Origin of the sequence: Paenibacillus methanolicus, assembly GCF_008124765.1 — a bacterium.
Classification (GTDB): domain Bacteria; phylum Bacillota; class Bacilli; order Paenibacillales; family Paenibacillaceae; genus Paenibacillus_Z; species Paenibacillus_Z methanolicus.
This window is the reverse complement of the sequence record NZ_VNHS01000006.1, coordinates 1-114,844: the sequence shown is the minus strand read 5'-3', so window position 1 is coordinate 114,844 and position 114,844 is coordinate 1. Positions and strand designations below refer to the sequence as shown.

Here is a 114,844-nt window from a genome sequence, read left to right as displayed (position 1 = left end):
ACCTTGGCCACCAAGGCGGCTATGGTTACGGATATGAAGCGCCGCAGACGCTTCCTTCGCACCTTGGCCCGCAGGGCGGCTATGGTTACGGCCATGAAGCGGCGCAGACGCTACCGGCGGACCTTGGCCCGCAAGGCGGCTATGGTTACGGCTATGAAGCGGCGCAGACGCTACCGGCGGATCTTGGCCCGCAAGGCGGCTATGGTTACGGCTATGAAACGCCGCAGACGCTACCGGCGGACCTCGGCCCGCAGGGTGGCTATGGTTACGGCTACGACGCGCCGCAGGCGATGCCGGCGCACCATGCTCCTCACGGCGGCTACGGTTACGGCCCAGGGGCGCCGCAGACGCTACCGGCCAACTTCGGTCCGCAAGGCGGCTATGGCTACGGACCGGGAAGCGGTCCGCTGCACCTGAACGATTATGGCTATGGTCACGAAACGGCCGGAGTGTCGAATTATGGTCATTGGGGCGTTCCGACTTACGGGTATTCCGGTTACGGTCAAACTTCTCCCCTGCAGCAGATCGAGGCTGCCGATAAATCCGGCGACTGCGGCTGCGGCGATGGTCGGGAGAAGGAAGTCGCGTTTGACGACGAACCGGATTTGAAAATCGAGCTGCCGCATGCCGGCAAAAAAACGGTCGTTCCCCGCAAACCGGCCAAAAAGACGACGGTTCGTACCGTCCGTGCGCCGCGAGCTTCCCAGCCGAGACGTACCGGACCTAGTCTTCCTTGGATTAACCGTTAGTCCTATCGGATGAAGAGCCTGCCCGCCACTCGCGCGAGCGGGCTCTTGCCGCGACGTTTTGATTCTGCGCGCAAGCATGCATATTCCCCCAGCTGCGGAGAGACACTAGCAAAAAAGGTAAAAAGGGGTGCTTTCCGGGTGATGGAATTTAGCCTCTGGAAGCAGTTGAAGAAGCGGCTTCGCCGCAGAGGAAGACCGTCGTGGCAGCTGGGCTGCTTATGGGTCGCCGTTATCGCTTTTAGCTCAAGCTCGCAAGCCGTTCATGTCTACGCAACTGAATTGCCGAACTCCGAGACGTGGTTCGATTCGCAATCTGATCAACGCGGGACGGCCGGCGATCGGCTGCAAAGCGGGAGCGTGATCGAGATGTTATCCAATCAAGCCGGCGACCTTACGGTAGAGCTGAGGCGGGTTTATCTTTGCGGCGACGAAAGGGAGGCGCTTGGCACGATGGGGTCGCGGCAGGTGTTGGGGCTAATGCGTCGGCACCCTCAATGGACGGCGCTGCTTGAGCCCGATGGACAGGTCGTCATGGAGGAGCGGATCGACGATTTGTCGGACGCCTGCAAGAAGACCGCGACGTTCAGCATGGACAAAACCGGCCGGTTGTCGTTGTTCGATGGACCTCCGAAGAAGGAGAAGGTATTGCGCACCTTTTTTCAGCTGGACGTCAATTTCATGGAGAGCAGCCTGCCGCGAGATCAACTTGATCAATTAACGGCCGGCATCCGCGTCACGGATAAGGATGAATATAACAGCGTGCTGTCCACGTTCAGCGACTATGCGGCGGACCGCAGCGAGAAAGTCATGAAGCGAACCTATTGAATAAGCGCGCAGGGAGGGGCGGACGAAGCCCCTCCCTTTTCGAATTATCGGAAAGTATAAGTTTCACACTTGTTCAACAGCCTCTATATGTCCGGAATGAAACGCGCATCGCCGCAATAGACGGCGCAGCCGTTACACCTTGCTTAGCCGATATCGAAAGCGTGTTCTCATGAAGGCGAACATTTGCTATAATGGGGGAAGCCATTTGGGCAAGAGGATAACGCATGCGTGAGGAGAGAGCAGGTTGCGCGTATTAGGCATTGACCCGGGAATCGCGATTGTCGGGTTCGGATTCATTGATAAAATCGGCAGCAAACTCGTTCCGGTCCAGTATGGCTGCATCCAGACGGAAGCGCACACGCCGCAGGAAACGAGACTTCTTCAAGTGTACGAATCGGCGTGCGCTTTGATGGACAAGTACAAACCGGACACCGTTGCGGTCGAGAAGTTGTTCTTTAACAAGAACGTGACGACCGCTTTTTCCGTCGGGCAGGCCAGAGGCGTCATCATATTGGCCGCGGCTCAGCGCGGACTTTCGGTGTCGGAGTATACGCCGCTGCAGGTGAAGCAGGCCGTCGTCGGTTACGGCAAGGCGGAGAAGCGGCAAGTGCAGGAGATGGTGCGGATGTTCCTGAAGCTGTCGCAAATTCCGAAGCCCGACGATGTGGCCGATGCGCTGGCGGTGGCGATTTGCCATGCCCATTCGTCCGTTCTATCGCAAAAAATTAACGAGGTGACCAGGCCATGATAGATTACGTGAAAGGCCGGGTCGTCCATTGGGACGTCGAATATATCGTCGTGGACGTTCGCGATATCGGCTATCAGATTTACACGCCTAACCCGTACGCGTTCGCGAAGACAAGCGAGGCGGTGACCGTCTACACGCACCATCACGTGCGGGAAGACGCGACGCTGCTGTTCGGCTTTGAGACGCGGGAAGAGCAGAATATGTTCCGCAAGCTGCTGGAGGTTTCCGGCATCGGGCCTCGCGTCGCGCTTGGTATTCTAGCGGGCGGCAAGCCCGAAGCGGTGGCGGCGGCGATCCGTCAAGAGAATATCGCGTTCCTGACGAAGCTGCCCGGCATCGGGAAGAAGACGGCGCAGCGCATGATTTTGGACTTGAAGGACAAACTGGAAGCGCTCACCGGCGGCTTCGGGCTAACGGCGGACGGCCTTGCGTTCGATAATCCTTCTATACCGCCGGAATTGCTCGAGGGCGGCGTCGCTTGGCGCGAAGCCAAGGAAGGATTGGCGGCGCTCGGCTATACGACGGCGGAGCTGGACCGCGCATGGCATGCCATGAAGAACTCGGTCCAAGCGGACGAGAGCGTAGACGCGTTAATGAAACGCGCGCTGCAGCAGCTGTTTAAAGGTTGAGTGGGAAAGGAGAGTTGCACATGGACGACCGGATTATCTCCGCCAACCTGATGATGGAAGACGCCGCGGTGGAGCTTAGCTTGCGTCCGCGTTATTTGGCCGAATATATCGGCCAGACGCAAGTGAAGGAGAACTTGAAAGTGTTCATCGAGGCGGCCAAGCTGCGCAAGGAAGCGCTCGACCACGTCCTGCTGTACGGCCCGCCGGGTCTCGGCAAGACGACGCTTTCCAATATAATCGCCAACGAGCTAGGCGTTAGCTTACGGACGACGAGCGGTCCTGCCATCGAACGACCGGGCGATCTGGCCGCGCTGCTGACGAATTTGCAAGAGGGCGACGTGTTGTTCATCGACGAGATTCATCGGCTTCACCGGACGGTGGAGGAAGTGCTCTATCCGGCGATGGAGGATTTCGCGCTCGATATTATGATCGGCAAAGGGCCAAGCGCCAGGTCGGTTCGGCTGGAACTGCCGCCGTTTACGCTTATCGGCGCGACGACGAGGGCCGGTCTGCTCTCCGCGCCGCTGCGCGACCGTTTCGGCGTCGTTAGCCGACTGGAGTTCTATACGGTCGACGAATTGGCGTTTATCGTCTCCCGCGCCTCCGAGATTCTCGGCGTCGATATCATCGGCGAAGCGGCGAGAGAAATCGCCATGCGTTCGAGAGGAACGCCGCGAATCGCCAACCGGCTGCTGAAGCGGGTGCGCGATTTCGCTCAAGTACGGGGAGACGGCATCGTGACGCACGATCTTGCCCGATATGCGCTGGAATTGATTCAAGTCGATCCGCTCGGCTTGGACCAGATCGATCACAAAATGCTTCGCGCCATGATCACGAGCTACCGCGGTGGGCCTGTAGGCCTTGATACGCTGGCCGCCACGATCGGGGAAGAAAGCCAAACGATCGAAGACGTTTACGAGCCGTATTTGATGCAGATCGGGTTCCTGCAGCGTACGCCGCGGGGGAGAATCGTCACTCCGCAAGCCTACGTGCATCTTGGTTTGCCGATTCCCGAGCAATTTGGCGGAGAAGGCGGCAAGTAGTAACCGTCATCTGAATTGAAAAATCGTTCATCATAAAATGCGCGGTTCAAGAAAGAGATCATGGAGAGGAGCGGCTCATGGAAAGCGAAGCAAGGAACGGGCGGCGGTTGCCAAGTAGAGGCATGTTTCCGCCGCGGTCATGGCGGCGCATAGCGGTAGCGCTTATGGCCGCGCTGCTGCTGGTATCGGTATGGACGGCATGGCCTTCTTACGGGGCGGTGCCGAAGCTGGATACGATCCGGGTTGCGATTTTCATCGATCTGCCCAAATACAAGCTGAACACGACGACGGGGACGTTCTCTGCATCAACGGGACTCGAAGTTGGCGTCCGTCAGCCTTCGGGCGTACGGCCGCTGTTGACGACGAAGGCCGGCGAGACGGTGCGAATTACGCTAGACGACTATAAGGTGCGCGTGTTCGAGAGCGCCGATTTCGCGAAGGCGCTTGCTGCCGCCAAGCGCGTGAAAGCTGCCGGCGGCTCCCCGTTTCTGACATCCGCTTCCAAGGGCGGTCTTGTCTATCAAGTGCAGGAGGGCAGTTACCCGACCGCGGCTGCGGCCAAGACGGCTGCGGCCAAGTGGACGGGCGACGGCACGCTGGCGTCCATTACCGGCAAGGCGGCCGCGACCGTAACGGGCCCGATGCATCTTGAAGCCGGCGTATACGCTTCGCGCGAGGAAGCGAATTCGGCGGCCGCCGCATTCAGCGCCGCGAACCTAGATGCCTATGTGGCGATGAAGCAGTCCGGTTCCGCGGCTGCCGTCTATACGGTGCTGGTCGGTTCGGCTGCCGACAGCGCGGGGCTCGCAGCCGTGAAGACGGCTAGCGCAACGATTCCGGAAGGAGCGGCATTGACGGCGGCGGATACGGCATCGTCATATCTCCTGATGCTTGAGGACTATGCCGTCACCGGGGCGTCGAACGCGCCCCAGGCGTTGTACGCGGTACCTGCTAGCGGCACGAAAGTTTGGTTAAGCACCGCTTCGGAGAACGGCATCAAGTTCGCCGAGCGATACGGCCGCAGCTATCGCGGCCAATTCGAAGTGAGCGGGTTGAACGGCAAACTCACGATCGTCAACGAGCTGCCGTTCGAACAGTACCTATATTCGGTCGTGGGCGCCGAGATGCCGGCATCCTGGCACGCCGAAGCGTTGAAGGCGCAAGCGGTCGCGGCCAGAACGTACGCCTTGTATCAAGGGTTCGGATTTCAAGTCGCGCATGTAGTCGATACGGTTCTGAGTCAAGCGTACGGCGGGATTAGCGCGGAGAAACCGGCGACGATCAAGGCCGTCGATGCCACGAAGGGCGAAGTTGCCATGTATGGCGGCAAGCTCATCGAGACCGTCTTCTCGTCCAGCGCCGGCGGAGACACGGCTGAAGCGCAAGAAATTTGGGGCGGCGCCGTCCCATACTTGAAGACGGTGAAGAGCCCGGACGAAGTATCGGAGAAGGGCTTGTACAAATGGTACCGCGTCGTCCTTCCTAGCGGCGTCAACGGTTACATCCGCGAAGATCTGCTTGCCGCGACGGACGAGAAGACGGCAGCCGGTTCGCCGATTATGAGCGTCAAAGGCAATGGCGTTAAAGTAAGGCCGATTCCGCTCGTTCAGGACGCGGTTGCGCCGGTCTCGCAAGTAAATAGCGGGACGCGCGTCGTCGTGCTGGAGAAAGTCACCCAATCGAACGAAATGTCATGGGTGCGCGGACCGTTTACGTCCTCGGAACTTCTCGCGACGATCAAGAGCAAAGTGAAGACGGCGGTGCAAGGTCCGATTCTCACGCTGGAGATCAGCAAGACGGGACCATCCGGAAGACCGACGGAAATCAAAGCGAACGGCTCGGCGCTAACGGTGGGGAATCCCGACGCGTTTCGTTCCGCGTTCGGCGGCCTGCCGAGCACGAATTTCCGTATCGACGAGACGTCCCGCATGACGATCGCGGGAGCGGCCGGCACGGCGGAGCGGACTTCGGGCAGCGCGGGTTTCATCGTGCAAGGCGGAGAAGGCAAAGCGGAGGAGATCGGCGTCAGCCAGATCTATATTCTGAATGGCAAAGGCGAAATCCGGGCCGCAACCAAAGAACCGTCCTTCCGCTTCGTCGGCAACGGCTATGGCCATGGCGTAGGCCTATCGCAATACGGCGCCCGCGGTTTGGCGGAAGCCGGGTATGACTATCAATATATTTTGCAATACTACTATAAAGACGTAACGATCGGTAAGGAATGAGCTAACGGATGAATGTACAGGATTTCGATTTTGAATTGCCCGAACGCTTGATTGCGCAGACGCCGCTGGCGGATCGAACGGCTTCACGCCTGTTGATGCTGGACAAGACGAGCGGGGCGACCCGTCATGGCGGGTTTATGGATTTAGCTAATATGCTTCGGCCTGGCGATACGCTTGTGCTGAACAATACCCGGGTACTGCCGGCCAGGTTGCTCGGCGCTAAAGCCGACACGGGGGCCAAAGCGGAGCTGCTGCTGTTGAAGCAGACGACCGGAGACCGTTGGGAGACGCTCGCCAAACCGGCCAAGCGATTGAAGGTCGGCACGGAGCTCGTGTTCGGCGATGACGGCGGCGGCGAGCCGCTGCTGCGGGCCATCGTTACGGGGGAAGGAGAGATGGGCGCGCGCGAAGTCGAGTTTCGGTATGAGGGCATCTTTCAAGAGATTCTCGATCAGCTGGGCGAGATGCCGCTACCGCCATACATCAAGGAGAGACTATCCGATCGCGAACGCTATCAGACCGTGTTCTCCAAGCATGCCGGATCGGCGGCTGCGCCGACCGCGGGCCTTCACTTTACGACGGCATTCTTGGAACAACTTTCCAGCAACGGTATCGATGTCGCTTACGTAACACTACATGTCGGACTAGGCACATTCCGTCCGATGTCGGTAGAGCGGATCGAAGAGCATGAGATGCACAGCGAATATTACGAGTTGAGCGCGGAGACGGCCGAGCTGCTGCGTGCGACGCAAGCGCGCGGCGGACGAATCGTGGCCGTTGGCACCACTTCCGCCAGAACGCTCGAGACGGTTGCCGGACGTTTCCCGGAAGGTCCGGTTGCATGCGGCGGATGGACGGATATCTTCATTTATCCCGGCTATGAATTCAAGCTGGTGGACGCGTTGCTAACGAACTTCCACTTGCCGAAATCGACGCTCGTCATGCTCGTCAGCGCGCTTGCAGGCAAGGAAGCGGTCATGAATGCTTATAAGGAAGCGATTGAACGGGAATACCGGTTCTTCAGCTTCGGAGACGCAATGTTTATCTACTAACGGAATGGAAGAGTGCACAGTGGCGATTAAATACGAATTAATTAAAGTTTGCAAGCAGTCGGGGGCAAGACTCGGGCGCGTACATACGCCGCACGGTATTATCGATACGCCGACGTTCATGCCGGTCGGCACCCAGGCAACGGTCAAGACGATGAGTCCGGAAGAATTAAAGCAGATGGACGCGCATATTATTTTGAGTAACACGTACCATTTGTTCCTACGTCCGGGACACGAGATTGTCCGCCAGGCCGGGGGCTTGCACAAGTTCATGAACTGGGATCGGCCGATTCTGACCGACAGCGGCGGCTTTCAAGTGTTCAGCTTGAGCAACATGCGCAAGATCAAGGAAGAGGGCGTCGAATTCCGTTCCCATCTGAACGGCGACAAGCTGTTCATTTCGCCGGAGAAGGCGATGGAAATTCAGAACGCGCTCGGTCCGGATATCATGATGGCTTTCGACGAGTGCGCGCCGTACCCGGCTGATCACAAGTACGTGAAGCAGTCGCTGGAGCGTACGACCCGTTGGGCAGAGCGCTGTTTGAACTCCCACGCCAGGCCGCATGATCAAGCGCTCTTCGCGATCGTGCAAGGCGGCATGTACGAGGATTTGCGCAAGCAGAGCGCGGCTGATTTGACTTCCATGGATTTCCCGGGGTATGCTATTGGAGGACTAAGCGTAGGTGAGCCTAAAGACCTGATGTTCAACATGCTGGACGTGACCGTCCCGCTGCTTCCGGCCAACAAACCGCGATACCTGATGGGCGTCGGTTCGCCGGATGCGTTGCTCGAAGGATCGATCCGCGGCATCGACATGTTCGACTGCGTATTGCCTACCCGCATTGCGCGCAATGGGACAACCATGACAAGCTCCGGCCGATTGGTGATCAAGAACGCAAAATTTACGGAGGACTTCGGTCCGTTGGATCCGGAATGCTCGTGTTATACGTGTCAGAACTATTCGAGAGCGTATATCCGTCATCTTATCAAAGCCGACGAGACGTTTGGCCTCCGGCTGACGACGTACCACAATTTGCACTTCTTATTGCAGCTCATGCGAGACGTACGTCAAGCAATCATGGATGACCGGCTGCTAGACTTCCGGGATGCCTTCTTTGCCAAGTACGGCCTGTTTGACAATGATAAAGGATTTTAAAGGAGGATTTTTGTCATGGAAGCTCTCGGTTCTATTCTACCTTTCGTGCTGATGTTCGCGGTTTTTTATTTCTTGCTTATTCGCCCGCAGCAGCGCAAACAGAAACAACGTACATCGATGCTGTCCCAGCTGAAGAAGGGCGACAAGATCGTCACGATCGGCGGCATGCACGGCTCGATTCACGAAATTACGGACGACGTGGTCGTTCTTCGCGTCAACGATGCGACCAAAATCACGTTCGACCGTAGCGCGATCAACAACGTGACGAGCGCAAGCTCGGCGCAAACGGTGGAGAAGAAGGAAGAGAATGTCGAAGAAGTGAAAGCTTAATCGACTCATGCAAGAACCCCGGCCTTTTGCGGGGCCACTGAAAAAGTCCGTCTCGTAGGAAAAGGTACAGACCTTCAAGAAATTTGAAGAGGCTGTACCTTTTTTGCTTTATAATAGAGTCATCATAAAGAGCGGGTGAGAGCGGATGATTCGGCAACAACAAACCTTAGTTTTGAGTCCTTATGCGGCACTGTATGACATCGTCGTGCCGAAGGATAATATGCTCCGTCAAATCAATCAGTTGGTGGACTTCTCTTTCATATATGACGAACTGGAAACGAAATATTGCCTGGAAAATGGACGCAATGCCATTGATCCTATTCGCATGTTTAAATACTTGCTCCTGAAGGCCATTTTTGAACTATCCGATGTCGACATCGTGGAGCGCTCAAAGTATGACCTGTCGTTCAAATACTTCCTCGGCATGGCACCGGAAGACCCGGTCATTGATCCGAGCTCTTTGACGAAATTTCGCAAGCTACGGTTGAAAGACATCAACCTTTTGGACATGCTCATCGGCAAGACCGTAGAACTTGCCATCGAGCAAAATATCCTGAAGAGCACTTCCATCATCGTCGACGCCACGCATACAAAAGCACGCTACAACCAGAAAACGCCTCAAGAAATTCTGCAAGACCGTGCACGTAAATTGCGCAAAGCCGTGTACACCATGGATGAGTCGGTCAAGGCCAAAATGCCGGCAAAGAATACAACGAGCGAACTCGAAGATGAAATTGCGTACTGCCAAAAACTCGTCAACTTCATCGAAAACGAGAGTGGCATTGCGCAGGTGCCGAAAATTGTGGAGCCGCTTAACCTGCTGAAAGAGACCGTTGCGGATGACGTCGAACAGCTTCGCCTAGCAACGGATCCGGATGCGCGCGTTGGCCACAAAAGTGTGGATTCCGCGTTTTTTGGATACAAGACTCATCTTGCGATGACCGAAGAACGGATTATTACAGCGGCTGTCATTACAACGGGTGAGAAGAATGATGGCAAGCAATTGCAGGCTCTCATCGAAAAAAGCAAAGCAGCTGGCATGCAGGTCAAAACGGTGATTGGGGATACTGCATATTCCGAAAAAGATAATATTGCGTACACGAAAACAAATGAAATTGAACTTGTTGCCAAACTAAATCCCCTCGTCACGCAAGGTGCGCGTAAGAAAGAAGACGAATTTTTATTCAACAAAGATGCAGGCATGTACGTGTGTCCAGCTGGACATATGGCCATTCGAAAGGCTCGGCAGGGTAAAAAAGGGGTCGGCAAAAACCAAACGGACACCTATTATTTTGATGTGGAACTATGCAAGCATTGTCCGCACAAGGAAGGGTGCTACAAAGAAGGCGCTAAAAGCAAAGCTATTCGGTAAGTATTAAATCCGATGAGCACACCGAGCGAATGGCGTTCCAAGATTCAGCGTATTTCAAGGAAAAAGCCAAGGAACGCTACAAAATTGAAGCGAAGAACAGTGAACTCAAACATGGACACGGGTATGATGTTGCGACATCCTCGGGTCTGCTTGGCATGGAAATGCAAGGGGCGATGACAATTTTCGCCGTGAATTTAAAACGAATCTTAAAGTTAACAGACTAAGAATTACCGAATGATGGAGCTGTATTTGACCTAAAAAAGAAGACATCTATTCCCAAAAGGTGGGAATGGATGTCTTTTTGTGTGATACGCAAGCCGTCAAAGAAAAATGCGTAAGTTCTTCAGTGGCCTCCCTTTTGCGCCGGGGTTTTTATTTTTTTCAATGAAGGAACCCGGCTATTTAACGAAAAAGCCAGCCCCGACAATCCGGAGCTGGCCTTGATGCATGAAGACGCTTCAATTGGCTTCTTCTCTCGTTAGCGTTCGTGCAGCGGCAATTCGGCCGATACGGCGCGTCCGCATGCGCAGCGTCGCTTTGCTTAAACGGAGTCCCACGGTGGAGGCGAATAGGCCGAGCAGCAAGCCGCCGCACATGTCGATGAGCCAGTGAATGCCAAGGTAGAAGATCGCGAAAATAACGCATGCCGCGATAATGCCGCAAAACCACGCCCACCTTTTGATTCCGGAGCGAATAGCCAGTACGGCGAGCGTCACCGAGATCGACGTATGCAGGCTCGGGAAGCAGTTGTTCAGCCCGGATAGCGCGCGGTACTCCGTCTCGAACGTGGGAAACACATCCAACATGAGGAAGCGAACGCTTGGATCGTGGTGCCAAACTTCGTTGATCGGCAGTAGCAGATAGAACGGAATGGCGACCAAATAGTTGATCATGATCGCGTAGCAGGTCGCGTAGAACATCCGCTTGGTGGAATCCTTGTATGTGTAGACGCCGATCGACGTAATGAGCAGCGATTGGAAGACCACGACGTAAATGAAAGCAAGGACGGCGGTCAGAATCGGATTCTCGAACGTATGTTGAAGGTTGCTTACGAAATTGCCTTCAATCGATTGGAAGAACCCCGTGTAATCGGCCGTGTTGATAAAATATTTGGTCTCGACGGTCAATTCGATTTTGTTGAGGAACAAAATGCCGAGCAGCGCGACGAAATGTACCAAGTAAGAGCGAGAAGTCGCGAGCTCGCGCAGGAATAGACCACCGATTCGAAACGGATTCGTCCTTCCGGCATACCAGAGCAGCACAATGACGGTCAAGGTCGTGTAGATCGTGACCGTAGTCATATTTTGAAACAAAACCATCGTAATGAAATCCCCCTAAACATTTACCGAAATTGCATGGATGCAACTCGATCTAGTATAGCACAAATGAACAGGGGGATTACAATGTAAGGAGGACTCCGGACGATTACCTATTATTTACTTGTATTCACGCCGAATATGCCGCCGAGCGCACCGCTTCCGAGCGCGATCCCCATCATCGTCAGCGTGCTGGGCGTCAACCCGGCGTTCGTGGCCAGGAAGCCTACGAGAAGTACGAGCACGCCGTAAGCGAATCCTAACGCGCCTCCGTAATACCAACCTCGCTTGCCGGACCGTCTGCCCGACACAAACCCGCCGCAGAGCGCGGCAATGCCATGAACGATCAAGCTGTATAGGCCGAGCTGATTCTCTTCCATGTTTCCGAAGCGCAGCAGCAGCGAGAGCGAGAGCGCGCCGAGCGCAAGCCAGACGGCGGCATACACGATGCCGGAGAGCATGGGCGATGGAATCCGTACTTTCGCAACATGTTTCATTCGTACAACTCCTCCTCGTCATAAGTCCATGAATGAATGCGGTTAGTACACCATATGGCCAAGCTGCCGCAATTAGTACAGGCGTCCCGATGTTCCCATAAATTCGAAAAGGTACATTCGTATTAGCTCAATTCCCTCCGGTGACAATAGCTGTACGCAGCGGATAGAAGGAATTCAGCTTCGCCTGCCGCCGCACGGTAATACGAAGGAGGCGCTGAAGTTTGGACATTTGGGACAACGCAATCCGAACTTTTGGAATGTACTTTGTCGTGTTTATCGTTATACGACTGATGGGCAAGCGGGAGATCGGAAAATTGTCCGTGTTCGACATGGTCATCTCCATCATGGTCGCGGAGATTGCGGTTATCGTGATCGAAGATACGAACCGCCCGTTCATTGACGGGATTACGCCAATGGCGGTGCTCGTCGCCGTCCAGGTATTTCTGGCTTTCATTACGCTGAAGAGCCGTAAATTGCGGCTATGGTTCGACGGAAAGCCGACGATCTTGATTGAACGAGGCAAGTTAAACCGAGATGCGATGCGTAAACAGCGATACAATCTAGACGATTTGCTATTGCAACTGCGGGAGAACAAGCTGCCGACCGTCGCGGACGTGGAGTTCGCCGTGCTGGAGACGACCGGTAAGCTGTCCATTTTTCCGAAAGACAAGAAGAAAAGCACGGGTCACCATGAGGGCGAGCCCGTGCCTGGCACCATTGCCCAGACGCCGCTGGCAAAGCCGTTCCCGAAAAACTATCGATTCGAGTCGTTGCCGGTCCCGCTAATCATGGACGGTAAAATCGTCGAGGATAACATTCAGATGATCGGCAAAGACCGGTTCTGGCTCAACACGCAGCTGAAGCAGCGGGGGATCCAAGATGCGAAGCAGGTGTTCCTGTGCACGATCGACCACAGAGGAAAGGTGTTCATCGATCCGATGCGGCGTCCGCGTACATAGCGGAAGCTAATGCGCGAAGGCATACGAACCCGATGCCATTAATGCGTGCGCGGACGAAACCACTTGCCTAGGACGGGAATCCGCGCAATGTCGTCCTTGCTCACGATGCCCATCTTGATCATCAGCCCAATGTACAGCAGTCCACCCAGAATCGACGCGAGCAGCAGGTTATGCCAAGACGCCGGGAGCAAATGTCGGTTCATGATCCATAGCGAGGCCGCGCCCATAATGATCATGGCTGCGCCGACTTTGACGAAGTCGATCAGCTGCATTTTGAAGCCGACCGCTCGCATTACGCTGAACCAGTGGAGAATCGTCACGAGGGCGATGTTTACGTTAATCGCGATCAACGCGCCGTAAATGCCAAGCTCCGGCTGCGAAGCGAGTTCGACGATCAGAACCAGCTTGACGATCGCGCCGACCAAAGTGTTCAGTAACGCGGTGCCCGGCTTGTCAAGCGCCTGAAGCGCGGCTTGCAGCGGAGCCTGCAGATAGATGAACAGGCCGATTGGCGCCATCCATTTCAGCATGGGCGCAATGTCCGCGTGATCGTAAAGCAGCAGACAGATCGGCTCCGCGAAAAGGCCCATGACCACAATGAAAGGGGCTCCGGTAACAAGCGACAGACGCATCGATTGGTGAAGACGCTTATGTATCGTGGAACGGTCGCCTTTCGCGGCCGCCTCCGACAAATTGGGGACGAGCGAGACGGCCAAGGAATAGGTGAGCGCGGTGGGCAGCAGCAAGATCGGAATGATCATCCCTTGCAGCGCGCCGTAGAGCGCCGTCGCTTCCGCCGCAAGCAGGCCGGCGGCCGCAAGCGCACGGGCCGTCAGGATCGATTCGAACAAATAGGAGAATGACCCGATCAATTTGCTTGCCGTGACCGGGACGGACAGTCCAATCAACCGGCGCAAGATCGGTTGACGCTTAAGCAGTTTTCGCGATGCTGGCGCAGTTTTGACCGAGGGTGCCGTCACGACGCCTGTTTCGAGTTCGATTGCCTCTTGCGGAGCGTCTTTATCCTGGGCTCGTTTGTCCTTGTAATTCCACAGCAGGACCGCAAGCGCGGCAATCTCGCCTGCGACAACGCCCAGCATGGCGCCTGCAGCGCCCCATTCGATGCCGTACGGTAGGAGCCAACTGGCGAACAGCAGCGATCCGATAATGCGAATGATCGTCTCGACCGTCTGCGAGACCGCGGTCGGTATCATGTTCTGCTTGCCTTGAAAGTAGCCTCGGTACACAGACCCTACGCCGATGATCAGCAGCAGCGGCGTTGTGACCTGCAGCGTGCGATACACGCGGGAATCGGTCATCAGGTTGGTGGATATCCAAGGAATGAGCAGCGCGAATACAACGGTCAAGCCGAGCGCGAGCAGGACGGAGAGCGCCATCGCCGCGCGGAAGATTTGCTTGACGCGCCGCGCGTCCCCCTTGGATTCCGCTTCCGCGATCCACTTGGCGACGGCAAGCGGTATGCCGCCCGTAATGACCGTTAGCATCACGATTAGGAACGGATACACGAGCTGGTAAAGTCCCACGCCTTCCGCGCCGATAATCCGGGGCAAGGCTATGCGCGGAACAAAGCCGAGTATGCGGTTTAATACGCCGGCCACCAGCAGAATAAGCGCGCCCTTGATAAAAGTTTGCTTCGTCACATCGATTCCCTCGCTTTGCGAACATCTCCATGTGTTCTAAACTATGCGGGGGATGTCCGATTCCATGTCTTCGAAAATTGCGCTGTAGCCTTTTCGCGAAAATGGCAGGAATATGTTGGAGCGTTGACGAATGAACAGACAAGAGGCAAAAGGCAGGGGGCATTGCAATGACGGAAGAAGAGTGGGTTCATTCCATCGAATCGCTGTGCGAGAGCAAAGCGGCCGAATTTCGGATGATCGGCTACGAACATGTGACGGGGAAAGAGATTTGGGAGTGCATCAGCGAGAAGTATGCGAAGACCGGAGAGCCGGCCATGCATCAGGTCGTGAACGATATCTTATCGCTCAAGGTGACCAAATTCATGAATTTTCTGACGATAAGCGCGTATAAGGGGACCCATTTCTAACCGATGGGGCTCTTTTTTTGACTCGATTTTCCTGCAGGGCTATAATAAATGATGAAATGGCGGCGGCAGACGTATGTGGAAAGCGCGTCTGTTTGCAATCGCGGTTAGAATCGTGCGGCAAAGCCGGACGATTCACTACATTTAGAGGGGGAACACAGGCATTATGAACCGTCTGCTAGCATTAGTGCTCACCGTCGTGCTTACGATCGGCGTGGTGGCGGCGACGAGCCCATGGCTCGTCAAACAGGTGAACCTCGGCCTCGATCTGAAAGGCGGCTTCGAAATTTTGTACGAAGCGCAGCCGCTGAACGAAGGCGGAAAAGTCACGCAGGATTCGCTGCGCGAGACGGCGAAAAGCCTCGAACGCCGCGCGAACAAGACCGGCGTCGCGGAACCGGAAATTACGCCTGAGGGCGCAAACCGCATTCGAGTTCGAATCGCGGGCGTCACCGACGAGGCGCACGTGCGGGAAATTTTGAAAACGCCATCCACCCTTACGTTCCGCAGCATGGTGGGCTGCGCGGAAGGGACAAGCTATTGCAAAACCGAACTGACGGGTACGGATTTCGTGGAAGGCGGCGCGGGCTATCGGATGACGACGCTCGGCGGCTACGAAATTACGATCAAATTGAAAAGCTCGTCCAAATTCGGCGAGGTAACGAAAGCGATCGCGGCGCTGCCGGCAGGGAAGAACCAGCTGGCCATCTATATGGACGAGGAAGAAATCTCCGCTCCCGCCGTCTCGCAAACGATCAACAGCGACGAGGCGGTAATCACGGGCAACTTCACGCGCGAGGAAGCAAAGGATTTGGCCGATAAAATCAACCTGGGCGCGCTTCCGCTCAAGCTGACGGAGAAATATACGCAAAGCGTCGGCGCTTCGCTTGGCAAGCTGTCATTGCAACAAACGCTCTTCGCCGGCGGGCTCGGGACCGTGTTGATCTTAATCTTCATGATCGTGTTCTACCGCATTCCGGGGCTTGTCGCCAGCTTCACGATCATTTCGTTCATCTGGCTGCTATTGCTTGGGTTCAAGCTGATAAACGCGACGCTGACTTTGCCGGGCATTGCCGCGTTTATTCTGGGGATCGGAATGGCTGTCGACGCAAACATCATCATGGCCGAGCGGATCAAGGAAGAGATTCGCAGCGGCAAGAGCATACTGTCCGCTCACCGCGCCGGTTCGAAGCGTTCGTTCTTGACGATCATCGATGCGCACGTCACGACCATTATCGCGGCGCTCGTCATGTTCTTCATCGGTACGGGCGCGGTCAAAGGGTTCGCGGTCGTGCTGCTTTTGACAGAGGTCGTCAGTATACTTACGAACGTCTTCTTCTCGCGTTTCATTCTTTCTCTCCTTATTCGCAGCAACATTATTAAGAAACCGACTTTACTTGGCGTGAAGGAGAGTGAAATCCGTGCGCTTTAATTACTTTGGCGAGAATAACCGCTCGTTTAGCTTCATCGAGAAGAGCAAGTTTTTCTTTATCTTCTCCATCGCGATCACGATTCTAGGCATCATCGTGCTCGCGGCGATGGGACTGAATTATGGCGTTGATTTCAGCGCGGGTTCGAATGTCGACGTCGTCGTCAAATCGGATCTTAGCGCGAAGAAAGAAGAGATGGAAGCGTATTTCAAGGATAGCGGTCTCCATGATCCGCACCTTACCATCAGCGCAACGCGGGTCACGATGCGGTTCGACGAGATATTGACGGACGCGCAGGAAAAGGCGCTGCGCACCGGTTTCACCGAGAAGTTCGACAAGGAAGCCTCTTTCGAGGTCAATACCGTCGACGTCGAGATGGCGCGCGAACTTCAGTACAACGCCTTGAAAGCGGTGCTGATCGCCAGCATCGGGATCATCATTTACGTCAGCATCCGATTCGAATGGCGGTTTGCGATCGCGGCCGTCGTTGCGCTCCTTCACGACGCGTTTATCGTCATCAGCTTGTTCTCGATTTTCCGGCTTCAGGTCAACCTGCCGTTCATCGTGGCGATTCTGACGATCATCGGCTACTCGATCAACGACACGGTCGTAATCTTCGATCGGATCCGCGAGAATATGCGGTTCTCGAAGGTCAAATCGCACGCCGATTTGGGCAAAGTCGTCAACGACAGCATCTGGCAGACGCTGACCCGATCGATCAATACCGTCCTGACCGTTGTCGTCGCGGCGGCCTGCTTGTTTATTTTCGGCAGCGAATCGATTAAAATGTTCTCATTGGCGATTTTGTTCGGCTTGGTCTGCGGTGCATACTCGTCGATTTTCATCGCGAGCCCGTTCTGGCTGCTGCTGAAGAAAGGCGAGAAGCCGAAGGCTGCCGCCAAGACTCCCGCAGCCTCTTGATCGCCGGACAGGTTCGCGGCCAGCATGGCGTAATGGCGTTCTCGCGTATTACCCCTAGCTGAACCGGGGAATTCAGGGGGAGATTGGGTTTCATGACACCGAATGAACGATATGCGAAAGCGGAATCCGCCGCGTGGTTGAATTTGCTCGGCAATGCCGGGATTGCGGTCGTGAAAGCTGGCGTCGGCATGATGGGCAGCAAGGCGCTGCTCGCCGATGCCTGCCGGAGCGCATCGGACGCGGCGGGTGCCTTCGTAACGCTGACGGCCCTTCGCCGAAGACGGCAAGGCGCGGCGGATCCCGGGCTCAAATCGGTCAAAGGCCGAATTGAAGCCTTTACGGGCGTCATTGTATCGATTATGCTTATGATTGTAGGACTTGAGGTCGGCATCTCGGCGATCAAATCGATTGCCGACGGCGTCGACGAGGGTCCGGGCTGGCCGGCAGTCGTCACGGTCATCGCGGCTTTCCTGCTGAAGGAATTGTTCTTCTCCGGCAAGGAGCGTCGGATGGATTTGTATGCTTCGCTTGCCGCCTTCGTCGGCACCGGCGCTGCCGCGCTGGGAGAACCGCTGAAGCTTCCGGTACTGTATTATTTCGACCCGGCCTCATCGCTGATCATTGTCGTTATCGTGTTCTCGAGCAGTTATCGGATCGCGACCGCTTCGGTGATAAGAAGCAGTTATAGCGAAGAACAACCGGCGGATATTCATGAATTCAAGGCTGCCGTTCAACGGATTGAAGGCGTGGTAACGGTCGAGGAGCTGCGTGCCAGAGAGCATGGCCACTACGTCGTCGTTGATCTCGTTATTAGCGTCAACCCGAGAATAACGGTGCTCGAAGGCAATGAAGTCGCCAAACGGGTCAAATATTTCTTGATGAAGCGTTTCGGTCATGTCACCGATGTGAACGTACATGTCGAGCCTTACGATCCGGGCTACCCTTACAAATCAAACCACGATCCGAATCAGGAACATATGCCGACGCTGCTGCAATAGCAGCGGCGGTTTGTTTTTGTTGGGAGTATATACGAGGAAGGAAGATGCGTCTTTTGATACGGTCAAAGACTCGCTGGAAGCTCTCCGTGCTGAGCCCGGAGGAAGAACGGCAAGCCGAGGCGCTTGCATCGGGGCTAAAGCTTCCGCCCTTGGTCGCGAAGCTGCTCGTTCAGCGCGGGGCGGGCGACGAGGAGACGGCGCGAACGTTTCTATACGGCGGGGAAGAATGTTTGCACGACCCGTATAAATTGAAGGATATGGACAAGGCGAGCGCGCGGATCCGCCAGGCGGTCGAGAAAGGAGAACGCGCTCGCATTTATGGCGATTATGACGCGGATGGCGTCTCGTCGACGACGCTTATGATTTACTTATTCCGCTCGCTTGGGTTGAATTTCGACCACTATATACCCCATCGGACGATTGAGGGTTATGGACTCAACGAAAAAGCGATCGATGCGGCGCATGAAGCGGGCGTTACGTTGATCGTGACGGTCGATACGGGGATAAGCGCCGTTCATCAGATCGCCCATGCGAACTCGCTCGGCATTGATGTCGTCGTCACGGATCATCACGAGCCGCCCGAGACGCTGCCGGAGGCGTATGCATTGGTTAATCCGAAGCAAGCGGATTGTTCGTATCCCTTCAAGGGACTAGCCGGCGTTGGCGTCGCTTTCAAGTTGGCGCAAGCGGTGCTCGGCCGACCGCCGATGGAATGGACCGATGTCGTCGCGTTAGGCACGATTGCGGACTTGATGCCGCTGACTGACGAGAATCGGGTACTGGTCAAGCACGGCATCGAGCGGCTTCGGCAGACGGACAAGCCCGGGTTTCGCGCGTTAATGGAGGTGGCGTCGATCGACGCCGCGCAGGTGACGTCTACGAACGTTGCCTTCGGCATGGCGCCGCGCATCAACGCGGCAGGCCGACTGGCGCATGCCAATGCGGCGGTCGAGCTGCTGACGGCTAGCGATGATGAGGCCGCGGCGGGACTTGCCCATGAGCTCGACGTGCTCAATAAGGAACGTCAACAGGTCGTGGAGAGTATCGTCGCCGAAGCTAACCTGTTGTGGGAAGCCAAGCTACGCGCGGCGCGCGAAGCGGGGAAAGCCGATCCGAACGTGATCGTCCTTGCCGGAGAAGGTTGGAACGCGGGCGTTGTCGGCATCGTGGCCTCCAAATTCATCGAGCGTTATTACAAGCCGACGCTTGTGCTCGGCATCGATGCGGATACGGGCATGTGCAAAGGGTCGGCCCGCTCGATTGACGGATATGATCTGCATGCGGCGCTAACGGCATGCGACGATCTACTCGACCATTACGGCGGCCATCAGGCTGCAGCCGGTATGAGTCTTCATCGCGACCAGCTTGATTCGTTCGAGGAACGGCTCGGCCGTCTGGCTGACGAATGGCTGACGCCCGATGACTGGGTACCCAAGACGACGATCGACTTGACTTGCCATATCGAGGAGGCGACGCTTGATATCCTAGACCAGTTGTCGGTGTTGGAACCTTTCGGGGTTGAGAATCGTTCGCCGCGCCTTCTTCTGGAGGAGGCGGTCATCGCCGACCGGCGGGTCATGGGCAAGGACCGCAAACATCTGAAACTTGCGCTGGCAGGCAGCAAGAAGCTGCTCGATGCGATCGGTTTCGGCCATGGGCCGATGGCGGATCGCCTCTCTGACGGCGCGCGAATTCGACTGGTGGGAGAGCTGGCCGCGAACGAATGGAACGGACAGCGGAAAGCGCAGTTTATGATTCAAGATATGTGCGTCGAACACGTGCAACTGTTCGATTACCGCTCCGAGCCGTCCCCGATGCAAGGATTCCGGAAACTCATGGCGGAGGCGAGAATCGGCCATGCTAGTACGTGTGTCGTCGTCCCGTCGGAGGCGTGGAAGAAGGCCGCGGAAGAAGCCGCGGCAAGCTCGCCGTATCGAGAAGCGACTCGGTTCGTTACCCATGCGGATTGGCCGGCTGAGCCGGAGGATCATTATGAAACGCTCGTTCTGCTGGGTACGCCGCCTTCGGCATCCGCGATCGAAGAAGCAATTCGCGGTTGCGTTACGATCGAAAGCGTGTATGCTTTATATAGTCAGCCCAATACGAATGATCGCGTTCAAACCGGCAATCGTTCGTTTCATCCGGGCCGGGAACATTTTGCGAAACTTTATCAGACGCTTCGCCGCATGGGCGATCTGCCCGAAGAGGGCGTGAGAGAACGGTTATCCGTGATGCTTGGCTGGCCGGAGGATACGATCCGCTTTATGCTCCGGGTATTCGAGGAGCTCGAGCTGATCGCGTTCGCGGGCGGTAAGATCCGGCTCTTGACCCCGTCTTCGAAGCGGGATTTGGCGGAAGCGCCGTCGTATAAGAAAAGGCAAGCGGACGCGGAGCAGGGCGCGATACGATTCGCCAAGACCTTGCAATTCGCCGAGTGGCTGGCAACGCGCAGAGAGCAGAACTCATCCATCATTCATCAAACCAATTCGAGTCAACTACAAGAAGGAGTGTCAGTACCATGAATTTCAAAGACTATATTCGCGTCATCCCCGATTTTCCTCAGCCCGGCATCCGTTTCAAGGATATTACGACGCTGACGAACAACGGCGAGGTGTACAAAGCGGCTATCGAATCGCTCCGTCAAGCGGTTGCGGACAAGGGCATCGATTTGATCGCGGGGCCGGAAGCGCGCGGCTTCATCGTCGGCGCCCCGCTCGCGGTCGCGCTCGGCGTCGGCTTCGTGCCGATTCGCAAGAGCGGCAAGCTTCCGGGAGAAGTGGTAGAAGCGAGCTATGATCTCGAGTACGGCAAAGACAAACTGGCGATTCACAAGGATGCGATCAAACCGGGACAACGCGTTCTGATCGCGGACGACTTGCTCGCGACGGGCGGGACGATCGCGACGACGATCAATCTGATTCGTCAACTGGGCGGCGAGGTCATCGGTTCGGCATTCCTGATCGAGCTATCGTACTTGGACGGTCGCACCAAGCTGGATGGCATCGATACATTCTCGCTCGTTACTTACTAAGATAATCGCGTTGGAGCCGCACAACCTTCGAGGTTGTGCGGCTTCTTTTATTGGGAGAACCGTCACAGTGTCGCGTATTGTTATAAGGTGTCGAATTTTAGGTTTCGATTGGCTCGCATTCCTAGACGGATGAGGGGGCGCGCCCCCGCTTTGCTTTGTCGACAGCGAAGGGCGTTGCAGTTGACGCCATGCGGCCTGTGAGGGCATAATAGGAGAAATACGAACTGCGGCCGCGTTTTTTCGACCATGACGAAGCGTTGGTTTGACAGGATCCGAAAGGGACGTTTCATGGGCATAGAGCAATTACTTGAAAAGGCGTCGACATATCTGAAGGAACAAGATATTTCGCGCATTAAAGAGGCTTACGAATTTGCCGAAGCGGCGCATCACGGCCAAGTTCGCAAATCGGGAGAGCCCTATATTTTGCATCCCGTTGCCGTAGCCGAAGTGCTTGTTAATATGCAAATGGATGTATTGTCGATCATTGCCGCGTTGCTGCACGACGTTGTCGAAGACACGACGGTTCCGCTGGCGGAAGTACGGGAACGTTTCGGCGAGACGGTCGCGATGATTGTCGACGGCTTGACGAAATTGGAGAAAATCCAGTTCCGTTCCAAGGAAGAGCAGCAGAACGAGAACTATCGCAAGATGTTCCTGGCGATGGCGCAGGACATCCGCGTTATTTTAATTAAATTGGCCGACCGGCTTCATAATATGCGAACGCTTAAATACCAGTCCGAAGAAGCGCAGCGCCGCATCGCCTACGAGACGCTCGAAATTTTCTGCCCGATCGCGCATCGCCTCGGTATTTCCGCCATCAAGTGGGAAATGGAGGATATTGCGCTTCGTTATCTGAATCCGCAGCAGTATTACCGGATCGCGAACCTGATGAAGAAGAAGCGCGTCGAACGCGAGCAGTACATCAGCGACGTCATCGGGCGGATCACGGAGAAGCTTGAGGAAATGGGCATCGAAGGCGATATTTCCGGACGGCCGAAGCATATCTACAGTATTTTCAAAAAAATGAACGACCGGAACAAGCAATTTACCGAGATTTACGACCTGTTGGCGATCCGGATCATCGTGGACAATATCAAGGACTGCTACGCGACCCTCGGGATCATCCATACCCTGTGGAAACCGATGCCGGGCCGATTCAAGGATTATATCGCGATGCCGAAGGCGAACATGTACCAGTCGCTGCATACGACGGTCATCGGACCGACAGGGGAGCCGACCGAGGTGCAAATTCGGACGTGGGACATGCACCGGACGAGCGAATACGGGATCGCGGCGCATTGGGCGTACAAAGAAGGCGCCGTCGTGCCGGGCAACAATTTCGAGGACAAAATGACGCTGTTCCGCGAAATTATCGAGCTGCAGCACGAAGCGAGCGACGCCTCCGAATTCGTCCAATCGCTGAAGATGGACTTCTTCTCCGATCTCGTCTTCGTGTTCACGCCGAAAGGCGAAGTATTCGAACTGCCCGCCGGATCGGTGCCGCTCGATTTCGCATACCGCATTCATACCGAGGTCGGCAACCGGACGATCGGCGCTAAGGTCAACGGCCGCATCGTGCCGTTAGACCATAAGCTCAAGACCGGCGATATCGTGGAGATACTCACGTCCAAGCATTCGTACGGACCTAGCCAGGATTGGATCAAGATCGCGCAATCCTCGCATGCCCGCAGCAAGATCAAGCAATGGTTCAAGAAAGAGAAACGCGAAGAGAACGTGGCCAAAGGCCGCGAAATGCTCGAGCGCGAGCTGAAGCGAATCGGGCTGGAAGCGCCGGCTTTCATGGCGGATGACAAGCTGCTGGAAGCGGCGAACAAATTCACGTTTAACGATATCGACGATATGCTCTCCGCGATTGGTTTCGGAGGCATTACGGCTGCTCAGATCGTGACCAAGCTGACGGAGAAGATGCGCAAAGAGGCCGAGGAAGCGAACCAACTCGAGCTGACGACGGAGAAGCGGGAAGTGAAGACCGCGCCGGCCCTTCGCAAAACCCGTCCGACGTTGGGCGTATCGGTCAAAGGCGTCGATAATCTGCTCGTTCGGTTCGCGCGCTGCTGCAATCCGGTTCCGGGAGATGAGATCGTCGGCTATATTACGCGCGGACGCGGCGTCTCCGTGCACCGGGTCGACTGCCAGAACATCCAGGCGGAGACCGAGGGCGAAGAAGCGGCACGAGTTATCGAAGTGGAATGGGAGCAGTCCGTCGAAGCGAATTATAGCGTCGACATCGAGATTACCGGCTATAACCGCAATGGCTTGCTGAACGAGGTTCTTCAGGCGGTCAACGAGATCAAGACGAATATTGCCGCGGTTACGGGGCGTTCCGACAAGAACAAGCTAGCTTTGATCCATATGACGATCCTTATTCGCAATATCGAGCATTTGAACGCGGTTGTGGAGCGAATCAAACGGGTCAAAGACGTTTATACGGTACAACGCATCATGCAGTAGGAGCAAAGCGAGGTTTAACGATAGATGAAAGTGGTCGTACAACGCAGTAAAGCCGCTTCCGTTACGGTAGCTGGCGAAGTCGTGGGCGCGATCGAAAGCGGCTTGGTGCTGCTGGTCGGCGTTACGCACGAGGATACCGAGGCCGATGCGAAGTGGATGGCCGAGAAAATCGCCGGTCTTCGCATTTTTGAAGACGAGAACGGGAAGATGAACGGTTCGGTTCAAGACGCCGGTGGCTCTATTTTGTCCGTGTCGCAATTTACGCTGTACGGCGACTGTAAGAAAGGCAAGCGGCCCAATTTCATGGCGGCCGCACGTCCGGAGCAGGCTGAACCTCTGTACGAAGCGTTCAATGCGATGCTGCGCGCGATGGGCATTAGGCTCGCGACGGGGCGTTTCGGCGCGATGATGGACGTATCGCTCGTTAACGACGGACCTGTCACGCTAATAATCGACAGCCGGGCATAGGTCGGATGAAAGGATTAGGAATGGCCGATCGGGCAACACTAGACACGTACGCCTGCCTTGCGGCAGCGATCATGACGTGGAAGGGGTTCGCGCGGCTATGCACCAATCTCGAAAAGAACAAGGCATCGAGCGATCGGGCAGACGACTGCTCCAGCCGGACCGGCGGGAAGCGCTCATTTTCTCCGAGCTCGAGGAAGATATCGAAGCAGCCTCGGAGTGGGCGGTCGGGGGCGTAGCTCCAAGACGCGGCGAGAACGGATCGTGGTAGAGCGGGCGGGCAGCTCGACGAGTGTTTGCGTGGGAGTGATTTTGATCGCAAACCGTTCGTCGTTGTTGTCCGCTTGTTTTGCGTAGGCGACAATCCAATTGACTTGACGTAGGCTTCATGCTGCAAGCCATCTCCGATGGCCCGCAAACCAATCACTCGAAGAAGCTCGTCGAATGCTGCATGCAAAATCTCCGATTTTTCACGCAAGCCAATCGGCGTAAACGCTTCAATTTTTGTAATCTTCCTGTAATTAATTTTCAATATGGCTTTAACATGACCTGTCTATAATAGAACTCGACCCCCTTTTTTGAATACAAATACTTTGGACCTGCGGCGCTGCTGCAGGTTTTTTTCTGTCTATAGAGGCGTCTTCGCATACACTCGCTGCGAGTTCTTGTTATAGCATGCCCCTGCTTGGGCTATAATGTGAGAGAGATTCGTATCTAATCCGAATGTAAACCCTTGACAGGCGGCATGGCCGCCGATACAATACGAGTTATATATTGTCGATCCAGCGATGGAACCGCGTCGTTCGATGTCAACTACACAGAGAGGGATTCCCAGGCTGCAAGAATCCTTAGCGTGCGCGAACGAACAGACTTTCCGGAGGACAATCGGTGAACGGCTGCCAACAGGGCCGCCCATTAGCCGATGTGCGTAGTCGGGCGTTAACCGATTCAAGCGAACGGCCGAGTTTCTCGCCGATTCGGAATGTGGGTGGTACCACGGTAGCAGCGATTCAATCGAGCTCTCGTCCCTATGTCTGATTTTCAGACGGGGCGAGGGCTTTTTTTGATACCTAACGAAGCGCGGACGGTCAACGACCACAATAGCGCGGGATGTTCAACATGCAGAAGGAGGGGTTGCGATGAGCTTTCAAAAACCGCCGGGCACGCAGGATTTTCTGCCGGGTTCAGTCGAGAAATGGCAGTTCGTCGAAAGTAAAGCGAGAGAGATTTGCCGGCGCTACAACTTCCGCGAAATTCGCACGCCGATGTTCGAATCGACCGAGTTGTTCCAACGCGGCGTCGGCGAGACAACCGACATTGTCGAGAAGGAAATGTACACGTTCACGGATCGCGGCGATCGCAGCTTGACGCTTCGGCCGGAAGGAACGGCCGGCGCCGTACGGGCATACGTGGAGAACAAGTTGTACGGCGAGCCGGACTTAATGAAGCTGTACTACATCGGACCGATGTTCCGGTATGAGCGGCAGCAGGCCGGCCGTTACCGCCAGTTCCATCAATTCGGTATCGAGGCGCTCGGCGCCGTCGATCCGGCGTTGGATGCGGAAGTAATCGCGCTCGGGCACACGTTCTATAAGGAAGTCGGCCTGACCGGAGTGACCGTCGAGATTAACTCGGTCGGCACGCCGGAAGTACGCGCCGCTTTCCGCGCGCGTCTCCTGGAGTTCCTGAATCCGAAGCGCGAGCTGCTGTGCAAGGACTGCCAATCGCGCATCGACCGCAATCCGCTTCGGGTGCTTGATTGCAAGCACGATCAGAAACACTTCGAAGATGCGCCGTCTATTTTGGACAGCCTGGACGATTACTGTCAGCAGCATTTTGACGCGCTGCAGCGCCACCTGATTGCGATGGAGGTTCCGTTTCGAGTCAACCCCAGGCTCGTTCGCGGACTTGACTACTATACGCTGACGGCGTTCGAGTACAAGTGCGAAGGCATTGGCGCGATCGATACGATCGGCGGCGGCGGCCGGTACAACGGGCTCGTCGCGGAGATCGGCGGACCGGATCAGCCGGGCGTCGGACTCGGACTTGGCTTGGAGCGCACCGTCATGCTGCTCGAGAACCAGAAGGTCGAGCTGCCGAACTTGCACGCGATCGATGTATATATGGTTGCGCTTGGCGAATCGGCAGAGCAGGAAATGACGCGCATCCTTCACGCGCTTCGCTCCCGGGGCGTATCGGCGGAACGCGATTATCAAGGACGCAAGATGAAAGCACAAATGAAATCGGCCGATCGGCTGCAAGCCCGATTCACCGCGATACTCGGCGACGATGAGCTTGCGCGCGGCGAGATTGCGTTGAAAGAAATGGCAACAGGTCAGCAACGCTTCGTTCCGATCAACGACTTGGCGGACGCATTGTTGAAATAGGCAGTACCCATTCTAAAGAATGCTAAAGGAGTCGAAGCTTTATGATGCTTAAAACGCATGCATGCGGAACGCTTTCGAAAGCCCAAGTGGGCCAGACGGTATCATTGAACGGTTGGGTGCAGCGCCGCCGCGACCTTGGCGGGGTACTCTTCATCGATCTTCGCGACCGGACCGGCATTATCCAAATCGTCTTTAACCCGGATTTCTCGGGCGACGCGCTGGCCATTGCCGATCGCGCGCGTAATGAATATGTTCTCGCAGTGCGCGGAACGGTAGTAGAACGCGACGCCGAGACGGTGAATGCCAACCTCGCTACAGGCGAGATTGAAGTGCGCGTCACCGAAATCGAAATCATGAACGCGGCGAAGACGCCTCCGTTCCCGATCGAAGACGGCGTTGAAGTCGACGAGTCGCTTCGTTTGAAGTACCGCTACCTGGACCTGCGTCGTCCGGAAATGCAGAAAACGCTCATGCTGCGCTCGAAGGCGGCCAAAGTGTTCCGCGATTTCCTTGACGGCGAAGGCTTTATCGATGTCGAGACGCCGATCCTGACGAAGAGCACGCCGGAAGGCGCGCGCGATTATTTGGTGCCAAGCCGGGTTCATCCGGGCGAGTTTTTCGCGCTGCCGCAATCGCCGCAAATTTTCAAACAGCTGTTGATGGTTAGCGGACTTGAGCGCTACTATCAAATCGCCCGCTGCTTCCGCGACGAAGACCTTCGCGCCGATCGTCAGCCAGAGTTCACGCAAGTCGACATCGAGACCAGCTTCCTGTCTCAGGATCAGCTGCTTGAGCTGATGGAACAGCTCGTCGCGCGTTTGTTCCGCGAGACGAACAACGTGGACATTCCGACTCCGTTCCAACGTATCACGTACGCGGATGCGATGAACAAATACGGCTCCGACAAGCCGGATCTCCGTTTCGGCCTGGAGATGGAAGACATTACGGACATTGTTCGCCAGAGCGAAGTGAAGGTGTTCGCATCCATTGCAGCCGGCGGCGGCGTCGTGAAGGCGCTTAACGCGAAAGGCTGCGCAAGCTGGAGCCGCAAGGAACTTGACGACCTGCAGCCGTTCGCGGCGCGTTACGGCGGCAAGGGCTTAGCCTGGGTCACGGTAAAGGAAGGCGAGTGGCGCGGACCGATCGTGAAGTTCTTCAAGCCGGAAGAAATCGCGGCGCTGACCGAGAAGCTCGGCGTCGAGGAAGGCGACTTGCTCCTGTTCTCCGCGGATAAGAAGAAAGTTGTCGCCGACGTGCTCGGCAACCTGCGCCTGAAGATCGGCAAGGAGCTCGGCCTGATCGACGAATCCGCGTTCAAATTCGCTTGGGTCGTTGACTTCCCGCTGCTCGGATGGGACGAAGAAGCGAAACGTTACGTCGCCGAACACCATCCGTTCACGCGTCCGAACGAAGACGATCTGCACCTGTTCGAATCCGATCCGGGCCAGATCCGCGCGCAAGCGTATGACCTTGTCCTGAACGGCTACGAAGTGGGCGGCGGTTCGATGCGGATCTTCAAGCGCGACGTACAGGAGAAAATGTTCAAGGCGCTTGGCTTCTCCCTGGAAGAGGCGTACGAGAAATTCGGCTTCCTGTTGGATGCGTTCGATTACGGAACGCCTCCGCACGGCGGCATCGCGTTCGGCTTCGACCGTCTGGTCATGCTGATGTCCGGCCGCACGAACCTGCGCGAGACGATCGCATTCCCGAAAACGGCAAGCGCGACCGATCTGCTGACCGATGCGCCGTCGGAAGTCGATATTTCGCAGTTGCAGCAGCTTCACATCCGTACGTTGCCGAAGCCAACTAAGCAAGCGGAGCCAGCGGCAGCGGGAGCCGCGCCGACAGCTCAATCCTAATTCGCGAAGGCGGTTCGGCCAGGCAACAGCGGCCGGGCCGCTCTCTTTTCCCGTGATAAGAAACTAGCCGACAAAGGAGGCACAAGACATGCTGCATCAATTTTCCCGGACGGAGCTTGCAATCGGGCCCGAGGGGCTTGAGATTATGAAGCGAAGCACCGTGGCGGTACTCGGCATCGGAGGCGTAGGCTCCATTGCCGCGGAGGCGCTTGCGCGCACCGGCGTGGGGAGGGTCATTCTGATCGACAAAGACGTGGTCGATATCACGAACATTAATCGGCAGATTCACGCGCTCACGACGACGGTCGGCCAGCCGAAAGCCGATCTCATGCGCGAACGAATCAAGCTGATCAACCCCGATTGCGAGGCAATCTCGCTGCGGATGTTCTATACCGAGGAGACGTACGAGAAGCTGTTCGAATACCCGCTTGATTACGTGGTCGACGCGTCGGATACGATTTCATATAAAATCCATCTCATCAAACAGTGTCTCGAGCGGAAAATCCCGATCATCTCCAGCATGGGCGCCGCGAATAAAATGGACCCGACGAAATTTCAAATTGCCGACATTTCGAAAACGTCGATGGACCCGATCGCCCGCGTCGTGCGGACGAAGCTGCGCAAGGACGGCATCAAGAAAGGCGTGAAGGTGGTGTTCTCGACCGAGCAGCCGAAGAAGCCTCGCGAGGATGTCACGCAGCGCATCGTGCCGGAGAACGCGCCGGAGATCCGCAAGGCGCAGCAGCCGCCCGCGAGCAACGCCTTCGTGCCGCCTGTAGCCGGTCTGATCATGGTCAGCGAAGTGGTAAAAGACCTGCTTGCCACAGGAGGCGTCGAGATTTAACGTTTTCAACAGACGAGCCCAATCGCAATACACGAACGCAAAGACGCCTGAGAAAGAGCATTTGCTCGATCGGGCGTCTTTTTTGGTCTTTAAATTGCCCTATGTAACGAATGTTGCCTTTGATAAACTTTATTGGAGGCGTGCAATGATAGTGGAATCCTTTTCGTCGACTCGGCATATCCCTCGTCTCGGACGGTTGACCCGATGGATTTCATGGTAATACCGAGTAGAAGAAACGCGGGGTGAGTCAACATGACGAATCAATCATTGCCGAATGTAGGCGCCCAAGGCTGGAGGCAGGAGGGCGGTCAGCCATCTTTGGCGGAAGTGCATCGTTCGATGAGCATTCCGACCCACGGATCGTGGATCCGCAAATTTCTCGCTTTTGCCGGACCTGGTTATTTAGTGGCTGTAGGCTACATGGATCCGGGCAACTGGGCTACCGTCCTAGCGGGCGGCTCCATGTTCGGCTATACGCTGCTCTTGGTTATTTTATCATCAAACCTGATCGCGATTGGGCGCAGGCGTGCCGGGATCATTTTAGCAAGCCGGTCGTCATCGGGTTGTGGCTGCTGGCGGAACTCGCGATCGCGGCATGCGATTTGGCGGAAGTCATCGGTTCCGCGATCGCCCTTCATCTGATGTTCGGCATCCCGATCATATACGGCGTGATCATTACGGTAGTCGATGTTTTTATCGTTCTGCTGCTTCAAAATAAAGGGTTTCGATACATCGAAAATCTCGTCGTGCTGTTAATCGCCACGATCGGCGGCTGCTTCCTCGTCGAACTTCGATTATCGAAGCCGGATATGGGCGGCATTGCGCGCGGATTTATTCCGACGAGCGAACTAAGGGGGCGGCATCGCACGGCTGGACCTAAACCTATCGTAACGCGAAATGGTAGGAACAACAGTCCTTCTACGAACCGTTTGTGCCGCCTTATACGGGGCGCAAACGGATGAAGAATGGCTTTTTTTCGTTTTTCGGCCATTGGCGAACGTCTGTGCGAGTATGCTATGATGATAGAATGATGTTGAACGAACACGGAAAATAATCGCGGGCAGGTGTGATGGACGAGTGGACTTATTTTCGTATCAAGAGGAGACGGAAGCGCCGCGAGCCAAGCTGCTGGCCGACCGGATGCGGCCGGAGTCGATCGAAGATTATATCGGGCAGGAACATATCGTAGGGGCGGGGAAGCTGCTTCGGCGCGCGATTGAAGCGGATCAAGTATCCTCGGTTATATTGTACGGACCGCCAGGCTGCGGGAAGACGACGCTCGCGCATATTATATCCAAGCGGACGAAGGGCATCTTCGTGAAGCTGAACGCGGTGGACGCATCCGTCAAAGACGTGCGGGAAGTGATCGAGGCCGCGCGCACGAATAAGGCGATGTACGATCGGAAGACAATCTTGTTCCTCGACGAGGTGCACCGCTTCAACGCTTCGAGACAGGATGCGTTGCTGCCGGCCGTCGAACAAGGGATTATCATCTTTATCGGGGCGACGACGGAGAACCCGTTCCACTATGTCAATGGGGCACTTCTGTCCCGTTCCACGTTGTTTCAGCTCGAGGCGTTGACGAGACACGATGCCATGACGGCGATGAAACGGGCGATCGCGGATAAGCAGCGGGGACTGGGCTTCATGGATCTTACGGTGGACGAGGAGGCGCTCGCGCATATCGCGAACATGGCAGGCGGCGATATTCGGCGCGCGCTCAACGCGATCGAGCTGGCTGCGGTTACGACGCCTTCTCAGCCGGACGGTTCCGTACATGTTACGCTAGCGGTCGCCGAAGAATCCATTCGCAAGCCGACGATTCGGGCGGACGAATCTACGCAGTACGACGTGCTATCCGCCTTCCACAAAAGCGTGCGCGGTTCAAGCGATGCGGCGCTCTTCTGGTTCCTGTACGCCGTCGAGCGGCTCGGCATGGACCCGATGACATTTCTGCGGCGGTTAATTGTCGCGTGCAGCGAAGATATCGGCCTCGCGAATCCGCAAGCCATGGTCCAGGCGGTGACTGCGATGGATGCGTTCCACAAGATCGGCTGGCCGGAGGCGAAGTACAATATTGCTCAAGCGATCCTGTTCGCCGTCGAGAGCCCCAAATCCAACGCCGCGGCGCTCGCCATCGGGAGCGCCATGACCGCGATCGAATCGATCGGGACGGCGGAGGTGCCGTTGCATTTGCGCGATGCGCACTACAGCGGGGCTCAGCGGCTTGGCCATGTGGGTTATCAATATCCGCATGATTTTCCGGGACATTTCGTGAAACAGCAGTATTTGCCGGATCGGCTGGACGGCAAGCTGTTTTACAAGGCGACGGAGCAGGGGACAGAGGATAAGATCCGGCAGAATCAAGCGAAACGCGTCGGAAAGTAGCAGGTAGGGGATTAAACGCGAGCATAGGAGCGTAAACGGCGCATAATGGCCGACCTTTACCGAATAAACATACCATACGCACCGAAATCGGTGCAGACGCGCTTCCCGTAGTTTGACGCGGGAGGCCGGATTCGTCTAATCTAATATTATGGCTTTACCTACATTTTTTTATCCAAAAGGAGGTGTACCTGTCACCGACCGCCGTTTCTTGTTCGGCACTTGGTTGGCAGGAGTTTCTTGAGTGACCCGTTACCCATATGGTTGAATGGAATGTTGATTTTCGTGCTAGTCTTTTTGAACGGCTTTTTCGTCGCGGCCGAGTTCGCGATGGTGAAGGTTCGAGGCAGCCGGATCGATACGCTCGTATCGGACGGCAATAAGCGCGCGCGGTTTGCATCCAACGTCACGACGAATTTGGACGCATATCTGTCCGCCTGTCAGCTAGGCATCACGCTCGCTTCGCTCGGTCTTGGCTGGATCGGGGAGCCCGCGATCGCGGATGCAATCGAACCGTTGCTCCGGAAGCTGAATTTCGGAGATGCGCTCATTCACACCATCGCGTTTATCATTGCCTTTTCCGTTATTACGCTGCTGCATATCGTACTCGGAGAATTGGCGCCGAAGACGATTGCGATTCGCAAATCGGAACAGGTTACGCTGTGGACCGCCATGCCGCTCATCGTTTTTCACAAAATCATGTATCCGTTCATATGGTTTCTCAATGGCACCGCTAACAGGATATTGAAGCTAATCGGGATCGAGCCCGCAGGCGAACATGACTCGGCTCATACGGAAGAAGAAATCCGAATCCTCATGAAAGAAAGTCACAAGTCCGGTCTCATCGATAATACGGAACTTACGCTCGTGGACAATATTTTCGATTTCGCGGAGACGAACGCAAGGGAAATTATGATTCCGCGCACGGAAATGACTTGCTTATATACGAACCTCCCATTCGAGGATAACAAAGAGATCGCGCTGCGCGAGATGCACACCCGGTATCCGGTATGCGACGGAGACAAAGACAACATCGTCGGTTTCGTCCATATCAAAGACATGCTGAAGTACGCGGCTCAGGGCGTTACGGACGTCCGATCCATTTTGAGACCGATCACGACCGTTCCCGAATCGATGCAAATCAGCACGCTCCTCAAGCTGATGCAGAAGAAAAAAACGCAAATCGCCATTCTTATCGACGAATACGGCGGAACAAGCGGTTTGGTTACGTTGGAAGATATTATGGAAGAAATTGTCGGCGAAATCCAGGACGAATTCGATGAGGAACGTCCGGATATCGAACGCCTCAATGATTCGACGCACTCGATCAACGGCTTGATGCTAATCGAGGAAGTGAACAGCTACTTCGGTTTGGACATCGATACCGACGACTACGACACGATCGGCGGCTGGCTCTATTCGCAGATTGAAATTCCGCCGACCCGCAACCAGCGGATCGAACTGCCGAACGGCTTGGAATTTATTATTGAAGAGACGGATCATATGCGAATTTCTCGCATTCTGTTACGCAAGCAGGGGAGCCTTTATGAACCAGGCACCGACGAGCTCCAGGCAGAGACCGGTTAAACGGGGGAACGGCAATTGGAAATCTCCGCTCTACGCTCGAATAATCGATTTACGAACAAAGGCAGGTCCTCTCATGAGAGGACCTGCCTTTGTTATGCCCGTGGACAGCGTGCGTTGGGATCGCTCGTTATCCCGCTTGCGTCTCGAAATGTACCTGATCGATCGTGCCGCCGCCTAGGCAGACGTCGCCGTCATAGAAGACGACCGCTTGGCCGTGCGTGATCGCTTTCTGGGGAGCGTCGAAGACGACGTCGACCGTCGAGCCATCCTCGCGGAAAGCAAGCGTGACGCCTTGGTCGGGCTGACGGTAGCGGAATTTGGCCGTGCAGCGGAGCGAGCATTCCGGCTGCGCGCCGGAGATCCAGTTCACGCCGGTTGCGGTCAAACCGTACGAGTAGAGACTCGGATGCTTGTCGCCTTGTACGACGTACAGAATGTTCTCCTTTAAGTCTTTAGACGCGACGAACCACGGTTCGCCGGTTCCCGAACCGCCAATGCCGAGACCTTGGCGCTGGCCGAGCGTGTAGTACATCAGGCCGTCGTGACGGCCTTTCTCCTCGCCGGTGACCAGGTCGATCATCGGACCTGGCTGCGCAGGCAAGTAACCGCTCAGGAACGTTTTGAAATTGCGTTCGCCGATAAAGCAGACGCCGGTGCTGTCTTTCTTCTTCGCGGTCGCAAGACCTGCTTCTTCCGCCAGGCGGCGCACTTCCGGCTTCGGCAGGTGACCGATCGGGAACATCGCCTTGGCCAGCTGGTCTTGTCCAAGCGCATGCAGGAAGTACGTCTGATCCTTATTGCCGTCTACGCCGCGAAGCAGGCGCGTCGTGCCGTCCGCATCGCGTTCCACCCGAGCGTAATGGCCGGTGGCCAGGTAGTCGGCGCCGAGGTCGAGCGCTTTCTTCAGGAAGTCGCCGAATTTGATTTCACGGTTGCACATCACGTCCGGATTCGGCGTCCGTCCGCGGCGGTATTCGTCTAGAAAATACGCGAATACTTTGTCATGATAGGCTTGTTCGAAGTTAACCGTATAGTAGGGAATTCCGATCTGCTCGCATACGCGGCGCACGTCCTCCGCGTCGTCTTCGGCCGTACAGTGGCCGAGCTCGTCGGTATCGTCCCAGTTTTTCATGAATATGCCGATCACGTCATAGCCCTGCTGTTTCAGCAAAAGGGCGGTCACGGAGGAATCGACGCCGCCGGACATCCCGACGACGATCCGGATGTTGCTGTTGTCTTGACTCATCGTATTGCGACACCACCTTCTATGATAAAACGGGCGGGACTTTCGCCCCGCACCGCAAGTTTCTCTATTGTAGCACAGATGAAACGTATTTTTCATGAGAATGTCATGCTTTTTTAACCAAAACGGTTGAGGATATGTTAACATAGATATGATATGGGAATACCAAGTTTTATAGATGTATGTGGTGGTGGCATGATTTGATCTCCGCATATGCATTCTCGGGATCGAAAGAAGAGGTGTCATAGTTGAAGATATCGACTAAAGGCCGTTACGGCTTGACGATTATGATGGAGCTTGCCGCCAAATTCGGCGAAGGCCCTACCTCGCTCAAGAGCATTGCTGAGCGTAACGGTTTATCGGAGCATTATTTGGAGCAATTGATCGCGCCGCTTCGCAACGCGGGATTGGTGAAGAGCATACGCGGGGCGTACGGAGGGTATATTCTCTCGAGGACCCCGGAATCGATCACGGCAGGGGACGTCATTCGAATTCTCGAAGGTCCGATATCGCCGGTCGATTTTACGGAAGAGGATGATCCGGCCAAGCGCAACCTGTGGCTGCGCATCCGCGACAGCATCGCCGAAGTGCTCGACTCGACGACGCTCGAGGATCTGGTCACGTACAAAGAAGAAGGCTTGCAGGACTCTTATATGTTCTACATCTAGCAAACTAACAGTGGTCCGGTATCCAGCCGGGCCTTTTGTAAGGACGGAATGTTATGGAACGCATCTACTTTGACCATGCCGCATCGTCGCCGCTTCATCCCGATGTGGCCGATGCCATGATGGCTATATATAGAGGGACGTTCGGGAACGCCTCGAGCACGCACGGCATCGGACGTGCGGCCAAAGCGCTTCTCGGCCGATCGCGCGAGCGGATCGCCGCGGCGATAGGCTGCGCGCCGAACGAGCTGTATTTTACGTCAGGCGGTACGGAAAGCGATAACGCCGCGATTGCCGGAGTGGCAAGAGCGATGCATAGACAAGGGAAAGCTCACATCATTACTTCTTCGGTCGAACATCATGCCGTCTTACGGACATGCGAAGCGCTGCGGAAGGATGGATTTGAGCTTACTGTGCTTTCGGTCGATGCGTTCGGTCAGGTGTCGCCGGCCGACGTCGAAATGGCGATTCGTCCGGATACGGCGCTCATTAGCGTTATGTACGCCAACAACGAGACGGGAACGATACAGCCCATCGAAGCGATCGGGGCGATTGCGCGCGAGCGCGGCATTCCGTTTCATGTGGACGCCGTGCAGGCGCTCGGTTCGATTCCGATCGACTTGAAGACGCTGCCCGTGGATCTGATGAGTTTCTCCGCGCACAAAATCAACGGTCCGCAAGGGATTGGCGCTTTGTATATAGCGAAACATATTCCGTTTGAACCTCTGTTATTCGGCGGCTCTCAAGAGCGCAAGCGACGGGCGGGAACCGAGAACCTCGCCGGCGCCGCCGGCTTTGCGAAAGCCGCCGAGCTTGCTGTGAATTCCTTGACGGAGAAGAAACTTTTTCTGGACAAGCTTCGTCTTAATTGGATAGAGCGAATGAAAGACGCCTACGGCGCCGACCGAATCGCGGTGAACGGCCACCCGTCCGAGACGCTGTCGCACATCGCGAATCTTAGCTTTATCGGTTCCGACACCGAGACCTTGCTCATGAATTTTGATTTGGCTGGTATTGCCGTATCCGGAGGCTCGGCTTGCACGGCCGGGGCGATCGAACCATCGCATGTGCTGATCGCCATGGAGCTTGCCGAACCGCGTTTAACGTCCGCCGTCCGGTTTAGTTTCGGTTTGGGGAATACTTTGGAGGAACTTGAGCGGGCGCACGAGAAAATTGCAACTTTCTTGAATCGCGTTCGTACTAACGCTTAGGAGGACTCCAGTCGCCGTGATTAAACTTCAACATGTCATCGGTCTTCCCGTATTGGAGCTTCAATCGGGCAAGCAAGTCGGTCACGTGAAGGATGCCTGGTTCGATGAACATTGGCAGCTTACCGGAATCGTGCTCGATGCGGGCCGGCGATTTTTGACCGCGATGAAATCCGTCTTATGGACGGACGTCGTCAAGTGCGGCGACGATGCGGTGCTGATCGCAAGCATTGCCGCCGTCAGCCATGCCGGCAAAGCCGATGTACGCCGTTCCTTTCATAACGGACCCGTTCGCTTGAAGGACCTGATGGTCGTCACGGCGGACGGCGAACAGCTTGGACGCGTCTCCGATGTTTATTTTAATGATTTACAGGGTACACAAATAGTAGGCTATGAGCTAACCGACGGTTTTATAGCGGATATTATGGATGGCCGCAAGTGGCTGCCCGTTCCGAAGGATCCCGACACCGTCACGCTCGGCAATGATGCGATCATCGTTCCGGCCGGCAGCGAGCTGCTGCTGGAGCCCGTCGCAGCTTCTGATTCGGATATAGGGAGAAATGTATGATGAGATGTCCCAACTGCAACTCGAAAGATATTGGAAAAATCGGTTCCCACCAGTTCTATTGCTGGGGCTGCTTTATTGAATTGACCGTGAACGGCGACAAAATGTCCGTCTTCCAGGTGGAAGAGGACGGCACGCTCAGCTCGCTCGACGACCTTTTTTTCGAAGACGAGATCACGCAAGTGCACGCGAATTAATGACGATGACCTAAGAGACGGTTTCCGCTTGGCGGAGGCCGTCTTTTTTGTCGTTGTCCGGCTGATTGGGCTGCGTCTTCCTTAAGGGGATGAAACGGGGAAGTTGTACATATACTTGTACAAACTGCGATTGCGGGAAGGAGAGGAAGCGGACGTGGAGCGATTTACGAACAGCCGTCTCTTTAGAGCGCTCGTGTTTCTGATCTTGGGGTTGATTGCCCTCTATTTGCTGCTGCTCGTGAAGCCGATCATCGTGCATATTTACGCGTTCCTCAAAGCGATTTTTGCGCCTTTCTTGATCGCCATGATTATCTCGTACGTCTTGAATCCGATCGTGAGCCTGCTCCATGAGCGCAAAGTACCGCGAACCGTTGCGGTATTGCTGATCTATGCCGTATTTTGCGCATCGCTTACCGTTATTTTGATCAATGCGATCCCAATGTTCACGGAACAGCTGCAGGAACTGAATCACCATATGCCGGACTTGACTATGCGGGCGCATAGTTTGGTCAATGACCTGAACAACTCCTCCTATTTGCCGGAGAGCTTAAGAGGGAGCATCAACAATTCGCTGTACAAGCTGGAGAAGGTGGCGACCGAAGCGGTTTTTTCCTTCATCAATAATATTGGGGCGATGCTGAACGTCGTGTTTATCGCGTTCATCATCCCGTTTCTCGCATTTTATATTTTAAAGGACTTCGAAGTGTTCGAACGGACGATCCTGACGTATGTGCCCAAGCCGCATCGGAAGCACGCCGTTCGCATGCTCAAAGATATCGACGCCGCGCTCGGCAGCTATATTCGAGGGCAATTTCTCGTCTGCGTCATCGTGGGGGGATTGGCTTACCTTGGCTATTGGATCATCGGCATTCCGTATCCGCTGCTGCTCGCGAGCATCGTGGCAGTCACGAACATCATCCCGTACTTGGGTCCGTTCTTCGGCGCGGCGCCGGCGCTCGTGGTAGCTTCAACGATCTCATTCAAAATGATGCTGCTGGTCGTCGTCATCAACACGCTTTGCCAGATTCTCGAGGGCAACGTCATCTCGCCGCAAGTCGTCGGCCGTACGCTGCACATGCATCCGCTCTCGATTATTTTCGTGCTGCTCGTCGGAGGTGAACTGGCTGGCATTGTCGGCATGATACTGGCGGTGCCGATCTTTGCGGCGGCCAAGGTGGTTGTCCAGCACCTGTTCGCTTACTACGTTAGACGGAAGATCGTATAATTTGACAGCTGGGATGAAATACCGATATACTAAAAAATAGACGATTATCATTCATATCGTTAAATCGGCGATGAAACATGAAGTACGCCATAGCCCTTCAACCAGAGATGAAACTTCTTCGCGGCCGTTGGAACGACCGCGTAGGCTGTGAAAGTTTCAATGAAGAAGAATGGCGGAAAGCTCGTTTCGGAGAGTGGAAGAACTCCACCGGCTGGACCCGTTAGCGTCCGCAGAGGAGATTGTCTCCTTCGTTCCTTTCTGGGGCGAATGCAGACAATAACCAGGGTGGTACCGCGAATGATCGTCCCTGTTATAGACAGGGGCGTTTTTTGTTTTTTCATCATTCAAGCTATATCAGTTGGAATTAACGAAACGAACAATTGTGCGGAGAAAGATTGTTGAATCTGAAGAAGCGAAGCGTTCGCCTTTGTGTGCGGTTATCAACCTTGAACATTATATCTAAAGATAACCGTGAACAACAGCGATCGTAAGATCATCACTCTTGCGCGGCAATTATATTGTTCGTACGTTGTTGGTCAACTAATATAGCGTCACCGTCACTATTCACGTCACTGGAGGCATGTAGAACATGAAAGCTGCAGAAATCCGTTCCAAATGGCTTGCTTTCTTCGAGAGCAAAGGCCACAAAATCGAGCCGAGCGCATCGCTCGTGCCGCATAACGATCCGTCGCTGCTCTGGATCAACGCGGGCATGGCGCCGCTGAAGGCATACTTCGACGGACGCGTGATTCCGGACAACCCGAGAATCGCCAACTCCCAAAAGTGCATCCGCACCAACGATATCGAGAACGTCGGCAAACCCCGCCGTCACCATACGTTCTTCGAAATGCTCGGCAACTTCTCCATCGGCGACTACTTCAAAGAAGAAGTCATCACGTGGGCGTGGGAGTTTCTGACCGATCCGAAGCATATCGGCTTCGACCCGAACCGCCTATCGGTCACGGTTTATCCGGAAGACGAAGAAGCATTCCGTTTTTGGAACGAGAAAATCGGCTTGCCTGCCGAGCGTATTTACAAGCTCGAAGAGAACTTCTGGGATATCGGCGAAGGTCCTTGCGGTCCATGTACCGAGATTTTCTATGATCGCGGCGACAAATACGGCGATCTGAACGATCCGGAATGCTGGCCGGGCGGCGAGAACGAGCGCTTCCTGGAAGTATGGAATCTCGTGTTCTCGCAATATAATCATAATAAAGACGGCAGCTACACGCCGCTTCCGAATAAGAACATCGATACGGGCGCTGGTCTCGAGCGTCTGACCTCGATTTTGCAGGATGTCGATTCGAACTTCGACACCGATCTGTTCATGCCGATTATCGAGCGGACGTGCGAGATTGCCGGCGTGCGTTACAAAGTAAACGCGGATCACGACGTGGCGCTCAAAGTCATCGCCGACCACATCCGTACCGTGGCATTCGCGGTAGGCGACGGCGTTCTGCCATCCAACGAGGGTCGCGGCTACGTCATCCGCCGTCTGCTCCGCCGCGCGGTTCGCTACGGCAAAACGCTTGGCGTCGACCGTCCGTTCCTGTTCGAGCTGGTCGGCATCGTAGGCGACATCATGGGCGTCTACTACCCGGAAGTCGTGGATAAGCGCGAGTTTATCGTGAAGGTCATCCGGACGGAAGAAGAGCGTTTCCACGAGACGTTGTCCGATGGTTTGGCGCTGTTGGCGAATCTGGTTAATGAGGCTCGTCAAGCGGGTCAAACGGAAATCGGCGGACAAGACGCTTTCAAACTGTATGATACGTACGGCTTCCCGTTCGATTTGACCGAAGATTACGCGTCCGAGCAAGGATTCACGGTCGACCGCGCCGGATTCGATTCGGCAATGGACGCACAGCGCGAACGCGCGCGCGCAGCGCGTCAAGATACCGGCAGCATGAACGTGCAAGGCGGCCCGTTAGCGGATTACACGGAGAAATCCGAATTCGTCGGTTACAACGATCTGACGCTGGAAGGCGCCGTCGTCAAAGCGATCGTGGACGGCAGCGCGCTCGTCGAATCCGCCGAGGAAGGCGCCCGCGTGCTCGTGCTGCTCGATCGTACGCCGTTCTACGCGGAGAGCGGCGGCCAAATCGGCGACAAGGGCACGATCATCGGCGACGGATTCGTGCTGCAAGTCGAGGACGTCACGAAAGCGCCTCATGGTCAAACGGTTCATCACGCGGTCGTTGAGAGCGGCACGCTTCAGACGGGTGCTGCGGTACGCGCGGCCGTTACGGCACGCACGCGCGAAGCGATCATCAAGAACCATACGGCAACTCACCTGCTGCATCGCGCGCTTAAGGATGTGTTGGGCGAGCACGTCAACCAGGCGGGATCGCTCGTCGAGCCGGACCGTCTCCGCTTCGACTTCTCGCATTTCGGCGGCATCAGCGCGGAAGAGCTGGCTGACATCGAGCGCCGCGTGAACGAGCAAATTTGGTTGGGTACGCCGCTTCAAATCAGCACGATGGCGATCGCCGATGCGAAGGCGATGGGCGCGATGGCGCTGTTCGGCGAGAAATACGGCGATACGGTGCGCGTCGTTCGCGTCGGCGAGTACAGCATCGAGCTGTGCGGCGGCTGCCACGTGACGAACACGGCGCAGATCGGATTGTTCAAGCTGCTCGGCGAGAGCGGCATCGGATCGGGCGTCCGCCGGATCGAAGCGGTAACGGGACAACACGCGTACGAATATGTCGAAAGCCAGTTGGATTTGCTCAAGCAAGCGGCGGGACTGCTGAAATCGAATGCCGTCGACGTGCCGAAACGGATCGAAGCGCTCCATGCGCAGGTGAAGGAGTTGGGCCGCGAGAACGAGTCGCTGCAGGGCAAACTCAGCCGCATCGAAGCGGGTTCGCTGGAATCGTCGGTCAAGTCGGTGGGCGGCGTCAGCGTATTAGCCGCCAAAGTAAGCGCCCCGAACATGGATGCGCTTCGCGGCATCGCGGACGAACTGAAGACGAAGGTGGCGAATGCCGTCATCGTGCTGGGCGCCGCAGCGGAAGGCAAGGTCAATCTGGTCGTATCGGTAGCGCCTGAGCTGGTGAAACAGGGCTTCAACGCGGGTAAAATCATCAAAGAAGCGGCGGCGGTTTGCGGCGGCGGCGGCGGCGGTCGCCCTGACATGGCCCAAGCCGGCGGCAAAGATCCGTCCAAGCTGGAAGAGGCGCTCCGAATTGCCGAAGAACTGGTTCTCTCGCAGGCAAATGTGATATGATAAGAATATCAAACGGCTGTTAAGCGGCTTGGAAAGTGAGGTGCTGGCGATGAATTCCATGGACAGAACGATGAAGTTCGATGTAAAGGCAGAGGGACTTGAAACTTCTTCGAAGGACATCTTGTTATCCGTCTATAATGCGCTGCAGGAGAAGGACTACAATCCGATCAACCAGATCGTCGGCTATTTGCTGTCCGGAGACCCCGCATACATTCCGCGGCATAACAATGCCAGAAGTCTCATACGCAGGAAAGAACGCGATGAGCTGATCGAAGAGCTTGTCCGCTCTTACTTAAGTCAGCACCGCCAATAAGACCGTTCAGCAAGATAAGGGGATGAAAGTCGCATGCGCGTCATGGGTATTGATTACGGCGACCGCAACATCGGCATCGCCATCAGCGACGCGTTCGGCTGGACCGCGCAACCGGTAAAGGTCGTTCAGAAGCGGCGTGACGACGGCGAGCTCGACGAAATCGCCGCGCTGACGAAAGAAAATGAAGTAAGCGAGATCGTAGTCGGTTTGCCGAAAAATATGAATGGCACCGTCGGTCCGCGTGGCGAAATTTGCATCGCATTCGCACAAACCTTGCAGCAAAAGCTAAACTTACCCGTTCACCTTTGGGACGAAAGGTTGACGACGGTCGCAGCCGAGCGAACGCTCATCGAAGCAGACGTCAGCCGGAAGAAGCGAAAATTAGTGGTGGACAAAATGGCGGCAACGCTCATTTTGCAAAATTATCTCGATTCTAAAACGAAAAGGTGAGGGTTACGATGACAAAGGACGACATGCAGTTCGAAGAACCAGAAATCATCTACATTCCGGATGAAGACGGCAATGAGGAAGAGTTCGAGGTTGTCATGAAGTTTGAGGTGGATGGCTCCGATCAAAAATATATGATGGTCGTTCCGCTGAATGCCGAGGAAGACGACGAAGAAGCAGACGAAGTATACGCTTTCCGTTACGAAGAAGAAGGCGACGACCTGAAGCTGTATACGATCGACGACGAGGAAGAGTGGAACATGGTTGAGGAAACGTTCAACACGCTGCTCGCCGAGATCGACGAGAACGACTAACGCATTTAGCGCAAGTCGAAAGGAGCGTCAGACGTTTGAAACCAGTTGAACGTATATCCGTTTTGGGACCGATTTACGGCCGCGAGGTCGAGCTTGTCGGCGAGGACGGGGGAATGGAACCATTTCTAATCGCGGCGGAATTTCGAATCGGCGAGCAAATGTATGCCGGTTTACAGACTGAAGCGATGCGCAAGGAAGACGAAGTCGCATTCTTTCGGATCGTTCGGCAGGACGGCGGAGAGCCTGAGCTCGAGTCGATCGACGACGAAGACGAATGGGAAGATGCGGCGGAAGCTTACGACGATTTGCTGTTTATCGGCGATGAAAGGCCTTAAGGCTAGTTTATCGACGACGGCGATCTTATCATCTGAAGTTGCTTGGAAGCAGGGGCGGTCTAAGGCCGTCCCTTTTCCACGGCATTTGAAGCTTAAGCATTCTTTGCTACCCGTACCGCAGCCGAAATGGAGGACCTGAGCTTGGATTATCAGAAGCAGCCAGTGAAGGGAGCGCAAGACGCGGGACGTAAAGCGCGCAGAGGGCCGTCGAAAGCACGGATCACGCTGTGGGTTATTACCTCGCTGCTTGGACTCTTTATTCTTATTGCAGCAAGCATTGCCTTTTATATTTGGAACGGATTGCGACCTACTTCCGCGGGCGAAGTTCGCGAGGTCGTATTGGAGAACGGCATGTCGCCGTTCGAGTTTGCGCAAGTGCTGGAAGACCAAGGGATCATCCGAAACGGTTTTATTTTCAAATATTATTTGCGGTACCAAGATGAAGGATCGCGCTTTCAGGCAGGGACGTATGAACTCGTCCCAGGCATGGATATCGACGCGGTCATCGCGAAATTGAATGCAGGCGAAACGGTGCAAGCCGAGACGATTCGCTTTACGATACCGGAAGGATTCACGGTCGCGCAGATCGCGGATTCCTTGAGCAAAGACGGACTTGTCGACCGAGACGCTTTCCTGGCGCTTGCCGACGGGACAAGCCAATGGGCGGATGTCGAGGCGATTCGCGGCATTCCGGATAACAAAGACCTCAAGCACCGACTGGAAGGCTACTTGTTCCCGGAGACCTACGAAATGGAGAAAGGCAGCACGGCGGAAGAGATTGTGGACCGCATGCTGAAAGAGCTCGACCGCAAGCTGGTGGCTTTGCCCGAGGAATGGGAAGAGGCGATGAAGGAGCGCGGCGTTAATTTCCACGAACTGATGACCATTGCTTCCTTGGTTGAACGCGAAGTCGTCGTGGACAAGGAACGTGGGATCGTCGCAGGGGTTATTTACAACCGGTTGAAGGCGAAGATGCCGCTGCAAATCGATGCGACCGTGCAGTATTTACTCGACAAACAGAAGGAACGGCTGCTGGAGAAAGACCTTGAAGTCGAGAGTCCGTACAACACGTATAAAGTGAACGGACTGCCGCCGGGACCGATCGCATCGCCAAGCTTGAAATCGATTGAAGCGGCGTTATATCCGGAAACATCGGAATTCTTGTTCTACGTAACAAAGAAGGACGGCTCCAACGAGCATCTATTCGCGCGCACATTCAGCGAGCATAATCGCAACATTCGCAAGAGCAACGAAACGGCGCAAAATTAACAACGACATCGAAGAAAAGGAGGGCGCATGATGGCAACAAAACCCGAACTATTGGCAAGCGCCTCTTCATTGGATGAATTAAGGCGATTCGCGGAAGCCGGCGCAGACGCATTCGTAATCGGGGAATCCCGGTACGGCGTTCGTCTGCCAGGCGATTTCCCGGTAGAACAGATCGCCGAAGCGGTAGCCTTCGCCAAACCGCGCGGCATCAGAATTTATGCGGCCTTGAACAACGTACTCGACAACGATACCGTACGCACGCTGCCTGGATATATGAAACAAATCGTGGATGCTGGCGTGGACGCGATCGTATTCGGCGATCCGGCCGTACTGATGACGGCGCGTACCGAAGCCGCGGGAGTGCCGCTGCATTGGAACGCGGAGATGACATCGACGAATTATGCCACGGCGGAATATTGGGGCAGACGCGGAGCGACTCGTTTTATTACCGCCCGCGAGCTGAATATGGAGCAAGTGCTGGAGACGAAAGCCCAATCGTCGCTTGAAATTCAAGTGCAGGTGCATGGTTTGACGAATATTTATCATTCCAAACGTCCGCTCGTTCGGAACTATGTTGATCATCAAAGCGAAGGTGCAAAAGAGCAGTCGAGCCAACTGCCAGGCAACGGGGTGCCGCAAGGCACGATCGAAGAAGGTTTGTACCTAATGGAAGCGGAGCGTCCAAACGAGCGATATCCGATTTATGAAGACGCGAACGGCACGCACATTATGAGCGCGGACGATTTGTGCATGATCGAGAATTTGCATGAGTTGATGGAAGCGGGCATCGATAGCTTCCGCATCGAGACGTTGCTCAAATCCGCCGAATATAACGAAACCGTGATTCGCGCTTATCGTGCGGCCATCGACGCTTACGCCGCCGACCCGGATGGTTACCGGTTCAACGAATCGTGGCTGGAAGCAATTCAAGCTTTACAAGATCCGAATCGCGAGTTATCCTATGGGTTCTTCTACAAAGAACAAGTGTATTGATCGGTATACGATCTAACAACATCGCGAAACACAATCAGGAGGTGCACGGCCATGGCAACGAAGACGAAACCTCTTTTCACGGGAAAACGTCACCGTCTGGACCGGCCTGAGCTGCTTGCTCCGGCAGGCAATCTGGAGAAGCTTAAATTCGCCGTCCATTACGGGGCGGATGCGGTATATATTGGCGGCCAGCATTACGGGCTGCGTTCGAACGCGGACAACTTCACGTTTGAAGAAATGAAGGAAGGCGTGGAATTCGCTGATCGCTATGGCGCCAAAGTGTTTGTCGCGACGAACATTTATGCGCACAACGAGGATCTGGCAGGGCTCGAGGATTACTTGCACGGCCTGGAGAAAGCCGGAATCGCGGCGATTATCGCGGCCGACCCGATTATTATGGAGACGGCTCAGCGCGTCGCGCCGAAGCTGGAAGTGCACGTCAGCACGCAGCAATCGACAATGAACTGGCAGGCGGTCCAATTCTGGAAAGACGAAGGCATGCCGCGCGTCGTGCTCGCGCGCGAAGCCAGCCTGGAAGAGATCGCGGAAATCAAGGCGAACGTAGATGTCGAGATCGAAGCGTTTATTCACGGCGCGATGTGTTCGTCGTATTCCGGACGCTGCGTGCTATCGAACCATTTCACGGATCGCGATTCCAACCGAGGCGGATGTTGTCAATCTTGCCGCTGGAAGTACGATTTGTACGAGGACGATATTCAAGTGTACGGGATGGACGAAGATCAATTTACGATGGGCTCCAAAGATCTATGCATGCTGGAGAACGTGCCGGACCTGATCGAGGTTGGCGTCGACAGCTTTAAGATCGAAGGACGTATGAAAAGCTTGCATTACGTGGCGACCGTCGTACACGCATATCGGCGAGCGATTGATTCCTATATGGCGGATCCCGACAACTACGAGCTAAAGGAAGAATGGCTGCATGATATCCAGAAGGCGGCCAATCGCCCGCTTAACACGGGATTCTTCTATGATACGCCAGGCGCGGAGGATCATATTTACGGACCGGAAGATAAAGCGGCGCCGTATGATTTCGCAGGCGTAGTGCTGTCCTACGACGAATCGACCGGTCTTGCGGTCATCCAGCAGCGCAACAACTTTAAACCAGGCCAAGAGGTTGAGTTTTTCGGGCCGAACGGCACCGCGTTCAAACAAGTGGTCGGCGATATCGCCGATGAAGCGGGCGATAAGCTGGACGCGGCTCGTCATCCGCTTCAGCCGATCGTCATGAGAACCGAACAGCCGGTTCAGCCTATGGACATGATGCGCAAACGGATACGCCCGTAGTCTCTACACCTTAGCATACTCCTTTCCGGTCGTGTTTACCCGGGGAGGAGTTTTTTTCATGTCGCCTCGTTTTGCTATAAAGTTTTAACGCGACAAAGCCGACAAATAGGATAAGGATAATTTTGCACGGTAAGGTTAGATGAACCATGCCGATCCCACAGACAAGAGGAGAGAACGCCTGAACAACCACGGATCATGACAACGGCAGGAAGGATGAACAGCGCGAACATATCCCGGACGTATAGTCGCGAAGCAGCAGGTTTACAAATTCGTTCATGTAAACGCTTTACTTATACAGAACCTCGATTAGGCTAAGGGGGCCATTATGAGAAACCGTATTCGTTTGCAATCCGTCGGACTGAAGTTGTTTTTAATTATTTTTATCGCGATCGTCGTATGCGTATTGGCCGTAGGTTTATTTTCGTATTCCACCTCCAAATCCATCATAAAAGACAAAGTTTCGGAATCAACGGAAGTGGCGATTCGCCAATCGGCGGGCAAGCTGGACTTGATGTTCCAGAACTACGAAGATATGACGATGCAAATTATGCTGGACACGACCATTCAGAAGAACATCGACGCCATGATCAATTCTCAGGATACATACGAGCGTTTCCAAGCGACGCAAGAAGTGAGCAAGGTTCTTCAAATGTACGTCGTCGGCAATGATTCGATCGTCAATACCAACCTCATTGCGATGGCGGGCGATATCCCGACGATATCGGTCGGCACCACGTTGACGGAACCGCAGAACGAGGCGTGGTTCAAGGAAGTAGTGGAGCAGGACGGCAAGCTGATCTGGATTCCGGTTCAAGCGCAAGGTCTGAGCGGGCAGGGGAACACACCGACGTTCGGCGCATCCCGCGTAATCAAAAACACCATTACGAACAAAGGCGATTTCGTGCTCGTGATGGAATATAGCGCGGAGCACTTGGCCGCTCAGTTGGCCGATCTGCAAATCGGCGATGGCAGCCGCATATCTATCGTGGATATGAACAGCGCGATCGTCTACGATAGCGACGTGACGTTGGTGGGCAAGCCTTCGGCAGTCAAACTTCCGGCGGAAGGACAGGCGGCGAAGGGCGGCTCCATGGACGGGACGGATCAAGCCGGACGCGAAGTACTCGCGATCTACGATCAATTCGAGGCCGTGGACAATTGGCGCCTGCTTGGAGCGGTGCCAGTAGAACAATTAGTGAAAGACGCGGGCACCATTCGCACGACCACGTGGATCATTGCGGCAGTCGCGGCGCTGCTGGCTGTCGGCATCGGTCTCTTCGTCATTCGCATTGTGGCAAGACCGCTCGTCCAACTGCGCAATCTCATGAACGAAGGGGAACGCGGCAATCTGATGGTGCGTTCCACGATCAAGAGCAAGGATGAGATTGGCCAGCTGTCGAATAGCTTTAATCTGATGATGGCCCAGATTACGGCGCTTGTTCAACAGACGACGCAGTCCGCGCAGGATGTGTTGTCGACGGCCGGCGATCTGGCGGAAGCGTCTCGTCGCACTTCCAATTCGGCGAAGGAAATCGCGTCCGCGACCGAAGAGATCGCAAGCGGCGCGACCAGTCTGGCGATCGAAGCGGAAAGAGGCACGGATTTAACCGGCGAAATCGAGCTCCAGATGAAACAAGTGATGGCGAGCAATTCGTTAATGTCATCGGCTGCTCGCGAAGTCGAACGCTCTAGCATGCAGGGAACCGACCACATGAAGGTGTTGATCAACAAGACCACTTCGACCGAAGAGATGACGCGTTCCATGGTCGAGAAGGTTGAGCGGCTGCAAGAAAGCACGGAATCCATTCGCAAAATTCTCGATGTGCTGCAAAATCTTACGAAACAGACGAATATTCTTTCCCTGAACGCGGCAATCGAAGCCGCGCGAGCGGGAGAAGCGGGCAAAGGGTTTATGGTCGTCGCCGACGAGATTCGGAAGTTGGCGGACCAATCCAGACAATCGATCGACGTCGTCGGGCAGATTACGGTTACGATCCAGAGTGAAATCGAACAGACGGTTGGTGTGTTGACCACTGCGTATCCGATGTTCCAGGAGCAAATCGTATCCGTGAAAGAGGCGGATGCGATCTTCGCCGGCGTCCATGGCCAAATGTCGCAATTCATCGGCAGCCTGAACGACGTGACCGAGGCGATTGGAAAGCTGGAGCATTCGCAGCAAGTCTTAAATGAAGCCATGAGCAACGTTAGCGCGGTCGCAGAGGAATCTTCCGCGACATCGGAAGAGGTCGCATCGTTAAGCAGCGAACAGACGAATATCGCCGCAGGTCTGGTCAACCTGTCGGAGAAACTGGAGACGGTCTCCCAAGCGCTGGGCGAATCGTTATCGCGCTTCACGACCAAATAATTCAGGCAGCACAAACAAAGAGGAGGGCCGTCGAATGCGTCGGCCCTCCTCTTTGTTTGTGCCAAGCGAACTGGCAGGGAAGCTTCCCTTAACACCACGTGCGTTATTCTTCTCGGCTTGAAGTAAAGATCATCACATATTTGAGCAGTTCAAGCAGCGAAATTAGCGCGGCGGCAACGTACGTCAATGCGGCGGCGTTGAGAACCTTGGCTACGCTGCGTTCTTCCTCGTTCGTAATGAAGCCTTCGGACACCATGAGCTCTCTTGCCCGGCTGCTGGCGTTAAACTCGACGGGCAGCGTAATCAACTGAAACGCGACCGCGATCGAGAAGAACACGATGCCGAGGCCGAGAAGTCCGGTTGCTTGGAAGAGAAAGCCGGCGATCAACAGGAACGGCGCGATGCCGGACGCGATATTGACGACCGGGAAAATCCGGTGGCGAAGCACAAGCATCGGATAGTTTACGCTATGCTGGATCGCATGGCCGACTTCATGGCAGGCGACCGAGATCGCCGAGATGGAATGCTCGTAATACACCGGCTCGGACAGCCGCACGACCCGATGGATCGGATCATAGTGGTCGGACAGCATTCCGCGTACCGGTTCCACGGGAATGTGATGAAGTCCGTTGTTGTCTAACATGCGTCTGGCTGCCTGATAACCGGTTAGCCCGCTCGAGACAGGGACGTCTGACCAACGGTTAAACGTGCCCCGAACGCGAAATTGCGCCCAGATGGAGACGGCAAAGGCAATGAGGATGAGGAAGTCCATAGGGTGAAAGAACATATGCGTATCCCTCCATTATGGTAGTTTCGTTGGTGCGTTTCCTCAAGCTTTACATGATTCCGCCTTTGTTCATTAAGAGCATGAGTGCTTCGACGCAGGCGGCGGTCGAAGGGACGAGCCGTTTGAACACTTGCTGCGCCTGTTTGGGCTTCATTTGATTCAATACCGGTTCAAGTTCCTTCACTTCGCGCTGCAGCTGCTCCAGATGAAGCTGGAGGTCTGTAAGCTTGCTAGAGACATGTTCGTCGGGCGAAATTTTTTGCCAGCTATCAATGTTGGCTTTGATTTCGTCTAAAGAATATTTGTCCTTCTTCATTTGTTCGATTCGTTTAAGCCGCTCTAACGTGTCGTCACTATAAAGACGGTAATTTTTGGCGGAACGGGTTTCAGGTACGATAAGACCGGATGATGTGTAAAAATCGATAGTGCGCGCGCTCACGCCAGCGAGCTTGGATAATTCGCCAATACGGTACAGCGGTTTCTCTGCCATGTCCTCACCTTCTTTCAAGCACATGATTACTTATCTATAATATGATACCGAAAAATCAACCATACAGTCAAACGTCATGCTTTTGGTACGATTTACAAGTCGGAAAGCTGACATGTGAGCTCTGTTCACGTCATACATAGAATACTGATGGCAGGCGCGTTAATGGCTCTAATGGCTATAAAAGCCGAAGTATTCTCGTCCTTGCAACCTGATTCTCGGCCATTTGTGAGAAATAACTTAACATTGCCATCTGGAAAACACACGAACGTTAGAATTTTTTTGCACTTTGTCAAAAAGGATATTGTCAAAATATACTGTTCTGACTATAATGACATTAAGTCTTTCCTCATGTGTCAGGAATCATAACATTAAGGGAGTGGTCGTCGTGGTCAAGAAAACATTAGTATCATTAGGAGCTTTAGCCTTATTGTTCCCGGCATTATCGTATGCGGATGATCCATCAGCAGCACAACTAAATATGGGGCTTAATGCCCTGTGGATCATGGTCTCGGCAGTATTGGTCATTCTGATGCAAGGCGGATTTATTTTGCTTGAGTCCGGTTCGACCCGGATGAAGAACGCAGGCCACGTTGCCGGCAAGACGATCTTCACGCTTGGCCTTTGTTCCTTGGTTTACTGGGCGGTAGGTTATGGCTTCACGTTCGGTACGGACAATGCGGAGACGACGCTCAGCAAGTTCATCGGCATTGGCGAATTCTTCTTCAATCCTTCTATCGTAGCTGCGCAGGATGCTCCCTACCCTTTGACGATCTTCTTCCTGTTCCAATTGGCGTTCGCGGCGATCTCGCTGAGCATCGCGTGGGGCGGATTCGCGGAACGCGCGAAATTGTCTTCTTACCTCGTATTCACGATTCTGTTCACGGCGGTTATTTACCCGGTTGTCGCGCACTGGATCTGGGGCGGCGGCTGGCTGGCGAAAGACGGCGCGCAAGATTACGCAGGCTCCACCGTCGTGCACTTAACGGGCGCGCTTGCGGCATTCGCGGCTACAGTTCTTCTTAAACCTCGTATCGGCAAGTTTAACAAAGACGGGTCCGCGAATGAGATTCTTGGTCACAACCAAGTATATAGCGCATTATCGGTACTTCTTCTGTGGGTGGGCTGGTTCGGTTTCAATGCAGGCAGCGCGGTAAGCGTTGGCGAAGGCTTCTTCGGTTATGTGGCATTCAACACGCAGCTAGGCGCGGCAGGCGGTGCCGTAGCGGCGCTTCTGATCTCGTGGCTGGTAGCTGGCAAGGCGGACATTACGTCGATGCTGAACGGCGCTCTCGCCGGGTTGGTCGCGATCACAGCATCCTGCGCATTCGTTGATCCTTGGGCAGCGGTTGTCATCGGTCTGGTTGCCGGTATTCTGGTCGTATTCAGCGTGAAATTCTTCGAGAAAATCAAGGTCGACGATCCGATCTACGCATTGTCCGTGCACGGCGTTGCCGGTATCTGGGGTACGCTCGCCAACGGTATCTTCGCCACTCAAACGCTGGCTGAGCAAGTAGGCGTCGGCCGCGGCGGTCTGATCGATACGGGCAGCTGGCACCAATTGTGGATTCAATTCGAGTCCGTCGTCGTATGCGGCGCGTTCGTTCTCGCAGCGTCGTTCCTGATCCTCGGCGTCATGAAGATGATCATGGGCTTCCGCGTCACGGAAGAGCAAGAGATTATCGGTCTCGACCTTTCCGAGCACGGCACGTATGGCTACCCGGAACAAATGAAGAAGGCGCAGCAAAACCTGTAACTCCCATGATAAAATCGGAATAGTAGAGATATATGGACCAAAGGGGAGCGAGCAGTATGAACGATCCGGTCTGCGCACAACTGCTGACGTTAATCAGCCAAGCCGACGATTACAAGACGCTGCGCGGATTACGCGATCAATTCCATGAGCATATGGAATCGCTGCTCTTCGAACAACCGGTCGAACAATTTTATAATCATCTGAACGGCGTTCACGACGCGCTGATCCAGCGCACGATCGCCCTTTCGGAAATGCAAATGGCACGGATGGGGAACGGCTCCCCTCCCGTGCCTTATGCATATCTATTGTTCGGCAGCGGAGGACGGGAAGAGCAAACGTTATCCAGCGATCAAGACAGCGGCCTCATCTATCAGGATCCACGCGATTCTTCGCAGCTGGAGGAAGTCCGGCGTTACTTTAGCGATTTTGCGGGCGTGATCACCCAAGCTCTCGTGCAGATCGGTTATCCGCCTTGCGAAGGGAATGTCATTAGCGCCAATGCGGACTGGAACATGCCGTTATCCGAATGGAAGCAGAAGCTAAACGGCTGGTTCGAGGAGCCGAATTGGGAGCGGGTTCGTTATTTGCTCATCATCGCGGACGCGAGATGCGTCTGTGGATCATGCGAGCTTACGGACGAGCTGAAAGATCATTTCTACTCCGATCTGCTGCGCAACCCGGCCGTGGCGAATCATATGCTGAGCAATACGATGCGGCATAAAGTGTTGATCGGCGTCTTCGGGCAGCTGTTAAAGGAACAGTATGGCGAGGATGCAGGCAGTTTGGACGTCAAATACGGTGCCTATATTCCGATGGTGAACGCAATTCGGCTCATAGCCATCCAATCGGAGCTGCGAGAGACGTCCACGCTGGATCGAATCGATGCGCTTCACCGGCTAGGCAAGGTAACGGATAGCGATAAGCAGGTATATCGTGACACATTCAAGCTATTCCTCCGGCTGCGGCTGATGACGACCGAGCGGTACGTCGATTCGGTGTATGCGAATAACGGCAAGCTGGCCAAGCGGCGATTGACCAAGGATTTGATCGAAGAGTTGAAGGTAGGGCTGCGCGTCGGCAAGAAACTCCAACGTCGCGTGCACAAGGAGATGGACGGGAGAACGTAGCGCGAAAGGGGTGACACCATGAAAGAGCAGAAGGGCGTCGGGCGGATGTGGCATTTGTACAAAATGGGGGGCATTACGCCGGCAATTGCTTCGATGCTGGGGGCGCAGAATGCCCAGCAAATGGCGTTTATCCGCTCCATGTCCAAGGAGCAGCGCAAGCAATCCGCATTGGAACAGCTGCTGGATGAAACGGAGTATATCGTGTTCGATCTCGAGACAACGGGTTTCTATCCGTACAACGGAGACGAGATCCTCTCGGTCGGTGCCGTGATGATGAAGGGACGCGAAGTGTACGAGGATCGAAGTTTCTACAGTCTCGTCAATCCGAAGCGCCGCGTACCGAAGCATATCACGGAGCTGACCGGTATTACGAACGAGATGGCGGAGGATGCGCCGGATTTGATGCAGGTGCTGCACGACTTTATGGAGTTCGTCGGCAAGCGAATTTTGGTTGCGCATGCGAGCGGGCACGATAAACAGTTTCTGAACGCGGCGTTATGGCGGACGTCCAAAGTGAACTTGACGCACCGCGTACTCGACACGATGATGGTCGCCAAGTGGCTGGAGCCGAATCGGGAAGGTTACGGGCTGGACGAACTGCTAATCGAGAGCGGCATTCCGATTACGCGGCGGCACCATGCGTTGGAAGACTCCTTGATGACCGGACGGCTGTGGCAGCATTACTTGCGACGGATCCTATCGCGGAATATCCAGACGCTTGGCGATCTATACGCGTACTTGAGCAAACATTGAAGGAAGCCATTGTCCGCGGAGTTGGCGGTAAACGCATACCGACGGCGAATCCGGATTGGCCAGAGAGAGAATCCAACACGTCTCCGCGCCAGAATGCCGCAGACCGGCCAGATCGGCTTGCGACAAGACAGGCGGAGCGGTGGGATGGGAATGGAAGAAACCGACAAGCGATTGTCGGTTTTTTTGCATTCGATAATAAGCGTTCACCCAGGCATCCGGCGAGAAGGCAAAGGTCCGATTCGGGTTCGGGGCCTCATTGGGAATTGCGTAGACGGCGGTGATTTGTATGCCTGCATGCTGCTGAATGCCCGGAAGCGATCCCGCAAGCGCGCCGCAAGCTTCGAAAGGCAGTCTTTGCTTGGCATGCAAAAGCATCATGTCATAGGCGTCCGTCGTTATCGTAATTCGATCCGTCAGATCGAAGGATTGCTTTGTAGGGGGATTGGGATTAGACATCGTCGATCGCCTCTCATCTAAACTCCCCTCAGTATAACACAGGCGCATGCGCTACGCGGCGTCGCCGGCCGTCTTGGGCGGGCGGACGAACCCGGCAACCAGTCCGAGCGCGCACAGCGATAACCCGGCGACGACGCTATAGAGCAGCAGGTCCGATTTGCCGGCCAGCCAGCCGAAGATCGGCGGTCCGAAGGCGACGCCAAGGAAGCGTAGGCTGCTGTACAACGAGGTAATCATGCCGCGGTGCTGGCTGTCGACCGAACCGGTGATCAGCGTATTGAGACAGGGAAGCAGCATGCCGGTTCCCACGCTTCCGACGGTAGCCAGTCCGATCACGATCCACACGTTCTGATGGAAGAACGCCGCGGCGCCAAGGGAGGCGGCCAAGATGGCAAGCCCAAGCATCATAAGTCTGCGCATGAGAACGCCGTTGTTCTTAATGTGGTGACCGGTCATGTACGCGGTAATGACAAGCCCGAGCAGCGGGATGGCTAGTATGCCGCCTTTGGCTACGCCATCGATGCTGTATGGTTTTTTCTCCAGCACGTCCGATAAACGGAACAGCACGCCGAACAAAATGAACAGCCCGAGCGCTCCCGCGAGGAAAGACGATATCAGCCATTTTCCTTTCTCTCGGAACACTTGGACGACATTCGCGACGTACGTTTTGACGGGCATCGGTTTTTTATCGGTCTTCTTCGGTTCCTTGATCATGAGCATGAGCGCGAACGAAGCGGCGCAGAAGAACGGGAACGCGAATAGCGGGGCATACCACATCCACATGGCGAGCAGCGACCCGATGATCGGGCTGACGACTTTGCCCGTGCCGTTCGATGCTTCGATCAGTCCAAGCGCCTCGCTTTCTTCGCCGTCCTTATACATATCGCCGACGAGGGCCATCGCGATCGGAGACGTGCCGGCCGCACCGATTCCTTGGAAGGCTCTGGCCGTAATCAATACGCCGTAGGAATGCCACAACGCGCCCAGTCCCGCGACGATGCCGGCCGCACCATAGATAGCCAGCGATACGAGAATGATTATTTTGCGCGAGTATCGGTCCGACAGATAACCCATAATCGGAATAATAACGCCGGCGGCGACGGAGAACAATGTGATGACGAGACTGGATTGAAAATCGGTCACGCCTAGCTGTTGCTGCAGATCCGGCAAAATCGGCACGAGCATGGAGTTGCCCAACACCAGGACGAGCGGGACGGAAGCGAAAGCGATGTATTCCTTCCATTTGGCCCCGCCCGTGCCGCTGCTTTTCGCCCCGTTCTTCTTATCTTTAGCCGGTTCGTACGTTCGCATTTGCTTATGATTACGGCCGCCGGCGCGCGTTGTCGTGTTTCCCACTTTCATCTCTCCCACGTCAAAGTCTCATAATGAATAATCTTCCCCTGAACTTGAGCTTCCATCCCCGCCATGGTAACATGACCTTTAGATGGGACATGCAATCAATCAGACGAAAGAAGGCTTGACATGAGAAGAACGCTGCTGCTGCTCGCCGTCATTCTTGTGCTGACGGGTGCGGCTTTGTATCAGAACCAATCGAAGGGCGCTGCGGGCAATGCCACGGCGGCATCATCATCATCGTCATCGGAATCGAAGCCGAAGCCCGGTTATACGGCTCCCGCGTTGTCGCTGCCGAATTTGGACGATCAATCGGTCGCGATCGGCGGGCAGAGCGACAAGTTGACGCTGCTCAATTTCTGGGCGTCGTGGTGCTATCCTTGCGAACTGGAAGCCCCGGATCTGCAGGAATTGTCGGTAAAATACGCGGACCGCATGGTGCTGCTCGGCGTCAATTCGACCAAGCTGGACAAGGAACGCCAAGCGCGCGAATTCGTCGACCAGCAGAAGCTGACGTTCCCGATCCTGATGGACCGCGAGGGGACGGCAACCGATCTGTACAAGATCAACACGTTCCCGACGAGTCTGATTATCGATGAGAACGGGGTTGTGCGCGAGCGGGTACAAGGGGTTATCACGAAGGCCGAGTGGGAAGATAAAATCGAGAAGTGGCTCAACTAACCCAAGCCGGAGCGTTAAGGTTTAGGGAGATGAAAAAACGCCTCGCGCGACAAGACCAATCTTGTCGGCGGGGCGTTATTCGTTCTTATTAGCTCGCGTTAGTGGTTCACCAGACCGAATCGCTCGCGCGGTTCATCCTGCGCAGGCTCCACTTTGTCCATCTTCAGCAACGCGTAGCGGAAGCTGTCGACGAGCGCTTCCCAGCTCGCTTCGATGACATTGCTGGAGACGCCGACCGTGCTCCAGGAGCTCGTGAAATCGGTGGATTCCATGAGAACGCGGACTTTGGCCGCCGTCGCGTCCTTCTCGTCGATGACGCGCACTTTGTAATCCGTCAGATGAATCGCGTTGATGTTCGGGAAGAATTGAACAAGAGCTTTGCGCAGCGCGTTGTCGAGCGCGTTGACCGGTCCGTTGCCTTCGGCGGCGGTGTAGACCGACTGGCCGTCGACGTTTACTTTCACGATCGCTTCCGCGTTCATTTGGCCAGCCGATTTCTCCATGATCATCTTGAACGAATCGAGCGTGAATACGGCTTTCGTCTCCCCGAACGCATCTCTGAGCAGCAGTTCGAGCGAAGCATCCGCGCCTTCGTATTGATAGCCTTGATGTTCCAGTTCCTTAATCTGTTCCATAATTTGCTTCGTCTTGTCGTTGTTCGCGTTAATATCCAGTCCGAGCTCTTGCGCCTTCGAGATGATATTGCTTTGACCGGCCAATTCGGAGACGAGTATGCGCTGCTTGTTGCCGACCAACTGCGGTTGAATATGCTCGTAGGTTTTCGAGTCTTTCATGATCGCGGATACGTGAATGCCGCCTTTGTGCGCAAACGCCGCGTTGCCGACGAACGGTTGGCCGACCGGCATGGTGGCGTTGGCGATCTCGCTAATGTAGCGCGCCGTGCTCGTGAGCGATTGGAGCTGTTCCGGCGACAGACAAGGGTAGTTCATCTTAAGCTGTAAATTCGGGATAATCGAGCACAGGTTCGCGTTACCGCACCGTTCGCCGTATCCGTTGATCGTCCCTTGCACTTGCCTTGCGCCGGCTTGGACGGCCGCAAGCGTATTGGCGACGGCCAGCTCGCAGTCGTTATGGGTATGTATGCCGATCGGCGCCGTAAGCTCCGAACGCACGCGGGAGACGATCTCGTGAATTTCCGAAGGGAGCGTGCCGCCGTTCGTATCGCACAGCACGAGCCAATCCGCGCCGGCGTCCTGCGCGCTGCGCAGCGCGGCCAACGCGTATTCCGGATTATGCTTGTAGCCGTCGAAGAAGTGCTCCGCGTCGTAGATCGCCTCGACGCCGCTGCGCTTCAGGAAAGCGAACGAATCGTAAATCATGGCGAGATTTTCCTCGAGCGTCGTTTGGAGCGCGGTATGCACATGGAAATCCCACGATTTGCCGACCAGCGTGGCGGCAGGTACGCCGGACTCGACGATCCGGATGAGGCTGGTATCGTGCTCGGCCAGACTGTTCTTGCGTCTCGTGCTGCCGAACGCGGTCAGTTTCGCATTGAGACGGAGGTTCTTGGCGCGCTGGAAAAATTCGATATCCTTGCTGTTGCTGCCCGGATTGCCGCCTTCGATATAATGAACGCCGAGAGCATCGAGCTTCTGGGCGATTTTCAATTTGTCATCGGCCGATAGGCTGATGCCTTCCCCTTGCGTGCCGTCCCGCAGCGTTGTGTCGAATATGGAGATTGCCTGTGCCATTGCTTGGACGCTCCTTCCCTCATGTAAACTGTCTATAAATTCATAATTTTATCATTATAGCATGAGATGTATCGGGCGTAAACGAATCGGATGGTGCGAAAACGGCGAAAATATCGGCTTTTCGAGCAGGAGAACAAGCCATCGTGCGAGCGCTACCTGCGCTTGGACGGCAGGTTGACCGGGACAACCGGCGATTGTATGATTTATATATTTCAGCAGTGTAACTGAAGGGTAAGGGATCGGAACATGGCGGATAAACGAACGGGGCGAATTATCGTCCATGTCGATATGAACGCGTTTTATTGCTCCGTTCATGAAGCGGAGCAGCCTGACATATATAAAGGAAAGGCGACCGCGGTGGCCGGCAGCGCGGAGCTGCGCAAAGGCGTCATCGTGACGTCCTCTTATGAGGCTCGCATGCGCGGCGTCAAGACGGGGATGACCGTTCGCCAAGGCCTGAAGCTATGCCCGGATCTGATGCTGATCCAGCCGGATTTCGATCTGTACCGCAAATACTCCAGAGGATTTTTGAACATTGCCTCGCAGTATACGCCTTTGGTGGAAGCGTCCTCGATCGACGAATGCTACCTCGACATTACCGGTTCTTCCACCTTCGGGGAGCCGCTCGAGATCGCGCGCGCGATACAACGGCGGATTCGGGAGGAGTGGCAGCTGCCCTGTTCGATCGGCGTTGCGCCGAACAAGCTCTTGGCGAAGATGGCATCGGATATGAAGAAGCCGAACGGCTTCACCGTGCTTCGCATCCGGGATGTCCCCAATCTGTTGTGGGATAAGCCATGCGACACTTTATTCGGTATCGGGCGGAAGACGGCGGACAAACTAAGAAAGCTTAACATCCGGACGATCGGACAGCTGGCGGCCGCGGACGAAGGATTGCTCGCGAAGCAATTCGGCGTCGTCGGCATCTGGATGAAAGCCGCGGCCCACGGCATCGACCACGCGCCGGTGAACGAGCAGCGGGAGCCGAACAAATCGATCGGCCACACGACGACGATGCCGCGCGACGTGACCAAGCGCGAGGAAGCCCATCGGATTCTGCTCAATCTGACGGATCAGACGGGGCGTAGAATGCGCAGACAGAAGCTAATGGCCAAGGTCGTGCAGATCACGATGCGCAATCCCGACATGTCGACGATTACGCGTTCTGCGACGTTGCCCAATCCGACGGATGCCACGCCGGACCTTTATAAGGAAGCGACCAAGCTGTTCGATCAGCATTGGCGGGAAGGCGCACCGCTGCGCTTGCTCGGCGTGACGCTGCAAAACTTGAGTCCGCGGGACGAATCGGCCATTCAGTTGGATCTGTTCAGCTACGAAGAGCAACCGAAGAAAGAGGCGCTTACGAAAGCGATGGATATGCTGCGCGACAAATTCGGCGAGGACGCGGTACTGACCGCAGGCATGCTGGGCGACGACCCGTCGGCGCTCATCCGCAACAAACGAATTCGAGGGACATCCTTGCAAACAGACGAGCTTTTGTTATATAGTAGTGATGATTAAAGTCATAATAATCATTATAATTATGGGCATGATATACGACCCGGTACGCGATTTATTTTTGGGAGGGAAACACGGTGGCAAAATATACTTACGTCGATAAAGATACATGCATCGCTTGCGGAGCTTGCGGCGCGACGGCACCAGACATTTACGATTACGACGACGAAGGCTTGGCGGAAGTAATCTTCGACGGCGACGGCAACCGCGGCGTCAAGGAAATTCCGGAAGACCTGTACGACGATATGCAGGACGCAACAGACGGCTGCCCGACGGATTCGATCAAGATCGCGGATTCGCCGTTTAACTAAATCCCGCTCGATTGAAGCTGTAACCCCTGGCGCCTAAGGCGGCCAGGGGTTATTTGTCGTCTTTCGTATTGCCAGTTTTATGAGCGCGAGGATAGAATAGAAGATAGGCTGGAAGTTATGAGTCTCTCGGTTGCTCGGCGTTCGGTTCGGTATTTTCATAGGTATCGGGACCTACCCAACATGCTCGGGAGATGGCTACATAAGGAGGAGAACGCTTGAATCGCTATTATGCTAGATTTACGTCGATCATGCTATGCTTCGCGCTGCTGATCGCGCCTGCCGTTCTGTGGACGGGAACGAAACAGGCATCCGCGCAGGTGATGCGCGTCGCTATCGTCAAATCGCTGAAGGGCAGCGTGTCCGTGCTGAAATCGGGCGGCTCGAAGCCGTTCAAGGCGTTCAAAAACATGAGCTTGAACGAAGGCGACCTGCTCAAGACGGGCAAGGACGGCAGCGTCCAACTCGAACTGGCAAGCGATGATTCGGACCGCGACGAAATGACGGTCGGCGGCGAATCCGAAATATCCTTTACGAAACTTAAAGACAAGACCGGCTCCAAAACGAAGCTGAACGTATGGGCGGGAACGTTGTGGGTGAAGGTCAAGTCGGTGGCCGGGGCCGAGGACAGTTTCGAAGTCGAAACGCCGACCTCGATCATGGGCGTTCGCGGCACGAAGTTTATTGTCGTCGTCAACCCCCGCACGCGCGTATCGAACGTCGTTTTGGCGGCGGGCGTGATCGAATCGGTAGTGAATAAAAATACCGGCAGCGGCGGCGGGACGGGAGCGGGGAAGCAAACGGTCATATACCCATCTCAACAAATCGTGCAGACGCAGAACGAGGATGGCGTTCATACGTGGGTGTCGACGCTTGACGTGGAGAAACTGGTATCCTCCGTCCCTCCCGATATCATCCGTTCCATCGTGATGAGCGCTGCCGATATCGCAAACGAGCAGCAGCAGCAGATCGAGCGCTGGAAGAAGCAGATGGCAACCGGCTCGGGCAGCGACTCCAAGCCCGAGGGCGTAGAATCGAAGGAAGATCTGGAGCGACTTGCGCATAATTACAACCTGTTTGTTACTTTGATCGCTCAGAAAGCCATGCAGACGAATAAGGTGAATTCGGAGGAGCTGGAGCGACTGGCCGATCAGGTTAATGAAGAAGCCGGTCGAACGATCATTGATCTGAAGACGAAAGAAACGATGGATCTAACCGAAAAAGAAAAAGTCGAATTGCAAGAAGCGTTGAGGCAAATGGAGCAGGAACAGCGGCGCTACGAGCAAGAACAACGGTTATTGGAAGAGAAACGTCGACTTCAAGCCGAGCTGATTCGTAAATTAGCTGAACAAAATCAGACGACCGACGAGCGGAATCGCGAGGCGTTGGAAAAATTAGCGCAGAAAGCGGAAGACCTGAAGAAGCCGGTCGACCAGACCGCCAAGAACCCGCCTGTCAGCGGGGGAAGCTCCGTCATCCCGACCGTTAAAATAACGGGGGAGCAAATCGGGGGCACGATCAACATTGATGTCAATCTGGACGATTTCACCGAGGACAAGAAAATTTCCGCGTTTCAATTGGAATTGGAATACGACGAGCGCTTGACGTTTGATATGGACGCCTACCAAACGCCAGCTTACATCGCTATTCGCAAAACGACGAGTCCGTTCAAAGTAGAGCCAGCCGGCGAAATCCTGCCGAACGCGCTAAGCGCCGATCAGCTTAAGCTGATGAGCGCCGCGCAAAACGGCGGTTCGCTGCCGAAGCCGACGGTGGTGTACTCGGTTGCCAAATTTGCGGGCGAGGCGCTCGCGATCCAAGATCCGGCTGCGATCGTTCGGCTGCCGTTCGCGCTTGGCTCCTCGATCGTCTCCGGTGATACGCTTCGTTTCCGTTTGAAGAGCGTCACGGGACTGAACGAGAACGGCGAGGCCGTGTATCGTTCCACTTATTATGGCGAATTCACCATTCGCCCTACACAGCAAGGTTAGGAGCATGTGCACATGAAGAATAGCTTAATCATGGCGGCATTGGGCTCGGCGCTTCTACTGACGACGGTTGAGCCTGCAGCGGCCGCGGGGGCTTCAGCTTCCGCGCTAGAAACCAAGAAATCTTTATACGAAATCCATACGCTGGCCGGCAGCGGAGAGTACGCTTATCGAGAAGGGAAGGGTAGCGAAGCGACCTTTAATCAGCCAACCTCGTTGCTTGCCGTGAGCGGATCGCTCGTGCTGGCCGATACGCACAATCAGCGTATACGCACGATTGCGGCAGACGGCGCTACCTCGACGCTTGCCGGCACGGACTGGGCGAGCGGAGACTGGGACTTGGCGCTTGGCGGGCTGAATGACGGCAAGATCGGCGAGTCCGTCCTTAACGAGCCGGGCGGACTTGCCGCCGACGCCAACGGCAACATGTACATCGCGGATACGGAGAACCATGCAATCCGAAAGCTGGACCGTGCCGGCATGTTGACGACGATAGCCGGCAACGGCGCAATCGGCAGTAAGGATGGACAATCGGCGGAGGCTCGTTTCTATCATCCGCTAGACGTGGCGGTGACCGCCGATGGCATTATCTACGTGGCGGATACGCTTAATCATGTCATTCGCAAGATCGAAGCCGGGAAGGTGTCGACGATCGGCACGCCGCCGGAGCGCGCGATTTTATCGGCGGAGGAAGCGGAGCTCGCCGGTAATTTCGCGGACGGGCCGCTAGCCGGGGCCAAGTTTAACGAGCCTAGCGGCTTGGCGCTCGACGCGAAGGGGAATTTATTTGTCAGCGATACGGGCAATCAGCGGATCCGCTATATCGATTTCGGCCAAGGCGTCGTGACAACCGTCGCGGGCGGCCGGACGGGATTGTTCCCGGGCTATGGCGAAGAGGAAGCATATGTGACGGGGGATTATGCGGACGGGGTTGCCGCGGAGGCGAAGTTCAACGCGCCGAGAGGGCTGGCGGTGACGTCGGAGGGCGGCCTGCTCATCGCGGATTCGCTCAATCACGCGATCCGTTATTTGAAGGACGGCGTCGTGACGACCCTTGCGGGCACGCCGGGCGATACCGGGCGGGTGGATGGCGTCGCGTCGGCATCCGGCTTCAACAAGCCGACCGATGTCGCGTGGCTGGGAGGCGATTCGTTCGCGGTCGCGGATGCGGGGAACAACCGAATCGGCATCGTGAGGCCTTACGCGTTGCCGGCCGGGTTGAAGAAAGCCGAGACAATCCATTTGCTGCTGGATCGGCAACGGATCGCCACGGATGCCGCGCCGGTCGTAATGAACGCAGCGACGTTCGTGCCGGTGCGCGTCATCACCGAGCAGCTCGGTTTCACCGTGCAATACAGGGAAGGCAAGACGGTATTGACCCGCGGCGAATTGAGTTACACGGTGACTGCGAAGGCAGCCTTGATAGCTAAATCCGAGGCGGGCAAGACGCAGAACGTCAAACTGTCGGCGGTTCCTTTCTATAAAGAAGGCCGACTGTTCGTGCCGGTTCGATTTTTCGCGGAAGAAGCTGAGCTTGACGTGCAGTGGCTGTCCGATGTAGGCGCCGTGCTTATGCGGCATAAACAGTTCTCCTAACAACGAACAGGCCGCTCCTTCGGTTGAAGGAGCGGCCTGTTCGCGCTGTTATATAGAAGCGTTATCGAATTAGTTGTTGACGATGAGCAACACGGCCATGAGGATCGCGATGGCGGCGAAGGACGAGAGCACCCAAATTAACGCTTTTTTATTGACGGTTTCTTTAGGTTTTGTTTTCATGGCAGGCGGTCTTTTCTTTGGATGGCTCATGCGAATCAACCCTTCTTTTCAAAATGGACATGTAGTTATATTGTAACCGTTTACGAAGTGGCGATCAATCCTTTTATGCGCGGCCAAGGCCTTAAAATGGCGGTCCAAGCGGGGCAGAGCTCTTTCTTTTTGTGCCAGAAAAGGATAAACTGTTCGATAGAGCTAAATAGACGAACGAAAGTGGTTGATTCAAGTGCTGTATTCCAAGCTGGCCAAGCCTGTCTTCTTTCAGATGGATCCCGAGAAAGCGCATCACCTTGTTATCGACGGGCTGCATACCGCAGCTAAAATTCCTGGGCTGCCGGCTGTCATGCGCGGCATGTACGGGGTGAAGCAGTACCCTGAATTGGAAGTGAACCTGTTCGGACTTCAGTTCCCGCATCCAGTCGGACTTGCTGCCGGTCTGGACAAGAACGCCAAGGCGGTCGAGATGTTCGCGAATATCGGATTCGGCTTCGCGGAGGTTGGCACGGTCACGCCGAAGGGTCAAGTCGGCAACGAGCTGCCGCGGCTGTTCCGACTGCCGAGCGACGAAGCGCTCGTGAACCGGATGGGCTTCAACAACGATGGCGCGGATGCGATGGCGCAGCGGCTGGCCGCCGTGCAAGATCGCCGTATTCCGATCGCCGTGAATATCGGCAAGAACAAGACGACGCCGAACGAATCGGCGCACGAAGACTACCGCGCCTGCATGCAGAAGCTGTATCCGTACGGCGATTTCTTCGTTGTGAATATCAGCTCGCCGAATACACCCGATCTTCGCGCGCTGCAGCACGGCGACGAGCTTAGCTTGCTGCTTACAACCGTTATGGAAGAAGCGGCGAAGCAAGCGTCCAAGACGGGAGCTCGGCCGAAGCCGGTGTTGGTGAAGATCGCGCCGGATATGACCGACGAACAGCTTGGCTATACGGTCGAGACGATTCAGAAGAGCGGCGCAGCGGGGATTATCGCCACGAACACGACGATCAGCCGCGACGGGCTGACGCACCCGAACAAGAAGGAGACCGGCGGACTGAGCGGTCTTCCGCTCAAAGCAAGATCTACCGAAGTCATTCGCGCCGTGTACCGCCAGACCGGCGGGAAGCTGCCCATTATCGGTTCGGGCGGCATTTTTACGGCAGACGATGCATACGATAAAATTCGCGCCGGTGCAGCTTTAGTCGAAATTTATACCGCGCTTATATACCGCGGACCTGAACTGTTGAACGAGCTCGCGCTAGGAATACGGCAGCGGCTTATCGCAGACGGTTACGCGTCCATCGCTGAAGCGGTTGGAGCAGATCATCGGTAACGAACAGGAGGCGGCTGGATGGACGGTAGAGACTGGAGCCTGTTTTTACAGCCTTACGAACAAGCAGTAGAAGAGTTGAAAGTCAAATTCAAGACGATGCGCACCGAGCTGAAAGTGCGCGAAGCCTACGCGCCGATCGAGTTCGTCACGGGACGCGTGAAGAAAATATCGAGTATTCTGGAGAAGGCGAAGCGGTTGTCCGTGCCCCCGGAGAAAATCAACACCGGGATCGAGGACATCGCCGGCATTCGCATTATGTGCCAATTCGTCGACGATATCCGACGGGTGGCGGAGCTTATACGGGCGCGCAAGGATTTGACGCTCGTCTACGAGAAGGACTACATCACCAATTTTAAAGAGAGCGGTTACCGAAGCTTCCATATGATCGTCGAGTATCCGGTTCAGACGGCGCTAGGACTAACGAAGGTGTTGGCCGAAATTCAAATTCGTACGCTCGCGATGAATTTCTGGGCGACGATCGAGCATTCGCTCAACTATAAGTTTAAAGAGAGCTTGCCCGATGACGTGCGCATTCGCCTGAAGAAAGCGTCGGAGGCGGCATTCTTGCTGGATACGGAGATGTCGAGCATTCGCCAGGAGATTCTTGAAGCGCAGACAGACTTCGAGAAAAAGTCGAATGCCGTCTCAAGCGTTCTCAGCGACATTCAGGATTTGTATTTCTTCCACCGCGTGCGGGAAGCGGCACAATTCCAGCTGCGTTTCAACGAACTGTGGGAGCAGGAAGACGCCTACGGTATTCGCTTGCTGGCGGACGAAATCAAGACCGCCTTGAAGCGTGCGAAGAAAGGCTAAGTGTAATAAAGCCAGTATAAAGATAGAACCCCGAGCAATGCCGTCTCCGGCAATCTCGGGGTTCTTGTCGTTTTGACGCGCAACCGGCGGTTCTAGCTCGCCGTCGAAGGCTTATACTTGTCGTCGATGAACGTGCGAATCTCGTCCACGTTCTTCCCTTCGCCCTGTAGTTTCACAATGTCCTGAAGTTCCTGCATGCAGATGCCACAGCTCGCGCTGTGGTTCGTCCACGTAATCTCACCCTCTTTGGCATCCATGATATAGCAGCGGTACAGCGAATCGTGCACGTCTTCTTCGTAATCCATGCATCCGCAGTAGCAATTGATCTGCTTCATGATATCCGCGGCTCCGCCGACTTGCGCGTAGAGCGATTGCGTTAGATCGGTGTAGTCGCTTAGAAAGCCGGGCATCGTCTGATAGGAGGCCGTCGTCTCGATCAGCTCGTTGCCATGGAGATGCGCGCCGTCTTCCTTGCTTCCGCCACAAGCGGACAGAATCGCGATCGAGGCCGCGGTAACGCCCGCGAGCGCGAGCAGCTGACGGATGGCTTTGCGCCGCTGATGGGGCGTAACGACATTCGCAGTTCCGCTAGTCAGGGTAGAAAGGAGAGGCCTGTTTGGTTTAAACCAGCGTTTCATGGCGCGGTTCATCCTTTCCGGGGCGCGTTCACCTTGGCTTTATATTTCTCGAAAAAGGCGCGGTAGTCTTCGATTTTGTTGCCGTCGGTTCCCGGTTCCGCGAGACCGCCCACGATTTTTTCGACTTGGACGCCGTTCTCGTAATAAACCAAGGTTGGCGTATATTCGATGATCTCGCTGCGGATGTAAGCGGGAAATTCCAGCGTATTGAACTGCTTCATATCCACGTCCAGCTCGTTCACGACCGGAGTCAGTTCCGGCGTCGTGTATTTGCAGTGCGGACAGGTGGAGGAGAAGAAATACACGAAGAAGTTCTTTTTGTCGGCCTTGAGCTGGTCGAGCTCGTCCGGCAGCATGATGTTCTGGTAGTTCGGGTCATCCAGTAGTTCGCGCGTCGCCGGGTTCAGCTGGGACATGCTTTTGCCGTACACGTTGTCCTTGGTCATCATGTTCACGACGACGAGCAGTCCGATCAGAACGACGATCACGGAGAGGACGATAATGACCGGTTTCTTGCTTCCGCTTTTCTTGTTGCTAGCGTACGTATTCTTATTCTTCGACATGAATCAACCTCCGACTTGGGCACGAATGTTGGTCAAGCTAACGGCTTTATTATACAATAAGACGAATAGAGAAAAAACCGCGATTTCCATAAGGTGTGACAGGCAAAGCGCAAAGGAGTAGGATCGACAGCATGGGGATCACGTTGCCGCAATCGTTCGCGGATAAAATGAAACGGCTGCTCGGGCCGGAATACGAAGCGTTCCTCGCTTCCTACGAACGTCCGCGCAAATACGGCCTGCGGGTGAACGGCTTGAAGCTTGCGCCGGAGGCATTCTTGGCGATGTCGCCGCTCAAGGATCGCTTGACGCCCGTGCCATGGGCGGAGGGCGCCTTCTATTACGAGGAACAAGACCGACCAGGCAAGCACCCGCATTATCACGCGGGCTTGTACTATATTCAAGAGCCGAGCGCCATGGTGCCGGCGGAGCTGCTCGGCGTCGCGCCGGGCGACCGCGTGCTCGACTTGTGCGCCGCGCCCGGAGGCAAGTCCACGCAGTTGGCGGCCAAGCTGAAGGGCGAGGGCGTGCTGGTCACCAACGACAACGCGCGGGAGCGAACGAAGGCGCTCGCGAAGAACGTCGAGCTGGCCGGCATCCGCAACGCCGTCGTCCTGAACGAGGAGCCGGCGGCAATCGCCCGCGTCTTTCCGGAATGGTTCGACAAGATTCTCGTTGACGCGCCATGCTCCGGCGAAGGGATGTTCCGCAAGGACGAATCGATGATCGCCGAGTGGGAGAAGCATTCCGTCGAGCGATGCTCGGCGATGCAGCGCGACATTCTGAAGCACGCGGCGGACATGCTCGCTCCGGGCGGCACGCTCGTCTATTCGACATGCACGTTCTCGCCCGAAGAGAACGAAACGCAGATCGCCGAGCTGCTCGCGGCTAGTCCGGAGCTGGAGGTGGTGCCCGTGCCGCTGGCGTACGGCTGGGCGCCGGGAAGACCGGCGTGGGTGGAAGCTGAAGCCGCAGCGAGCTTGTCCGAACCGCGGCTGGCCAGCATAGCCGGCACGGTGCGGCTGTGGCCGCATTTGACCGAGGGCGAAGGCCATTATGCGGCCGTCCTGCGCAAAAGCGGCGAACCCAAAGACGGTTCTCTAGATGCGCGCAGCGGTCAGTCGTCGGATGCTGTCGAAGTCGGGAAGCTTAATGGCGACGACGGGGGTCGGGTGGGAAACCGACGGAGCGACACCGGCCGACCAGCGGCCAATAAGCGTGAAGAGCGCAAACGGGACCGCGAGCAGGACCGCGCGCTGAAGTCGGCGCCGAAAGCGAAGGATTTTCGTTCGAAAGCGGCGAAGGCGGCCCTCGCGCATGCGGGTAATCCGTCGGATGCGTGGAAGCAGTTCGGCGCAGCGCACTTGCACCGGTTAGCCAGAGAAGGTTATCGCATCGTGGCGTACGGCACGAGAGTATACCTGCAGCCGGCCGTCGTGCCGCCGCTGGATGGGTTGACGGTCGTTCGCCCCGGCTGGTACGTCGGCGAAGCGGGCACTTATCGGTTCGCCCCGTCCCATCCGCTCGCCATGGCGTTGAGCGCGGACGAAACGCGAATGTCGCTCCATTATGAAGCGGAGGATGCGGATCTTATTCGGTATTTGAAAGGCGAGACGCTCCATATCGAGGAACGCGATCTGCGATTGCGCGGCGGTGCGGAAGGGGACGAATCGGCCAACCCGCTACCTTCCGGCTACGTGCTCGTCTGCGTGAACGATTACCCCGTCGGTTGGGGCAAATATAGCGGCGGCGGAATGCTCAAGAACGAGCTGCCCGCCGGCTGGAGGTGGATGTAATGGCGAAGCGGATGCGGCTGGACAAGCTGTTGTCGAATATGGGCTTCGGTTCGCGCAGCGAAGTGAAAATCGCGGTCAAGCAAGGGCGCGTCACCGTGGACGGCGTCCGGGCCAAGGACAGCGGCATGCAACTGGACCCGGAGAAAGCCGACGTCGTCATCGACGGCGAGCGAGTCGTCTATCAAGACGTAATATACGTGGTGCTGAACAAACCGCAGGGCGTCGTGTCGGCGACCGAGGACTCGCGGGACCGGACGGTCATCGATCTGCTCGCGGACGCGGATCGGGTGCTGAAGCCGTTCCCGGTGGGGCGGTTGGACAAGGACACGGAAGGGTTGCTGCTCATCACGAACGACGGCGCGCTCGCCCATGATTTGCTGTCGCCGAAGAAGCATGTTCCGAAGACGTACGAAGCAAACGTGCTCGGCGACGTGGGCGAAGATGACATTCGGGCGTTCGCCGAAGGCGTGGCGTTGGACGACGGCTATTTGACCATGCCGGCCCAGCTGCGGATCGACGGCAAGGAGGAGCGGGAGGACGGCGTCTACAGCCGAATCACGTTGACGATCCATGAAGGGAAATTTCATCAGGTCAAGCGGATGTTCGAGTCGGTGGGCAAGAACGTCGTCTATTTGCGGCGAGTCGCAATGGGACCGCTTCGGCTGGACGAAACGTTGCCGCTCGGTCAATACCGCGCCTTGACGGCAGAAGAGCTCGAAGCGTTGTTCGCCGTTCGGACCGCGCGGACTGATTAAAGCAGGAGGAATGGCTGATATGGCACTACATTACGATATGATTGCGCTCGACGTCGACGGCACGCTCCTTACGGACGCGCACCAATTGACGGACGAGACGAAAGCGGCGGTGCAAGAGGCGGCCGAACGCGGCGCGGAGATCGTGCTGTGCACGGGCAGAGGTCCCGTCAACACGCTTCCGGTGCTCGCGGAGCTGGGACTTTCGGGCACGATCATTACCCACAACGGCGCGGCGACGGTAGATGCCGCGAAGCGGAAGGTGCTCCATCAGTACGATTTGTCGCCGGAGGAAGTCATGCGCTTTATCGCGTTTTGCCGCGAGGGCGGCCACCATTTCGATCTCAATACGGCGTTCGAGCTGATGGCGGAGACCGTGCGCAAGGAAGCCGAGGCGATGTACGCCATGTTCGACGTCCAGCCGATCCTCGGACCGTTCGCAAACCCGCTCCCGACCGGGCTCGTCAAGTTTACGGTATTCGGTTCGCTGGAGGAGATGGATCGGGTCGAAGAGGCGTGGAACGGCTGGACGCACGGCTTGTCCCATATTCGCAGCGGCGACTTCTTCATCGACGTCATGCATCCGGAGGCGAGCAAAGCGGCCGCGCTTCGGCAGTTGGCGGCGCTGCGCGGCATCGCGCCGGAGCGGATTATGGCGATCGGCAATTACTACAATGATATCGGCATGCTGGAATTCGCGGGCTTTGGCGTGGCGGTGGCCAATTCGCCGGATGCCGTGAAGGCGAGCGCGAACGCGCTGGCCCGTTCGAACGAAGAGAACGGGGTAGCCCATGCGCTGCGCGAATTCGCGTGGTCGTAAGCGGCCAAATGGAAAAAGCGTAAGGACCCCGGGTCCTTACGCTTTTTAATGCCTTATTTTGATTGCTTATAATGAATGGGCCGCGATTAGTAAAGCACGCCGCGCGTTACGATAACCAGCAGGATGAACAGAACCAAGATTATACCTGCAGATGTGAAGCCGCCACCATGTACACCGGACATTGAAATTCCTCCCATATTCAGGTATTTTCCCGGCGCCGCCGCTGCGTCGTCTTGTGTGCGTCTCTCGGCACTCGGTATACGATATCATATGCGAGGCGGCCGAGAAGGACTGGACGGTTGCCGGGTATGCCTTCGAAATGGGCATGAGTATGGGCCTCGATGCCGCATGGATACATTGGTGGCAAGGGGGGAGGTGTCGGGCGTTACCGATTGCCGCGTATTTATTTAAAAGCGCGCAGCCCTTTCGGCAAATGATTCTTCACGATGCCGGCGCTCGCCTTGCCCCAGCCGAGGGGAAGGCCGTCGACGGCAATCAAGCCCCAGCCCGCATGATCTTCTGCCGCGGCGAGCGTCTCGCCGCGCAGATAGGCGGCGATCTCCGGCGCATCCGAGGCGTAAGACTGCGTCCACTTCGCGGCGGATGCGGGCAGCGCCATGGCAAGCGCATGCGATGGTTCCGCCCGGTTTTTGCGAATGTCGCACAGATGGAGACCGGGACGCGCGACTTTCAAGCCTTGAAGGTCCGCGCTCGCGAAGCGTCCATTGGCAGAGCCGTGAGGCAGCCAGTACAGGGCGTCGCCGAACCGGATCGGCTCGCCGGGCGCGAGTTCGATGCCTTGCGGCAGCGACTCTCGGACAAAGTCGTGGAAGAGCGCCATTTCCGATTTCAGCGCGGTACCGGCGGCGGCCTGTCTTCCCTTGCGTCCTGGTTTGCGGTCTTGCGCCGCCGGCAGCGGTTCGGCGGACTCCGATCTGCGGAGCACGGCGACGAAGTGCCCTTCCCCGCGAGCAGAATGCGGCCATACCCGCTCGGTCAGAACGAGCTCGAATTCGGGGTGGAGCCGGCAAAAGGCCAGCATCGCGTCTTCGTTCTCCGAGCGGTTGAACGTGCAAGTGGAATAAACCATCCGTCCGCCGGGCTTCAGCATCGCCGCCGCATGCGCCAAAATATCGGCTTGCCGCGCCGCGCACATGGCGACGTGCGACGGCGACCATTCCGCGACCGCGCCTTCATCCTTGCGGAACATGCCTTCGCCCGAGCACGGCGCGTCGAGCATGATCCGGTCGAAGAAGGCGGGGAACCGCTTCGACAATTCGTCCGGAGCGGCATTCGCGACGACCGCGTTCGCGATACCGCAGCGCTCCACGTTCTCGCTTAATATTTTGGCGCGAGCCGGATGAATTTCGTTCGCGATGAGCAAGCCTTTTCCGTTCATCTTGCCCGCGATCTGGGTCGTCTTGCCGCCGGGCGCGGCCGCGAGGTCCAGTACGGTTAGGCCCGGGCGGACGTCCAGCAGCTCGGCGGCCGTCATCGCCGATGGTTCCTGAATATAGTATAGGCCTGCGGCATGATAGGGATGCTTGCCGGGGCGGGCTAGTTCGTCGTAATAGAGACCGGTCTCGCACCAGGGAATGGGCGCCAAGCCGAAAGCGTCCGTTAACGCCCCTTGGACGGAAGGCCATACGCCGGATTTGAGCGTATTGATTCGCAGGCCGTACGTCCTCGGCTGATCGTAGCTGTCCAAGAAATCTTCCGATTCGGGGCCGAGCAATTGTTTCATCTGGCTAATATAGGCTTCGGGTAATGTTGCGCGCACGTCGAAGAGCTCCTTTGTTTCATTAATTCGGGTTGCTATGAGATTCGCCTCATTATAGCACAATAGCACAAATGTGTAGCCGGCATTCTAGCGCTAAGGGGATGATCCGCTAAACTAGGAAAGATTATCAAGCCGATCCGGATATGATATAGTGAAGGCGCATGGACGGCTTGCGCGGAAGGGAGAACGGACAGATGGAGATTGTGCCATACGAACGGCGATATTTGGCGGATGTGGCGGAGCTGGTGGCCGACCTGGGGTATCCGATCGGAGCGGAAGAGACAGCGTCGCGTATTGCGGCGCTGGAGACGGAGGATACGGTGCAGACCTACGTGGCGGTACGCGGCGAGAGCGGTCTCGCGGTCGGCCTCATTTGTCTGCGACTGTTGCGGGCGCTGGAATATGCGAATCCCATTGCCCAAGTATCGCTTCTCGTCGTGAAGGAAGAGGAGCAAGGCGTCGGCATCGGACAAGCGCTAATGGCGTTCGCGGATCAATGGGCGATCAGGGCAGGCGCCGAATCGGTCGTGCTGACGAGCGGCATCAAGCCGGAGCGCGAGCGGGCGCATGCGTTCTATAAGCGGCAAGGTTACGCGGTGACGGGTTATCGGTTCGGAAAATCTTTGACTTGATGGGGCGAGCCGGCAAGCAGTTCGATCGCTTTCATTAAGTATGCAGCAAGATTAAGGGCAAGGAGCGCGATAACCAATGCACATGCGGACCGAACGACTGATACTTCGCGAAATAGAGGAATGCGATGCGGAGGCGGTGCTGGACTATGTGCGGCGCAACCGCGATTTTCTGGAGTCCTGGGAAGCACGCAGGCAAGAGGACTACTATACGCTCGACGCGCAGGTCGAGCTGCTGCGGCAGGATGCCGCGAGATCCGCGCGGGGCGAGCAAGTCAAAGCATGGCTCTCTCCGGCGGACGAGACCGCGAAGGTGGTCGGTTCCGTCACGATCAGCAATATCGTGCGCGGCGCTTTTCTTTCCTGTCATCTCGGCTACCGGCTGGATGAGGCTTACGCGAACCGGGGATTGATGACGGAAGCGCTGCAGGCAATGATCCGGCATGCGTTCGACGAGCTTGGCCTCCATCGGATCGAGGCGAACATTATGCCGCGCAACGCAGCCTCGCTCGGCGTCGTGCGCAAGCTGGGCTTTTACGAAGAAGGGCTCGCATTGAAATATTTGTTCATCAACGGCTGCTGGGAGGATCACCTTCATATGGTGCTGCGTAATGCGGCGATGGAGTGAATACGGGGGAGGCGATGAACACGAATGGTGAAAGCGGTCATCTTCGACTTGGACGGCACGCTGCTCGACCGGGACGCATCGCTGCGCGAGTTCCTGAAGGATCAATATGCGCGGATTCCTCAACTACAGAGGATTCCCCGGTCAGCTTACATGGAACGGTTCATCGCGCTCGACCAGCGCGGTTACGTCTGGAAGGACGAAGTGTATCGGAGGCTTATCGCGGAATTCGGATTCGATTTGCGGTGGGAGACGCTGCTGGCGGATTATTGGGAAGGCTTCCGGCACCACAGCCGACCGTTTCCGAACGCGGGGAGCATGCTCGAAGCGCTGCGTGCCCGGTCGCTAAGTATCGGTTTGATCTCCAATGGCTACGGGGAATTCCAGTCGGCGAACTTCCGGGCGCTCGGCTTCGCGGATTTGTTCGACGAGGTGATTTTCTCGGAATGGGAAGGGCTGCGCAAGCCGGATGCGGCGATTTTTCATCGGATGCTGGACAAGCTCGACGTGGAGCCGCACGAGGCGATGTACGTCGGCGATCATCCGGTGAGCGACGTGGCGGGAAGCCGCGCGGCCGGGCTGATGGGCGTCTGGAAATACGACCAGCTGCTCGAAGCGCCCGACGAGCATGACGGCGTGCTCATGGACTTGGCGGATCTTGTCGGCCTGATTGACGATTATTTACGACGATAACGGAGGAATGGATATGAAAATCGCTTTGCTTATCATCGACATGCAGCATTTGTTCGTCAAAGACGCGCCGGTCTATCCCGACTTGTCTCGCGCTTGCGAATATATCAATTATACGGCCAGGCTGCTAAGGGACAGCGGACATCTGGTCGTCCATGTACAGGATATGGAAGAGGCGACGAGCGCGGCGCCGGAGAAGCTCGGGATCATCGAAGAAATAACGCAGGCGGATGGCGACCGGTATATCGAGAAAATGTGGTCTAACGCTTTTTGGAATACGGAGCTGGAAGAATTGTTAGCCGAGCAGGCGGTCGGACTCGTGGTGGTGGCGGGCTATGCGGCCGAGCATTGCGTGACGTTTACGTTTAACGGGGCGCGGGAGCGGGGCTTCAAGGCGGCGATCCTGCAGAACGGGATACTCGGCGAGAAGCCGGATTCCGTGCCGATCGTCGCGCGCGACCGTTCGCTCGTCTCCTACACCGTTCTCGATTATTTAGCCCAGCTCAGCCGTCTGGAATAGTTCAGGATTCGGCCAAGCCGCATATATATCCATTGAGGTGATGGAGATGCGGACGGTCGCGGAGCAGATCGACGAGCTGCCGATATCGGCGGACGCCAAGGGCGTGTTGAAGGAAGTCGTGAAACGCAAGGAAAAAGTGGACGGGTTGAAGCGGAGGCAAACGCTGCTCGCGATCGTCAACGGCGGCGTGGCGGTCGTGCTTTTATTTTGGCTGTACAAGCTGAGCCGCGTCTCGAGCTCGAACGTCTTCGACATTCTGAACTACCTCGGCGGCAGCACGGCGGCGACGCTATTCCTGCTCGTGGCGATCTCTTCGTTCCTGTACGCGGGCAGCGTCTCGAAGGAGTATAAGAAGGAGAAGCAGAAGTACGACGACTTAAGGCAGGAGGCCATCACGTATTTGCGCGCCAAATGGGATGTGACCGAGGAGTCGATGTTAAGGGATAAAATTTCGACAATCTTGAGTAAGCGGGACATCAATCTGGTCTTCTATAGTTAGTTTTTTCGTGCAAAGCAAATGGCAGCGCTATATGCGCTGCCATTTTTTGCGATATGCGAGCGGCGTGAGGCCGGAGCGTTCCTTGAACAGGTTGATGAAGTGGCTCGTATTCTCGATGCCGACCTCCAGAGCGATGTCGCCGACGGGCAGCGCCGTATCCAGCAGCAGCTCCTTGGCTCGCGTGATGCGGCGGTTAATCATATATTCGCCAGGCGTCGTGCCGGTGCAGCGTTTGAACAATTTGGCCAAATGAAATTTATTGACTTCGAACCGGTCGGCCAGGCGGTCCAGCGTCAGCCGCTGCCGGTAATCGCGGTCGATTACTTGCATGACGCCTTGTATAAGCGGCGGGTACGCCGGATTACTGGACGAATATTGGTGCGCCGCGAGGACGACCTCGGTCATCATGGACACGAGAATCGACGAGGCGACCAGCTCCGCGCGCAGGTCGGGAATAAGCTGCTCCCGCTGCAGCCGCTCGAACAGCTGGCCAAGCTGCGAGTCGGGCAGGAGCGCGGCTAGCGGCTTCTCTTGTTCGGCGAACTGCTCGTAGTACGTTCGGACGCCGGCGCCGTTAAAGTACACCCAGTACAGCTCCCACTCCTTGTTCGCGTCCGAACCGAAGCGGTGGTGATGCTGCCCGTCGATAAAAGCCGCTTCGCCCGGACGGAGCCGGTGCGACTGATTTCGGTACGTTAAGGTGCCGGTGCCGGAAACGGTGTAAACGATCAAATACGAGCCGAGCGTGTCGCGCTCCAAAAAGCACTTCTCGCGTATGCGGCCGCAGCCGGTTTCTTGCACATAGTATAGAGATGCCTGCGCAAAGGCGCTTGGCGTCGCGATATGGCGGATCGGACTATCAGGGCGGGGATCCGTGGCCCGCTCGAGTGGAACATGCACGAACATTAAGACCTCCCATCATGCTCATAATCGCAAGGCGGCGAATGCAGCCGGATCTGCTGCGAAGGACCGGGTGACGCGCGTGATGGCAAGCTGCCGCCGCATAGATATCAGATTACATTACACGCATTGGCGATCGCCGAATCCCATTCAGGCGGAATTGGGCCTGCGGGAGCAAAAACGCGCGGGACAATGGACGATATACCTGCTTCGGGTATGAAACGCGCCGCGCCGCTAATAGAGGGCATCAGCCGTTTCACCTTGAAATACAAGAATATTTTTGGCGTATAACATATTCAAACGAAGAAATTCATGTTATTCTAATGAAAACGGAAGTAAACACAGATTTTCAGAATTATGCAAAAGGGATTGAACGGATAAACTTCATATGGAAGCAGGAGGAAATGCGATGAATCAAGCAAAAGGCGCCAAGCAGTGGATTATTCCCGACGGGTATATCCCGCCGACGAGCGCGGGAACGCTCGAGAGCCATGAATCGATTTGCGTGCTCAATTGTTCGTCCGAAGAGGCGTTGCTAAGCATTACCGTATTTTTCGAAGACCGCGAACCGATCGAAGGCATGCTCGTCGTCGTGCCGGGTCGGAGAACGAAACATATCCGGACCTCGGGGCTTGCGAAGAACGGCGAGCGCATTCCAACCGGCGTGCCTTATGCGATCGAGCTCATCAGCGATATCCCGGTCATCGTGCAATATAGCAGACTGGACGCGACGCAAGCGGAGAACGCGCTCATGTCCGTTATGGCCTATCCATTGAAATAAGAAAGAGGGCGCCCGTATGTTGGTTGCGGAACGATACGAGAAAATCGTCCAGCTCGTCAATGAGCGGGGCAGCATTAGAGTGACTGAGCTGAGCGAGTTGTGCCAGGTGACGGAAGAGACCATCCGCCGCGACCTGGACCGGCTGGAAGCCGCGGGTAGACTGCGCCGGTCGCACGGCGGCGCGGTCAGCGTGAAAGAAGGGCAAGCGGAGACGCCGTATTCGGAACGGGAAGTGCTGTATGCGGACGAGAAGCGCCAGATCGCGCAGGAAGCGGTCAGGCAGATCATGCCGAAAGACCGTATTCTGCTCGATGCGAGCACGACGGCGTGGTACATGGCGGCCAGCATGCCGGATATCCCGTTGACCGTCTTGACGAATTCCATTAAAGTCGCGGCCGAGTTGAGCACGAAAGAAAGAATCGAAGTGATCGCCACGGGCGGGATCGTCGCGCCGCGGTCGCTGTCGTTCATAGGTCCCTTGGCGGAGCGATCGCTGGATGCCTACCACGTCGATAAATTGTTTCTCTCGTGCAAAGGCGCGCATCTGGAACGCGGCATCAGCGAGTCGAACGAGCTGCAGGCGCGAATCAAACAGCGAATGATCGGCATCGCCGACCGGGTGATTTTGCTAGCGGACGGGAGCAAATTCGGCAGCCAAGCGTTCGCCCAAGTCGCGCGATGGGACGCGGTGCACGAGGTCATCACCGACCGAACGGCGACCGCCGCCGCGGTCGAAGCGCTTCGGGAGCAAGGCATCGTCGTAACGACGGTGTAGGCGAGCGCGATAGAGTCTGCGCGTTGGGCAGCGGAACGCGTCGCGTCGTCATGCTAAGGTCATGGCGTCGCGGACCGCTTCGCGATTTTTTTATTTTCAAGTGAAAGCGAATCCTAGTTATTCGACTATTGGCTCATGCGCGATCATTACAACTTTTCATTGTCAAGATGTCTGATAACCTGATAAACTAAGCTCAACTAACGAGCATACGGTTCGCGAATAAGCTCTCATTCCATGCAGCGAGGTGCGCACATGAAAGTCTCTCTATTCATTACCTGTTTAAGCGACGTCATCTACCCCCGAGTCGGCGAGGCGATGGTCAGGCTGCTCGCGAAATACGGGATCCGCTTGGATTTCCCGTCCGTGCAGACCTGCTGCGGTCAGCCCGCTTTCAATAGCGGTTACTGGCAGGCTGCGCGCGACAGCGCAGCCACGATTTTGGATGCGTTCGAGGATAGCGATTTCGTCATTTCGCCTTCTGGCTCTTGTACGGGCATGATTCATCACTACCCGAAGTTATTCGAGCAGGACCCCGAGCAGCACAAGCGGGCTTGCGCGCTGCGGGATAAGTCGTACGAATTTACTCAGTTTCTCGTGCAGGTGCTCGGGGTGACGGACGTCGGCGCGACCTTCCCGCACAAGGTGACGTACCATCCGTCCTGCCACGGCAGCCGCCTGCTCGGCGTGAAGGAAGAGCCGCTCGCGCTGATGCGCCAGGTCAAGGGAATGGAACTCGTACCGTTGCCGTTCGCCGAGGATTGCTGCGGATTCGGCGGTACCTTCGCCGTTAAGATGGGCGATATCTCCGGCGCGATGGTAACGGAGAAGGCCGATCACGTGCTGGAATCGGAAGCCGAAGTGCTTGTCGGACTGGATATGGCCTGCCTCATGAACATCGCGGGCAATCTGCGGTTTCGCGGAGAACCCGTTCGCGTCATGCACTTGGCCGAATTATTGTATGAAGGAGCGACCCGGTCATGAGCGGCAACCATTCGGCAGCCACGGTGAAGGAGCGCGCGGAGCTGGCGCTCAACGACGAGTTTCTGCGCAAGGCGGTGCGCTTCACGACCGAGCGGCTTCGCAACGGCAAGAAGAACGCGTCGGAAGAGCACGGCAACTGGGACGAGTGGCGGGAGAGAGGCCGGCAAATCCGATTGCACACGATCGCGCATCTCGATTATTACTTGAATTTGTTCGCGGACAACGCCAGGGCGAACGGCGCTTACGTGCATTTTGCAGACACGGCCGCGGAAGCGGTTCAGATCTCGTTGGCGATCGCTGCGCGCAAACAGGCGAAGACGGTTGTCAAGTCCAAGTCGATGGTCACCGAGGAGCTGCACTTGAACCATCATCTGGGCACGATCGGCGTCGAGGCGATCGAGACCGACTTGGGCGAATACATTATTCAGCTCGCCGGCGAGACGCCGTCTCATATTATCATCCCGGCCATCCACAAGAACCGGTACCAGATCGCCGACCTGTTGTCGGCCGAGGCGGGGGAGCGGCTTGAGCCGGATACGTCCGTGCTGGCCGGGTTCGTGCGCAAGAAGCTGAGGGAGAAGTTCCTCGAGGCGGACATCGGCATGACAGGCTGTAATTTCGCGATTGCGGAGAGCGGTTCGATCGTCCTCTTCGAGAACGAAGGGAACGCCCGCATGGTATCGACGGTGCCCAAGACGCAGATAACGCTCATGGGCATGGAACGCATCATTCCGAGCTTCACCGACCTGGAGGTGATGGCGACGCTGCTTCCACGGTCGGCGACCGGACAGAAGCTGACCGTGTACATGTCCGCCATCTCGGGCCCGCGGCGGATCGAGGATGCGGACGGACCGGACGAAATGCATATCATCATCATCGACAACGGCCGCTCGCTGCAGCTGGGCGATCCGGAATTCCAGGAGCTGCTGAATTGCATTCGATGCGGCGCCTGCCTGAACGCTTGTCCCGTCTATCGCCACATCGGCGGCCATGCGTATGGCGGAACCTACTCGGGACCGATCGGAGCGGTGTTGACGCCGGCGCTGAAGCAGAACGTCGCGGAATGGGACGATATCGCGAACGCCTCCAGCTTGTGCGGCGCTTGTTACGAGGCCTGTCCGGTCAAAATCCCGCTGCACGACATGCTCGTCTACTTGCGGCGTCGCAAAGTGGAAAGCGGACACGGCAACAAATGGGAAGGCGCCGGCATGAAAGGCTTCGGCGGCGTCATGGGCAGTTCACGTCTCATGCGCGGGGTTCTGGCCATCGGACGGCTCGGCCAAGGCCTGGTCGCTCGGGATGGCGAGATTCGGCTCAGCATCGGACCGCTCAAGGAATGGAGTCGCTACCGCGTGACGCCGGTCCTCGCCAAGGAATCGTTCCGGCAGCGCTGGGGGACGATCGAACGGGAATTGCGCGAAGGGCTGTCCGAGCTTGACCCTGCGATGAAGAAGCGAATGGAAGCGATGAAGAACGCCCGCGCGGGCGAAGGGGGACACGGTCATGGCTGACCAGACGGCGCAGACGCATGAACAATGGCTTGAGGAAATGGACCGGAAGGCGCGCGAGAAGCAACAAAGCTTCATCGCCAACATAGCGGGGCGACTAGGGCGCGAGACGGCCAAACCGCCAGCCGGTCATCCGTACAAAGGCGCGCCTTCGTTCTGGCAGGGATTCGAATGGCCGATGGAGGAGAGAATCGAGCGGTTCTCCGCCAACTTCCGGAGCGCGGGCGGGCACGTCGTCCGCGTGCCAGACTTGGCGGCCGCCTCGGCCTTCATCGCGGAGAAGGCGAAGGAGATGAGCGCGCATTACATCGTCCGCCAGCAAGAAGACGCGCTTGAAGCGCTTGGACTCGAGGAGGCGCTCCCCGGCTGCGACGTCTCCGTTTGGAACGACGATCCCGGCAAGCCATGGAAGGCGCTGGCCGCGCAGGCTGACTTCGGCGTCGTGCTGGCCGATCATGCTGCCGCGTATACCGGATCGCTCGCCGTTCTGTCCGACAAGGATAAAGGCCGCTCGGTCAGCTTGCTGCCGACGGTGCTGATGGCGTTGCTGCCGGTCGATCGCTTGGTAACCAGATTAGGCGAAATTTTAATGCCGCTTGACGCCGACGGACGCGAGAAGCTGCCGGCCGGCGTGCATTTTATTTCGGGACCGAGCCGCTCGGCCGACATCGAGAACGATTTGACGATCGGGGTTCACGGTCCGGGCGTCGTCTATGTGATCGTGATCGGTTGATTCGCTAGAGACTTCGAATCCGGCTATTCGCCCCGCTTCCGGCTGTTCGCCTGGAATTGGGGCTTTTTCCTATTCCGTCGTCCCTCTGCGGGATCCGGTTTCCAAAAATTGAGAGCTATGTTATAGTAGTTCAAAAATTATGGCGGAAACGCGCGGAAATGCCGCGCGGGAGGGCTGGTATGGGAAATGCAATTGATGAATTGGTATTTAAACGGGCGGGTGAAGCCGATGCCGAGCGCATTCTGAACTTGTTGACGGAGGCGGCACGGTGGCTAATGGCACAAGGCATCAACCAATGGCGACCGGAATATTTCTCGCTGGACGGCATCAGATCGGAGATGTCCGAAGGGAGCGAGTATTTCCTCGTCTATCGCGGCGAAGCATTCGTAGGCACGTTCCTCATCGCCTGGTCGGACCCGTCCGCGTGGGGCGAGCGCGACAATGAGGACAGCGGCTATTTGCATCGCTTCGCGGTCGCAAGGGAGCATGCGGGGCAGGGCATTGGGGAGGCGGTGCTGCGTTGGGCCGGCGAATACATCGCCCGGCAGGGACGCGGTACGTTCCGACTCGACTGCATGGCGGATAATCCTCGGCTGAATCGATTGTATCAGAATGCTGGATTGCGATTCGTCGATTCCGTCAGTTTTGATAACGGCTGGAGCGCCAATCTGTACGAAATGCCGGCTGCAAGGCAGCAGCCGAGCGTACGAAGTGAAGCGTCCGCGCGCGATTCGGCGGAAGACCTGCCCTTCAAGGACTTCATCCGCTCGGAGGACGAACTCCGGCAGCTGCTCGGCGAACCGAATCCGGTTGTCCGGCGCAAGACGATCGGGCGTATCGACCGGCATTGCGCGGAGTTTATGGCGCGCTCGCCGCTCGTCTTCGTCGCGACCGCGAACGGACGCGGCGAGTGCGACGTCTCTCCCAGGGGAGACGCGCCGGGCTTCGCGCTCGTGCTGGACGAGCGGCACCTCGTCCTGCCGGAGCGGCCGGGCAACCGGCGCATGGATGCTTACCGCAATCTCTTGGACAATTCGCGAATCGGCCTCGTGTTCGTCATTCCCGGCTTGGACGAGGTGCTGCGCGTGAACGGGGAAGCTTGGATCGTCCGGGACGCGGAGCTGTTGGCGCGTATGAGCGCCTTCGGGAAAGTACCGAAGCTCGGCATCGGCATGCGCGTGACGGAATGTTATTTGCACTGCGGCAAGGCGTTCAAGCGTTCTCATGTATGGGAGGCGGAGCAATGGCCGGATTTGACGGAATTTACGCCGATCGCGCGGATGATTGCCGACCACGTCGGAGCGCCGGACGTAGACGAAGCGAAGGTCGCGCAAGGGATGAAGGAAACTTACGAACAACGCATGTATTAGCAGGATAATGGAATCGACTAGTCGGAGGGATACGCCATGAAGACGAACAAAGCGGCTGCGCCGCACTACAAATGGGGAGACGATTGCGACGGTTGGCGGCTGGTCGATCGTCCCGATCAAAGCATCATCCATGAACGGATGCCCGCGGGAACGTCGGAAGAACGGCACTATCATGAGCGAGCCCATCAATTTTTCTTCGTGCTGAGCGGATCGGCGGTCATGGAGATAGAAGGGGAGCAGCACCATTTGCAGCGGCAGGAAGGCATTGAAGTCGCATCCGGGTTGCGTCATTGCATTCGTAACGAAGCGGCCGAACCGGTCGAGTTCCTCGTGATCTCCGCGCCGACAACCCGAGGCGACCGTATCGCGGCGCCGCCTGTGTATGTTCGTGAGGCAGCGAAAAGCGGGGACGCGCGATGACGATTCGGCTTCGACAGCTTGCGGCGGCGCTGCTTTTCGACGGGACGAAGGTGCTGCTCATGCATAAACGGGGATCGAAATGGCAGCGGCAGACGTCGCCTTTCTACGCGGCGATCGGCGGCCATATGGAGGAAGGCGAGTTGAATGATCCGTATGCGGCCTGCTTGCGGGAGATTGAAGAGGAGACCGGTCTGCGGGAGCGGGACATCGTGAATTTGCGGCTCAAATACATCCTGCTTAGGCTCAAAGAGAACGAGATCCGGCAGCAGTTCATTTACGTCGGGGAAGCGCTGCGGACGGACGTGACCGCCTCGGAGGAAGGGGAGCTGGAGTGGCATGAGCTGGAGAACGCGATGAACCTGCATTCCTCCGCCATCCATCACGCGATGCTGCGGCATTATCGCGACGATCCGCTACCGGATCAAGTGTATACCGGCACCATGTCGATCGCGGAGGATGGTTCTCCTTCCGTCCAATGGCACCCGCTGCGGGATCCGCGCGTCTTCTGAGGCCGGGTTCCGCCGGCCGGCGGAGGGAATTATTTTTGTCCGAAAAGATAGAGAACGCCGCGCCCGTATAGTAATATATAGGTTATCCGCCGCCTGTCCGCGTCACGGCGGGCGGTAACTCAATCCTATCAGACTAGCAGCGCGGAAAGGTGAACGGTCATCATGGACAATCTTGCATTCGTAACGTATGAAGAGCAGTACTTGGATCAGGTAAGACAAACATACAATTATTATGTGGCGAACACGACGGTATCGTTCGATCTGGAGCTTTGCTCGCGGGAAGGCATGCGGCAGCTAATCGAGCCGGTGTCGCCGCTGTACCGTTCGTTCGTCATTGTGTGGGATGGGCAATACGCGGGATACGTGCTCATGACGCAGCATAAGAAGAAAGCGGCGTTCCAGGTGACGGCCGAAATCACGATCTATCTCGATCCGGCCTACACCGGCCGAGGCATCGGCAAAGCCGCGGTGCCGTTCCTGGAGCAGCTAGCCCGGGAGTCCGGCATTCATTCGCTCGTGGCGGCCATCTGCAGCGAGAACGAAGGCAGCTTGAAGCTGTTCGGCAAGCATGGCTACATCCCATGCGCGCACTACCGGGAAGTTGCGTATAAGTTCGATCGTTGGCTGGATTTGATCTGCTTGCAAAAAATATTGCGATAGGCGGTGTGCCGATGTCGGATCGAGGAACCGCCGCGGCATGGCTGAACGGCGATGCGCTGGGCCGTCTTCATCCGGAAGTGCGCGGCGTGCTGGAAGAGTATGCGGTTCAGGTGCATGAGGCAGGCTTGACGTCCATCCGAGGGTTCTTTCTATACGGCTCGATCGCGATGGGCGGCTATACGCCGAACCGGAGCGACATCGATTTCGTCGCCTTGCTGGAGCGGGCGCTTAACTCGGAAGAGAGCGGACGGCTTGCCGCTATCCACCGGAACGTCGGCCGAGAGCGGCCATCGCCGGAGATGAACGGCATCTACGTTACGCGCGATCGGCTTGGCAAGCTGCCTCACGAGATTTCGCCTTATCCCTGTTACTATGGCGGCCGGTTTCACGAAGCCGATTGGTTCGAATGCAACCTGGTTACGTGGCATCAGCTGAAGAAACAGGGCATCGCGTTATACGGCAGCATGCGAGAATTGGACTATGAGGTGGATTGGGACCGGCTCCTCTCGCGCATGCGGGAGAACGTCGCCGCATATTGGCGGCCGTGGGTGACCGAGTCGGCCAAGCTATATTCGCGCAAAGGGATGGCGCTGTATGCGAGAAGCGCGGTGGAATGGGGCGTGCTCGGATTGACGCGGCTGTATTATACGTTCCGGGAGAACGAGATTACGACCAAAGCGGGCGCAGGCGCCTACGCGTTGGAACAGCTCCCCGCCAGTCGCCATCCGATCGTGATCGAGGCGCTGCGTTGGCGGTCTGGGGAATCATCCTTATATCGCTCCGCCTCGGCGCGAAGGCAAGACGCGCTCGATTATTTGCACGACATGCTTGCGGCCTGCGAGAGTGCGGCCGAAGAGGCGGCCAGGCGGCGGTTGCCGCCTTCCCCGCCGATGTAAGGGGGCATTATGAAAACAGCGGCTATGTTGATTACCGTCTCGTATACCTTGCTGCTGCTCTATTGGATGTTCTTCGGATTCGGGCGCACGCACTTGCCGTATCCCGGATACCAGTATAACTTGATTCCGTTCCACACGATCAAAATGTACATGCTGCACGCGGACCATTTCAACGCCAAGAACTGGGCGATCAACGTCGTCGGCAACATCGCGGTATTCATGCCGTTCGGGCTTGCGGTCCCTTATTTGCGAAAAATGTCCGGTTTTCGGTTTATCCTGTTGTTCGTCGTCATATTGTTGATGTTGGAATGTTTGCAGTTGATTAGCCAGCGCGGCAGCTTCGACGTCGACGATCTCATGCTGAACACGGTCGGCGCGTTGCTGGGCTATTGGATGTACCGGCGATGGTTCGCAGGCGGCGCCAAAGCGAGTTAAGGAGAAGAATAGATGTACAAAGCCATCTGGTTTGATTTAGACCATACGCTATTGGATTACGATCAAAGCGAACTGCTCTGCATGCAGCTCACGATGGAGCGGCACGGATTGACGCAGCGCCCGGATTATGCGTGGGAAGGGTTCCGTTCCGTTTTTACGCCGATCAATTGGACGTATTGGACAGAACGGGTGCAGCGCAATCTTGCGATCTCGCAGGTGTTGGATTTATCATTCCGGGACACGCTCTCGCGGCTCGGCTGGGACGAAGAGCTTTCTTCCCCGATGACCCGTACATATTGGGAGTTATTCTGCGGCGCGGCGCACGTCATGGAGGGCGCCGGGGAACTGCTCGAGCGGCTTCGCGGATCGTACGCGCTCGGCGTAATCTCGAACGGGATCGGGGCGGCCCAGCGGGGACGGCTGCACGCGAGCGGTTTATTCGGTTATTTCGACCATCTGCTGATTTCCGACGAAGTGGGCTTATGGAAGCCGGATCCGGCGCTGTTCGCCTTGGCGGTGGAAGCAAGCGGGTGTTCGAAAGAGGAAGTTCTCTTTGTCGGCGATTCGCTGTCGGATGATTATCGCGGTGCGATATCGAGCGGCATCGACTTCTGCTATTACAATCCGTCCCGTGCCGAGCTTCCGTCCGAATACCATCCGAACTATATGTTACATAGGCTGGCTGAACTTCCGGATGTCTTGGCGCAGCGCCAAATCTCGGCATAAGCAACTGGCAAGGACCTCGCACGACTATCTACACGAACGCGATAGAATGGAGACTAACGATGGAATTTAGACCTTGTATCGACCTGCACGGCGGCAAAGTAAAGCAGATCGTCGGCGAAACGTTAACGGCCAGCGCGGCGCAAGGCGGCGTAGTGGAAAATTTCGTGTCGGAGCTCGGCGCCGGACACTACGCGGCGTTGTTCAAGCGCGACGGGCTGCGCGGCGGTCACGTCATCATGCTCGGCGGCGGCAACGAGGAAGCGGCGCTCGAAGCGCTTGCCGAATATCCGGCCGGCTTGCAGATCGGAGGCGGCATTACGGCGGATAACGCGCTGCATTACTTGGAGCGCGGCGCTTCGCACGTCATCGTCACGTCGTATATTTTCCACGATGGGGCGCTGGACATGGACCGGCTGCGCGGGCTCGTGGAACGCGTCGGCAAAGATCGGCTCGTCATCGACTTAAGCTGTAAGCAAAAGGACGGCAAATGGTATGTCGTGACGAATCAATGGAAGACGTTCAGCGATTTCGAAGTGAATCCGGAGAACCTTCGCGAGCTGGCGCGGTATTGCGACGAATTTCTGGTGCATGCCGTCGATGTCGAGGGCAAGCGCAGCGGGATTCTGGAAAGCCTGGTCACGTTGCTCGCGGACGCGTCGCCTATTCCGACGACGTATGCCGGCGGCGCGAGATCGATCGAAGATCTGGCTCGATTCCGCGAGCTGACCGGAGGCCGTCTTGGCATCACGATCGGCAGCGCGCTCGATATATTCGGCGGCACGCTCCCCTATGAAGAAGTCGTTCGCTATTGCGGCGAGACGCCGTCGAAGTAAACCGATACCGCTGGCGTGAATTCGGAGAGGGGTTGATCGTATGGATAGCAAAACGCGGTTCTCGAACCGGGTGCAGGATTACGTCAAATTTCGGCCAAGTTACCCGCCTGCGCTGATCGACGCGTGGTTCCGGCTCGCCGGCGTGAAGGCCGGGGATCGAGTGGCGGACGTAGGCGCGGGGACGGGCATCTTTACCCGGCTGCTGCTCGATCGGGATTTGGAAGTGCTGGCCGTCGAGCCGAACGACGACATGCGGGTCGCCGCCGAGCAGGCGGTCAGCCCGCTGCAGCTGGGCCGGTTCCGCTCGGTGGCCGCTTCCGCCGAAGAGACGACGCTTGCCGATGCCGAGGTGGACGCGGTCGTCAGCGCGCAGGCGTTCCACTGGTTCGACCCCTCGGCGGCGCGAGCGGAGTTCGGCCGCATCCTGAAGCCCGGCGGTACCGTGGCGCTCGTCTGGAACACGCGGGACGCGTCGGGCAATCGGTTCGCCGTGGAATACGAGGCGCTGCTGCACGCCTTCTCGCCGGATTATGAGAACGTCGGCCATCGCCGGCTGACGCCGGGCGATTTCGAGGCGTTCTTCGCGAACGGCGCTTACGAACGCGTCGAATACGTGAACGAGCAGTGGATCTCGCTGCCGGAATTAATCGGCCGCGCGTCGTCGTCGTCGTACACTCCGACATCCGGCACGGAGGCGCATGTGCTGTTCACGCAGGCGCTAACGACCTTGTTCAACAGCCATGAGCAGCAGGGCAGAGTGCCTTTTCATTATCTAGCCGAGCTCTACATCGGCCGCGTCTAACGAAACGGAGGAAGTCGCCATCATACTCGAAGTCGCTATATTGAACGTAAAACAAGAAATGAACGAATCGTTCGTCGATACCTTTAAGCAAGCCTCATCGATCATCGCCTCGATGAAGGGTTATATTCGCCATGAGCTGCAGCGCTGCTTGGAACGAGAAGGGCAGTACGTCCTGCTCGTCTGGTGGGAGACATTGGAAGACCACGTCGAAGGCTTCCGTCAATCGGAGGGCTACCAGGAGTGGAAGCGGCTGCTGCATCATTATTATGATCCGTTCCCGGTCGTCGAGCATTACGAGAGTATCCCGCTGTGAGCAGCGCGAACGACTGCCATTCATGGAGGCGCTCGGTTCCCAAGAACGCATTTTCGGAAGATGCGATCATCGTTACAGACCGTTGCTCTTTGATGGATCCGTCGATGGCTGCGGGACAACTTGACCTCAAATTAACATGGTAATTCCAGAATTTGTTGCCTAAGCCGATTCTCTTCGTGGTACACTGGACATATGCGCGGCAGCGAGAGCTGTCCTTCAACAACGGGGATGGCGACCGCCAATACTCGCTTAAGGGAGGTTTATCGCGTTGAACAATTGTGCAGTAGTGATAAAACCCGTCATCCATCTCGTCGGCCTCAGTTACTGCGGACCTTACTCGGCGATACCGGATGAAGCGATCCGATTGCAAAGCGAGTTTTTGTCCCGTAAGCATGAAATTCAGGGCGAGATCGACACGAACTTGCTGCATTGCCCGTATTTCGGCAACGAAGTATTCGTCAGCTACCTGGCTTGCTGGGAAGCGGGCTCGCATCTCGACCACGTGCCGGAAGGGATGGTCCAATTTACCATACCGGAGCGTACGTATGCGATGGTACGATGTACGAACAAGCGAATCGGCGAAGGCTACGAGGCGCTGTTGTCCTGGATGAACGAACAGCGTTTGGTGAAACGGGATAATGCCGTTTCGCTCGAAATTTATTATATCGATGAACATCTTGAGGAGGAGCCGGTCGACCTGCTGATTCCGATTGAGCAGCATCAATAAAGGAGTAACTTGCATCTTGATTACCGCAGAACGATTTTACCGGCATCCGCTCGGCATCTTGGCCGCTTCCGGACTCGCCACGTTATTATGGGGAAGTTCCTACCCGTTCATCAAGTGGAGCTACTCTTCCTTGGACATTGGACGCACGGATACGTTTGAGCAGCTATTGTTTGCCGGCTACCGATTCACGCTGGCCGGGCTGCTCATTCTTCTTTTCATGCTGGCCCGCCGGGAACGGCTCGCCTATCAACCAGGCAGCCTGCGCATCTTGGCCCCGATCGCGTTATTTCAGACGGTGCTGCAGTATATCTGCTTTTATGCCGGCATGGCGCTCAGCAGCGGCGTGATCGGCGCGGTCATCGCGGGGACGATCTCGTTCTTCCAAATCGCGCTCGCCCATTTCGTCTATCGGGACGATCGGTTAAATGGTACGAAAGCCGCGGGTCTCTTGATCGGCTTCTCGGGTTTAGCGGTGCTAGGCTTCTCGAACGCGGCTCATACCGGCGGGCCGATATTTTCCGTGGGCGAAATTCTGCTGATGGCCTCTTCCTTCTTCTCGGCGGCGGCGAATCTGATCTCCCGCAGAGGCGCGTCCGCTTACAGCGTCACGTATTTGAACGGCTACCAGATGCTGCTCGGCGGCGTGGCGCTAATGCTGATTTCCGGCTGGAAAAGCGGATTTGCGCCGTTCGCCTTCGACGGGAAGTCTTCGCTTATGCTTCTCCATCTGGCGCTCGTATCCGCGGTTGCCTTCATGTTGTGGAACAACGTTATGAAATACAATGCGGTCGGCAGCGTTTCGATGTATCTGTTCTTAATTCCGGTCTTCGGCGTCCTGCAGTCCGCGCTGCTGCTCGGCGAGCAGCTGCATCTGTCGGTGTTGGCGGCGCTGCTCCTTGTTAGCTTGGGCATCGTGGTCGTCAATCGGAAGAAGTCGTCCGCGGCATTCAAGCAGACATCGGAGTCGACGGGACTTGCGAAGTAGGAGGACAGGTTATGGCCATACCCATTGCGCTAATTGACGCGTTCGCTTCGGTGCCGTTCGGGGGCAACCCGGCGGCGGTATGTTGGCTGGAGGAGAAGAAGGACGAGGACTGGATGCAGAAGACGGCAGCCGAGTTGAACGCGCCAGAGACCGCTTTTCTGGAGAAGTCCGAGGACGGCTATAGTCTGCGATGGTTCGCGCCGACAGGCGAGATCGAACGATGCGGCCACTCGACGCTAGCAGCGGCCCACTTTGTGTACGAGCAGGGGATGTTGGATCAAGACGTCGAAGTTCGATTCCACACCCGGTGCGGATTGCTGACGGCGACGAAGCGCGAGAACGGGATCCGGCTCGACTTTCCCGCCGAACCCGCAGAGCGGGAGGATGCGCCGGAAGAGTTGATTCAGGCGTTAGGCCTCATTCCTCGCTTCGTAGGCCGAAATCGCATAGGGGTTCTGATCGAGGTGGACGGCGAAGCGACGGTCCGCACCTTGAAGCCGGATCTGATTCTGTTAAGCCGTCTCCACGCGCAAGCGGTCATGGTGACGAGCCGCGGTCGCGAGCACGATTTCGTGTCGCGCGTGTTCTTGCCGGCTTACGGCATCGACGAGGATGCCGTAAGCGGCTTCGCTTATGGCGCGCTTGCGCCGTATTGGCAGCGACGGCTGCGGAAGGACGTGTTGCTCGCTTATCAAGCTTCCCGACGGGGCGGAGAGCTCGGTTTGCAGCTGGCGCAGGATCGCGTATTCATTACGGGGAGCGCGGTCACGATCATGACCGGCCATTTGCTCACCTAATTAGACGTTGGCATCTACGATAAGTTTGACCTAAAAAAGACGTCTCTTATTCCTTCTGCGACAGCAGAAGAAAGGGAAGAGGCGTCTTTTGCGTGAGCGAATAACCTTATTCAGCTTAAATGCTAAGCTCTCTCGCGATCGCGATGACGGTCCTTAGCCCGCATGCCGGCCAAGCCAAGCAGTCCAAGCAGTCCGAGCCAGCCCCATTCAAAGCCGTCGTCATCGGTAGCGGCATAAGCTCGTAAGTTGTTGTTCCCGTTATTGCCGTACGTGTTCATCATTCGCGTATCATTGGCGCCGTAACCTTGTGTTCGACCTTGATTCACGTTGTTATTGTCGGTCATGTTGTCAGCGGAAACCGTCGAGACGCCGGAGAGCGACAAGGTGGCAAGCAGCGATAAAGCAACGAGCTGTTTTTTCATGATAACCTCCGTGAATTGTGATGTGTTGTTGCTTATTCGTACAGTCATGGTATTCCCTAATCGCGACGCGTTTAGTGATGGTTAGCAATGGCAGCCCCGATCGAAAGACTTGGCAGGCGCAAAGGCTGGTTCTGCACGTGCCGGCGTGCTATAATGAGCCTACTTCTAGATGGACGAGGTGCTACAATTACGTGACTTACGAAATACCGCAGAAAGCCCAGCAATTGGGGACCGATATCAGGCAAGACCAGCTGCGCTACCATAACCGAAGGGTGCTCGTATCGAAAGAATTCACGTTCGACAGCGCGCATCACCTGCATTTATACGAAGGTAAATGTAAAAGCATGCACGGCCATACGTACAAGCTGCAGATTGTCATGTCCGGCAAAACCGATTACCGCGGGCTCACGATCGATTTCTCGGACATTAAGCGTATCGCCAAGGAGCGGGTCATCGACAAGTTAGACCATCGTTACTTGAACGACGTGCTGCCGCCGATGAACACGACGGCCGAGAACATGGTCGTATGGATCTACGAGCAGATCGCGAAGGCGCTGGCCGAAGAAGGCTACGCGCCGAACGTCCGGCTAGAGGAAGCGAAGCTATGGGAGACGCCGACGAGCTACGCGGCCGTTACGCGCGAGCTGATGGAGGCGGGCGAATATGGCGAATAACGGCGAAGAGGCAACGCGCGATCCCATGGCGATCCGGCTGCCGATGGTGGAAATATTCGAAACGGTCGAAGGCGAGGGCACCCGCGCCGGTTATCCGACCGTTTTTGTCCGTTTATTCGGGTGTAACCTGCGCTGCGTCTGGTGCGATACAACTTACAGTTATCCCCCGGCCAAAGCCGAGTTCACCATGTCCATCGGCGATATCGTCCGTCAAGTCGAACGGGAGTACAAGGCCGCGCATATTTGCTTTACGGGCGGAGAGCCGCTGCTATACGGCAACCGGTCTGCGGCACTATTAGAAGCGCTATGCGACATCGAACGGATCGTCGACGTCCATGTGGAGACGAACGGCGCAATCGATTTGGCTCCTTTCTTGGCTGGCATCCGTTCGCCCAAGGCGCGTTATGTCATGGACTATAAATTGCCGGACTCCGGCGAGAACGAGAAGATGATACACGAGAATTTCGCGCTTCTTCGGCCGCAGGACGAACTGAAATTCGTCATCGCGACGGATCGGGATTTCGATGCGGCGCTTGAGGCGCTGGATCGGTATCCGACGGCCGCGCTGCCGTTGTTTAGTCCCGTCTGGGAGAGCATGCCGCCGGCCAAGCTCGTCGAGCGAATATTGGCTAGCGGAAGACCGGGCATCAAATTGAACTTGCAGCTGCACAAAATTATTTGGGACCCTGCCAAGCGGGGCGTATAACGATTGGAGTGGAACGTTCTCATGAGCAAGCTCGAAGAGAAGAAAGCCGTAATCATTCTGAGCGGCGGTCTGGACAGCACGACATGCATGGGATTCGCGAAAGAAGCCGGCTATGCACTGTATCCGATTACGTTCGACTATGGCCAGCGGCATCGGATCGAGCTTACGAACGCGCGCAAGGTAGCCGAGTTCTACGGCGTGGCGCAGCGCTATAAGGAAGTGAAACTTGGCTTCCTCCGCGAGTTCGGCGGCAGCGCGCTGACGGACGACGCGATCGATGTGCCGAAGGTGGCGGATGAGGCGGACGTTCAGGAGAGCGAGATTCCGGTGACCTACGTGCCAGGCCGTAATTTGATGTTCTTGTCGATCGCGACTTCGTACGCCGAAGCCGTCGGGGCGGAAGCCATCTACATCGGCGTGAACGCGCTCGATTACAGCGGGTATCCCGACTGCCGCCCGGAATTTATCGCCAAAGTGCAGGAAGTAATGACGCTCGCGACGAGAGTCGGCGTGGAAGGAAAACCGATTACGATTCAGACGCCGCTGCTCGATTTGACCAAAGCGGATATCGTTCGCGAAGGCACGCGCATGGGCGTCCCTTATGAGCTTACGACATCCTGTTACAACGGCGAGGCGGAAGCGTGCGGCGAATGCGACAGCTGCAGGCTGCGGCTGAAGGGATTCGCTGAAGCGGGGCGCGTCGATCCGATTTCATACAAAGCCTAGCAACGCGGAAGCCGCTGGCGGCGGTCCTTAGGGCAGGAACGGAATAGAATCAAGAAGCCGCGGATGCGATGCATCTGCGGCTTCTTGATTTGCTCTTGGCTCCATTTCTATTCGCTGTCTCCGGCCGCCTTACGTTTCGCGGACTGAGGTTTGGCGCGCGATCGCGACTTCGTCAGCTTCGGCATGTTCGGATGCAGCGACACTTTGTTCTTGCCGGTCGTCTTGGATTGATACATCGCTTCGTCCGCTTGCTTCACGACGTCCAGAACCGGACAACCGCTCCCCGCGCTGACGCCGACGCTGACGGTGACGATCGTTTCTTTCTCGACTCGGCTGCGAATGGTCTCCGCGACCTGCTCGGCGTTCGCCCCGGGAGCGGATATGAGCGCGAGCAGCTCTTCGCCGCCGTAACGTCCGGCCGCGCCGATCCCGCTCGTTTCTTCTTTTAGAATCTCCGCGATCTGCTTGAGCACGCCGTCCGCCTTGTGGTGGCCGTGCGTATCGTTCAGCCGCTTGAAATTATCGATATCGCAAAAAATAATCGCGATCTGCCCCTGCTCCCGCATCGCGCTATCCGCTTTCTTCTGAAAATGCTTGCGGTTATAGAGCGAGGTCAAACCATCCGTTATGGAAGAATGGAACGTCGTGACGAGTCTCTCCACGACCCACTCGAACAAGAGCACGAATAGGAGCGTATAATAGATAGCAGGCAGCCAGTTATAGACGAATGCCGTGAGCGCCACTTCGCCGTGGAAGAGATACCGCTCCGCCAAACCGACGACGTGGTAAATCAAATAGACGATCAGACTGGCGGAATACGGCATCCGCTGTTCGATGCCCCTGCTGCTGAGCATAATCGCCGAGATGACGACCAAGCCGTATAGATCAAGGGCCACCGTGCCGTAAAAGGGGACATTCCCCGATTCGGCGATGGCGGCGGGTTCGATCGAAAGCCCGGCCCCCGCGGCGATGAGGGCGCCCGCGCCGAGCACCAGGAAGGGCATGCCCTTTAATCTGGAAGAAGGCTGCGTATACAATTTCATGAACACAAAGTTTATAATGATAAAAGACAGCAGGCTAAGCAGCGATTGCAAGATTAGCAAATCGGGATAGCCCGATAGATCGCTGGCGGACTGCGACAGCAAAAAGCCGTACTGGGCAAAAATGGCGGCCAATACGCCGATGAGCAAACGGTAAACGCCGTTGCGTTTGTACATGCGGTGCAATCGGATGGCCATGAATAGCATGAGGGCGACGATCGTAACGACGCTGGCCGAGGCAAATGATTGCCCGCCCGGTCCGGCCAGCCAATGAGGCGTTGTCATAATCAGAGGTCTCCTTGACGTTCGTTTCCTATCATTTTCGCTAACTTTACAGAAACATATGTTCTAGTATATCATGTTTGAGGCAGGCGGCAAACTGTCTGCCGTTTAGGAGGAAGCCTATGAAGATTTTGCAGGCGCTGTTTTTTCCGCCGGAGCAGCCGGGCGGGGTCTCGTCCATGATCCCGTATATCCAGGACCGGTTTAACAAGATCGGCTGGCCCATGGAGCTGTTCTCGCTGCCGAAGCGGGTCCGGGGAAAAGGACAGGAAGAGGTCGTCTTCGAGACGTTCGACCCGAAGCCGTTCGAAGGGCATCCTATCGTGGATAAATATTTGCAGACGTACCGGGATTACGTATGGTGGACGAAGCTTCGCATGACGAAGCGCTTCGATCTCGTCCATGCCCATCATCCGATCGCGGCGCTCGTCATGAAGCAGCTGTATCCGGACACGCCGCTCGCGATGACGGTGCATTCGAGTTACGAGCGCGAGCTGATCCTGAACGGGAAGATCGCCGAAGGCGGACCGGAGCATAAGTTCCTAACCTCCATCTACCGCGAACTGGAGCATAAGGCGGACCGGATGCTGACCGTATCCGGGTCGTTCCGGAGCTACTTGACGCCATACGTGGATCGGCCCGAAGCGATCGCCGTCATTCCGAACGGCTTCGACGAGAAGCGATTTAAGCCGATTTCCCACGAGAACGAGGTTGTCCAGTTGATTACGGTTTGCCGTCTTGTGCCGGCGAAGGGGCTCGACGTTCTGCTCCGCGCCTGCGCGGAGCTGAAGCGCCGCGGCCATCCGTTCGTGCTTCATATTATCGGCGACGGCCCGATTCGCCCGGAACTCGAGCAGCTCGCGCTGCAGTTGGACTTATACGACGATATTATTTTTTACGGGTACATGCTTCATCCGGAAGAATTCATGCCTTTCTTCGACGTCTTCGTCTTGCCGTCCCGCGCGGAGGCATTCGGCTCGGTGTTCGCGGAGGCCGCGCTCTGCTGGCTCGCGCTGATCGGTACGAACGTGGGCGGCATCTCCGAACAAATCGAGGACGGCGTGAACGGCTTGCTCGTGCCGCCGGAGGATCCGATTGCCCTTAGCGATGCGCTCGAGAAAGTCATTACGGATCCCGTATTCCGTTACAATATGGCAAGGCACGCCTGGAACAAGGCCAAGCGGGATTATTCGCTTCATCGGGTCATCTCTCAATTGAAGCAAGTTTATATCGAGTTGAAGCCGGAATCGTAGCATTCCGGGCAGGAGGTTAAGGTCATGGGCATTCGTTTTCGCTTTATCCACGCCGCTGACCTGCATGTCGACAGTCCGTTCCGGGGATTGACCGAGGCGCCGGCGCACGTGAGAGCGGCGCTCGGCGAATCGACCTTCGATGCCGTCAGGCGGTTGACCGAAGCGGCCATCGCGCATCGCGCCGATTTCATCGTCATCTCGGGCGATCTATATGACGGGGCAGACCGTTCGCTGCGGGCGCAGCTGACGCTCCGCCGCGAGTGGGAGAAGCTGCACGCGCACGGCGTGCAGCTGTTTGTCATCCACGGAAATCACGACCATCTATCGGGATCGCGGGCCAATTTGGAGCAGGCGCCGGGGGTTCATGTATTCGCCTCGAACCAGGAAGAAGGATACGCGCGATCCGTCCCGGCTTACACCCGAGAAGGCGACGTATGCGCCTACGTTCATGGCATCTCGTACGGAGCCAGGGCGGTCAACGATAATCTGGCAACGCGGTACCGCGCCCGCCAAGACGGGACGTACGAGATCGCGCTGCTTCACGGCAACGTGGATGGGGATGGCTCGCACGACCCTTACGCGCCTTGTTCGCTTCGCGAGCTGACCGGCATGCCGTTCCAGTATTGGGCGCTGGGCCATATCCACGGGAGAGCGGTGCTGCACCGGGATCCGTACGTGGTATACGCGGGCAACACGCAAGGCAGGCATATCAAAGAAACGGGAGCGAAAGGTTGTTATGTGGTGGATGTCGCCGAGAACCACCAGACAGAGCTGACCTTTGTGCCGCTGGATACGGTGCGATGGGCGGTCGTCGAGGTGGATATCGGGAATCTTGCGACGGAGCATGCGCTCATTCAGTCGATCGAGGATGCCTTGATCCGCCAAGCGCTGCAGCACGAAGGCCGCGCCTCGATGATTCGGGTGCGGCTTGCCGGCAGGGGAGCTCTTCACGCCAAACTGCTGCAACCCGAGTACGCCAGGGATTTGACGGAGGGGCTTCGCGCTCAGCTGGAGATGCGAGTTCCAACGTCCGAAGGCGAGAACGGCTGGATATGGCTGACCGGCATCGAGGTCGGGACGAACGCGGAACTGAACGTAGAGGCGCTCCGGGAGGAAGACAGCTTCGCGGGCGAGCTGTTCCGGTCGGCGGAAGAACTATTGGAACACCCCGGCCTCATGGCAGAGCTGGCGGAAGAAGCGGCTGAATCGCTCCGCCTCAATACCCGGATCCGGCGCATGTTGCGGGAACTGACGCCCGACGCGAACGCCCGCATCGCGCGGGAGGCGGCCGAATTGGCGCTTTCGCTTGTCGCCGGCGCCGACGCGCAGCACGGTTCGGGAACCGGGGAGGAGGGATCATGATGCGTTGGAGCGGCATACATATCGAAGGGTTCGGCAAGTGGTCGGATTACCGGCTGCAGCTTGGCGAAGGACCGACGGTCATCTATGGACCGAACGAAGCGGGCAAGAGCACGATACTCGGCTTTGCGCGAAGCATGCTCTATGGTTTCGCCTCCAAGGCGAATAGAACCGAGCGTCAGGAACCGCTCTACGGCGGCAAGCATGGCGGCCGGTTGTATTTTCAAGATGCGCTTGGGCTGAACTACGTGATGGAACGTTACGCTTCTTCCTCTGGCAAGGTCATCGTCAAACGGTTGGACGAGTCGGGTGGTCTATCTGCGGATGGAGACGCAATGGTCTTGTCTCAGCCGCAATGGGAACGTCAATTTCTGGACGGGATTAGCGAGCGGATTTATCGCGAATTGTTCGCGATCACGTTGACGGAGCTGCAGGCGATCGGCATGCTCGAAGGCGATGAGCTCGGCAAGCAGCTGTACCATGCCGGCTGGAGCGGCGGCGCGGCGGCGGCGTTCGCGGAGAAGCAATTGACGGGCCAGCTGGACGCGCTGTATCGTCCCAAAGGAAGCACGCAACCGCTGAATCGAGCGGCGAAGACATGGGAGGAGCTGGAGAACGAGTTAAGGCGGTTTGCGGATCCGATCGAGACTTATCGGCGTCTCACCCATCAAATCGAGGAGGAATCCTTCGCGCTTCGACAAGAAGAAGAGGCGGTAACCGGGTTGCGCGCGGAGTCGGCCTTGTTGGATCGGGCGGTCGCGCAGCATGAATTATGGCTGAACAAGCGGGCGCTGCTCTTGGAACTTGCGTCGTTAGCAACGTGGCCGCTGCTGCCGGAAGATCTTCGTCATCGCCACGATGCGTTAATGAATCAGCGCGCCAAGTTGTTGACGGAGATCGCGCGACTGGATGCGGATCGCGAGGAATGCCGGACCAAGCTGTCGCTACTGCCCAACGACGAGGCGGTTCTAGACGATGCGGAACCGATCGAACATCTGCTGCTTTCCGCGCGGGAGATCGCATCCATACGGACGGAGATCGCGGAGTTAGCCGTCGAAATCCGCGAGCATCGCGCGGCGCTGGCACGGTTAGTTGGCCGGATTTCACCGGATTGGACGGAAGAAAGCCTATCTTCGTTCCATGCGACGGTGGAAGATCGCGATACGTTAAGGCGTTGGCGCGGAAGAGAAGCGGAGCTGCAGCGGGAGATGGAAGCGGCGGAAACGCTGCTGAGGAGCCTCCTTCCCGATATTCGCGAGTCGCGCCAGCTGCTGGAGAAGTGGCAGCTGGAGATGGAGTCGCTTCGCCACAGGCGCGTCGGAATCGAGCTGAAGCCGCAGAGCGCCGAAACGCTGCAGTCGGCGTCGCGTCTGTTCGAAGAAGCGATTCGGGAATGGGAGCTGGCCGAATTTCGCGGCGGTCAAGCAGCAGAGTCTGTTCCGAACCGGAAGCCGAACCAACCTTCTGCGGCCCGCTTCTTCTGGGCGGCTGCCGTCGTACTCGGTCTCGCCTCCGCGCTGCTCGTCTCGCGCGGATGGCCGGCGGCTGCGGCCGCTGCCGGCGCCGGGGCGATTGCCGGCATGCTAGGCGCTTTATTTTGGCCGAAGCAGGCAACCGATCTTCACGCCCGGCCGACTGTCGGCGCCGGTGCATCGGAGCAGCAGGCGGCCGCCAATAGGTTGACCGCTGCTGTCAGCGCGTTAATCGCCGAGCCGGGACCGATAATTGCGGCGCTCCGCCTCGATTCGCATGCACAGGTCTCGAGTCGAACGACCGGCAGCAGATCCGGGCGATCGCGTGCCATCGCAGTCGACGCGATATCGCGAGGCGAGGCGGAAGCCGCAGTTAGTTTAGAGAGCCGTTCCGATATCAGGGAATCCATCCGGAACGCGATCGAACAACGGCTGGAACAGCTTCGAGAAGCCGGTCGGCTGCGTGAGAAGACGCAAGAAGCGGAGACGAGATTGTCCCGCTTGCATGCCCAGGAACAAGAAGCGAGGCAGCGAACGGCAGAGGCCGTTCGTGAGCTGAACGATTTGACGTCACGCCGCGAACAATGGCTCTCGGCAAGAGGACTACCCACTTCCGTGACGACAGACGGCGCGCTTGAGCTGCTAGACTTGGCCGAACAGGGACAAGACCGGCTGCAGCAGGCGGCAAGATCGGCGATGAAGCATGCCGAGTTGACAAGCCGGGTCGGCCGGTTCGGGGATGAGGTTGGCGAGATTGCGGCTCGTTGCGGCATGAACGGAGATCGCGTCGCGGAAGAGCCGGAGGTCGTCATTCGGCAGCTGCACGCGCTGCTTCAGCGTCAATCGGCCGTGAACGCCGAGGCGCAATCGCTCCTTCGGCAGCTGCAAGCCTGGGATGGCTTGGCGGCTCAATCGCAGGCGGAGTTAGCCGTCCAAGAGGCGCAGGTCGCGGAATGGCTTGCGATGGCCGGTGCGGCGGACGCGCTCGAATTCGCGAGCGCGCTGGAAACATCCGAACGCAGAAGATGGCTTTCCGCGTCATTAATTCGTATGAACGCCGAGCTGGGAGCCGGCTTAACCGATGAGCAGCTAGTTCGGATCGAAGAGTGGTATGCGGTCTCCGACGAGGCGTCGCTCCATCTCCAGGCCGAACGGACGCGCGAGAGGCTGGCCGAGCTAGAACGCGGTTATCGGAGCCGTTCGGAGCAGATCGGCCGATTGCGCCAGGAGCTGGACACGTTGATCCGGCAGGACGATCGACGCCGGCTGGCGGAAGAGAAGGAACAGACGGCGGCCGTCGTCGAAGAATTGTCGCAACAGTTTCTCGTCCGCGCGGCCGCGCTCGCGATGATTCGCCGCACGAAGCGAATGATGGAAGAGAAGCGTCAGCCTGGGGTGCTACGGGACGCATCCCGTTACATGACGCGTTTGTCGCAAGGGAGGTATACGCGCATCGTTATTCCGGACGGCGCGCAGACCGTGCATCTACATACGCCGGACGACCGGGTCGTCGATAGCGTTCATGTCAGCCGGGGGACGGCCGAGCAGGTTTACCTCGCCATGCGGCTGGCGCTCGCGGATGAAGCGTCGGCGTCCGCGGGATTGCCGATGCTGCTGGACGATCTGTTCGTCAATTTCGACCGCGCCCGGCTTGAAGCGGCGGTCGAGATCGTGAAGGAGATTGCCGGCCGCAGGCAGCTGCTTCTGCTGACCTGTCATCCGCACATTAGAGATTTGCTTATAGAAGCCATGCCGGCCGCACAGCTGGTGGAATTATCTTCCTAGAACGAAAGGAAGCTTTCCGCCGCGTGCGGCCTTTTTCAAGCGCTTATTTATTAACGTCCGCAATTCGTTGCCGGATAAGGAGCGCGAGCCAGCCTAGACTAATTAGCCCGAAGAATGGATACAGCGTGGAGAGCAACGTGCCGAAGCCGATCTGGCTGAGCAGGTAACATATGAGTAGAATGCTCAGTATGATGAGCGTCTGCGATCCTTTGAAGCGCTCCTGCAGCTGCAGCGTCAACCCGTAGATATCCGCGATCAACGTTGTGAAAATTTCCGCGAAGATGAGGAAAATGTACATCCACTGGATGCCGCTGCCCAGCTCGCGGGCGATCGCGCCCATCGGGATTGCGAACTGCTGAATGCCCGGCATGTAAGCCGACAGCGCGAAGTGGCCTGCAATGAGCATAAATCCAATCCCGATCCCGCCGAGCCATGCCCCGTACAGGATCGTCTTGCGATCTTTCGTTTCGGCTCCGAGCGGCACGAGTACCGCTTGGGACATGGAGAGGTTGAAGGCGGCGTACAGAAACGGCGATATCCATGCGGCTAAAGGCGAAAGGTCGCTCGTCATGAGTATCCACCTGTTCGCTTCGGGCGTGTTCATCGTATCGATGACGATGAACACGGTGAACAGGAGCATAATCGGCACGACGATCGAGTTGACGGCCAATATAGCGTTCATCCCTTTGCGCAGCAGTAAGAAACACAAGAGCAGCGTGATAAGCAGGCCGGATTGGTACGAGATATTCCAATGCTCGTTGAATATCGACCCGGCCCCGGCCAGCATGACCGCAGTGACGCCGAATAGAACGATCAGCATGAAATGGCTGACCCACTTGCCGAATCGCTCGCCGAACAGCACTTTGTTGACGTCCTCATAAGACTTCGCGTTAATTTCCGAAGCGATCAGCATCATTTTGGTGCCGAGCCAGATGAACATAACCGTTGCCAAGATAATCGTCGCGACGGCCCAATTGCCGAAGCGGGTGAAAAATTGCAGGATTTCCTGACCGGTCGCGAATCCGGCTCCCACGATCGTGCCCATGTACGTAAAGGCGATCTGCATGACTTTCACGAATCTATTCATTCCCATGTCCTGCCTTTCTCCGCCATTCACTCGCTCTATTACACCCTATGCCCGGGCAGGGACAGGCATGACAAGTTCCTCGATTGGTTGATAGATGTGGTTGCGCATTCGGGCGCGCGTGTGGTACCTTTACGAAAAAAGGTTTTCCGTGGAGGGAAAGCGATGGAACGATTGAAGACGCGCATTTTAGAAGAAGCATCCGTCCTGAACCAGGACGTTCTCAAATTGGACGGATTGTTGAATCATCAGGTCGAGCCTGAGCTGACGCTGGAGATGGGCAAGGAGTTCGCCCGGCTGTATGCCGAATCGGGCATCACGAAAGTCATTACGGTCGAATCGTCGGGGATCCCGGTAGCTTTCGCGACCGCTATGGCGCTTGGCGTGCCGCTTGTGTTCGCTAGACGGAAGAAGACGCTAATCGCCGATCCGGACGCATATATGGAGCGGGTGCCTTCCTTTACGAAGGGGATCGTCACGGATATTATGGTCTCGCGCCAATTTCTGAAAGAGGAAGACACGGTGCTGTTCATCGACGATATTATAGCCAACGGCGATGCCGCGCGGGGATTGATCAAGATTATCGAGCGCTCGGGAGCGAAGCTGGCCGGTCTTGGCATCGTGGTGGAGAAATCGTTCCAGGCGGGCGCGCGGACGATCCGCGAACAGGGCATTCGGGTGGATTCGCTCGTACGCATTAAGTCGCTCGAAGGCGGTACGATCCAGTTCGAATAGGAATAAGGTCAAATGTACCACGCATAGTGGGTTTTCGGATGAAGGTTTATCCGCTATAATGGTCATGAGAACCGAGGGGAGGCACACAAGCATGGGGAAATTTTCAGCCGAGTATTTGCAATCCAAGTTGTCCGACGCTAAAGTTCACTTCGAGCGCGCGCTCGATTGCAAGCATACCGAGTTCGACGACCTGTATCCGTACATGATCGAGCATCCGCAATTTTTCTGGTATAAACGATACGTTGCATGGTCGGAGCTGTTAACAATCGTGAAGCTGTGCGATGAGCTCGAATTCGCCTGGAGCGAGCAGTTCTCCCAGAAACAAGCCGAATACATCGCCAGCCGCGTGATGTCCTCGCGTGTTTTGGACGAGTGGTACGAGACGAACGACTCGAAGGAGCATGTCGGTTAACGCGAATGCATCCGGCAGGAGCGATGTATAATAGTGGCCTTGGGCATGCCGAGTCAGGTGCCCGAGGCCTTTTGTTTGTTCATAAAAGGGGGAAAATGAAGATGGTGAGCGAGAGCGAGTTGGACAAGTATCGTCAAGACGGGACCAAAATTCGGGTCGTGCGCGACGGGCTCGAACGGAACGACGTCATCGGCATCGTCGTCGCGTGGGACGCGGATACCGTATTAATCCGGCGCCATAATCGACGCGTAGTGAAGCTGAGCAGGGCTTACGTATACGAACCGTTCGAATCGCCGAGGACGGATTTGACGCAAGCGACGGAGTGATCGCACGGGAGCTTCGGAACGTCTCTCGACGGGAACCTAACCAATACAAAGGGGAGGTTCCTTTTTTGCGCGTGCTTCCGCGTCCGGTCGAGCGATCGATGGACCGGTTGTGCAATCAAGCTGGAATTCCCTCGGATAGTTTAACGGGCCGCATCGCACAATGAGGATATCCTTTACGCGAAAGGGGCGTATTCGCATGCGGAATCTAATCGTAACCATCGCCGCGCTTCTGTTAAGCGGTTTGCTTGTATTCCCGTTAACCCGGATATCCGCCGAGGGAGCGGAGTCAGAAGAACGTTCTTCGTTGGTCGACCGGCAGATTGCCGTGGTCATCGACGATTTCGGCAACGGCATGACCGGCACGGAGGAGATGTTCAAGCTGCCGATCCGATTCACCGCCGCCGTCATGCCGTTCATGCCGACCACCAAGCGCGACGCTGCACTGGCCCATGAGAAGGGTTTGGACGTGATTGTGCACATGCCGATGGAGCCGAATCGCGGTAAACGCTCCTGGCTCGGGCCCGGCGCCATTACGACGGATTTGCCGGATGACGAAATTCGCCGACGGGTCGAAGCCGCGATCGGGGACGTGCCGTATGCGATCGGCATGAATAATCATATGGGTTCGAAGGCGACGAGCGACGAACGCGTCATGCGCATCGTCCTGACGGTCGTGAAGGAGCACGGCATGTTTTTCTTGGATAGTCGCACGACGGGCAAGTCCGTGATTCCGAAGCTGGCGGCCGAGCTCGGCGTTCCGCAACTATCGAATCACGTATTTCTCGACGATGTCTATACCGCTCAGCATATCGCGAAGCAAATGGGGGTCGTCAAGCAGCACCTCAGCGCGCACGAAGCGTGCGTTACGATCGGCCATGTCGGTCCTCCGGGCAAAAAGACGGCAGCCGTGCTTCGCGATTCGATCCCTCAAATTTCGCAGCGGGCGGTTTTCGTAAAGCTGTCCGAGATGCTGGTGCCTTCACCGGAAAAGGATATAATTCCGCACCCCTGACGCGATGGCGTCCGCGATCTGCAGCTGCGTGCGGGGATTGGTCAGCAGCGCGCGATCGCGCGCATTGCTCATGAAGCCCATCTCCACGATGACCGCAGGCTCCCGGATCGTCTTGAGCAGGAAGTATGGCTTGCCGATCCGGGGCATGGCGGAGGCATCCTGACGAACGTTCAGCGCATGCTGGATGAAACCCGCCAACAGCGCGCTTTGGCCCTCTCGCTGATGAAGCACCAACGGTCCGCTCGCGCTGCGATCATCGGCCCAATTGACGTGCAAGCTTACGACGAGGGTCGTGTCGAGTTCTCGGCTTAGCTCGGTCCGCTGCGACAAGTCGCGTTGATGGCGCGAACGGCTGCCGTGCCAGCGGTTGTCGTCGCTCAGCGCGTAGTCGCCGTCCCTATTCATCACCGCTCGAATGCCGTTTGAACGGAGCAGCAAATAGAGTTTTTTGCCTACGGCCAAATTGATGTCTTTCTCCAGCAGACCGTTATAGACCGTACCGCCATCGATACCGCCATGTCCGACGTCGATCAACACCTCCGCCGCGGGAAGCGCGCGTTTGTAGTCAGGTCCCGGTATGGGATCATCCGCAGAGGCTGGTGCCGGGGATAGCATGACCAGTAAGCAGAATAGCGACGCAGCCCGTGCGAGGATAGGCAAGCGATGGTTCGCATGTATGCGCAAGGAAGATTCCACCTTTCGGAATGATTGGTACCACCTCCTTTAGACTGGCATTTTGGCAGGCAACTCATGCATGTTTGAATTGGTTGGCGCGCGGACACACTACAAAGTAGAAGGGTATGACATAAAGGAGGGAAGACCGATGGCCGGACGCGATGATCTAATCAAGTACGTGACGCAGCAGGTCGTCACCTACATCGATACGCCGGAAGAAGAACGCAGGCAGAAACGGCAAGCAGCCAAGGCTGCGCGCGAGCCTTGGCTGACCAAGTGGTTCGGTATGGCTCCAGTCGGAATCGCGCTGTGGTGGCGCGCAAGGAAGGACCGGACTATGGAGACGGAACAACAGGAACTAGTCGTTGAAAAATAATCCTTCCGATTGGATGGCAGCCATCGGAATGAAACGCGAGCCGTATTGATCGAATGATACGAACAACGAGTCATCGTCCCAACGATGATAGCCGATCGCGGGCCACACGAACAGAACTTGCTTGTCATAAAGCTCGGATGTAAAGCGAATTTGCCGTTTTTGGTCCAGCAGCGAGACGAGGAGCTTGCTCTGCATGCCGGCGATCGGCTTTTTGGTCAGCCATGGCATGCGTTCGTAGGCATCGAAAATCTCGTTCGTGCGCGACGTCGAAATCCGGCCGTTCATTAAAGCTATACCGCCCGCAAGCGATTCGGCGCGAAGATTAATCGCCGCTTGCTTCCAATGCTTGTCGGTAATGGGCAGCTCTTCGGCCGTCCATGCATCCAAATAGCGGACTTGTCCATCCGGAGAAGTCCATTTCCAAACGGCCAGCAGAGGGTGAACGTACAAGCGTTCCAGCTTCAGCGGCCGTTTTGTCGCTTCGGCATAGGAGGCAATGAGACCTTGATGAACCATCGAGGTATACAGCGTATTGGGATCAAAAACAGGATGGCGGCCGGCGCCGTATTCGCCGAGTTGGAAGCCGCCTTCCTCTTTGGCGTGAATAATTAAATACCCGACCGGCCACGAATCGGCGCCTCGCAGGGTGACCAGCCATCCGTGCTGCCCCGGACCGATCGGCGTAATATCCGCCTTGGCGCCGAGCCAGTCTTGGAAGCCTTTTTGTTTCGCGATAGTTTGAATCCAGAAGCCCGCTTGCCGCTCAAGTTCGGAAGCCGGAGATGACTCGCCGTTAACGGTGCTTGGCGGTTGTGGCGCCGCCGCAGCTAACATGCCGCCACCTCCTATTAACATGACCAGCATAGCCGCACATAGAGGAATCCATTTGCGCATTATCGACCACCTGCTCTTCCGCGAAGTATGGGGAGTATGGACATTGTACCGCAGCCCGGATACGAAGCATGTAGGAACCTGTCGCGCCAAAGCGGGACAAGCTCCTTCTATTTTTGCCGCATAAGTTCGGATTAACGGTCAATCTCCTTCTTCTTGTCGTTACCCGATTCCCGCCAAATAGAAAATGCCGCAGTTTATGGCGGATACGCTTACGCGGGGTTCGTACTGCCAGCGGATTTCGTCTTGCCGCCGTTCAAATTGAGTTTGGATGGATGTCCGGATCTCCTCATCCTCGGCCGCGGCGATCAAGGGCTCGTAATAATGCCGGATCGTGGCGAGTTCCTCCTCAAGTCGCGCGGCCGCGCCTTGCGCCCAACCGTAATCGTAGCTTTTTAGCTTGCGTTCGATGAGCGACTCGGCTAAGGAAGCGGCTTTATTCAACGTTAGCGCGTTTTTGGCGGTGTGCACGTTAGGCGGCAGGCGCGGGGTCATTCGAAGTCCGAGCAGCGATTCATGAAACTCTTCGACGCATTGCCCCGTCGCCAACGATACGCCGATGGAGTGGAACTCCTCGCGTTTCATATCGCACGCGAATTCGACTTTCAGATTGATGCCCAGCCAAGCCGTGTAGGCCGTGGACTGAAGAGGGTGGGCATTCTTCCGATCGGGCTCCTGGAACAGGCACACATAGCTGCCGCCGGACTTGGCGGACTGGAAGAGCTGCTCCAGCTTGCGCGACCCGAAGTGCAAATCCTCGCGCGGAATTCGCTGGTTCGTATTTAAACTTCCATGAACGAAGCCCAACGACCGGCCGATGGCGGCATCCGCGGCGGCTCCGATCGGAGTGCCCGCGCTCGTGCCGTTGACCTGCGTAGCGCCGCCAGGCTGGTTCCCGTCATGCTGCTCGTTGTTTTGCCGCTCCTCATATTTCTTTTTGTCGGTTACGAGCAGCATCGTCATCGTCTCGGGATCGGCTCCCGTCCGGTCGACAAAGCTCCAATAGAAGGGGCGATTAGTCAGATCCCGGTCGGCTTGGGGCGACAATTTGACGATATAATGCGCGGGCGATTTCTCCACGACGCGGCTGTCGGTCGTCTCCAAGTAACGCTGCACGAATTTGTGCACCTGGCGCTCGTTCATGGCCGTACCTCCACCGTTTGGCCGACGGCGTCAAGGATGGCTCCGATCGGCGTATCTTCGATTTCCTCCGACTCGACTTCCTCTTTCAGCCGGCTGAGCGAATCGCCCAGATCCTGGATACGACTGCGCAGATCCTGCGTATTGCCCGCCTCGAGCATCGCTTTCGACAGCCGCTGCTCCAGCGTTTGATCCTCTTTCTCGAACCGTTCGAGAATATGGTCCAGACCGCCGATAACCAGTTCGAACAAATTGATCTTCTCGTGGAGCAGTTCGACGATATGCTCCTCGATCGTGCCCAACGTGCAGAGATTATAAATTTTGACGTCGTTCTTCTGTCCAAGCCGGTGGACGCGCCCGATCCGCTGCTCGACGCGCATCGGATTCCAAGGCAGATCGAAATTGATGATGTGATGGCAGAATTGTAGGTTAATGCCCTCGCCGCCGGCTTCGGTCGCGATCAGCACCTGCGCGCGTCCGCGGAACAGATCCATCATCCAGTCTTTCTTGCCTCGATTCATGCCGCCGCGGTAAGGAACGGCCACGAGGTTGTGCTGTCGGAAGTAGTTCAGCAGATATTCCTGCGTCGCTCGATATTCCGTGAAAATGATGACCTTGTCGTTCATCTCGCGAATGAGCTCCATCGCCTTCTCCGCTTTGGAGTTGGCTTGAATATTGCGAATGAACTCGACGAGTTCCCATATTTTCGCGCGGATCGGCGAATCCTCGGCCGTCTTCTTGAACAAGTTCACCAGCGTTAGGAATACCGCGTCGCGGCTGGAGCACACCTCGCGCTGCAGCGTCACGAGCGCCAGCATGCTGGACCAGTCGCCGCCGCTCTCGTTATAGCGGTCGCGCACGAAGCCGGTCACGGCGTCGTATAGCGCTTGTTCTTCGGCAGACAGCGGTAGCGGAATGTTTTTCACGATTCGTTTCGTGAATTGAATGCCGCCGTCGCCTCGCCGGTTGCGGACCATGACGCTCGAGAGCGCTTCCTGAAGCCGGTCCTCGTTCTTCGGCACGCGTTTGTCCACGACGAAATTCGCCGAGAATTCGCTTTGTCCGCCAAGCTGTCCCGGTTTAAGCAGCGTGATGAGGTTATACAGCTCGTCCATATTGTTTTGGACGGGCGTGGCGGTTAGCAGCAGGCAATATTTTTTGCGCAGCTGATTGACGAACTGGTAGTTGGTCGTTTTTTTGTTTTTTAGCTTATGCGCTTCATCAATAATAAGCAGATCGTAGTCCATGCCGAGCAAAATATCGCGGTGCGGGTCGCGCTTGGCCGTATCGATCGAGGCGACGACGACGTCGTTCTGCCAGGAATGTTCTTTTTTTTGCGCGATGGCCGGAATGCCGAACTTCTGGTTCAGCTCCCGCACCCATTGCAGCACGAGAGAGGCCGGCACGAGTATAAGCACGCGATTGACAAGCCCGCGAACCAAGTACTCTTTCAAAATAAGGCCGGCTTCGATTGTCTTGCCGAGTCCAACCTCGTCGGCGAGAATCGCGCGGCCGCTCATCTCATGCAGCACCTTGCGAGCCGTGCTGATCTGATGCGGCATCGGTTCAAGCGCGGGGAGCGTCCTCATGCACTGCAAATCATCGAAGCTCGCGATCAATTTGGATTGCTCGGCTTCGACGGCCAACTGATACATCGTCCAATCGTCCCACGGGCCGTTGCGGTCGACTCGCTGCTGCAGCTCGGTGAACCAGGTTCTGTCGAACTGGACGTTAACGTGCGCGTTTAATTTTCGCGTCAGGATGGAGGAAGGCTGATCCCCTCGTAGATCGTTCGCCGATTGCGTCATGAAGGAACTCCTTTCCAGGTGAAGGGTATACAAGTCCTTCATAGTATGACCGTGAACATAGCAATTCATAAGAGGGCGTTAGAAAAAGCTGGACCGTTCGCGAAAAGGAAAAATAGCGCATGAAGAAGATACAGCCAGCTTGAACGAGCTTGTACGGCGTTAGATTGTCCGAATAGGCTGTTTTTCACTATTTACGTCTATATTTAGTGTGGTACAATAGCATAAGGACACAAGATATAGTGAACGAAGCTTATGGGGAGGAACGGATGCCAATGGTTACGAAGAGCAGCAGCCGGTTAGAGGGATTGAGCGAGAAAATATTTTTGGACCGTTACGCCTGGAAGCAAGCTTCGCCGGAGCTGGCGAAAATGGGCGATACGGTGCTCGTCCTGACGAAGGACGATCCCAAGTTCCCGACGAAGGAAGTCGGCGAGGTCATCGCCCGCAGCGGCGACGAAGCGACCGTTCTGCTACGCAGCGGCGAGACGATCAACGCGCCGGTCGAGAAGCTGACCTTGACGGTCGAACGCACGCCCGAGGAGATGTGGGACCGGCTGGCCGGCGCGATTTCCGGCGCGGAGCAGACGGAAGAGAAACGCGACCAATGGCGGGAGAGGTTCCGCTATTTGCTGGACGACTGGAAGCTCGTACCCGGCGGTAGAATCGCGGCGGGCGCCGGCGCAAGCGACGAGCTTACGCTCTTCAACTGTTACGTAATCCCCTCGCCGAAGGACAGCCGCGGCGGCATCATGGAGACATTGTCCGAAATGACGGAAATTATGGCTCGCGGCGGAGGCGTGGGCATTAATCTGTCTTCGCTCCGTCCGAGACGGTCGGTCGTGAAAGGCGTGAACGGCTCCTCCAGCGGCGCCGTGTCCTGGGGCGGACTATTCAGCTACACGACGGGATTGATCGAGCAAGGCGGCAGCCGCCGAGGCGCGCTTATGCTCATGATTCACGATTGGCATCCGGATGTGCTTGACTTTATTACGGTTAAGCAGACGATGGGTCAAGTGACGAACGCCAACCTGTCGGTTTGCGTCAGCAACGATTTCATGCGCGCGGTGAAAGAGGATCTGGACTGGGAGCTGGTGTTCCCGGATACGAAAGAAGAAGGATACGACGAAGATTGGGACGGCGATCTGGCGAAGTGGCGCGCTCAAGGCAAACGCGTCATTCATTACCGGACGGTGCGCGCTCGCGAAATTTGGCATACCATCATCGAGTCCGCCTGGAAGTCGGCGGAGCCGGGCGTCGTCTTTATGGAATATTACAACCAGATGTCCAACAGCTGGTACTTCAACCCGCTTATCGCGACGAACCCTTGCGGCGAGCAAGGTCTGCCAGCGTGGGGCGTTTGTAATTTGTCCGCGATCAATCTTTCCAAATTTTACGATGAAGCGAACCATGACGTGGATTGGGCCGAGCTGGGCAAAGTTACCCGTTACGCCGTCCGCTTCCTGGACAATGTCATCGACGCGACGCCGTACCATTTCGAAGAGAATGAGCGGAACCAGAAGCGCGAACGCCGCGTCGGCCTAGGCTCCATGGGACTGGCCGAGCTGATGATCAAGCTGAAGGTCCGTTACGGGAGCCCGGAATCGCTGCTGTTCCTCGATAAGCTCTACAGCTTTATCGCGCGCGAGTCGTACATGGCGTCTTCCGAGATCGCGGCGGAGAAAGGTTCGTTCGAAGCGTTCGAGGCGGATAAATTCGCGCAGAGCGGATTTATGAAACAAATGATCCAGACGTATCCGGAGCTTGGCGAATCGGTTGCGACGAACGGCATGCGGAACGTCACGGTGCTCACGCAGGCGCCGACGGGCAGCACGGGAACGATGGTCGGCACGTCGACCGGCATCGAGCCATACTTCGCATTCGAATACTTCCGTCAAAGCCGGCTTGGCTTCGACAAGCAGTACGTGCCGATCGCGCAGCAATGGAAGGATGCGAATCCGGGCGAAGAGCTGCCCGATTATTTCGTGACGTCCATGAGTCTGTCGGCGGAAGACCACATTCGCGTTCAGGCGGCGATCCAGCGTTGGGTAGACAGCTCCATCTCCAAGACGGCGAACTGTCCGAACGACTTTACGGTCGACGAGACGAAGCGGCTTTACGAGCTGGCCTTCGAACTGGGCTGTAAGGGCGTCACGATCTACCGCGACGGAAGCCGCGACGTTCAGGTGCTCTCGACGAAGAAGGACGAGGACGACAAAGAACAGGCATCCGTTCAACCTGCGGCGGACGATAGAGAAACCGTGGCAGCGGCGGCGTTCAAAGTCGCGGCGGAGACGGCTGTTGCGTCCGCGGTCGAGGCGAACAGGATTGCGGAGCCGGTCATCGACAAGCAGTACAAACGCCGTCCATCCATTCTTCGCGGCGCGACGTACAAGATTAATACGCCGTTCGGCATGGCCTATATTACGATCAATGACCTCGATGGCACGCCGGTCGAAATTTTCCTGAATGTCGGCAAAGCGGGCTCCGACGTCTTCGCGATGGCGGAAGCGCTCGGCCGCGTCTGCTCGTTGTTCCTTCGATACGGCGACCATGGCAACAAAGTGCAGCTGCTCATCAAACATTTGAAAGGCATCGGCGGCTCCGGCGCGATCGGATTCGGCGCGAACCGCGTGGAGTCCATTGCGGACGCGGTAGCCAAATCGCTCGAACTCCATATCACGGCGAACGGAGAGGAAGCGGCATCAGCCGAAGCCGAAGCGCCTTCCTTTGCAACATTGCCGACGATTGCGTCGTCGTCTTCCGCTAGCGCTGCGGGTTACGGCGGCAAGCCATCCGAAGCGCACCCGCGCGACTTGTGCCCGTCCTGCGGCGGCGCGACGCTCGTGCACATCGAAGGCTGCAAGACGTGCGGAACTTGCGGATACAGCCGCTGCACGTAACGCTATAGAATAACGAAGAAAGCCAGGCCGGATGATCATCCAGCCTGGCTTTCTTATATTGATGACTTGAAGGCACGATGGAAGGTGCACTTTATACAGAAGCATTCGTTTGTTCGAATTCCGACTTGATTCCCGCGAGCAGCTTTGGAGTCGTCACCACGTCATAGGCGGTGGCCGCCAGCATTTTCGCCCCGAAGATCATCCGCTCGAGGGCGCGCTCGGTCATGGCGGCATCGCGGAATTCGACGGTATGCAGCAGGTAGCGTTCCTCGACGATCTTCACATAGGGATGGATAGCCGGACAACGAAGCGATACATTGCCAAGGTCCAGCGAACCATGATCGACGCCGGTCGTAATGTCATGTTCTGGAATACCCGCCTCGAGCAGGTTGGCGGTGAACGCATTCGATAACGTTTCGTTGGTCCGCAGTTCGTCATACGACAATTCGTACATGTTCCGCTTCAACGTGCAGCCGGTTTGCAGCGCCGCTCCTTCCGCGCATCGTTTCAGCTTCTCCGTGAGCTCGTTCGTGTACGTTCGCGAAGCGGAGCGCGCGTAGAATTTAGCGGACGCGTAACCGGGAATGACGTTCGGAGCGGTTCCGCCGTTGTCGATAATGCCGTGAATGCGGGCATCGGGACGCGTTTGCTGACGCATGGCGTTAATGGAATTAAACAGCTGAAGGACGGCGTCCAGCGCATTCACGCCTTCGTGCGGACTTGCCGCCGCATGCGCCGTCTGTCCGAAGAATTCGAATTGTATCGCGTCCATGGCCAGCGACGAGCCTGACTTTTCGAACTTGTAGTAGGGGTGGGCCATCAGCGCAAAATCGCAATCGTCGAATAAGCCTGCAGCCGCCATCGTCACTTTCGCGCCGTTCGTTTCCTCCGCCGGCGTGCCGTAGATCCGAATACTGCCACCGGTTGCGTCCACGACCGATTTGAGCGCCGCGCCGGCCGCAAGACTCATCATGCAAATCAGGTGATGTCCGCAAGCATGACCCACATCCGGCAGCGCGTCGTATTCGCAGAGGAAGGCCGCGACGGGTCCTGGGCGTTCCGAATCGTACGTGCCGATGAAAGCCGTCTCCAAACCAAGAACGCCGCGTTCCACCCGAAACCCTTGGCGCTCCAGCTCTTCCGTTATTTTGGCGGCGGCCATAAACTCCTTGTTGCCCAGCTCCGGATTTGCCCCGATGTATCGGGAAATCGCTTTGTAGCTGGCGCCATGGTCGTCAATATGAGCAAACACGTCGTGTTTCGTCTTCATTCTCATGCTCCTCGCTCGCTCATCGTTTTGTTATCGCGCGATGACGGCTGTTTACTTTTTCGCTTTAAAATGGACCGTCGCGCTGTAAAGCATTTTCTCCGCTCTTGGATCGAATACGACGTTGTGCTGGACAGCGTGCACTTCCAGCAGCATCCCCTTGTTATCGTCGATTTTAGAGGCGATTATCTTTTCAAGGGAAGCAAGGTCGTAAGCCTGATAAAATTCGATCTTATCCGTTAATCGGTCCAACATGAAATCCATAATGTTCATCACCTTTTTTGCGTTTTTCTCTATTATAGAGGTCCTGGCCTTTCTTGATCAATGAACCTATCGAACATGCTATAATGATAGGGATATTCATAGATTGGGAGAGGATCAAAATTAAGGGATTTTCTAAAAAGGCCGCAATGGCCATCACTGCAGCAACGATGTTAATTTCCGGTTCGCAAGCGGCGTTGGCGGCGCCTGTCGCCAAGCCTTCCGTTTCGATAATACTTGACGGATACCCGTTGTCCTTCCCGAGCGAACCGGTTATCGTCAACTCCACGAACATGGTGCCGTTTCGAGCCATAGCGGAAGCACTGCGCATTTCGGTCGTTTGGGACCCGGCGAAGAAAGCGATAACCGCCACGAAAACCGTGCAAGGGCAGTTGAAGAAGGTTGTCTTGCAGCTGAATAAGAAGCAGGCGATTGTGAACGGGACCGCGGCGCAGCTGACTGCCGCGCCGATTAATCAAGCAGGTAGCACGCTCGTGCCGCTCGCCTTTTTCAGTTCGCAGTTCGGTGCCGGCGTCGCATGGAACGGCGCAACGAAGACGGTAACGATCCAATCGCCAGTCGAAGATATCTATGCGATGGCTTATTACGCGATGTCGTCCTTTAAAGAGCGTGCTTATATCGATTCGCTCGACGCCGTTTCGTTCGGTTGGTCGCGCATAAATAAAGAGGGCGAGCTCATCTTCGACGGCATCGACTTTTATTGGCCGCAAGCCGCCGGCGAGATTACGCCGGAGCGGATCGTCGCCGATGCTGCCGCTAATGGGACCGACCCATACTTTATGGTATTTGGTACTGACGGATCGGGAGAAGTGACGAAATTACTCAGCGACCCTGACCTCAGCGCTAAGGCTATCGAAGCGATTGTTCAGACGGCGAAGGAGAAAGGGTTTAAAGGCGTCGCGATCGACTTCGAAGGCTTGGGCTTGACCGGCGATCGGAAGCTCGCGCAGCAGCAATTCACCGGATTTATTCAGAATCTGCAAGCAAAGACCAAGCCGCTTGGTCTGAAAATATCGCTCGCGCTTCATCCGTTGAACGGCGCCTATCATGGGTACGATTACAAGGAATTGGCCAAGGTAGCCGACGAGTTGGTCATCATGGCCTATCACTATGAGGATGGCGAATCTCCGGAACCGATGAAACGCGTAGACGAAGGGATTCGGCTGGCGCTGAAGGAAGTGAAGAAGGACCAGCTCTTGCTCGGGATATCGTTCGGCAGCGAGAATGCGCAGACCGTCAATGACAAAATCGGCTTAGCCAAACGATACGGCTTGAAGGGGATCGCTTTGTGGCGCCTGGGCATGATCGGCGATGCGGCGTATCAAGAGATGAAACAAACGATTGTAATGGAATAGGCTGCCCAATAAGCGCGGAAACATGGAGTACGGCATGGTCCGCGCTTATTTAATAGCGGAGACTCTGCCTATACGGTTGAACGGTGATCAAAGTTGAATGGGATATTTTACAACTTGCTTTCAAGTACGGTGCGGTGTATTCTATAAATCCGCCCGCTGGACAAGCGGACAAGCGGAAGACGCAGCTGACTGTTTTTACTCCGGTTCAACCGGTAACGAAAAATAAAAACAAAAATAACAGTTGCAAGGCACGGACGAAGTATGATATATTCTAATTCCGGTCGCTAGAGCGGGACGAAAAAGTAAGTAACTAACTTGTTCCTTGAAAACTGAACAATGAGCGATATGTCAAATGCTAGTTAAGTAATGAGTCTTAGACTCGAGCTCTTTATTGGAGAGTTTGATCCTGGCTCAGGACGAACGCTGGCGGCGTGCCTAATACATGCAAGTCGAGCGGACCTTACCCTTCGGGGTAAGGTTAGCGGCGGACGGGTGAGTAACACGTAGGTAACCTGCCTGTAAGACCGGGATAACATTCGGAAACGGATGCTAAT

Annotated in this window: 111 protein-coding genes, 1 rRNA gene and 2 pseudogenes (1 of these 114 cut by a window edge); 90 read left to right on the top strand and 24 right to left on the bottom strand. The window is 56.4% G+C overall.

The features are described from left to right. The 10 genes and pseudogenes from BCM02_RS35310 to BCM02_RS16715 all read left to right on the top strand — a co-directional run. A protein-coding gene (locus BCM02_RS35310; RefSeq protein ID WP_187434260.1) for a LysM peptidoglycan-binding domain-containing protein crosses the window boundary here: on the top strand, positions 1–749 show its final stretch. 1,372 nt of this gene lie to the left of the window's left edge; 749 of the gene's 2,121 nt are visible here — the last part of the coding sequence; its start codon lies beyond the left edge, outside the window; it ends in the stop codon at positions 747–749. A 141-nt stretch (positions 750–890) separates the two neighbouring features. After that, complete coding sequence (locus BCM02_RS16755) at positions 891–1,574, top strand: BofC C-terminal domain-containing protein (RefSeq protein ID WP_246183438.1); 684 nt, start codon at positions 891–893, stop codon at positions 1,572–1,574. Positions 1,575–1,818: 244 nt separating this feature from the next. Beyond that, the gene (gene ruvC / locus BCM02_RS16750) at positions 1,819–2,322 is read left to right on the top strand and encodes a crossover junction endodeoxyribonuclease RuvC (protein WP_148930268.1); all 504 of its coding nucleotides are present in this window, start codon (positions 1,819–1,821) and stop codon (positions 2,320–2,322) included. Beyond that, positions 2,319–2,951, top strand: a complete 633-nt coding sequence (ruvA, locus tag BCM02_RS16745) for a Holliday junction branch migration protein RuvA (protein ID WP_148930267.1) — start codon at positions 2,319–2,321, stop codon at positions 2,949–2,951. The genes ruvC and ruvA overlap by 4 nt, the downstream gene beginning before the upstream one ends. 20 nt (positions 2,952–2,971) lie before the next feature. Continuing rightward, positions 2,972–3,994, top strand: coding sequence for a Holliday junction branch migration DNA helicase RuvB (gene ruvB / locus BCM02_RS16740; RefSeq protein WP_148930266.1), 1,023 nt, complete (start codon positions 2,972–2,974; stop codon positions 3,992–3,994). Between the two features lie 77 nt (positions 3,995–4,071). After that, the gene (locus tag BCM02_RS16735; RefSeq protein ID WP_246183416.1) at positions 4,072–6,219 is read left to right on the top strand and encodes a SpoIID/LytB domain-containing protein; all 2,148 of its coding nucleotides are present in this window, start codon (positions 4,072–4,074) and stop codon (positions 6,217–6,219) included. 8 nt (positions 6,220–6,227) lie between these two features. Beyond that, the gene (gene queA, locus BCM02_RS16730) at positions 6,228–7,271 is read left to right on the top strand and encodes a tRNA preQ1(34) S-adenosylmethionine ribosyltransferase-isomerase QueA (protein ID WP_148930265.1); all 1,044 of its coding nucleotides are present in this window, start codon (positions 6,228–6,230) and stop codon (positions 7,269–7,271) included. A 4-nt stretch (positions 7,272–7,275) separates the two neighbouring features. Then, entirely contained in the window at positions 7,276–8,424 is a 1,149-nt protein-coding gene (gene tgt / locus BCM02_RS16725; protein WP_148930569.1) for a tRNA guanosine(34) transglycosylase Tgt, read from the top strand. A 15-nt stretch (positions 8,425–8,439) separates the two neighbouring features. After that, on the top strand, positions 8,440–8,754 hold the full coding sequence (gene yajC, locus BCM02_RS16720) for a preprotein translocase subunit YajC (protein ID WP_148930264.1): 315 nt from the start codon (positions 8,440–8,442) through the stop codon (positions 8,752–8,754). Positions 8,755–8,899: 145 nt separating this feature from the next. Further along, positions 8,900–10,350 (top strand): annotated as a pseudogene (locus BCM02_RS16715) (IS1182 family transposase). A 234-nt stretch (positions 10,351–10,584) separates the two neighbouring features. Here BCM02_RS16715 and BCM02_RS16710 read toward each other — a convergent pair. Together BCM02_RS16710 and BCM02_RS16705 are read right to left on the bottom strand one after the other, a co-directional pair. Continuing rightward, positions 10,585–11,445, bottom strand: coding sequence for a phosphatase PAP2 family protein (locus BCM02_RS16710; protein ID WP_148930263.1), 861 nt, complete (start codon positions 11,443–11,445; stop codon positions 10,585–10,587). A gap of 113 nt (positions 11,446–11,558) precedes the next feature. After that, the gene (locus tag BCM02_RS16705) at positions 11,559–11,939 is read right to left on the bottom strand and encodes a TIGR04086 family membrane protein (protein ID WP_148930262.1); all 381 of its coding nucleotides are present in this window, start codon (positions 11,937–11,939) and stop codon (positions 11,559–11,561) included. A 257-nt stretch (positions 11,940–12,196) separates the two neighbouring features. On the opposite strand from BCM02_RS16705, the gene BCM02_RS16700 reads away from it, so the two are divergent. Continuing rightward, positions 12,197–12,898 carry a DUF421 domain-containing protein gene (locus BCM02_RS16700; RefSeq protein ID WP_148930568.1) on the top strand — a complete coding sequence of 234 codons (702 nt, stop codon included), beginning with the start codon at positions 12,197–12,199 and terminating at the stop codon, positions 12,896–12,898. Positions 12,899–12,936: 38 nt separating this feature from the next. Here BCM02_RS16700 and spoVB read toward each other — a convergent pair whose 3' ends face one another. Next, positions 12,937–14,559, bottom strand: a complete 1,623-nt coding sequence (spoVB, locus tag BCM02_RS16695) for a stage V sporulation protein B (protein WP_148930261.1) — start codon at positions 14,557–14,559, stop codon at positions 12,937–12,939. Positions 14,560–14,726: 167 nt separating this feature from the next. On the opposite strand from spoVB, the gene BCM02_RS16690 reads away from it, so the two are divergent. The 15 genes and pseudogenes from BCM02_RS16690 to BCM02_RS16625 all read left to right on the top strand — a co-directional run bounded on the left by BCM02_RS16690 (position 14,727) and on the right by BCM02_RS16625 (position 33,342). Further along, on the top strand, positions 14,727–14,966 hold the full coding sequence (locus BCM02_RS16690) for a post-transcriptional regulator (protein WP_148930260.1): 240 nt from the start codon (positions 14,727–14,729) through the stop codon (positions 14,964–14,966). A gap of 163 nt (positions 14,967–15,129) precedes the next feature. After that, a complete protein-coding gene (secD, locus tag BCM02_RS16685; RefSeq protein WP_148930259.1) occupies positions 15,130–16,395 on the top strand; it encodes a protein translocase subunit SecD in 1,266 nt (421 codons plus the stop codon). Further along, positions 16,385–17,314 (top strand): protein translocase subunit SecF, encoded by a 930-nt coding sequence (gene secF / locus BCM02_RS16680; protein ID WP_148930258.1) that lies wholly within the window; start codon positions 16,385–16,387, stop codon positions 17,312–17,314. Before secD ends, secF begins: the two co-directional genes overlap by 11 nt. Positions 17,315–17,406: 92 nt before the next feature. Continuing rightward, positions 17,407–18,312: a cation diffusion facilitator family transporter gene (locus tag BCM02_RS16675; protein WP_148930257.1), complete on the top strand. Its 906-nt coding sequence runs from the start codon at positions 17,407–17,409 to the stop codon at positions 18,310–18,312. Positions 18,313–18,356: 44 nt separating this feature from the next. Beyond that, the gene (gene recJ, locus BCM02_RS16670; protein WP_425466183.1) at positions 18,357–20,834 is read left to right on the top strand and encodes a single-stranded-DNA-specific exonuclease RecJ; all 2,478 of its coding nucleotides are present in this window, start codon (positions 18,357–18,359) and stop codon (positions 20,832–20,834) included. Further along, positions 20,831–21,343, top strand: a complete 513-nt coding sequence (locus tag BCM02_RS16665; RefSeq protein ID WP_148930255.1) for an adenine phosphoribosyltransferase — start codon at positions 20,831–20,833, stop codon at positions 21,341–21,343. Before recJ ends, BCM02_RS16665 begins: the two co-directional genes overlap by 4 nt. 288 nt (positions 21,344–21,631) lie before the next feature. Then, positions 21,632–23,815: a RelA/SpoT family protein gene (locus BCM02_RS16660; RefSeq protein WP_148930254.1), complete on the top strand. Its 2,184-nt coding sequence runs from the start codon at positions 21,632–21,634 to the stop codon at positions 23,813–23,815. A 24-nt stretch (positions 23,816–23,839) separates the two neighbouring features. Further along, positions 23,840–24,283, top strand: a complete 444-nt coding sequence (gene dtd, locus BCM02_RS16655) for a D-aminoacyl-tRNA deacylase (RefSeq protein WP_148930253.1) — start codon at positions 23,840–23,842, stop codon at positions 24,281–24,283. Positions 24,284–24,380: 97 nt separating this feature from the next. Then, positions 24,381–24,551, top strand: coding sequence for a hypothetical protein (locus BCM02_RS35305; RefSeq protein ID WP_187434258.1), 171 nt, complete (start codon positions 24,381–24,383; stop codon positions 24,549–24,551). 868 nt (positions 24,552–25,419) lie between these two features. Further along, positions 25,420–26,667: a histidine--tRNA ligase gene (hisS, locus tag BCM02_RS16650; RefSeq protein WP_148930252.1), complete on the top strand. Its 1,248-nt coding sequence runs from the start codon at positions 25,420–25,422 to the stop codon at positions 26,665–26,667. 41 nt (positions 26,668–26,708) lie between these two features. Continuing rightward, entirely contained in the window at positions 26,709–28,526 is a 1,818-nt protein-coding gene (aspS, locus tag BCM02_RS16645; protein ID WP_148930251.1) for an aspartate--tRNA ligase, read from the top strand. A gap of 88 nt (positions 28,527–28,614) precedes the next feature. Further along, entirely contained in the window at positions 28,615–29,370 is a 756-nt protein-coding gene (locus tag BCM02_RS16640; RefSeq protein WP_148930250.1) for a tRNA threonylcarbamoyladenosine dehydratase, read from the top strand. A gap of 252 nt (positions 29,371–29,622) precedes the next feature. Next, positions 29,623–30,221, top strand: a pseudogene (locus BCM02_RS16635) (Nramp family divalent metal transporter); the annotation flags it as partial. Positions 30,222–30,447: 226 nt separating this feature from the next. Then, a complete protein-coding gene (locus tag BCM02_RS16630; protein ID WP_148930249.1) occupies positions 30,448–31,758 on the top strand; it encodes a replication-associated recombination protein A in 1,311 nt (436 codons plus the stop codon). A 270-nt stretch (positions 31,759–32,028) separates the two neighbouring features. Beyond that, positions 32,029–33,342 carry a hemolysin family protein gene (locus BCM02_RS16625; protein ID WP_148930248.1) on the top strand — a complete coding sequence of 438 codons (1,314 nt, stop codon included), beginning with the start codon at positions 32,029–32,031 and terminating at the stop codon, positions 33,340–33,342. Between the two features lie 127 nt (positions 33,343–33,469). On the opposite strand, the gene mnmA is transcribed toward BCM02_RS16625, so the two are convergent. Continuing rightward, positions 33,470–34,588, bottom strand: a complete 1,119-nt coding sequence (gene mnmA, locus BCM02_RS16620; protein ID WP_148930247.1) for a tRNA 2-thiouridine(34) synthase MnmA — start codon at positions 34,586–34,588, stop codon at positions 33,470–33,472. A 245-nt stretch (positions 34,589–34,833) separates the two neighbouring features. Between mnmA and cymR the strand changes: the two genes are divergently transcribed. The 14 genes from cymR to BCM02_RS16550 all read left to right on the top strand — a co-directional run bounded on the left by cymR (position 34,834) and on the right by BCM02_RS16550 (position 49,012). Further along, entirely contained in the window at positions 34,834–35,253 is a 420-nt protein-coding gene (cymR, locus tag BCM02_RS16615; protein ID WP_148930246.1) for a cysteine metabolism transcriptional regulator CymR, read from the top strand. A 53-nt stretch (positions 35,254–35,306) separates the two neighbouring features. After that, positions 35,307–36,461 carry a cysteine desulfurase family protein gene (locus tag BCM02_RS16610; RefSeq protein WP_148930245.1) on the top strand — a complete coding sequence of 385 codons (1,155 nt, stop codon included), beginning with the start codon at positions 35,307–35,309 and terminating at the stop codon, positions 36,459–36,461. A gap of 16 nt (positions 36,462–36,477) precedes the next feature. After that, a complete protein-coding gene (locus BCM02_RS16605) occupies positions 36,478–37,026 on the top strand; it encodes a PRC-barrel domain-containing protein (protein ID WP_148930244.1) in 549 nt (182 codons plus the stop codon). Next, positions 37,023–37,220 (top strand): hypothetical protein, encoded by a 198-nt coding sequence (locus BCM02_RS16600; protein ID WP_148930243.1) that lies wholly within the window; start codon positions 37,023–37,025, stop codon positions 37,218–37,220. The genes BCM02_RS16605 and BCM02_RS16600 overlap by 4 nt, the downstream gene beginning before the upstream one ends. Before the next feature lie 154 nt (positions 37,221–37,374). Beyond that, complete coding sequence (locus BCM02_RS16595; protein ID WP_148930242.1) at positions 37,375–38,445, top strand: AI-2E family transporter; 1,071 nt, start codon at positions 37,375–37,377, stop codon at positions 38,443–38,445. Between the two features lie 589 nt (positions 38,446–39,034). Next, positions 39,035–41,671, top strand: a complete 2,637-nt coding sequence (gene alaS, locus BCM02_RS16590; RefSeq protein WP_148930241.1) for an alanine--tRNA ligase — start codon at positions 39,035–39,037, stop codon at positions 41,669–41,671. 49 nt (positions 41,672–41,720) lie between these two features. Then, complete coding sequence (locus tag BCM02_RS16585) at positions 41,721–41,984, top strand: IreB family regulatory phosphoprotein (protein ID WP_148930240.1); 264 nt, start codon at positions 41,721–41,723, stop codon at positions 41,982–41,984. Positions 41,985–42,017: 33 nt separating this feature from the next. Beyond that, complete coding sequence (gene ruvX, locus BCM02_RS16580; protein WP_148930239.1) at positions 42,018–42,434, top strand: Holliday junction resolvase RuvX; 417 nt, start codon at positions 42,018–42,020, stop codon at positions 42,432–42,434. 8 nt (positions 42,435–42,442) lie between these two features. Next, entirely contained in the window at positions 42,443–42,745 is a 303-nt protein-coding gene (locus tag BCM02_RS16575; RefSeq protein ID WP_148930238.1) for a DUF1292 domain-containing protein, read from the top strand. A 35-nt stretch (positions 42,746–42,780) separates the two neighbouring features. Beyond that, positions 42,781–43,080, top strand: a complete 300-nt coding sequence (locus tag BCM02_RS16570) for a DUF1292 domain-containing protein (protein ID WP_246183414.1) — start codon at positions 42,781–42,783, stop codon at positions 43,078–43,080. 141 nt (positions 43,081–43,221) lie between these two features. Continuing rightward, the gene (mltG, locus tag BCM02_RS16565) at positions 43,222–44,349 is read left to right on the top strand and encodes an endolytic transglycosylase MltG (protein WP_246183413.1); all 1,128 of its coding nucleotides are present in this window, start codon (positions 43,222–43,224) and stop codon (positions 44,347–44,349) included. A 30-nt stretch (positions 44,350–44,379) separates the two neighbouring features. Further along, positions 44,380–45,342: a peptidase U32 family protein gene (locus BCM02_RS16560; protein WP_148930236.1), complete on the top strand. Its 963-nt coding sequence runs from the start codon at positions 44,380–44,382 to the stop codon at positions 45,340–45,342. Positions 45,343–45,393: 51 nt separating this feature from the next. Beyond that, the gene (locus BCM02_RS16555) at positions 45,394–46,647 is read left to right on the top strand and encodes a peptidase U32 family protein (protein ID WP_148930235.1); all 1,254 of its coding nucleotides are present in this window, start codon (positions 45,394–45,396) and stop codon (positions 46,645–46,647) included. A 325-nt stretch (positions 46,648–46,972) separates the two neighbouring features. Next, positions 46,973–49,012, top strand: coding sequence for a methyl-accepting chemotaxis protein (locus BCM02_RS16550; protein WP_148930234.1), 2,040 nt, complete (start codon positions 46,973–46,975; stop codon positions 49,010–49,012). 103 nt (positions 49,013–49,115) lie between these two features. Here BCM02_RS16550 and BCM02_RS16545 read toward each other — a convergent pair whose 3' ends face one another. Both BCM02_RS16545 and BCM02_RS16540 read right to left on the bottom strand, forming a co-directional pair. Continuing rightward, positions 49,116–49,799, bottom strand: a complete 684-nt coding sequence (locus BCM02_RS16545; RefSeq protein ID WP_148930233.1) for a zinc metallopeptidase — start codon at positions 49,797–49,799, stop codon at positions 49,116–49,118. Positions 49,800–49,848: 49 nt separating this feature from the next. Continuing rightward, positions 49,849–50,289, bottom strand: a complete 441-nt coding sequence (locus tag BCM02_RS16540) for a MerR family transcriptional regulator (protein ID WP_148930232.1) — start codon at positions 50,287–50,289, stop codon at positions 49,849–49,851. Positions 50,290–50,674: 385 nt separating this feature from the next. Here BCM02_RS16540 and BCM02_RS16535 point away from each other — a divergent pair, with 385 nt between their 5' ends. The 3 genes from BCM02_RS16535 to BCM02_RS16525 are packed head-to-tail and all read left to right on the top strand — an operon-like array spanning position 50,675 to position 53,922. Then, the gene (locus BCM02_RS16535; protein ID WP_148930231.1) at positions 50,675–52,042 is read left to right on the top strand and encodes an ammonium transporter; all 1,368 of its coding nucleotides are present in this window, start codon (positions 50,675–50,677) and stop codon (positions 52,040–52,042) included. 56 nt (positions 52,043–52,098) lie between these two features. Continuing rightward, positions 52,099–53,169: a DUF294 nucleotidyltransferase-like domain-containing protein gene (locus BCM02_RS16530; protein WP_148930230.1), complete on the top strand. Its 1,071-nt coding sequence runs from the start codon at positions 52,099–52,101 to the stop codon at positions 53,167–53,169. Between the two features lie 18 nt (positions 53,170–53,187). Then, the gene (locus tag BCM02_RS16525; RefSeq protein WP_148930229.1) at positions 53,188–53,922 is read left to right on the top strand and encodes a 3'-5' exonuclease; all 735 of its coding nucleotides are present in this window, start codon (positions 53,188–53,190) and stop codon (positions 53,920–53,922) included. Here the strand turns inward: BCM02_RS16525 and BCM02_RS36620 are convergent. Continuing rightward, the gene (locus tag BCM02_RS36620) at positions 53,896–54,378 is read right to left on the bottom strand and encodes a M67 family metallopeptidase (RefSeq protein WP_187434256.1); all 483 of its coding nucleotides are present in this window, start codon (positions 54,376–54,378) and stop codon (positions 53,896–53,898) included. The genes BCM02_RS16525 and BCM02_RS36620 overlap by 27 nt on opposite strands. Positions 54,379–54,429: 51 nt before the next feature. Continuing rightward, entirely contained in the window at positions 54,430–55,689 is a 1,260-nt protein-coding gene (locus BCM02_RS16515; RefSeq protein WP_425466185.1) for an MFS transporter, read from the bottom strand. 171 nt (positions 55,690–55,860) lie between these two features. On the opposite strand from BCM02_RS16515, the gene BCM02_RS16510 reads away from it, so the two are divergent. Beyond that, entirely contained in the window at positions 55,861–56,412 is a 552-nt protein-coding gene (locus BCM02_RS16510; RefSeq protein WP_148930226.1) for a TlpA family protein disulfide reductase, read from the top strand. A gap of 98 nt (positions 56,413–56,510) precedes the next feature. On the opposite strand, the gene cimA is transcribed toward BCM02_RS16510, so the two are convergent. Then, the gene (gene cimA / locus BCM02_RS16505) at positions 56,511–58,124 is read right to left on the bottom strand and encodes a citramalate synthase (protein WP_148930225.1); all 1,614 of its coding nucleotides are present in this window, start codon (positions 58,122–58,124) and stop codon (positions 56,511–56,513) included. A gap of 246 nt (positions 58,125–58,370) precedes the next feature. On the opposite strand from cimA, the gene BCM02_RS16500 reads away from it, so the two are divergent. From BCM02_RS16500 to BCM02_RS16485, 4 genes are all read left to right on the top strand, one after another. Then, positions 58,371–59,645, top strand: a complete 1,275-nt coding sequence (locus BCM02_RS16500; protein ID WP_148930224.1) for a DNA polymerase IV — start codon at positions 58,371–58,373, stop codon at positions 59,643–59,645. Positions 59,646–59,719: 74 nt separating this feature from the next. Beyond that, positions 59,720–59,953, top strand: a complete 234-nt coding sequence (locus BCM02_RS16495; RefSeq protein ID WP_148930223.1) for a ferredoxin — start codon at positions 59,720–59,722, stop codon at positions 59,951–59,953. A 215-nt stretch (positions 59,954–60,168) separates the two neighbouring features. After that, the gene (locus BCM02_RS16490; protein WP_148930222.1) at positions 60,169–61,941 is read left to right on the top strand and encodes a FecR family protein; all 1,773 of its coding nucleotides are present in this window, start codon (positions 60,169–60,171) and stop codon (positions 61,939–61,941) included. A gap of 12 nt (positions 61,942–61,953) precedes the next feature. Then, positions 61,954–63,534 (top strand): stalk domain-containing protein, encoded by a 1,581-nt coding sequence (locus BCM02_RS16485; protein WP_148930221.1) that lies wholly within the window; start codon positions 61,954–61,956, stop codon positions 63,532–63,534. 69 nt (positions 63,535–63,603) lie between these two features. Here the strand turns inward: BCM02_RS16485 and BCM02_RS35300 are convergent, their stop codons facing one another. After that, complete coding sequence (locus BCM02_RS35300) at positions 63,604–63,744, bottom strand: hypothetical protein (RefSeq protein WP_187434255.1); 141 nt, start codon at positions 63,742–63,744, stop codon at positions 63,604–63,606. 193 nt (positions 63,745–63,937) lie between these two features. Between BCM02_RS35300 and BCM02_RS16480 the strand changes: the two genes are divergently transcribed. After that, complete coding sequence (locus tag BCM02_RS16480) at positions 63,938–65,035, top strand: quinone-dependent dihydroorotate dehydrogenase (protein WP_187434288.1); 1,098 nt, start codon at positions 63,938–63,940, stop codon at positions 65,033–65,035. Between the two features lie 18 nt (positions 65,036–65,053). Then, a complete protein-coding gene (gene yjbM, locus BCM02_RS16475; protein ID WP_148930219.1) occupies positions 65,054–65,848 on the top strand; it encodes a GTP diphosphokinase in 795 nt (264 codons plus the stop codon). A gap of 92 nt (positions 65,849–65,940) precedes the next feature. On the opposite strand, the gene BCM02_RS16470 is transcribed toward yjbM, so the two are convergent. Then, positions 65,941–66,486 carry a PCYCGC motif-containing (lipo)protein gene (locus BCM02_RS16470; protein ID WP_148930218.1) on the bottom strand — a complete coding sequence of 182 codons (546 nt, stop codon included), beginning with the start codon at positions 66,484–66,486 and terminating at the stop codon, positions 65,941–65,943. Between the two features lie 8 nt (positions 66,487–66,494). Beyond that, on the bottom strand, positions 66,495–67,049 hold the full coding sequence (locus BCM02_RS16465; protein WP_148930217.1) for a thioredoxin family protein: 555 nt from the start codon (positions 67,047–67,049) through the stop codon (positions 66,495–66,497). Between the two features lie 131 nt (positions 67,050–67,180). On the opposite strand from BCM02_RS16465, the gene BCM02_RS16460 reads away from it, so the two are divergent. From BCM02_RS16460 to BCM02_RS16450, 3 genes are read left to right on the top strand one after another with little or no spacing between them, the layout of a single operon-like run. Continuing rightward, entirely contained in the window at positions 67,181–68,842 is a 1,662-nt protein-coding gene (locus BCM02_RS16460; RefSeq protein WP_148930216.1) for an RsmB/NOP family class I SAM-dependent RNA methyltransferase, read from the top strand. Beyond that, the gene (locus tag BCM02_RS16455) at positions 68,842–69,597 is read left to right on the top strand and encodes a pseudouridine synthase (RefSeq protein WP_148930215.1); all 756 of its coding nucleotides are present in this window, start codon (positions 68,842–68,844) and stop codon (positions 69,595–69,597) included. Before BCM02_RS16460 ends, BCM02_RS16455 begins: the two co-directional genes overlap by 1 nt. A 19-nt stretch (positions 69,598–69,616) precedes the next feature. Then, positions 69,617–70,414 (top strand): Cof-type HAD-IIB family hydrolase, encoded by a 798-nt coding sequence (locus tag BCM02_RS16450; RefSeq protein ID WP_148930214.1) that lies wholly within the window; start codon positions 69,617–69,619, stop codon positions 70,412–70,414. An 86-nt stretch (positions 70,415–70,500) separates the two neighbouring features. Here BCM02_RS16450 and BCM02_RS16445 read toward each other — a convergent pair whose 3' ends face one another. Then, positions 70,501–70,596, bottom strand: a complete 96-nt coding sequence (locus tag BCM02_RS16445; protein WP_148930213.1) for a dihydroorotate dehydrogenase — start codon at positions 70,594–70,596, stop codon at positions 70,501–70,503. Positions 70,597–70,817: 221 nt separating this feature from the next. Then, a complete protein-coding gene (locus tag BCM02_RS16440; protein ID WP_281288197.1) occupies positions 70,818–72,194 on the bottom strand; it encodes an RsmF rRNA methyltransferase first C-terminal domain-containing protein in 1,377 nt (458 codons plus the stop codon). A gap of 194 nt (positions 72,195–72,388) precedes the next feature. On the opposite strand from BCM02_RS16440, the gene BCM02_RS16435 reads away from it, so the two are divergent. The 5 genes from BCM02_RS16435 (at position 72,389) to BCM02_RS16415 (ending at position 75,157) form a co-directional block, all read left to right on the top strand. Continuing rightward, the gene (locus BCM02_RS16435) at positions 72,389–72,826 is read left to right on the top strand and encodes a GNAT family N-acetyltransferase (protein ID WP_187434254.1); all 438 of its coding nucleotides are present in this window, start codon (positions 72,389–72,391) and stop codon (positions 72,824–72,826) included. A 76-nt stretch (positions 72,827–72,902) separates the two neighbouring features. After that, positions 72,903–73,451: a GNAT family N-acetyltransferase gene (locus BCM02_RS16430; protein WP_148930211.1), complete on the top strand. Its 549-nt coding sequence runs from the start codon at positions 72,903–72,905 to the stop codon at positions 73,449–73,451. 24 nt (positions 73,452–73,475) lie between these two features. Next, entirely contained in the window at positions 73,476–74,141 is a 666-nt protein-coding gene (locus tag BCM02_RS16425) for an HAD family hydrolase (protein ID WP_148930210.1), read from the top strand. A gap of 13 nt (positions 74,142–74,154) precedes the next feature. Then, positions 74,155–74,658, top strand: a complete 504-nt coding sequence (locus tag BCM02_RS16420; protein WP_148930209.1) for a cysteine hydrolase family protein — start codon at positions 74,155–74,157, stop codon at positions 74,656–74,658. Between the two features lie 46 nt (positions 74,659–74,704). Then, positions 74,705–75,157, top strand: coding sequence for a DUF2663 family protein (locus BCM02_RS16415; RefSeq protein ID WP_187434253.1), 453 nt, complete (start codon positions 74,705–74,707; stop codon positions 75,155–75,157). Between the two features lie 27 nt (positions 75,158–75,184). Here the strand turns inward: BCM02_RS16415 and BCM02_RS16410 are convergent, their stop codons facing one another. Beyond that, positions 75,185–76,057, bottom strand: coding sequence for a helix-turn-helix transcriptional regulator (locus BCM02_RS16410; RefSeq protein ID WP_187434252.1), 873 nt, complete (start codon positions 76,055–76,057; stop codon positions 75,185–75,187). A gap of 409 nt (positions 76,058–76,466) precedes the next feature. On the opposite strand from BCM02_RS16410, the gene BCM02_RS16405 reads away from it, so the two are divergent. The 18 genes from BCM02_RS16405 to BCM02_RS16320 all read left to right on the top strand — a co-directional run bounded on the left by BCM02_RS16405 (position 76,467) and on the right by BCM02_RS16320 (position 90,308). Beyond that, complete coding sequence (locus tag BCM02_RS16405; RefSeq protein ID WP_148930206.1) at positions 76,467–76,838, top strand: sensory rhodopsin transducer; 372 nt, start codon at positions 76,467–76,469, stop codon at positions 76,836–76,838. Between the two features lie 16 nt (positions 76,839–76,854). Next, positions 76,855–77,613 carry a DeoR/GlpR family DNA-binding transcription regulator gene (locus BCM02_RS16400; RefSeq protein WP_148930205.1) on the top strand — a complete coding sequence of 253 codons (759 nt, stop codon included), beginning with the start codon at positions 76,855–76,857 and terminating at the stop codon, positions 77,611–77,613. 252 nt (positions 77,614–77,865) lie between these two features. Next, positions 77,866–78,594 (top strand): (Fe-S)-binding protein, encoded by a 729-nt coding sequence (locus BCM02_RS16395; protein WP_148930204.1) that lies wholly within the window; start codon positions 77,866–77,868, stop codon positions 78,592–78,594. Next, complete coding sequence (locus BCM02_RS16390) at positions 78,591–80,105, top strand: LutB/LldF family L-lactate oxidation iron-sulfur protein (RefSeq protein WP_148930203.1); 1,515 nt, start codon at positions 78,591–78,593, stop codon at positions 80,103–80,105. The genes BCM02_RS16395 and BCM02_RS16390 overlap by 4 nt, the downstream gene beginning before the upstream one ends. Then, positions 80,098–80,835, top strand: coding sequence for a LutC/YkgG family protein (locus tag BCM02_RS16385; protein ID WP_148930202.1), 738 nt, complete (start codon positions 80,098–80,100; stop codon positions 80,833–80,835). Before BCM02_RS16390 ends, BCM02_RS16385 begins: the two co-directional genes overlap by 8 nt. A 179-nt stretch (positions 80,836–81,014) precedes the next feature. Next, positions 81,015–82,205 carry an MSMEG_1061 family FMN-dependent PPOX-type flavoprotein gene (locus tag BCM02_RS36490; RefSeq protein ID WP_187434251.1) on the top strand — a complete coding sequence of 397 codons (1,191 nt, stop codon included), beginning with the start codon at positions 81,015–81,017 and terminating at the stop codon, positions 82,203–82,205. A 36-nt stretch (positions 82,206–82,241) separates the two neighbouring features. Further along, the gene (locus tag BCM02_RS16375; RefSeq protein ID WP_148930200.1) at positions 82,242–82,625 is read left to right on the top strand and encodes a cupin domain-containing protein; all 384 of its coding nucleotides are present in this window, start codon (positions 82,242–82,244) and stop codon (positions 82,623–82,625) included. After that, positions 82,622–83,134 carry an NUDIX domain-containing protein gene (locus BCM02_RS16370; protein ID WP_148930199.1) on the top strand — a complete coding sequence of 171 codons (513 nt, stop codon included), beginning with the start codon at positions 82,622–82,624 and terminating at the stop codon, positions 83,132–83,134. The genes BCM02_RS16375 and BCM02_RS16370 overlap by 4 nt, the downstream gene beginning before the upstream one ends. Before the next feature lie 162 nt (positions 83,135–83,296). Further along, positions 83,297–83,794, top strand: coding sequence for a GNAT family N-acetyltransferase (locus BCM02_RS16365; RefSeq protein WP_148930198.1), 498 nt, complete (start codon positions 83,297–83,299; stop codon positions 83,792–83,794). 11 nt (positions 83,795–83,805) lie between these two features. After that, on the top strand, positions 83,806–84,690 hold the full coding sequence (locus BCM02_RS16360; RefSeq protein ID WP_148930197.1) for a nucleotidyltransferase domain-containing protein: 885 nt from the start codon (positions 83,806–83,808) through the stop codon (positions 84,688–84,690). Positions 84,691–84,699: 9 nt separating this feature from the next. Beyond that, positions 84,700–85,125, top strand: coding sequence for a VanZ family protein (locus BCM02_RS16355; protein ID WP_148930196.1), 426 nt, complete (start codon positions 84,700–84,702; stop codon positions 85,123–85,125). A 12-nt stretch (positions 85,126–85,137) separates the two neighbouring features. Beyond that, entirely contained in the window at positions 85,138–85,851 is a 714-nt protein-coding gene (locus BCM02_RS16350; RefSeq protein WP_148930195.1) for an HAD family hydrolase, read from the top strand. A 59-nt stretch (positions 85,852–85,910) separates the two neighbouring features. Next, positions 85,911–86,684 carry a phosphoribosylformimino-5-aminoimidazole carboxamide ribotide isomerase gene (gene hisA, locus BCM02_RS16345; protein ID WP_148930194.1) on the top strand — a complete coding sequence of 258 codons (774 nt, stop codon included), beginning with the start codon at positions 85,911–85,913 and terminating at the stop codon, positions 86,682–86,684. Between the two features lie 40 nt (positions 86,685–86,724). Then, on the top strand, positions 86,725–87,486 hold the full coding sequence (locus BCM02_RS16340) for a class I SAM-dependent methyltransferase (RefSeq protein ID WP_148930193.1): 762 nt from the start codon (positions 86,725–86,727) through the stop codon (positions 87,484–87,486). A gap of 19 nt (positions 87,487–87,505) precedes the next feature. Next, on the top strand, positions 87,506–87,799 hold the full coding sequence (locus BCM02_RS16335) for an antibiotic biosynthesis monooxygenase family protein (protein WP_148930192.1): 294 nt from the start codon (positions 87,506–87,508) through the stop codon (positions 87,797–87,799). A gap of 268 nt (positions 87,800–88,067) precedes the next feature. Further along, on the top strand, positions 88,068–88,526 hold the full coding sequence (locus tag BCM02_RS16330; RefSeq protein WP_148930191.1) for an effector binding domain-containing protein: 459 nt from the start codon (positions 88,068–88,070) through the stop codon (positions 88,524–88,526). A gap of 16 nt (positions 88,527–88,542) precedes the next feature. Further along, entirely contained in the window at positions 88,543–89,511 is a 969-nt protein-coding gene (locus tag BCM02_RS16325; protein WP_246183411.1) for a DMT family transporter, read from the top strand. Positions 89,512–89,522: 11 nt separating this feature from the next. Then, entirely contained in the window at positions 89,523–90,308 is a 786-nt protein-coding gene (locus BCM02_RS16320; RefSeq protein WP_148930190.1) for a PhzF family phenazine biosynthesis protein, read from the top strand. 122 nt (positions 90,309–90,430) lie between these two features. On the opposite strand, the gene BCM02_RS16315 is transcribed toward BCM02_RS16320, so the two are convergent. Next, on the bottom strand, positions 90,431–90,730 hold the full coding sequence (locus tag BCM02_RS16315) for a WGxxGxxG family protein (protein ID WP_148930189.1): 300 nt from the start codon (positions 90,728–90,730) through the stop codon (positions 90,431–90,433). Between the two features lie 191 nt (positions 90,731–90,921). On the opposite strand from BCM02_RS16315, the gene queD reads away from it, so the two are divergent. From queD to queC, 3 genes are read left to right on the top strand one after another with little or no spacing between them, the layout of a single operon-like run. Next, positions 90,922–91,404 (top strand): 6-carboxytetrahydropterin synthase QueD, encoded by a 483-nt coding sequence (gene queD / locus BCM02_RS16310; protein ID WP_148930188.1) that lies wholly within the window; start codon positions 90,922–90,924, stop codon positions 91,402–91,404. Further along, a complete protein-coding gene (locus BCM02_RS16305; protein WP_148930187.1) occupies positions 91,394–92,110 on the top strand; it encodes a 7-carboxy-7-deazaguanine synthase QueE in 717 nt (238 codons plus the stop codon). The genes queD and BCM02_RS16305 overlap by 11 nt, the downstream gene beginning before the upstream one ends. A gap of 21 nt (positions 92,111–92,131) precedes the next feature. Next, entirely contained in the window at positions 92,132–92,836 is a 705-nt protein-coding gene (gene queC / locus BCM02_RS16300) for a 7-cyano-7-deazaguanine synthase QueC (RefSeq protein WP_148930186.1), read from the top strand. 107 nt (positions 92,837–92,943) lie between these two features. Here queC and BCM02_RS16295 read toward each other — a convergent pair whose 3' ends face one another. After that, on the bottom strand, positions 92,944–94,161 hold the full coding sequence (locus tag BCM02_RS16295; RefSeq protein ID WP_148930185.1) for a GGDEF domain-containing protein: 1,218 nt from the start codon (positions 94,159–94,161) through the stop codon (positions 92,944–92,946). Positions 94,162–94,280: 119 nt separating this feature from the next. Here BCM02_RS16295 and BCM02_RS16290 point away from each other — a divergent pair, with 119 nt between their 5' ends. The 3 genes from BCM02_RS16290 to BCM02_RS16280 are packed head-to-tail and all read left to right on the top strand — an operon-like array spanning position 94,281 to position 100,027. Further along, positions 94,281–95,411, top strand: coding sequence for a glycosyltransferase family 4 protein (locus BCM02_RS16290; RefSeq protein ID WP_148930184.1), 1,131 nt, complete (start codon positions 94,281–94,283; stop codon positions 95,409–95,411). A 24-nt stretch (positions 95,412–95,435) separates the two neighbouring features. Then, the gene (locus BCM02_RS16285) at positions 95,436–96,773 is read left to right on the top strand and encodes a metallophosphoesterase family protein (protein WP_148930183.1); all 1,338 of its coding nucleotides are present in this window, start codon (positions 95,436–95,438) and stop codon (positions 96,771–96,773) included. Continuing rightward, positions 96,770–100,027, top strand: a complete 3,258-nt coding sequence (locus BCM02_RS16280; RefSeq protein WP_148930182.1) for an AAA family ATPase — start codon at positions 96,770–96,772, stop codon at positions 100,025–100,027. The genes BCM02_RS16285 and BCM02_RS16280 overlap by 4 nt, the downstream gene beginning before the upstream one ends. 43 nt (positions 100,028–100,070) lie before the next feature. On the opposite strand, the gene BCM02_RS16275 is transcribed toward BCM02_RS16280, so the two are convergent. Then, the gene (locus BCM02_RS16275) at positions 100,071–101,114 is read right to left on the bottom strand and encodes a YkvI family membrane protein (protein ID WP_148930564.1); all 1,044 of its coding nucleotides are present in this window, start codon (positions 101,112–101,114) and stop codon (positions 100,071–100,073) included. A gap of 162 nt (positions 101,115–101,276) precedes the next feature. Between BCM02_RS16275 and BCM02_RS16270 the strand changes: the two genes are divergently transcribed. The 4 genes from BCM02_RS16270 to BCM02_RS16255 all read left to right on the top strand — a co-directional run bounded on the left by BCM02_RS16270 (position 101,277) and on the right by BCM02_RS16255 (position 103,596). Continuing rightward, positions 101,277–101,846 (top strand): xanthine phosphoribosyltransferase, encoded by a 570-nt coding sequence (locus BCM02_RS16270; protein WP_148930181.1) that lies wholly within the window; start codon positions 101,277–101,279, stop codon positions 101,844–101,846. A gap of 91 nt (positions 101,847–101,937) precedes the next feature. Further along, the gene (locus BCM02_RS16265) at positions 101,938–102,258 is read left to right on the top strand and encodes a hypothetical protein (protein ID WP_148930180.1); all 321 of its coding nucleotides are present in this window, start codon (positions 101,938–101,940) and stop codon (positions 102,256–102,258) included. A 101-nt stretch (positions 102,259–102,359) separates the two neighbouring features. Continuing rightward, positions 102,360–102,584 carry a hypothetical protein gene (locus BCM02_RS16260; RefSeq protein WP_148930179.1) on the top strand — a complete coding sequence of 75 codons (225 nt, stop codon included), beginning with the start codon at positions 102,360–102,362 and terminating at the stop codon, positions 102,582–102,584. A gap of 196 nt (positions 102,585–102,780) precedes the next feature. After that, positions 102,781–103,596 carry a divergent polysaccharide deacetylase family protein gene (locus BCM02_RS16255; protein WP_148930178.1) on the top strand — a complete coding sequence of 272 codons (816 nt, stop codon included), beginning with the start codon at positions 102,781–102,783 and terminating at the stop codon, positions 103,594–103,596. Here BCM02_RS16255 and BCM02_RS16250 read toward each other — a convergent pair. Next, positions 103,564–104,280, bottom strand: a complete 717-nt coding sequence (locus BCM02_RS16250; RefSeq protein ID WP_246183410.1) for an N-acetylmuramoyl-L-alanine amidase family protein — start codon at positions 104,278–104,280, stop codon at positions 103,564–103,566. The two genes, BCM02_RS16255 and BCM02_RS16250, sit on opposite strands and share 33 nt — an antisense overlap. Before the next feature lie 139 nt (positions 104,281–104,419). On the opposite strand from BCM02_RS16250, the gene BCM02_RS16245 reads away from it, so the two are divergent. Then, entirely contained in the window at positions 104,420–104,647 is a 228-nt protein-coding gene (locus tag BCM02_RS16245; protein ID WP_148930177.1) for a YqzE family protein, read from the top strand. Here the strand turns inward: BCM02_RS16245 and BCM02_RS16240 are convergent. The 3 genes from BCM02_RS16240 to BCM02_RS16230 form a co-directional block, all read right to left on the bottom strand. Further along, positions 104,630–105,481, bottom strand: a complete 852-nt coding sequence (locus tag BCM02_RS16240; RefSeq protein WP_148930176.1) for a hypothetical protein — start codon at positions 105,479–105,481, stop codon at positions 104,630–104,632. The genes BCM02_RS16245 and BCM02_RS16240 overlap by 18 nt on opposite strands. Positions 105,482–105,700: 219 nt before the next feature. Then, positions 105,701–106,681, bottom strand: coding sequence for a YqhG family protein (locus BCM02_RS16235; protein ID WP_148930175.1), 981 nt, complete (start codon positions 106,679–106,681; stop codon positions 105,701–105,703). Next, positions 106,678–108,486 carry a DEAD/DEAH box helicase gene (locus tag BCM02_RS16230; RefSeq protein ID WP_148930174.1) on the bottom strand — a complete coding sequence of 603 codons (1,809 nt, stop codon included), beginning with the start codon at positions 108,484–108,486 and terminating at the stop codon, positions 106,678–106,680. Before BCM02_RS16230 ends, BCM02_RS16235 begins: the two co-directional genes overlap by 4 nt. Positions 108,487–108,758: 272 nt before the next feature. Here BCM02_RS16230 and BCM02_RS16225 point away from each other — a divergent pair, with 272 nt between their 5' ends. After that, on the top strand, positions 108,759–111,386 hold the full coding sequence (locus tag BCM02_RS16225) for an adenosylcobalamin-dependent ribonucleoside-diphosphate reductase (protein ID WP_148930562.1): 2,628 nt from the start codon (positions 108,759–108,761) through the stop codon (positions 111,384–111,386). Between the two features lie 91 nt (positions 111,387–111,477). On the opposite strand, the gene BCM02_RS16220 is transcribed toward BCM02_RS16225, so the two are convergent. Together BCM02_RS16220 and BCM02_RS16215 are read right to left on the bottom strand one after the other, a co-directional pair. Further along, complete coding sequence (locus BCM02_RS16220) at positions 111,478–112,656, bottom strand: M20 family metallopeptidase (protein ID WP_148930173.1); 1,179 nt, start codon at positions 112,654–112,656, stop codon at positions 111,478–111,480. Positions 112,657–112,707: 51 nt separating this feature from the next. Further along, entirely contained in the window at positions 112,708–112,917 is a 210-nt protein-coding gene (locus BCM02_RS16215; RefSeq protein ID WP_148930172.1) for a DUF2536 family protein, read from the bottom strand. Positions 112,918–113,063: 146 nt separating this feature from the next. Between BCM02_RS16215 and BCM02_RS16210 the strand changes: the two genes are divergently transcribed. After that, positions 113,064–114,290, top strand: coding sequence for a stalk domain-containing protein (locus BCM02_RS16210; protein WP_148930171.1), 1,227 nt, complete (start codon positions 113,064–113,066; stop codon positions 114,288–114,290). Positions 114,291–114,678: 388 nt separating this feature from the next. Further along, positions 114,679–114,844 (top strand): 16S ribosomal RNA (locus tag BCM02_RS16205); the annotation flags it as partial.

What these genes read in the sequence shown, in the direction of transcription:
- queC (WP_148930186.1), top strand. Translation starts at nt 92,132, where the DNA reads ATGAGCAAGCTCGAAGAGAAGAAAGCCGTAATCATTCTGAGCGGCGGT.
- BCM02_RS16420 (WP_148930209.1), top strand. Translation starts at nt 74,155, where the DNA reads ATGAAAATCGCTTTGCTTATCATCGACATGCAGCATTTGTTCGTCAAA.
- BCM02_RS16575 (WP_148930238.1), top strand. Translation starts at nt 42,443, where the DNA reads ATGACAAAGGACGACATGCAGTTCGAAGAACCAGAAATCATCTACATT.
- BCM02_RS35305 (WP_187434258.1), top strand. Translation starts at nt 24,381, where the DNA reads ATGCACCAATCTCGAAAAGAACAAGGCATCGAGCGATCGGGCAGACGA.
- BCM02_RS16365 (WP_148930198.1), top strand. Translation starts at nt 83,297, where the DNA reads ATGGACAATCTTGCATTCGTAACGTATGAAGAGCAGTACTTGGATCAG.
- ruvB (WP_148930266.1), top strand. Translation starts at nt 2,972, where the DNA reads ATGGACGACCGGATTATCTCCGCCAACCTGATGATGGAAGACGCCGCG.
- aspS (WP_148930251.1), top strand. Translation starts at nt 26,709, where the DNA reads ATGATGCTTAAAACGCATGCATGCGGAACGCTTTCGAAAGCCCAAGTG.
- BCM02_RS16525 (WP_148930229.1), top strand. Translation starts at nt 53,188, where the DNA reads ATGAAAGAGCAGAAGGGCGTCGGGCGGATGTGGCATTTGTACAAAATG.
- yjbM (WP_148930219.1), top strand. Translation starts at nt 65,054, where the DNA reads ATGGACGGTAGAGACTGGAGCCTGTTTTTACAGCCTTACGAACAAGCA.
- BCM02_RS16550 (WP_148930234.1), top strand. Translation starts at nt 46,973, where the DNA reads ATGAGAAACCGTATTCGTTTGCAATCCGTCGGACTGAAGTTGTTTTTA.
- cimA (WP_148930225.1), bottom strand. Translation starts at nt 58,124, where the DNA reads ATGGCACAGGCAATCTCCATATTCGACACAACGCTGCGGGACGGCACG.
- BCM02_RS16385 (WP_148930202.1), top strand. Translation starts at nt 80,098, where the DNA reads ATGGCTGACCAGACGGCGCAGACGCATGAACAATGGCTTGAGGAAATG.
- tgt (WP_148930569.1), top strand. Translation starts at nt 7,276, where the DNA reads ATGGAAGAGTGCACAGTGGCGATTAAATACGAATTAATTAAAGTTTGC.
- BCM02_RS16285 (WP_148930183.1), top strand. Translation starts at nt 95,436, where the DNA reads ATGGGCATTCGTTTTCGCTTTATCCACGCCGCTGACCTGCATGTCGAC.
- BCM02_RS16465 (WP_148930217.1), bottom strand. Translation starts at nt 67,049, where the DNA reads ATGTCGAAGAATAAGAATACGTACGCTAGCAACAAGAAAAGCGGAAGC.
- BCM02_RS16295 (WP_148930185.1), bottom strand. Translation starts at nt 94,161, where the DNA reads ATGACAACGCCTCATTGGCTGGCCGGACCGGGCGGGCAATCATTTGCC.
- dtd (WP_148930253.1), top strand. Translation starts at nt 23,840, where the DNA reads ATGAAAGTGGTCGTACAACGCAGTAAAGCCGCTTCCGTTACGGTAGCT.
- BCM02_RS16540 (WP_148930232.1), bottom strand. Translation starts at nt 50,289, where the DNA reads ATGGCAGAGAAACCGCTGTACCGTATTGGCGAATTATCCAAGCTCGCT.
- BCM02_RS16215 (WP_148930172.1), bottom strand. Translation starts at nt 112,917, where the DNA reads ATGGATTTCATGTTGGACCGATTAACGGATAAGATCGAATTTTATCAG.
- yajC (WP_148930264.1), top strand. Translation starts at nt 8,440, where the DNA reads ATGGAAGCTCTCGGTTCTATTCTACCTTTCGTGCTGATGTTCGCGGTT.
- BCM02_RS16235 (WP_148930175.1), bottom strand. Translation starts at nt 106,681, where the DNA reads ATGAACGAGCGCCAGGTGCACAAATTCGTGCAGCGTTACTTGGAGACG.
- BCM02_RS16265 (WP_148930180.1), top strand. Translation starts at nt 101,938, where the DNA reads ATGGGGAAATTTTCAGCCGAGTATTTGCAATCCAAGTTGTCCGACGCT.
- BCM02_RS16320 (WP_148930190.1), top strand. Translation starts at nt 89,523, where the DNA reads ATGGCCATACCCATTGCGCTAATTGACGCGTTCGCTTCGGTGCCGTTC.
- BCM02_RS16460 (WP_148930216.1), top strand. Translation starts at nt 67,181, where the DNA reads ATGGGGATCACGTTGCCGCAATCGTTCGCGGATAAAATGAAACGGCTG.
- BCM02_RS16400 (WP_148930205.1), top strand. Translation starts at nt 76,855, where the DNA reads ATGTTGGTTGCGGAACGATACGAGAAAATCGTCCAGCTCGTCAATGAG.
- queA (WP_148930265.1), top strand. Translation starts at nt 6,228, where the DNA reads ATGAATGTACAGGATTTCGATTTTGAATTGCCCGAACGCTTGATTGCG.
- BCM02_RS16405 (WP_148930206.1), top strand. Translation starts at nt 76,467, where the DNA reads ATGAATCAAGCAAAAGGCGCCAAGCAGTGGATTATTCCCGACGGGTAT.
- BCM02_RS36490 (WP_187434251.1), top strand. Translation starts at nt 81,015, where the DNA reads ATGGGAAATGCAATTGATGAATTGGTATTTAAACGGGCGGGTGAAGCC.
- BCM02_RS16390 (WP_148930203.1), top strand. Translation starts at nt 78,591, where the DNA reads ATGAGCGGCAACCATTCGGCAGCCACGGTGAAGGAGCGCGCGGAGCTG.
- BCM02_RS16245 (WP_148930177.1), top strand. Translation starts at nt 104,420, where the DNA reads ATGGCCGGACGCGATGATCTAATCAAGTACGTGACGCAGCAGGTCGTC.
- BCM02_RS16240 (WP_148930176.1), bottom strand. Translation starts at nt 105,481, where the DNA reads ATGTTAGCTGCGGCGGCGCCACAACCGCCAAGCACCGTTAACGGCGAG.
- BCM02_RS16355 (WP_148930196.1), top strand. Translation starts at nt 84,700, where the DNA reads ATGAAAACAGCGGCTATGTTGATTACCGTCTCGTATACCTTGCTGCTG.
- BCM02_RS16255 (WP_148930178.1), top strand. Translation starts at nt 102,781, where the DNA reads ATGCGGAATCTAATCGTAACCATCGCCGCGCTTCTGTTAAGCGGTTTG.
- BCM02_RS36620 (WP_187434256.1), bottom strand. Translation starts at nt 54,378, where the DNA reads ATGTCTAATCCCAATCCCCCTACAAAGCAATCCTTCGATCTGACGGAT.
- hisS (WP_148930252.1), top strand. Translation starts at nt 25,420, where the DNA reads ATGAGCTTTCAAAAACCGCCGGGCACGCAGGATTTTCTGCCGGGTTCA.
- BCM02_RS16225 (WP_148930562.1), top strand. Translation starts at nt 108,759, where the DNA reads ATGGTTACGAAGAGCAGCAGCCGGTTAGAGGGATTGAGCGAGAAAATA.
- BCM02_RS16560 (WP_148930236.1), top strand. Translation starts at nt 44,380, where the DNA reads ATGGCAACAAAACCCGAACTATTGGCAAGCGCCTCTTCATTGGATGAA.
- BCM02_RS16585 (WP_148930240.1), top strand. Translation starts at nt 41,721, where the DNA reads ATGAATTCCATGGACAGAACGATGAAGTTCGATGTAAAGGCAGAGGGA.
- BCM02_RS16315 (WP_148930189.1), bottom strand. Translation starts at nt 90,730, where the DNA reads ATGAAAAAACAGCTCGTTGCTTTATCGCTGCTTGCCACCTTGTCGCTC.
- BCM02_RS16665 (WP_148930255.1), top strand. Translation starts at nt 20,831, where the DNA reads ATGAATTTCAAAGACTATATTCGCGTCATCCCCGATTTTCCTCAGCCC.
- ruvA (WP_148930267.1), top strand. Translation starts at nt 2,319, where the DNA reads ATGATAGATTACGTGAAAGGCCGGGTCGTCCATTGGGACGTCGAATAT.
- BCM02_RS16625 (WP_148930248.1), top strand. Translation starts at nt 32,029, where the DNA reads ATGTTGATTTTCGTGCTAGTCTTTTTGAACGGCTTTTTCGTCGCGGCC.
- BCM02_RS16690 (WP_148930260.1), top strand. Translation starts at nt 14,727, where the DNA reads ATGACGGAAGAAGAGTGGGTTCATTCCATCGAATCGCTGTGCGAGAGC.
- BCM02_RS16510 (WP_148930226.1), top strand. Translation starts at nt 55,861, where the DNA reads ATGAGAAGAACGCTGCTGCTGCTCGCCGTCATTCTTGTGCTGACGGGT.
- BCM02_RS16545 (WP_148930233.1), bottom strand. Translation starts at nt 49,799, where the DNA reads ATGTTCTTTCACCCTATGGACTTCCTCATCCTCATTGCCTTTGCCGTC.
- BCM02_RS16425 (WP_148930210.1), top strand. Translation starts at nt 73,476, where the DNA reads ATGGTGAAAGCGGTCATCTTCGACTTGGACGGCACGCTGCTCGACCGG.
- hisA (WP_148930194.1), top strand. Translation starts at nt 85,911, where the DNA reads ATGGAATTTAGACCTTGTATCGACCTGCACGGCGGCAAAGTAAAGCAG.
- BCM02_RS16210 (WP_148930171.1), top strand. Translation starts at nt 113,064, where the DNA reads ATGGCCATCACTGCAGCAACGATGTTAATTTCCGGTTCGCAAGCGGCG.
- BCM02_RS16600 (WP_148930243.1), top strand. Translation starts at nt 37,023, where the DNA reads ATGATGAGATGTCCCAACTGCAACTCGAAAGATATTGGAAAAATCGGT.
- BCM02_RS16705 (WP_148930262.1), bottom strand. Translation starts at nt 11,939, where the DNA reads ATGAAACATGTTGCGAAAGTACGGATTCCATCGCCCATGCTCTCCGGC.
- BCM02_RS16455 (WP_148930215.1), top strand. Translation starts at nt 68,842, where the DNA reads ATGGCGAAGCGGATGCGGCTGGACAAGCTGTTGTCGAATATGGGCTTC.
- BCM02_RS16260 (WP_148930179.1), top strand. Translation starts at nt 102,360, where the DNA reads ATGGTGAGCGAGAGCGAGTTGGACAAGTATCGTCAAGACGGGACCAAA.
- BCM02_RS16280 (WP_148930182.1), top strand. Translation starts at nt 96,770, where the DNA reads ATGATGCGTTGGAGCGGCATACATATCGAAGGGTTCGGCAAGTGGTCG.
- BCM02_RS16735 (WP_246183416.1), top strand. Translation starts at nt 4,072, where the DNA reads ATGGAAAGCGAAGCAAGGAACGGGCGGCGGTTGCCAAGTAGAGGCATG.
- BCM02_RS16675 (WP_148930257.1), top strand. Translation starts at nt 17,407, where the DNA reads ATGACACCGAATGAACGATATGCGAAAGCGGAATCCGCCGCGTGGTTG.
- BCM02_RS16350 (WP_148930195.1), top strand. Translation starts at nt 85,138, where the DNA reads ATGTACAAAGCCATCTGGTTTGATTTAGACCATACGCTATTGGATTAC.
- BCM02_RS16470 (WP_148930218.1), bottom strand. Translation starts at nt 66,486, where the DNA reads ATGAAACGCTGGTTTAAACCAAACAGGCCTCTCCTTTCTACCCTGACT.
- BCM02_RS16270 (WP_148930181.1), top strand. Translation starts at nt 101,277, where the DNA reads ATGGAACGATTGAAGACGCGCATTTTAGAAGAAGCATCCGTCCTGAAC.
- BCM02_RS16500 (WP_148930224.1), top strand. Translation starts at nt 58,371, where the DNA reads ATGGCGGATAAACGAACGGGGCGAATTATCGTCCATGTCGATATGAAC.
- BCM02_RS16415 (WP_187434253.1), top strand. Translation starts at nt 74,705, where the DNA reads ATGCGGACGGTCGCGGAGCAGATCGACGAGCTGCCGATATCGGCGGAC.
- BCM02_RS16710 (WP_148930263.1), bottom strand. Translation starts at nt 11,445, where the DNA reads ATGGTTTTGTTTCAAAATATGACTACGGTCACGATCTACACGACCTTG.
- BCM02_RS16485 (WP_148930221.1), top strand. Translation starts at nt 61,954, where the DNA reads ATGAAGAATAGCTTAATCATGGCGGCATTGGGCTCGGCGCTTCTACTG.
- BCM02_RS16755 (WP_246183438.1), top strand. Translation starts at nt 891, where the DNA reads ATGGAATTTAGCCTCTGGAAGCAGTTGAAGAAGCGGCTTCGCCGCAGA.
- BCM02_RS16220 (WP_148930173.1), bottom strand. Translation starts at nt 112,656, where the DNA reads ATGAAGACGAAACACGACGTGTTTGCTCATATTGACGACCATGGCGCC.
- BCM02_RS16395 (WP_148930204.1), top strand. Translation starts at nt 77,866, where the DNA reads ATGAAAGTCTCTCTATTCATTACCTGTTTAAGCGACGTCATCTACCCC.
- secD (WP_148930259.1), top strand. Translation starts at nt 15,130, where the DNA reads ATGAACCGTCTGCTAGCATTAGTGCTCACCGTCGTGCTTACGATCGGC.
- BCM02_RS16660 (WP_148930254.1), top strand. Translation starts at nt 21,632, where the DNA reads ATGGGCATAGAGCAATTACTTGAAAAGGCGTCGACATATCTGAAGGAA.
- BCM02_RS16555 (WP_148930235.1), top strand. Translation starts at nt 45,394, where the DNA reads ATGGCAACGAAGACGAAACCTCTTTTCACGGGAAAACGTCACCGTCTG.
- BCM02_RS16230 (WP_148930174.1), bottom strand. Translation starts at nt 108,486, where the DNA reads ATGACGCAATCGGCGAACGATCTACGAGGGGATCAGCCTTCCTCCATC.
- BCM02_RS16340 (WP_148930193.1), top strand. Translation starts at nt 86,725, where the DNA reads ATGGATAGCAAAACGCGGTTCTCGAACCGGGTGCAGGATTACGTCAAA.
- BCM02_RS16375 (WP_148930200.1), top strand. Translation starts at nt 82,242, where the DNA reads ATGAAGACGAACAAAGCGGCTGCGCCGCACTACAAATGGGGAGACGAT.
- BCM02_RS16290 (WP_148930184.1), top strand. Translation starts at nt 94,281, where the DNA reads ATGAAGATTTTGCAGGCGCTGTTTTTTCCGCCGGAGCAGCCGGGCGGG.
- BCM02_RS16370 (WP_148930199.1), top strand. Translation starts at nt 82,622, where the DNA reads ATGACGATTCGGCTTCGACAGCTTGCGGCGGCGCTGCTTTTCGACGGG.
- BCM02_RS16305 (WP_148930187.1), top strand. Translation starts at nt 91,394, where the DNA reads ATGGCGAATAACGGCGAAGAGGCAACGCGCGATCCCATGGCGATCCGG.
- ruvX (WP_148930239.1), top strand. Translation starts at nt 42,018, where the DNA reads ATGCGCGTCATGGGTATTGATTACGGCGACCGCAACATCGGCATCGCC.
- BCM02_RS16700 (WP_148930568.1), top strand. Translation starts at nt 12,197, where the DNA reads ATGTACTTTGTCGTGTTTATCGTTATACGACTGATGGGCAAGCGGGAG.
- BCM02_RS16435 (WP_187434254.1), top strand. Translation starts at nt 72,389, where the DNA reads ATGGAGATTGTGCCATACGAACGGCGATATTTGGCGGATGTGGCGGAG.
- recJ (WP_425466183.1), top strand. Translation starts at nt 18,357, where the DNA reads ATGCGTCTTTTGATACGGTCAAAGACTCGCTGGAAGCTCTCCGTGCTG.
- BCM02_RS16610 (WP_148930245.1), top strand. Translation starts at nt 35,307, where the DNA reads ATGGAACGCATCTACTTTGACCATGCCGCATCGTCGCCGCTTCATCCC.
- BCM02_RS16445 (WP_148930213.1), bottom strand. Translation starts at nt 70,596, where the DNA reads ATGTCCGGTGTACATGGTGGCGGCTTCACATCTGCAGGTATAATCTTG.
- BCM02_RS16515 (WP_425466185.1), bottom strand. Translation starts at nt 55,689, where the DNA reads ATGCGAACGTACGAACCGGCTAAAGATAAGAAGAACGGGGCGAAAAGC.
- BCM02_RS16430 (WP_148930211.1), top strand. Translation starts at nt 72,903, where the DNA reads ATGCACATGCGGACCGAACGACTGATACTTCGCGAAATAGAGGAATGC.
- BCM02_RS16450 (WP_148930214.1), top strand. Translation starts at nt 69,617, where the DNA reads ATGGCACTACATTACGATATGATTGCGCTCGACGTCGACGGCACGCTC.
- BCM02_RS16640 (WP_148930250.1), top strand. Translation starts at nt 28,615, where the DNA reads ATGCTGCATCAATTTTCCCGGACGGAGCTTGCAATCGGGCCCGAGGGG.
- BCM02_RS16360 (WP_148930197.1), top strand. Translation starts at nt 83,806, where the DNA reads ATGTCGGATCGAGGAACCGCCGCGGCATGGCTGAACGGCGATGCGCTG.
- BCM02_RS35300 (WP_187434255.1), bottom strand. Translation starts at nt 63,744, where the DNA reads ATGAGCCATCCAAAGAAAAGACCGCCTGCCATGAAAACAAAACCTAAA.
- alaS (WP_148930241.1), top strand. Translation starts at nt 39,035, where the DNA reads ATGAAAGCTGCAGAAATCCGTTCCAAATGGCTTGCTTTCTTCGAGAGC.
- BCM02_RS16275 (WP_148930564.1), bottom strand. Translation starts at nt 101,114, where the DNA reads ATGAATAGATTCGTGAAAGTCATGCAGATCGCCTTTACGTACATGGGC.
- BCM02_RS16530 (WP_148930230.1), top strand. Translation starts at nt 52,099, where the DNA reads ATGAACGATCCGGTCTGCGCACAACTGCTGACGTTAATCAGCCAAGCC.
- mnmA (WP_148930247.1), bottom strand. Translation starts at nt 34,588, where the DNA reads ATGAGTCAAGACAACAGCAACATCCGGATCGTCGTCGGGATGTCCGGC.